Raw genomic sequence first — 115,343 nt, 5'->3', positions numbered from 1 at the left:
CCCCAAAACGGGCCGGTTGGGTATGAAGGACATAACTATTCATTTGACTATGGTAATGCTCATTTTGTTGTGCTGGACAGCAGCCTGATGGGTTGTGATGGCGATGCTTACCAGGCCGGCATAACTTGGCTGGAAAACGATTTACAGCAAAGTAATAAGAAATGGAAATTTGTTATGTTTCATGTGCCTGCCTATACCATCAATATAGGTGACAATGACGCTGCAGCTTCCGATATCATCAGGCAATACTGGGTGCCGGTGTTGGAGCGTAACGGAGTTGACATGGTTTTCGTAGGACACCAGCATATGTATATGCGCACCTATCCCATCTACCAGGGCCAGGTTCAGGATAGACCGACAGGCGGGATTACTTACTTGATGGGTAATGCGGGCAACAAGTTTTACATCAATCCGAAACAGCATGATTACGTTGCCAAAGTATTGTCAAATGTGACTTGTTATACGTATATAAAAATAGAAGGTGATGTTCTGACCATGATTACCAGAGATGTGGATGGTAATGTGTTGGATGAATATAAGGTTGATAAGGGCAGTAGTATGGATGCAAGTGTGAGCGTAAGCGGCGTCAAGCTTTTGAACAGTTCGTATCAGGAGATAACCTCCGTTCCCGTGCAGGGAGCTTTCCGCTTGCAGGTACATCTTAACAATAATACCGGAAAGCAGCAGACCACTGTGGCTGTGCTCCAAGTGCGTGGTAGTGATGGTGCCGCAGCGAATTGTGGTGGAAAACCATTGGGGATAGCCAGTTTAAAGACCGACGTTCCGGTGGTAGGAGTGGATATCTATGCTGATTTTAACCTGTCCGGTCTTCCGGCCGGCAAGGCGTATGTGGATGTTTATGTTTTTGATGAATCAAATGTACCCATTGACATACCTTATCAAAAATTTAGCTTTGATATTACGTCTTAAAGTAAGAAGAGAGAAAGTTAATTCAATAATTAATTTGTTGAGTCGGAGGGCATGAAAAAGTGAAAAAAATATTGTCGCTATTAATTTGCATCATCATATTTTTGAGTTTTATACCGGCCGGTTTGGCAGACGAAGTTAACTCTCTTCTTCAGACCCTCCCGAGACTGACGGTTGCTCCCGTTACTCAGCAAATCAATAATGCCGGCGGCGGTGCAGTAAATGAGCTTAATATCAGTAACGTGCAGGTATTGACTCCTTCAAATAATGAAGAAATAAATACTGTAGCGGGGCAACACGGGTACCGGGTGCAAGCTCAGATAACTAATAACAGTAATGAGACAACTGACGGGTTAGTTATTGTGCAGGTGAGACATGGTACAGGAGCCACGGTTGAAGAAGGTGGCAAAGTGCTGGACTGTGTTGGAGTATCATCCGGTATTCCCGTTACAGGATCAACCGTTACTTCGGATTTTGTTCTTCCGTCCGGTTTGAGCGGGACAGCATATGTGGATGTTTATGCTTGGAACGGCTGGGATGCCCAGGTACCGCTGGCTGCTCCCAACCATAGCATGAGTTTTACCGTAAATCCGTAATAACGCCGGCTAAACCGAATATTATGCGTAAATAGGAGATAAAAGCACCGGCTCGGTTGATAGCGGAACCGGTGCCCAAAACCGTTGATTTTTTCATAATTAACCTGGAGGCAACAGGATGGTTGAAACCAAGTTTAACGCAAGTAAAGGCTTTAACTCTACAAAATGGTTAATTGGAGGAATTATGCTGCTGGTCCTGGCTGTTGTTGGTTTCTCGTTATTAAACCACTTCAGCAGCGTTCAGCAGGAAGGAAGGTTAGTAATAAAAGCCGGTGACGGGACATTGGGTAGTTTTACTGTAGCTGATCTTCAGAAACTGCCGGCTGTGGAGAAGAAAATGGTGGTTCAAACCAATTGTAGTAGTTCATGTAGCAATAATTCTGCAAATAGCAGCGAGCATGATTATACCGGCACATTGCTACTGGGAGTTCTGGATGGTATAGATCCCGGACTTACTCGAAAGTACACCAAGATTATTGCCAGGGGTGTTGATTACTACAGCCAGGTGTTGGATATGTCTGAAGTTATGCAGCCGGATAATGTGTATATTGTCTATGCTGATCATGGCAAGCCGTTAATAACGCAGGCAGGCGGGGAGGGCAGCATGCAATTGATTATTTGCAATGACAAGACCGGGCAGCGTTTTACCAAATGGCTGGTGAGCTTGGAATTGCAGTAATACAGAAAATTTATTAAGGATAGTCAGGAAAGGCGGAGAGCTATGGAAAAACTTAAAACTTATGGGATAATAAAACTGCCGGTCTGCCTGGTGGCGCTCTGTATTATTGCCGGGTTGCTTAGTACAGTTGCGCCGCTAGCGTCTTCTGCGGGGGAACCGGTGGTGTTGACGGTTAAAGGCGACGGGGTTAATAAAGTAGTAAATTTCACTATGGCCGATTTGAGGGCACTGCCGCAAAAAACTTATACCTATTCCGGATATAACCATTGGCCTTCACTAAAAGTATTTAAAAATCTAACCGGACCAACGCTTAAGAGCATTTTAGATGTGGCGGGCTTAAAAGACAATGCCACCTTGTTTACACTCAGACCTTCCGGAGGAGGTTTTGTGCGTATGGATTATACCAGAGCACAATTACTGGAGGAACCGCGTTATTATTTTCCTGATGGTGAAAGTCCCGGTGACTGTGTGGAATGGCCGCCCAAGCGCAGTGAAAAAGGAAAAATACCGGTCGAAACGATAATAGCAATGAATGATTCAGATGGAAGAATTTGCTTTGGACAGCGGAAGCCGAATGAACCAACTATTGGTGATTGTGTTATGATTCAGCAAATGTTGGCAGGAGGAACCATTGAAGTATCAACGGAGCCCCTGGAGCATTGGGAAGCTCCCTCTGTTGATACTAATCCCGGTACGGTTGCCCCGGGCACAAAAGTAACATTAAAAAGGCCTGATGATATACCGGAAAATATTATGGTGTACTATACTCTGGATGGATCTGATCCAACTTACGGAAGCAATATTTTTAATATCAGCTACCCTCAGTTCCGCCCGGAGGAAATGAATAAACCAATACCTATTAATGGTACTGTAACAGTTAAAGCAAGAACAATTGGTTTTGGCAAATTAGACAGCGAGGTAAAAACTTTTCAATATAACACCGGGGTATCTGCCCCTGCTGATGGGACCGGGAAAAATACGGTCAATAAAGCAGAAGACATGATCAGCGATTTTATAGACCTACAAAATCACTGGGCTAAAGAAGACATTAACACTTTGGTGGAAAAAGGGGTTATTGATGGAACCGAAACGGAATTCAAGCCGGATGAAAAAACAACACGCGCCCAATTCGCCCAGTGGCTCGTTAAGGCTTTGCATATTGAAGTTAATCAGGGCGAAGACCTTTCCTTTAAGGATGTGCCGGCAAGCGCGTGGTATCACGATTATGTAGCCGCAGCAGTCAAGGCGGGGTTAATTAAGGGTAATGATGATAATACTTATGCTCCGAATGAATGCATAACCAGAGAACAAATATCCGTAATTATCACCAGGGCCTTGAAAATGAAGTCAACTAAAGATTTGTCCCATGCTATTACACAGCAGGCAACTGACAAGTTCGCGGATAAAGATGCTATATCACCCTGGGCAAGGCAGGATATTGCACTGGCAGTAAGCTGTGGAATAGTAAGCGGAGTGAGCGAAGACAGATTTGCCCCCCAATTGCTTACTACCAGGGCTGAAGCGGCTGTCATGATTTTACGATTATATAACTTGCTGCAATAATTTAAGCGTTGATAATGATTTACATTAAAAGTATCTAACCGGTCACGATGGAGTGAAGAGCAATGAGGTTGAGATGGTTGGAGTTTAAATTCCGGTTGCGAAAAGCAGTTCTTCTTGGGCTGGTTCCGGCCGCATTGCTTAGCCTGTTGTACATTGCCGGGCCGGGTATGGCCAGTACAGGCTGTGGCACCGGTATACAAGGAGTGCCGTCTGATACGCTTGTGATTAAGGTTGGTTATTTTGGCGGGCCTTACTATACAAAGAAGGTTTATACTCTTAGTGATTTTGATCAGCTTTCACAGGTAAAACAGGCTTATACTTTTATTGACAGCATGCCGTCTGTGTGTATGGATGCGGCCACCGGAGTCAGGTTGACAGACTTGCTGGCGGATGCCGGTATTGATGTCAATTCTGTGCAAAAATTTTATTTTTATGCCACCGATATAAGAAAGGGCTGGTATCAATGTTTAGATAAGTCCTACCTGCTGGATACCCCCCGTTATTATTATCCTAATCTGCCTGCGGGCTGGGACTATGAAAAGGGTTCTTCTACACTTGAAGCAGTTTACGGGGCGATCCGTGTAGATCCTATTATTGCGTACAAGGATAACTGGCAGCGTTATGGCGAAGTTCCGGATTTCAGCGTTTACGACACTTCAACCAGGTTCAGGCTGCTGTTTGGTCAGAAGGAGCCTGATGAATGTACCGCTCCGCAGTCTGCCAAATGGGTGCATTCCATCGATGTGATGTTGGGGGGCATGCCTCCTGCCGGAGTTACTCTGGATCAGAATGCAGTCAATCTTAAAGTAGGCAGTACGGTACGGTTGACGGCTACCGTGGCCCCGTATGAAGCTACGGACAAGAGCGTGACCTGGAGTTCCAGCGATCCCGGTGTGGCCACAGTGGATCACAACGGTCTGGTGACAGTTGTGGGTCCGGGCGCGGCTACCATTGCAGTCAGTACTGTAGTGGGTAATTTAACGGCAACATGTATCGTAAACGGTCCCAGGGAGACCGGGCCCGGTCAAAGTTCTGAGCCTTTCGGCGCCGGTCCTCAAAAGAACGGAGAAGTTGATAATCCGTTCGGGTTGCCGGTGTCTGAAGACAACCGGCAACACCTGGCGAAAAAGGAGATCACAGCCGCTGTTTCCACAGCTGCCCCTGCCGCTTCCGAACAGTCGGGCAGCCAGCCCTGGCGCGTATATGAGATGTCATCTGATGCTGTGCCTTTGCAGCAGCAGAAGCGGCAAAATACACTGGATATTTTTGCGGCAGTATTGCTTGGTGTCTTATTGCTTGGGGGGTCAGGTAAAAGATACATGGAACATATAAGGGAGGTTGTTAGGTGACAGTTTCTATGTTGACGCTGCTTAGAGATACGATGCATACTATTTCGTCTGCTTTACTAATTCCTACTATTATTATTTTGCTGCTGTTTATGGCTTTGGCAGTGGTGGAGTTGGGTGGCTTGCTGGCGGAAGCCCTTACGGATCGGCGTAAGGTAAAGATAAACGTGCCGGAAATGGTCGAAAAATTTCAGGGGAAAAATGCCGGGAAGATCATGGAGGAAATTGAGAAAAGCCGCTTGTTCCGGCGCCAGAAAGCAGTTCTTGGCGAGCTAAGCAGGCACAGCAACTTGCCTGCCGCTTCCTTGCGGGCCCTGGCCCGCCGTTTGCTTGCCGGTGAGGAATTGCATTATGTTAAAATAACCAACAGGACTGATTTGGTTGCACGTTTGGGGCCCATGCTTGGATTGATGGCCACTCTGATTCCTCTGGGGCCGGGCATGATTGCCCTTGGTCAGGGTGATACCAAAACTCTGGCAGATTCGCTGCTCACCGCCTTTGACGCAACGGTGTCCGGTTTGGCGGCCGCCGGTGTTGCTTTTGTTATCTCCAGGCTGCGGAAAAGGTGGTATGAGGATTACTTGAGTTCTCTTGAGGCCATGATGGAAAGCTTACTGGAGGTGCTTGCCCGTGAACGGGGGGTTGAGGAGTAGAAGAATCAGGATGCGCGACGAGGTCAATCCTTTAGAGGGTGCTGTTAACATAGTGGATGCCATGCTGGTGTTTGCCTGCGGGTTGATGTTATCTCTGGTTATTCACTGGAATGTCAATCTCGATCAGCCAGGAGCCCGTGTTGACATGAAGCGTGGTCAGGAAGTGACACAAAACCAGGATATACAAAGCAATTTAATTGAAACCCAGGATCAGGGCAAGCTTTATGAAAAGATGGGCACGGTCTACAAAGACCCTGCCACGGGAAAGCTTTTTATGCTGACTAACCAGTAAATTAATTATTCCCTGTACCAATACTTAGCACATTAAAAATAACGAAGGAAATGATTCGGTAATGAATGTTAAAAGGTGGGGTAAATATCAGTGAGTTTTTGGCAAAGGTTTTTGGATAGGTTTTCTCTTTATGATTTGATTATCATAGCCATGATGTCTGCCCTGGGAATAGCTGTCAAACCTATCATAGTTCCCCTGTCTCATATTATAACCGGAGCACTTTTTATACCAGGGGGAGCTGTGGCAGGCGGCTTCTATATGTTGTGGCTGGTTTTGGGTTTTGGTATCACCGGGAAAAGAGGAACGATGACCCTGATTGGCCTTATCCAGGCTATCCTGGTAATGGCCACCGGCATGGTTGGCTCGCAAGGGGTGATGAGCTTGCTGAGTTATACCGCGCCGGGACTTTTGGCCGATCTGGGGCTGCTGCTCATTGGCCACCGGGTTTGCTGCCTGCCCTGTTCCTTTCTGGCAGGGGCGTTGTGCAATATTGCCGGTACTGCTATGGTAAATTTCATTTATTACCGGCTTCCTGCAATTCCTTTGGCTTTAAGTTTGAGTACCGCTGCATTGTCCGGCGGCCTGGGTGGTTTGATAGCTTTTAAAATTGTACAGCGGCTATGGAAATTCCAAAAACGGGACTGGCAATCTTCTAAAGATGACGCCGGTTAGTTTTCATTATTTTAGTTTGAAAGAAAGCAAATTAATTTAAAGATGGTAATTTGCTTTCTTAAAATAATAAAAAGAGCAACTGTCTGACACTGCCAGGTCTTTTTTATATAATACATAATTTTATGAAACAAGCGGAGAGACAAGGGGGAAGAATGGATGAATCTATGGGCATTAAAAAGTAAAGCATGGAAAATTAATAAATTCTTGCTAATGCTTGCTCTGTTTTTTATGTTATCGGTTAACCTGCCGGGTACGTCCGACGCCGATCCCTACACAAGCAGCAGTCCGGCGGCATCGCTTACAATCAGAGTTGGCTATTCCGGTGGGAGTTTTACCGAGGCAAAAGTTTTCACCGACAGCGATTTTGGCGGCGCCTTTCAACAGGGCTATTCCTTTATGGACAGCATGCCGTCGCCATGCATGGACGCGGTAACGGGAATACCGCTGAAAAATCTCCTGTCAAGAGCCGGTATTGATTTTAATAAAATAGAATCATTGTCATTTTATACAACAGATGTTTCCGGCAGGCCATGGAAAACTTTAACCAAGTCTTTTTTGTTTTTGTCACGTTACTACTACCCAAACGAAATGAAATATTGGAACCCGGACACTCATAATTTTATGGCTGAGGATAGTGTTACGGATGTAACTTATAAAGCTTTGGAAGGTGCTGTTCCGGTCGAGCCGATGATGTGTATATCTGATAACTGGGTACGGGGAGGTATGGCTCCGGATTTCAGTACGCAGGACAGTTCCACCAGGTATAGACTGGTCATTGGCCAGCCCTATAACGATTTGACCGAAATCACCGCTCCGTATGCGGTTAAATGGGTGTATCAGATTGACGTAACGCTGAGCGGTAAACCGCCCTCTTCCGGAGGCTCGTCTTCAGGTGCATCTACATCTGCTGTCTCTGTTTCCGGTGTTTCGCTGAATAAGTCTTCCGCCATAATTACTGTCGGCGGCACAGAGCAGCTGAAGGCTTTGGTCGCTCCGTCAGATGCCGACAACCAGGCTGTGACCTGGAAATCCAGTGACAGTTCAGTTGCTGAGGTAAGCGGTACCGGGCTGGTGACCGCTGTTGCACCTGGCTCAGCCAGGATAACTGTGACCACAACAGACGGCGGCAAATCAGCTGTATGTGCTGTAACCGTAAATCCCGCAGCAGTCAATGACATCGCCAATAAAACAAATAACACTCCGTCTGTTCAAAAAACTTCAGTTGCTTTAAAAGATATTGCCGGTCACTGGGCTGAAAACAGCATCAAAGAAATGATTGACTTAGGCGCGGTTGGCGGTTACCCGGATGGCAATTTCAAGCCTGATGAATCAATTAGCCGGGCAGAATTTGTAGTTGTTTTGGCAAAAGCATTAAAGATGCCGCTTCAGAGTGCTAAAGTCTTTGCCGATACGAAAGAGCACTGGGCGAAAGAGTATGTCGGCGCCGCTGTCTCCTATGGTATAGCTAGCGGTTATGACGATAATATTTTCGGCCCGGATGACTTGATTACGCGCGAGCAGATGGCCGTAATGCTTGTCAAAGCAGCCAAACTTGCCCCGGCTACGGAAGTAAACCGTTTTGCGGACAATAATGGCATTTCCGGTTGGGCCAGGGATGCTGTTAGCACCGCGGCAGCGAACGGGATGATGAAGGGATATCCCGACAATACCTTCCATCCTCTGGCTAAGGCGACCAGGGCGGAGGCTGTGACGTCTATTTTGCAAGTGTTGAAATAACCTGTGTTGTGTTTAAATGAGTATTGTATTCGTAGCTCATAATTGAGAAGCAAGGAGGCGGCAGGATGGTCGAAACAAATGTTGGAAAAGGCGATTTGTTTAATTTAAATAAATTGCTTGCTGCGGTTATAGTTTTGCTTTTCCTGTGTATTGCCTTCTTCTCTTTTTTAAATCATGACGGTGCAGTCCTGAAAGAAGGCACGCTTGTAATTAAAGCCGGTGAAACTGGATTGGGCAGTTTAAGTATTGCCGATATCAGGAAATTGCCGGCAGTTGAAAAGAAAATGACTGTTCATTCCGGCCTGGGTAATACCGAGAGTGATTTTACCTGTACCCCCCTTCTGGCAGTCTTAAACAGTATCGACCAGGATTTAACTCAAAAATATAAAAAAATTATTGCAAAAGGTATTGATAATTATACCTCTGTCATAGATATGTCTGAAGTTCTCCAGCCTGATAATGTGTATATTGCTTATGCTGATTTCGGCAAACCGTTGAAAACTAAAACAGGCGGAGAAGGAAGCATGAAAATAATTATATGTAACGATGAGTTCGGGCAGCGCTTTACCAATTGGCTGGTGAGCCTGGAATTACAATGATTAAAAAGAGAGAAGTCGAATGATGAATAAGAATTTTACCATACCGATGTTGTTGAGCTTGCTTTTGCTGATGAGCATAACTGCCTGCAAAAGCTGGAAGCCGGGAGCAGCCGCCGGCACCCCGGGTCCTTTTGACGGAGAGAAGATTATCGTGCAGGGATTGCGTGACCGGGACTTTACAATAACACTGGGTGATCTGAAAAAATTGCCGGCAGTAACCAAACATGGGGAAGCCACACGGGCTAATGGAGAAACAGTCAGTGTAGACGCCACCGGCCCTTTGCTGGATACTTTCCTGCGGCAGTATGGAAAGAGCCAGAAAGATTTTAGCCGCGTCCGTTTTACGGCTAAAGACAGATATTCAATTGCCGTTCCGCATGAGATCCTGGCTAACCGGCAGATTATTTTGTCCTACATTAATGATGGGGAGCCCATGCCGGAAGATTGGTACCCGCTTCACATCATTATTCCCGGTGAGCGTTCCATGTATTGGGTTAGAGGCACTGTTTTCATGGGTTTTGAAACTGGTGACAGCCGAAAGTCAGTCAATAAAGTAGTATTTCTCGAAACGGCAGCCGGCAACTTGCCCCAGGAGGATTACCGGTACTTCGACAGTGTGGATAAAGTTATTAAAACCAGGGACCTTATAACAAAATATGTCGGCAACGATGATAAAGCTGTGGGCAGTGTTTTCCTAAAGGCCGGCGACGGCTTGCAGAAAAATGAAACCGGTGCTAATTTTCTGTCCGCCTATATCAAAATAAGCGGTAAAGACGCACCTAAATTTATCGCGCCGTCACTTCCGACAGGTATGCATATACGTGATTTGCTTTATGTTGTCTATGATCAGACTGCCATATTCGATTGTACTGAGGCAATAACCTGTTTGCCCAAACAGACTGTTGAAAATAAAGAAGGAATTGCATTATCACAGATTTTTAAGCAGATTGGCATGACAGGAGGCAATAACTATAGGTTTACCGGCGCTGACGGCAGGAGTGTTGAATTAGCGGCTGATAATCTGGGCAACGGTTTGGTTTATCAAAATGACGGCGGATTTCTGACTTTTATCACCTCCGGTGGATCCGGCATTAATAAGGTGGATAATCTGCTCTCTATTGAGGTTCTGAAGTAAGCTGTGGTTGTGCAAAGGCTCAGTGAGGGAGGGGATAATAAAAATTAAAGTTAAGGAAAAATTGTCGAAGGAGTTTTGTTTGGGATTGCTGCTGTTGGTAATCGGGGCGGCTGCTTTAAGCTTTATATATAAGGCTCCCTGTTACATACCGCCATTAAGGATAATTGGTGATGTTTCCAACAGCTATTGTCTGCAAAGCCCAAACGAAATCGGTAAGCTGGAACAGATTAGTTTTCAGGGAACCAAATACAAGGCCATTAAACTGTCGGATATCATCAGTAAGGCTGAACCGGTGGCCAATCCAAGTCAGCTGTATTTAGCCGGTCTGGATGGGTTTACTCCGGCTATCAAAGCAGCAGAGATTGAAGATTGCTATATTTCTTTTACTCACCAAAATGGCTGGGAAGCTGTCAATTTGAAACACCCAGTGAGCAGCAATACCAAAATGCTTACAGAAATCGTGGTTGTATCGGATGGCAGTTCCGGGGATTTTGCCTTAAATGTTATAGACACGGAAAACAACCTGGTGCGGGTTACACCGGGGCAGTTGCTGAGCAGGCCGTTAACGCGGTATTTTTACCCGGAGGGGAGGGCCGCCGTTCAAAACAATGGTAAAGATTATGAATCTCAGGTTTACACCAAGAGGCTGGTTTTTAAATTAAGTGACGTAACGCCGGTCAAAGAAGGAGATAACCTCCTGGTAATGACGGAAAAGGGAAAATACCGTATGGTGGATAACAGCGGTTATTTTGAAGTAAGAGATAATAATATCAGTTACCTGCAGCCAGAGGACCGGACTATTCTGGAACAAGTGCGGGGAGTAATCCTTCGCCCGCCCGCCGCCAGCATCATGGACACTTATTATGATGCACGGCATTATCTTGAGGGAGGCGACAGGTTGCTGGTGCTAGTGCTGGACGGGCTTAACTACAATCAGTACAGCTATGCTGCGGCTAACGGCTATATGCCGTTTCTAAAAAGATACGGGACTGCCGTAAAGGCTTCCGGTGTTTATCCGCCTGCGTCCAATGTGGGTTTGGCTGCTCTGTTAACCGGTCAAGCTCCTGAAGAAAATGGTATTGTAAGCGAAAAAGACCGGCAGTTAAAAGCATCATCGATTTTTGCGGAGGCGAACAGGTTGAGTAAAAAGGTACTGTTTTTGGAGGCTGCTCCAAACCGGCTTGATACTGAAATACAACCACTGCCCGTTACCGATCGGAATTCCGATGGCAATACTGATGATGACCTGTATGAAACGGCCTTGGCTAATCTGGATAAGGGCTATGATTTAATAATGGTTCGCTTTCATGATATTGATGAAACCGGGCAGCGTTACGGTGAAATAGCCAGGCCGACGATGCAGGCAATTAGTTCGTTAGATAATTATCTGTCTAAAATTATCAGTAAATGGTCCGGTAAAGTTATAATTACTGCCAATCAGGGAAGCATGTCCGGTAAATTAGTCGGAGCGGAAGCGATATTCAGCAATAATAATATGTTTGTGCCTTACTGGCGTATTCCATAACGGGTTTGGACTTTCAGTAAAGAAGATTGGATGCTCTGTAATTTATTTTTAACAATAACCGGAGTTTGCCGCCTATTTATTTGATTTTTATACCAATAAAAATTAGTCGCCTGCCTAATGGGAGGGGAATTATGTGAAGTTGATAAAAAGAAACGGCAAGTCAAAACACTCTAAGATATTTCGTTATCTGGTTATATGGGGTATAGTCAGCAGCTTATTGATGGTGGTTAATCAATGTATGGCCGCTGATAACAGCGCCGGTTCCGGTAGGCCCGATGAAATAATACTGTCATGGACAGGTGAGCCTGAGACTACCCAGACCGTATGCTGGCGGGCGTACGCTGTTGGCAGCGGCAAGATTCAGTATATGAGGGAAAGCGATAAAACAGATGATTTTAGCGGTGCGCTGGAGAAGGCTGCTGCCTGTACTGAGCTGCATGGCGGATTTAACCATTTTGAGGCGGAGTTGGATAATCTGCAGCCGGGTACTGACTATGTCTATCGCGTAGGTTCTGACGGTTGCTGGAGTGAACCGGCCGCCTTTACCACAGCGGCCCCGACAGATAAATTTTCCTTTATGTTTATGGGTGATGTGCACGCCGGTCATAATGATATGAGTGCGGGTTTATGGCAGCAGCTTTTGGCGCAAGCCATTGCCGGTTGTCCGGATGTAAAATTCGCCCTGCAAGCGGGTGATTTGGTTGACGAAGCGGATGATCCGGAACAATGGTCGCAGTTATTCAGCGCGGCTGCCGGTGTTTTTAATTATATTCCTTTAATGCCTGCCGAAGGCAATCATGAAAATACCGACGCATCATTATATTTTAAATATTTTGCCTTGCCGGGAAACGGGCCTTCAGGGTATGAGGAAAAAGACTATTCCTTTGATTACGGCAATTGTCATTTTGTTGTGCTGGACAGCAATTATCTGGGCACACCTGCCGATTCGGGCTATGACAAGATTAGTACCTGGCTGAAGAACGATCTTGCCGGCAGTCTCAAACAATGGAAGTTTGTAGTTCTGCATTACCCGCCATACCCGGTTGTTCCGGATAATCATGCGGAAAATCTTCAGGAAAACTGGGTTCCCCTTTTTGAACAGGGAGGAGTCGACATGGTCTTTGTCGGGCACCAGCATGTCTATATGCGGACTAAACCGCTGCTGGGCAATCAGGTTCAGCCTGACGGACAGGGCATTGTTTACATCATGGGCCTTGCAGGAAACAAATATTACGCAGCCGGACCCAATTATGATTATATCGCCAAAGAAGTGTCCAATGCCAGCAACTATGAAGTTATAAACATCAACGGAGATACTTTGTCATTGACAGCCAAAGATGCCGAGGGACGGGTTATTGACAGTTACATGTATATCAAGCAGCCGGTTAATGTTGATGCCGCGTATACAGTCACGCCGCTGCCCGATGTTAATTATCAGTCCGATGCAGCGGAAGACGGGATAAGCAAAATGACAGTAAATAGCGGTGTTGCCGGGATGAAATATTTTAGTGTGCAAGTTGCTTCGATTACAGAGCATCACGGAAATGAATCGCTCGTCTTTACACACGAAAGAAACGGCATCCAACTTAACTTGAACATTACTAAGGCAGATTTTGATGTGGTTGATATCGCTCAGTCCGGTTTTAATGTTCAGCCCGGAGATGTTATTAAAGTCTTCATGGTAGATGGTTTAACCAATGAGGTTGATTCGAATCCGAAGGTTTTACAATAAAAGGTGATATTTGCGCAGATGTTTCAAAGGAAAGAAATTATTGGCATACGGAATAAATATTAATCGGAGAGAAGGGTTGCAGGGCAACTATTGCGCTGCGGCACTGTTTGATAGAGGAGCATATTATCTGGAGCTCTGTTAAAAAAGGAGGAGGAAAAATGCAATTAACGGGATTTGTGTTTGAACGCGGAACAAAAAAGATGCTTACTTGTTTGATCATGTTAACTTTGTTATTCGCTGTTCTCGGGACATTTTTGCCGGTCACGGCCAATGCGGCAACCGGGACACCTGCAACATCGCTAACGGTTAAACTTAATGATAATACGGTGAAAACCTATTCAATTAGTGAATTGGAAGGTATGACTCAGGTTACGCAGGGTTACTCTTCGATTGACAGTATGCCGGCGCCATGCATGACGGCGGCTAGAGGTGTCAAGGTGACAGATATACTGACTGATGCCGGGATCGACGTCAATTCAGTGCAAAATATTAAATTTAAGTCGACGGACGGTTATTCAATCTCAGTAGCCAAACAATATTTGCTGGATACGCCCCGTTACTACTATCCTAATATAACTACTTATTGGGATTCGGTAAATCACTGTATTTATGGTGATGCTCTGGCTGGCGGGATACAGGTAGATCCAATCCTGGCCACTAAATCTTACTATAAAAGATTTGATACTGCTCCGCAGTTTAACATGATGGATGGTGTAAATACGCTGAGGCTTTGCTTTGGACAGGATCCCAATAATATAACAGATGCAACCAGCGGCAGGTTTGCCAAATATGTTAATGAGATTGATGTAGACGGTAATCTGCTTCCGGCAACCCCTCCGTCTGTAATAGCCGACACGACTCATAACACTGTGGGACAAATTGTTTATCTAACCTTTACTGATGATATTGGCTGGCGCAGCAATATAAGTGATATCACTGTTAACGGCAATACAATTGCCGGCCAGTATGCTTTGTCTGCCGGGCAGATTGCCGTCAATGCCGGTGTCTTTACTGTTGCCGGAACGTATCAGGTTGTGGTTAAAGCAACTGGTTACCGGGATGCAAATGTTAGCCAGATAATTAACAGTATGGTGACAAATCCGGTGTATACAGTAATACCTGTGGCAGATGCGGCATATCAAAACGATACAAATGTTGAAGGGATTAATACCATGACAGTAAAAAACGGTCATTCCGGTATGAAATATTTTGGTGTACAGGTAGTGCCGGCAACAGCACATGATGGTTTGGAAGCGGTTGTCTTTGTTCATACAAGAAACGGTGTCCAACTCAGCTTAAATATAACAAAGGCTGATTTTGATTTGGTTGATATTGCTCAGGCCGGTTTTAATGTTCAGCCCGGAGATGTAGTCAATGCTTATATTGTTGATGACATAACCAACGATATTAACTTTAATCCGACTATATTGCAAGCAGTTGATTAGAGAAAGAAATAGGGGTGATGTAATTTGAAACTCAGAATTGCAGCATATTTTCAAATAGTATTGATGCTGTTAACGGTTTGTATGCCTTCGGTTTCCGCGGCAGCAACTTTAACTGATATAAGTTTGTCATTAAGCAAAATTAATGTATCAGCTGGAGAAAATGTTGCAGCTTCAGGCACGGCAGAAAAAAACTCATGGGTTCCCCTCAAGGTAGTAGATGAACTCGGATCTATAATAGTTTATGACCAGACAAAATCAGATGCGAGCGGGAATTATAGCATAAATTTCAAAGTGCCATCAGGTGCTTCAGGTTTATTGACGGTAGTTGCAGGTGAAGGCAGCAGTGTGGCTAACCGGACTATGACAGTGGCGGCAGGCCAGTCCGATACGACGCCTCCGACCTGGACTAATGCCGGCCTAAACTCCGGCAACATCAGCCAAACAGGCCTGACCCTGACCTGGAACGCGGCGCAGGATAATCTGGCGGTGACAGGGTACAAGGTTTACCAGGGTAGCACCCTGATTACAGCAGAGCCGCTTACCGGTACGAGTTACAATGTTACCGGATTAAGTGCCGGCACCGATTATACTTTTAAGGTTGAAGCCGGTGATGCTGCCGGTAACTGGAGTACTGACGGGCCCAGTATTACCGTTACCACCGCTGCAAAATCCAGCGGTGGAGGTGGTGGCGGGGGCAGTGCAACATCGCAGGCAGTAAAGTCTACCACCGGATCTGCTGCGGTCACACCCAATGCGGGCGGTAATATCAGTCTCGGCAGCGATGCTGCAGTTAATATACCTGCTTACGCTCTGACCGGAAGTAAAGCATTGGAAGTAAAAATACAAAAATTAACTGTTACTCCCGCAATTCCTGCGGGTTTCAGGCTGGCGGGCAGCATATACGAGTTCAGCGTGGGGGGTGAGAGCAGTTACAGCTTTGCCAAGAAAGTGACTGTTACACTGAGCTTTGATGCCGGCTCTTTTGATTCAGAGAAAACCCCGGCTATTTACCGCTGCGATGAGACAAAGGGTGAATGGATAAACCTCGGTGGTACCATATCCGGCAACACCATAAGCGTTCAGGTGGATCACTTTACCAAGTATGCCGTAATGACTGCGGAAAAAGAAGAAGCACAGACAACCGGAGAATTGCCGGCAGCATTCAAGGACATTGCCAATCACTGGGCACATAACAGCATCAATAAGCTGGTGGATATGGGCTGCATAAGCGGTTATCCTGACGGAACTTTCAAACCGGACAATAAGATTACCAGGGCCGAATTTGCTGCCGTGTTGGTAAAAGCGCTCAAACTGGCGCCTCAGAGTGGCAAAACATTTGCAGACACAGCCGGGCACTGGGCCAAAGACTATATTGCCGCGGCAGCAGCCAACGGGATAGCCGGCGGTTATGACGCCGGAAGGTTTGGACCTGATGATCTGATTACTCGTGAGCAGATGGCAGTGATGATTGTTAAGGCTTTGAAACTTAACATGACAACGGAAAAAGCGAACTTTGCCGATAGCGAAAATATTTCTCAGTGGGCCGGAGAAGCCATTGCCATTGCAGTCAGCAATGGGATTATGAAGGGATACCCGGATAATACTATTTTGCCCCGGGGAAATGCCACAAGGGCGGAGGCAGTCACGGTTATTGCTAATTTTCTGAAATAAAAGAGTTCTAAAGTATGTTTGAAATTTTATATGCAGTTAATATCTGTTAAAGGTGGATGATAAATGCTGCCGGTAGCGTTAAATTATTTGGGAACGGTAAAGGAAAAAAATTTGGGGTCAAAGCTGTTGGGGTTATTTGATGATTTTAAGGTGATTAAGCTCAGCTGCTCTCAGGATTATAAGGAAGACCGGCTGCAATTATGCCAACCGGAAGAGTATGAAGATTTACAACAGCATGTTCAAAAGTTCTGGGATCAATCCGGAAATTTTTTGGAACTCCGTGGACCCAAGGATAAATTGCAGCGAATTGTTCGTCAAATGTTGTTTTTTGACGAAGAGAAGAAATTTGAAAAGGTTTTTTTGGATGGGTGTAATGGCTGCACTGATTTTCCCTGGGCCTGCCAATTTGTTATGGTTCATTTGCCTGTGTCGGATTGGGAACAGGCCATTGATTGGATGCGGAAAGCGGATATCATTGTGTTAAATAGCTTAGAAGACGAAGAAAACGAAGATTTAATAAATAAAATAATAAAAATTTGTCCTGATATTCTTAATATAGCTAAAAACGGTCAGGAAGACTCATTAAAGGGAATGAAAGACGAATTGGATGTTTTATTTGCCGGTTATATGGAAAAAAGGGAAAGAATCAAACATCTACTGCAGTTGCAGTGTGCGGCTCGATCGATTAGCTGCGCGCAGGCTCGCAGTATGGCTGAAAAGTTGGGAGTCAGTACGTTTTTGTTCGGCAATGTATGTGATGAATGTGGTTACAGGATAACAAATTGTGGGCTGAGTTGTTTTTAAATGTATAAATATTACTTTGCATTATTTAATGAGAAACTATTTTTAAGTCATAAGAGTTAATTAACGGGGGTTGATGCAAATGGCCATTGTTCCGGAAGAACCGGTTTTAATCAAGCCGGTAGGCGTTGTTATATCCGATTTTAAAAAATGCAGCCGTACTTTTGACTATAGTAAAGAAAGCATTGTATGCATGAGAGAAGATCTTACAAATGCTCTCATCGGTATCGAATATTTTTCCCATCTTCATGTAATTTATTACCATCATCGCAGGGAAGAGTGGTTGAAACTGATTGAATGGGAACAAGCTGAGCCACCCATAACAATTCCCTTTGCCGGCGAACCGGCCTGCCAGGGAGTTTATTCCACACGTTCTCCGTCACGTCCTTCGGCCATGGGGTCCTGTGTTGTTGAACTGGTTAAACGTGAAGAGAACCGTATCTATGTCAAAGGTCTTGACGCTCTTGACGGAACTCCGGTTTTGGACATAAAAATTTATATTCCCCATTATGACGCGTTTCCTTTAGCGGAAACACCGTTGAATTGGTGTAAAGCTAATGATTTGATTACCACTTCCCGTCATTTTCACTGGAATACTATTAATGTCGGGCTTACTCTGGGGCTCAGGACAGGAGCCAAAGCATTGCAGGAAATAGGCATCTGTCGCGGAGAAGCGGTTGTAGCTGAGGTTGCAGGCGGGCATTTCTTTGCTCAGGGTATTGAGGGTGCTACCGGGTGCAGTGTTTTACAGGGAAACATGGTTTTTGAAGAGAAAAATACCTCACCCGGACAGTGGAAGCTAAAGCTTATCGGCAGAGAAAGTGATGTGGAAATCAGGCTAAATGATCAAATTTACTCCGAAGCAAGTGAAGTACTGAATATCGGTGAAGACGTTTTGTTTGCATATGTGCAAAAGAAACCGCGTTCAATGTAATGCGGCAGCAAAAAATGGAGAGGTGAAGCTCGCTTATGGATGCTGTGGCGGTTAAGGGATTAGCTTATCAATACCAGGCAGGCGGGCCATCTATATTAAAGTGTATAAACTTTAAGGTGACCCAAGGAGAAATGGTTGTGGTAGCTGGCTTGAGCGGCTGTGGCAAAAGCACTCTCTGTGGTTGTATCAGCGGTACTGTTCAATGCAACCGTTATGGGGTAATGAAGGGTGAAGTAGTGGTAAACGGTAAAAATGTCCGGGAAATGAGAGCGGCAAAGTTGGCCCTGGAAGTGGGAATGGTCTTTCAGGATCCTGATATGCAGCTTTTTTCACCCACGGTGGAAGACGAAATTGCTTTTGCACCGGAGAACCTGTGCTTGCCGCCTGATCGTATTCGGGAACGGGTGGATGGTGTGCTTGCTTTAGTGGGAATTGCTGACTTAAGAGAGGCAAATCCTTACCAGCTTTCCGGTGGCGAGAAACACTTGGTGGCTCTGGCCGCGGTTTTGTCTCTTGACCCGCCGGTGCTGATATTGGACGAAGTTATGTCTCAGCTTGACGCAGCAGGTAAAAAGAGAGTGTCAACTGTGTTGAAAAAACTTCGCGACGGGGGAAAAACAATTATAGTTGTAGAGCATGATCTGGAAGCTGTTGCTTTTGCTGATCGTCTGCTGGTGTTGGAGAATGGGGCAGCGGTTCGCTTTGACCGGATGGAAACGCTTTTGGCCGATCGCGACTTTATGGCTGCCATTCGGTTAATTTGCTGATTTTAAAGCCGATAAAGCTGAGGAGTGGTAACACGTGGCATATTTGGAGTTGAGCCAGGTAGCTTTCTCCTATCCCCGTAAGAAAACAACTTTGTTGACCGGGATTAACCTGGCATTGGAGAAAAAAGAAATAACAGCTATTGTCGGAGCGAATGGCAGTGGTAAGACCACTCTGACCAAGCTAATGGTTGGGCTGTTACGGGCCAGTGCGGGGGAAATTTATCTGGCGGGGCGATCTATTGACAATTATTCGCTGGCTGAAATCGGGTGCCGCATTGGATATGTTTTTCAAAACCCGGATTTGCAGCTTTTTTGCAATACTGTGGAGGAGGAAATAGGTTTCGGGTTAATCTACCGCGGCTGCAACCCGTATACGGTGCGGGAAAGGGTTGAGTTCTATCTGGATTATTTTGAGCTGGCAGCTTGTCGCAATGCTTTTCCGCTATATTTGAGTCAGGGGGAAAAACAACGCCTGGCGATAGCTGCTGTACTAGCCAGTGAACCTGATTTTCTGATTTTGGATGAGCCCACAATCGGCTTGGATGCTTACCGCAAGAAGCTTTTAGAAGCTTTTTTAATAAAAACAGCCCTGCTGGGCAGGGGCATGATCCTGGTTAGTCATGACTTGGCCTTTGTGAACAAGGTGGCGGAGCGTGTTATCACACTGGCAGAAGGACGGATTGTCGGGAATGACGGGCGGAAAGGAGATTCAGGCCATGAAGCTTGATCCCCGGACAAAAATGCTGATGGTTGTCTGTCTCTCCGGTTTAGCTTTGATTTACGATACTCCGGTCCGTCTTCTGCCGGTCCTTGCGGCCACAATAGCGCTGTTGCTGATTTTTCGTTTTAATGTAATCGCGGTATGGGGATACCTGAAACCCTTTTTATTTTTGATGCTGATTGTTTTTGTTCTCCAGTGTATTTTTACTTCGGGTGGCAAGGTGCTGCTTTCTTTGGGTCCGGTACCCCTGGTAAGCAGCAGTGGTTTGTCGTCAGGCGCCTGTTTCATTCTGCGCAGCATGGTGGTTATTGCCTCCGCTATGCTGTTAACCACATTTAGTTCCCGTGATTTTATCCTGGGGCTGGTGCAGTGGAAAGTCCCCTATGAAATTGCCTTTATGGTTTTCATAGCTCTGCGTTTTTTACCGGTTTTCCGGGACGAGCTGATTAATGCGGTTAACGCAGTTCAATTGAGGGGAGTCGAACTGAAGAAAGTTCCCTGGAGTCGCAAAATTACAATATACCGCAGCTTGTTTTTTCCAGTGGTTTATGGGGTGATGCTTAAAGCCCAGCATCTGTCGGTTGCTTTAGAAGCGCGGGGTTTTAGGGCCTATACACGGCGCACTTATCTCAGACGATTGAACTTTAATTTTGCCGATTACGTTGTGATAGTGTTATTTTCAGCCATCACCTTTATACTCATATTACTGCAAGTATTGCATTGGATTAGTGTTTCATAATGATACATTAATGTGTTACAAAATGAAACAGTTGTTTCTTTATGGAACACATGAAAGATTTCGCTGATATTATGTATTCCCTCATCCTCTACTTCTGCCGGTTCTTAAGCGTTTTGAAGATCTTAATTTTCGGGAAAGAAGTCTTCAATCGGAATCTCATAATTCGACGGCCCGGTCGCGCTGTTATCCGCGAGTATCTCTATAGTATCCAAGTCAAGCAGACCAGTAGCTTTGATTTTTGCGGTTGCCTTTAATAAGAAATTACCTTCCTGCTCTTTGCCTAAATCGTCAGGAACATCAAGCCCATTGCCCTTGTGATGCATTGTCCAAAGGAATGTCGAGCTATAGTTGCCGAGAGAGTCAGTGGTTTCCTCATAGTTGGTCATTTCGTAGCGTAGACCGTCGTAATGCGGCGCGTAGGCTTTGTTGAACAAATCAGACAAGTAAGAGGTAAGCTGGTTTTGCTTCCTTGCGCCGCAATGACAATCACGCGCGAATGTTTTTTGAAATTCAACACGTTTTTGACCCTCTCTTTCATACCTCCCTCACCGAATGCGAGCGGACTTCCGTTTAGGATTTTATGTCCAGCCGCCACGCGGACGAGCGACAGCGAATAGGCATTTTTGATGTCTTCGCCGAGTTCCTTCATCACACGCTCATCGCAGGACATCTCCATATCTGCGCCCATCAAAATAAACGCAATCCATACCAGCGGATTAAACCAATGCAGACACAGCACAAAATAGGCCAGCATTTTGACGGCGTGGTCATGCCGCCGGATGTGTGTTTGCTCGTGCAGAACGATATAGCGGCGTTCCTTATCCGAAAGCCCCGCCGGAATATAAATCTTTGATCTGAAAAGCCCAATGACAAACGGTGTTCTAAGATTATCGGCTTCATAGATATTGCCTTCAATAAACTCTGTGCCACGAAGTTTGTGTTTTAATAAAACGATTGATACAAAGCTGTAGATGAGCATGATGGCAATGCCGAAAAGCCAGATATAAGAGCCGATGGTGAGCCAGATTTGCAACGGATTTACACTGGAGGCGGGCGCAGCGGCGGGCAATATCGCGCTGACGGCGTTGTCAACAATCTTTATCCCGCTGTTAATGCGCGGAATGGCTTGCATTCCAATGTCCTGCGGGATAGGCGCAGCTTTGAACGGAAGCAGACTGAACACGCTCTGGATTGAAAACGGGAACACAAGCCGAAACCCTGCCACCGCCCACAGTGCGTAAGAAATTATCTTCGGCGCTTTTTTAAGCGGTAGTCGTGCAAGCGTGATAGCCACAATAACAAATGTCCCTGTCAGGCTCATATTGAGGACAGAAAGGAAAATTTTCTCCATAAATCAGCCCTCCTTATGATCGTTAATTAAACGCACGAGTTCTTCTGCCTGTTTGTCGGACAGTTTTTTCCCACCGATGAATGAAGTGAGAAAACGTGGCAGTGAACCGCCGAAACTGTCCTCAACAAAGCGGCGGCTCTGACCCGCAAAAAATTCATCGCGGCTAATCGCCGCAGACACAACCGCACCTTCGTTTTTGAGAATTCCTCTGTCGCACAGCCGTTTCAAAATGGTGTATGTCGTGGACTTTTTCCATTTCATCACTTCCTCCGACAGACGGACAAGCTCTGTCGAGTTAATTGGCCCATTCTCCCAAATCAAGTCAACGAATTTTGATTCTGCTTCTGCTAACCTATAATCAACCATAAGGTTAAACCCCCTTTGTGCTACTATTTGTAGACCTTAATAGAAGTTTATGCTACGTAGACCCGATTGTCAAGAGGGAGTTTTTGACCTTTATTTCTAATTTGATGGTATTGGGCAGCGGCTAACTGTCTGCTCGGCTTTCCCTTTATTACGTTAATTTTTACGTAATAAAGGCACAATGGAAACAATAAATATTGTGGGGCATACAGCGACAACATAAAACAGCCCTTAGACAGCACCATTGAAATCACAGACAATATCTATGACGGCTTCAACCGGTTGAAAAAAGCTGAAACAATCAAATCCGGCAAGCGAGTAGTGGCGGAATTTGCCTATAACGGAGACGATCTGAGAATTCAAAAAGTGGTCAAGAAACTGGACGCCGGCTATACGCCCGAAGTAACCAACTACCTTTACAGCGGCTCGCATGTTATACTGGAGACAGACACGACCGGTAATGTAAAAGTAAGGTATATCCATGGAATAAACTACATCTGCCGGATAGATGCAGCAAACAAAATATCCTACTTTATGTACAACGGGCACGGTGATGTGGTGCAGACCGTTGCCGAAAACGGCACGGTTGAAAACCAGTACGACTACGACATCTTTGGCAACCCGACCCTGGCAACAGAACAATACGCGAATACCATCAGATACGCCGGAGAGTTCTATGACAGTGAAACAGGGTTTTACTACCTGCGGGCACGATACTATGAGAGCTATACCGGTCAGATTGACAGTCCATTAAGCTTGAACCTGTACACTTATTGTGAGAATGACCCGATTAACATGATTAACCCTTCGGGACGAGGCAAAGTATGGAATAATTATGGAGAGGTTATTGGATATAACTCGTTAGGCTTTAGCTATACAGACCACGGCCAAGAGGCATTAAACATACATGGTGGCGGTGAACAGGCTTATAAGGAATATACTCCCTCAACTCCGCAAGGGTTGCAAAATATGGTTGCGACTGTTGGGTATACAACTAGCTTTAGAGAATTGTCTTCATCCAAGCGTAATCGAATTTTGATTGCTGCTAATGATGACAATTGGAAATGGTTATTTACGGATTATGGACAATATTTAGAATCAAAGCTTAGTTTAATAGGATTAAGACAATGGATTGAAACTGTTGGAGGTTCGATATATTGGGATAGTGAAGCTGGAATAGCTACAGCAATATATAATAATCATGTTGTTCATTATTATATTGACGACTATACAGTTAAAAATGGCCATATAATGCTTGAATATGAGCAACTTTTTAGGGATTTTAATTATGATATTGATGAAAAACCTCTTGAAGGAGATCTGCTTGGTGACTTTTTGTTTATCGACCTTCCAGCAGGTGGTTCTGGAAGGCAATGACATAGTGACTCAGGAGGATTTAACGGAAGCTATTTTGGAGAACAGGGGTGGCGAATAATTGGCAGAAGTGAATCCCTTTTCACATATTAATTTAATCTTGGTTAAAGATGTTCCGCGTAAAAAGCCACCAAAGAGAAAATTTGAAAATAAGCCTGTAACAGCTCAAAACAAGAAGAATTGTGCTGGGCATGCCAATTTTTTAAGAAGATCAGTTGCATCTCTTCGAGATGAATGGCAGGAAACAACGGCTATGAGACAGCAGGAGGGACTACCTGAAATACCTGAGGCCGTGTCAATTTTTTTGAAAATTGATCCTTTGGGGCTTCCGCTTGATGAGCCGAGAAAATATGGGAATAGAGGTTATTGGGGAGCATGAGGACGGTTATATTATCGGTGCTTCTGTTGACGTAATCTTAAGTGAACTGGCAGCAAAGATCGACAAGTTTGCTTTGAAGGGTCAGGATAAGGTGGCTGTTTTATGGGAAATTGTGCAGGGAAAAGCGTGGCGAATTGAACGCATTTTATTGCCGTTATTATCTGAGGAATGGCCACATATTAGGGATAGTGAATAGTTTATAGAATTTATTGGGATTCTTGACAAGTTCATTCCATATCAGGAGACTGTTTTAAAAATCAATTTCTCTAACATAATGTATAGATATTGCAAAGCAGGCTCTAACCCAATTAATAAGATCCAAAGAAAATCCCCAAAAATACGAGTAAATATGGTATAATTAAAATAAATAACCGTATGCGGGGGTATTTAGCCATGATGGGTAAACTAACAAACCAAATTAACTTTTCTGATACAGATGAATGGTATAAACGAATACCCCAAAATTCATTTTGGCATAAAGTACGTTAATGGGCAGAAGAAAACCTGCCAGACGATGACTTTGCCCATCTATATTCCAGTAATAGGGGACGCCCGTCAAAGTACCTTTACCGTGATCCGTAAAGCCACAGCCCGGGTATTACGCCAGGCTGACGTTGAGGGCTTTATTGAAGATATAAGACAAAAACTCAATCGTGATGATTACCTTAACAATAAAAAAACCACTAAGTACCTCCGTCAACCAATGTAAATGGATGTTTTAATAAAGACAAATTCATCATTGATCTGGATAACAAATTTATAGAATGCCCCGCCGGATTTCGACTTGAAATAGATAGGGAACTGGGAGAAAAGGAAGTATGCTGTAAATTTCCCCAAAAACAGTATCAAAATTGCGATCTAAGAAATCAATGCACCAAAAGCAAAGATGGCAGGACAGTAAGAATACATCCGCATGAAGCATCATTGCAAAAGGCACGTAAATAACAACAAACAGCAGAGTTTAAAGAGGAGTATCGTTTCCGTAGTCGGATTGAGAGAATAATTTATTGTGTTACTAAAAATGGAGCCAGAAAGGGTAAATATAATGGACTTGAAAAAAATAGATTCAAGTTGCAACTCCATATGGCCTTACATAATATCAAAGCAATACTTTCTTTAGCTAAAAAAATCCTGCGATAGTTGTATAGGGATAAGTGCGTCTATTCGTTAGGAATTATATGGAAGAATAGTATTGTGTATGCTTCATTATGCTGTTTAATTAAATTGTTTGATGATCTTTCGATAGAAACAACCACCAAATACTGTAGTTTTACCTATTAATACCAATGAGATAGTTGAAATTATTAATGTAAATCAAAAAAAGATTATTTTTGAAACAGTCTAGTTCGTGTAGCCCTCATCTTTAGCTAATTACCAAGCACAACATTGCTTGACACTCTATAAATGTATAGGCAGCATCTATCTGAGTAGCTTTTTAATCGTTTTACTACCTGCATTTGATACATAAATATTACCGTAACTGTCAATTGCTATGCCACTAGGCCGTTCAGAACCTTCGTTACCGGTAATGTCAGTCAAAATACCATTCATTAGCTTTCCGATCCTAGGATACAATACGCCACCAATAAATCTATTGGTTATAACATACACATTGCCGGAATTATCCACCGCCAAACTATCAGGATATATTAGCCATGCGTTGCCAGTAATATCCGTCCAGGTGCCATTCACTAGCTTTTTGATTTTGTTATTATTTAGATCAGCAACATACACATTTCCAGAACCGTCCACAGCTACTCCATAAGGTTCCCCGTCAAAATTGATGGTGATGTCCACCCAGGCATTGCCGCCGTTCGCCAGTTTTTTGATTTTGCTATGCCATGTATCTGCAACATACACATTTCCGGAACTGTCCACAGCCAAACCATGAGGCATTTTAAAATCTCCATTGCCAGTGATGTCTATCCATGTGCCATTCACAAATTTTTCGATTGTCCTAACACCTACCACGTACAAATTCCCGGAACTGTCAATAGCCACTTTAACAGGAATGTCAGAATCAAAATTGCAGATGATATCCGTCCAAGTGCCGTTAACCAGTTTTTTAATTTTCCTTTTACCTGTATCTGCCACATAAACATTGCCGGAGCTGTCCACCGCTATGTCCTCAAGTCCACTAAAATTTACATTACCAGTAATATCTACCCAAGTGCTGTCACTAGCCGTTAATAGCTGCGTTGAAGGGTTCATCGGCTGATGGGATTGCCCATTTAACCAATTAATAGCACCACTAACGTCGGTTCGTTGCTGTCCTTGCGGCCAACAAATGACTGCTTGGTTCTTGTTGTCCCATGCAACTTGATAGCCCAAACCTTCGGCAATATACCTAGCAGGGAGAAAAACTCTATTCTGAATTAATAAAGGGCTTACATTAATTTGCATAATCTTTCCGTTAATAGTGACTTGATCTTGCCCTATTGTCATTTGCAGTATGGTATCAGAATCTTTTATGGTTACTGTTTGAGTCGAGTCGTCCCAGGTAATGTTGCCAGTAGTTATACCGAAGGCGTTGCTAAGGAACCTTACAGGTACATAAATCCTGTCGTTATGCAAAAACGGTGATACATCCATTGGGGCACCTGGGGGATTGTTAACTGTATAAAAAGGGGTATTGATTTTGAAGACGACGGATATAATTTTGATATCATCTTGGAAGTAGTGGTACATCGGGTCAGATAGGGCTGGAAATACTACAATAATAGCTAGGATAAAGGCTATCGCGAAAATAATTACTTTTTTCATCCTTGGTTTTTTCACCTTTCTTTTCTTTTATTTATTAATAAAAATTTGGCTATTAACCCTAGTAATAAAATAAGCAATTTTATTAAAAAAATATCACTATATTTCATCAGTATTTACAGTGGTTACTTTGTTAATTAAAATAAATTATAACCCGAGTTTGGCGTAATTTATTTCTAACGCCATGAATATCAGGGTCTCAAGGGATATTCTTAAAAAATGTAGTCCCAATCCATACTAGATAACCTGCCAATACTTGATATTACTGGGCTTATAAACCCTAAAATTTATTTGGGACTACATGAGTTAGCCACAACCCGCAGATCTTTGTATAATGCGGTATGGTAAATTATGTAACTAGGCTTAGGTTATAACATTATCTTTTATTGTAACGGATATTAAAACAGCTTGTTCAAACCGTTAAATTCGAATAAGTGTCCTCCTTCTAAATAGAAGTGATTAATAAAGTAATGGTAATTTTTACTCCTATCCTGTAAAATAGAATCAAGTGTGGGGAGGGGTATTATTACCATGAGGAAATTGCATTTAAACAATCCACAAAATTTAACCATTGAGGATTTGAATAAGATAAAAAGAGAAACACCATATAAACTAAGATGCAGAGTTCAAGCTGTTATTCTTGTCATGAAAGGGAGACAAGCAAAGCAGATTGCCGAATATCTTGATATAAGTGAACAAACCATAAGAAAATACGTTGCTTACTTTAATGAAGGTGGAGTTAAAAAACTGCTTCATGTATCAAAAAAGCCGGGAAGACCGCCAAGGCTAACCAATGAACAAAAAGAAGAGGTCAAAGAGGTACTGAAACAATCACCATCAGAGGTTGGTTTTAGTACCCATACTACTTGGAATTGTAAAACCCTCGCTGCTTACATTTATGATACATACGGCGTTAAATATACATCAGATGGTGTTTGGCGCATGCTTCTTAAGATGGATTTTCGTTATAATCGTCCCACTTATGTATTAGCCAAAGCTGATCCGGAAAAACAAAAAGCTTTTCAAGATGAGCTGGAAGAGTTAAAAAAATCTCACTGAATGTGAAATACTCCTATATGTGGATGCATCTCACATTAGGGATTATCAAGGTTTACAACGAGCATGGTTCCCAAAAGGTGAGCAAAAAAAGATTAAGACCTATGGACACCATGCAAAAGTTACATTATACGGTGCTTTAAACTACTATACGGGTAAAGTTTTTTGTGTAAATTATGACAAAATCGATGCAGAAAAATTCAAAGATTTTCTTAAAAAATTGGTATCACATTTTTTAAAAGATGACATTTCTAAAATTTACATTGTTCTTGATAATGCAAGAGTTCATCATGCAAAATTACTTAAAGACTTTTTAGACGAGCATAAGGATCATCTGTTTTTGAAATTTATTCAACCCTACTCACCCAATCTGAATTGCATAGAAGAGTTATGGAAATGGTTAAAAAATACAGCTATTTATAATCGCTTTCATAAAAATGCTTCAGAAATTCAAAAATCTGTTGACTCGTTTTTAGAGGAAATCAAATGCTGTTCGGAAGATGTGAAAAAGAGACTTTGCGTTTAATTTATAACGATATTTATTATTTCTGTTCTATATAGTAAGCATCAAATGCATATTATCTTGGGTTAGGATACCACGATCAATAATCATCTCAAATTCTTGGTCATCGGTAATCTCTTTAACCTTCTCGAATGAACGCTCAAAAGTCGTACCGCCTTGAACATTACCGGAATCAATTGATGATGTTACCGGCAAAGATGCACCAGAGGCTATCGTAAGATTAAGGATTAATTGTTTTAAACCCGTTAGACCACCATACCCGTATTGAACTTTATCGTTATCCTCCATAACACCAGAGACTGGAATGGAGGATGTGTCATTGTAAAAAGTGTTAAGTGGAACTCCAAATTTCTTGGATGCTGATAAAACAATATCCTGCAATACATTAGCCATATATTTTGCATTTGAGTTTATAGCGTCAAGGGCTCTACCCATTTTGTCATCATTAAATTTTTCGGACGGTATACCGAGTATTGTTTCGACCTGCCAGTTTTTACAAGCTTCTTCAAATTTATATAAACGGGTGAGATCTTTATTTCTGCCCAGCATGTCGCCAACCATTATTTCACATGCCAAACCAGTACTTACCCGATATTTAGAACCGTTGGCTCTGTCTTCACGTAGATGTTCATAAGTAACATATTCTTCGCCTATAAAGTTGTCAATTATTTTACCGATGCCCAGGCTTCTTGCTAAAAAGACACCGATAAGTACTGCACCTGAGGGATCTGCCTTCGGAACTTCTACTTTTAATTCGGGCATTATCTTCATCAATATTTCGGGGGGTAATTTAGCTAGTTGTTCTAAAATAGGTTGTAAGTCCATGACGATCCCTCACTAATATTTATTCTTATTAGTGATAATTCGACACAAAAAACAGAGATCCTTCCAGTTTATGGATCAATTTTTTTTATGGTTGTAATTAATATTACTTATGCTCCACTATTTTACAGGTTTAAATTTTTATCTTGCGGAAGGTGGGTCTTCTAACCATACACGTATCTAAAAAGTTTGGTGTGCCTCTGGATCGTTTTTTCCTTGATACCTCGTTGTTAGAGTTAGATGGCGAATTTACTAAGGCTCCAAAGGTTGTTCCCGGTCGTGGTAGAAATTCATTCAGCCAGCTGATTGCAAGTTTGACTGCTGCAGCCGGTTCGCGTATTCCTATTAAGTCCGAATTGTGGCCGGGTAATACCTTTGATGGTCACACACTACCAAATGCTTTTAAAGCAATAGATCGGGTAGCCCCGCCGGGATCTATTGAGTTGATTATGGACCGGGCTTTCCCAACCCTCAGTAACATTTTATTTTTACAAAATCAATGGGATAAAAGACCATGTTACTGGATTTCCCCATTAAAAACAGGATTAGCCGGAAAGCATTTTAAAAACTTGGTGTTTAGTATTTGGGAATCAAACTCATGGCAACTGATTGAATACCGCTCTGCCAAAGAAATTCGTGATAAGATACCACCTTCGTTGACTGCATATGAAACTACGTGGGTACTGAAGGAAGAAATTAAGCCTGAATTAGATCCCGGTCAAAAAAGACGTCCAAACGGCTCGATCCGGCATGTAGAAATACCTGTGCGTTGCGTTATATTTCGCCATGAAGAACGAGCAGTTAATGAAAAAACCGGACGAGAAGCCAATCGCAAAAAACTTGATATGGCGTTACAAGGATTTCAAAAGAAAATTAATCTACGTAGCCTAAAAACGGTAGAAGCTTGTGAAAATAGCTTAAGAACCTTGTTGAATGGCTATAAACAGATAAAATCATTTGTTAATGTTGTGTTTTCAACAAATGAGCATAATTCAGTTATTATGAACTGGACTTGGGATGAAGTGGCACTTGCTCATGAAGAAAAACTTGATGGTATATTCGCTCTGCTGACAAATTATGACGCAGACAGAGTATCTGCAAATAAACTTATTAAGAAATACAGGGAGCGTAATCAGATTGAGGTAAACTTTAAAGATTTAAAGGGCCTGTTGGATTTAGAAAGAATATTTCTCCAACTTCCCGAACGTATTGAAGCGTATGTGTTTCCTAAGACACTCGCGTATTTTGTTTTAGCCTTTCTCCGGTGGTATGCTGAGGAAAAGGGTGGAATTAAAACTACCGAAAAAAAGATTCAAGAGTCTTTTGGTGATATGTTACTGATAGGCAATAAAATTCAGCTGTTGGATTTAACTGCCTACTCGTTGGGCAATGATACTTCACTTGCTGAATGGTTCTGGACTACATTAGGTCTTCCTAATCCAATAAAAGTTGTTGATGAATTGAATTCAGAAACACTTGTTCTTTTAGATCAGGCAATTGATGACTGGTATAAAACTTGGTTAGATCAAAATGCTATAAATTAGTTCGTGTATTGTTGATTTGTTAGTCTTAGCTTCTTAGTATGTCAATTTTTATTAAAAAGGTGGTTGTTCTGGTACTAAAAGGATGATCTGTTTTGTATACGTCAATATGGTTGTAGATGGATATTATTTTAATACAACGAGAGATTTGTGTCCTTTTTTAAATATACATTAGATGATTAATTCAACTTATAATTTTCTTTAATCAAAGTAAATGCCACTTGAGTTAATATTTTACTGAATATTAATCTAAGTTTGCGAAATACAGGACTAAATCATCTCAAATTGGATAGTTGTGTATCAAGAATATAAGGACTGTAAAACTTAGGATACAAGTCCCAGGCATTTTATTGCCTTAATTACAAAAGTTATTGTTCTGACTATCTTTCGCATTCTACACAAAGCCAGTGAAACAAAAATACATAATATGGTTAGTTAGATATTGGTAGCATAACCTGATGACATTGAGTCCTACCCTGGTACTCATTGACCGTCTGGCCAAGAGGCGTGGCAGGAGCGTCTGGTACTGGCTGCGGGAGTTGAACCCAGCATCAAGCGATTATAAGTCACTCGTTTTACCGTTAAACTACGCCAGTATAATTTCTTGATTATTGGTTCCACATATGATACCATAGCATTAAGGCGGTGACATTAATGACTAAATTTAGCAAGCTATACACTAAAATAGTTCGTAATCCTAAAGATGTAGAATTTGATGAGCTTGATAAAATTTTTAAAAAATATAACTTTAAACGGCGGCAACCAAGTAAAGGCTCCAGCCATTACACTTACTTTCACGATAAAATAGATGATATAGTCACAGTCCCAAAAGATAAACCAATTAAAGCCATTTACGTTAAAATCGCCATAGCCGCAATAGAAAAATTAAGAAAAGAGGATGAGTAAATTGAAAAACATGGAATATTATCTCAAACTCAATTATGATATAAAGTTACGAAAACTCACGGAAGATGAGGGTGAAGGATGGTTAGCTCAAATCCCGCTACTTCCTGGCTGCATGTCTGATGGCGACACACCAGTAGAAGCCCTTGCAAATATCGAAGATGCTAAAAAATCCTGGATTGAAACATGCCGCGAACTTGGCCGCCCTGTACCTGAACCAATAACCGATGAACATTCTGGCCAATTAAGAATTCGTATACCCAAAACACTTCATCGAATATTAGCTGAAAGAGCGAAAGAGGAAAATATTAGCCTTAACCAGTATATAAACTATCAGTTATCTCGCGGTGTTGGCTATACTCCTAAATAAAAACGGATCGAGCAACAAAGGCTCGGTCTTTTTTTCTATAGACGGAAAAAGAAGCCTTACGGCTCCTTCGTTTCTTAACGCATGTGCTTAAGAATCTATCGTTTCTTATACCCAGCTTAACTCCTCCACAGCCCTCTGTAAATCATCCTCGCCCGGCTGGGTATAAGTTAAAGTCTGCTGAATATTAGGTGTGCTCGAAAAAATTTGAAAAGAGAAAATCATTCTTTCCAAATCTTTACCGGGGTTTGGCACCATTAAATAAATACCATTCACTCATTCATACTTCCCACCTTCTGCAAGATAAAAATTAAAATCTGTAAAATAGTGGTGCATAAGTAATATTAATTACAACCATAAAAATAACTGATCTATGAATTGGAAAGATTTCTGTTTTTTGTTTTGAATTATCACTAATAAAAGTATTTATAAGTATTATACAAAAAAACAGACATGAGGGGGATAAAAGTAAAGTATATCTACGATGGCAAGGGTGAACTTATTATTGTGGAGGATTATGGAGATGATTACAAGGAAGTGACAACCGTAGCCTTTGATCCCAACAGGCTTCCACAAAAAAAGTTCGAGAGGTCTATAAACTAGGCCTACCAATAAGGGATAGAGCGATGCATGTGGAAAATTATATATTTGATGCTTTTGGGAATATGACAAGTTATACTGACCCGTTGGCAGACAGAGATGGCTATGGCGATCCAATGGATAGTGAGCACACAACTACGTATACCTACCCAACCGACAGATATCATATCCCGAGATCAAAAACATGGAAGAAAGATGCTGCTGCCACATTAAAAATCGAGTATGATTTTACTTCTAATGGAAATGTAACACAGGAAAGAAAGATACACGCAGGGAATAATTTAGTTAGCGACTATCGGTATGACAACTGCTACGACTATGACGCCGCGGGCAACAGGAAAAGCATGACCGACGCCACTGGGACAACCACTTACAATTACTACAACAACAACTGGTTGAAAGACGTGATAAAAGGCGGGGTAACCCAGATCCATTACGAGTATGATGACGTCGGAAATATCTTCTCGGTTACAGATAAAAAAGGTTTCATAACCAGTTACAGATATGACAGCTGCAGCAGGATGTACACAGTAACCTTTAGCGGAAAAACAACAATCTACACCTATGACGCAAACGGCAACAGGCAATCCATCACCTACCCCGGCGGGACGAAAGAAGAATACGCCTATAACAAAAACAACAAACTGTTGACCCTGACCAACAAAAACCCGGGCGGCGGTGTAATTTCAAACTATAGCTACACCTACTACGACAACGGGCTGCAAAACACCAGGACCGACAGCTGCGGCACCACCACCTACACCTACTGCCCGGCAGGGCAGATAAAGACAGTCACCGCGCCGGGCAAGACCACCGTATATACCTATGACGGTGCGGGGAACAGGCAGACCGCCAGCGAAACCTATGCCTCCGACCAGTCCAGCGGATATACAAACGATGACGGAAGTAATATAAAATACAGAGTAAAGAGCAGCCAGTATCTCTACTCCAACACCGGCAAGCTGCTAAGTATCGTAGAGAGCATGCGGGACGCGGCCGGTAGCGAGTTGCTGCAAAAGAAAACCGGTTACACCTACGACAAAAACGGCAACCAGACACACTCACTGGCGGAATTCCTCAAACCGGCAGCAACAGGCACAATGGAAACAATAAATATTGGGGCATACAGTGACAACATAAAACAGCCCTTAGACAGCACCATTGAAATCACAGACAACACCTATGACGGCTTCAACCGGTTGAAAAAAGCCGAAACAACCAAATCCGGCAAGCGGGCAGTGGCATAATTTTTCTATAACGGAGACGATCTGAGAATTCAAAAGGTGGTCAAGAAACTGGACGCCGGCTATACGCCCGAAGTAACTAACTACCTTTACAGCGGCTCGCATGTTATACTGGATACAGACGTGTCCGATAATGTAAAAACAAGGTATATCCAGGGAATAAACTACATCTGCCGATAGATGCAGCAAACAAAATATCCTACTTTATGTACAACGGGCACGGTGATGTGGTGCAGACCGTCGCCGAAAACGGCACAGTTGAAAACCAGTACGACTACGACATCTTTGGCAACCCGACCCTGGCAACAGAACAATACGCGAATACCATCAGGTACGCCGGAGAGTTCTATGACAGTGAAACCGGGTTGTACTACCTACGGGCACGATACTATGAGAGCTATACCGGCAGGTTTATGTCAGAGGATAGCTATACCGGTCAGATTGACAGTCCATTAAGCCTGAACCTGTACACTTATTGTGAGAACGACCCGATTAACATGATTGACCCTTCGGGACGAGGCAAAGTATGGAATCGTTTCGGTGAAGTAATAGGTACTACCTCCGGATCGGACTATACTGATTACAGTCAGAAAGCCACAGATACGCATACCAGTAAAGAACAGGCGTCCAAACCATGGACGAGCTCTTCAAGCAGTAGCTCCACCTTAGCAGTTCTAATAACAGCTCCAGCAGCGGATCAAAAAGTTCCGGTAGTAAATCAAGCAATGTATCATCAATTTCAAGCAATGGCAGCGGCTTGAAAGAAGATTATTCCAATGCGGTATGGAATAATTATGGAGAGGTTATTGGATATAACTCGTTAGGCTTTAGCTATACAGACCACAGCCAAGAGGTATTAAACATACATGGTGGCGGTGAACAGGCCTATAAGGAATATACTCCCTCAACTCCGTAAGGGTTGCAAAATATGGTTATAGCTATGCCTAAAATAGCAAGTAGTGCTCATGCCGAAAGTGAACATATCCTGCTGGGATATAATGGAGATTTATCTGGCCTGAGACTAACTGTTGGATATAGTTTATGCCTTAGTGATTATGAGTTTAACAACTTTCTTTGGCATTCACTTGATCCTGAACATAAAGGATATTATATAACACCTGATGGTGATGTGTTAAAATTTAATTATGAGACAGGGGAAATTACCGGGGGATATAATTCAAGAAAAAAAGCATTAATTGATTTAGGCCGGGCATTTTCTCAGAGTGCTATTCCTACTAATATTTATAGTTTTGGGAGATATTTTAAAAATGTTATAAAGATAAATAAGGGCGCGAGTAAGGCCAATCAATGGGTTGATGAAGCAGGAAATATAAAATGGCCTGTAAATAGAGGTTTTGCCGGACAACCCGTGGAAACGACATTGAAACCGGGAACGCGAATTGATAGATATGGCTATGATAGCGGTACATTTGTTTCACCTGAAGGAACACCATATGCAAATCGAGCTTTAGAACCGGGAACAGAAACTAAGCCGTACAATGTTTATGAAGTTGTTAAGCTAAGGTACAAGCTGGTGAAATAGCACCATGGTTTGACCAGCCTGGTGGAGGTATACAATATGAATTTAGTCAGTCTATTAACAACCTGTTAAAAGCGGGAATAATAAAAAGGGTGGGACCATAATATGACTAAGAATGATTTAAGAAAGATGTTGATTAACAGCAATATCCCTAAAGATACATATTCTTTAGAGGGCGGTTTACCAAATGAAGCGTATTGCTTCAATCAAAATGGGGATAAGTGGGAAGTATATTACAGTGAGCGAGGTCAAAAATCAGGGCTGAAACTCTTTTCAACAGAGGATGAAGCATGTGACTACTTCTATAAATCTTTAGTTCAAATGTTAAAGGGTATGGGCATATTATAATTGCTATTTACTTACATAGGTCACACAGTTTCGGTTGCTGTGACCTTGTTTTTTCTATGCCGAGGTTAATGTATAAAAAATAAGGTGGACAGTTTAGACTTGGATTGGTGTATTGCTTCCACCCAACGAGTATTATTGAAGAATCTATGAAAGTTCCATTGCAACCAAAGTTAATGTAAAACGTCTACATCCAAGTATGCAGCATGTTTTGTCACAACAATGTCATCCATTTTTAAAACCAGCAAACAAAATTCCTACAGTAGTTTATTGATTAGTAGGAATTTTTTTGGCATTTGTGTAGTCTATTTTTAAGTGAATGACAACAATTTTGGAAATAATTTAAAACGCATTTTCAATGCCAATTAGATAGGATATAATTTCATAAAGAAGGAAGGTGAATGATTTGGAAACAGAAATCACCCTGCACAACAATGATGTGATCATGAAAGCAATGGCAGAAACCTTTAAAGATAAAACGCTTCGTCTCTTTGGCTTGAATACAGCAAAAATTATAGGTGTGATACCTACCATTTTACCCGTTTTGGAAGTCAAAGAGAATAGAATAGACTATATATTTCTGTTAGAAGATAACACACTCCTGCATTTGGAATTTCAAACTACCGTTAATTTAGAAAATCTGAAACGATTTTTACTCTATGATGCCAGACTAATCAACAAAGACAATCGGAACGTCAATACCGCTGTTGTTTACTCCGGGCGGATAAAAATAGCCCCAGATCAACTAAAGAAAGGCTCCATAGTTTACCAGGTAATCAATGTTTATATGAAAGACTATGACGGAGACGCAGAATATAAGAGATTGAATGATAAAATACTCAAGCACGAGGAGTTGGATGAGGAAGATATATTGAAGCTGATCTTTTTACCCCTGATGAAGAGCAAGCAAACCGAAGAGGAAATGGCTATTCGCGCGGCAGAACTGGCTAAAGAAGTAGAGGGTGAAATCAAGAAGACCTTCATAATTGGTACAATTATAGCCGTTACCGATAAGTTTATGTCTGAAGACTACAAAAAGAAATTACTGGAGGTGTTGAGAATGACCCAAATCGAGCAGTGGATTAGAGAAGAAGGTAGAGAAGAAGGTATAAAAAAGGGTAGAGAAGAAGGTATAAAAGAGGGTAAAATGGAAACGGCCAAAGCAGCCCTAGCAAAAGGTTTCAGTATTGAAGATGTTATTGAAATTACCGGGTTGACTAAAGAAGTAGTTCGAAAATTAAAAAATGAGATGAATTAGGCAAGCAGTAAAAAATCCAAATTTAATTTTTCCCGGATAAATCATTAATCTGGCCAGTTCTGCTCCTTATGATGCAGAGAAGGTTATTGTGCAAGGACTGCAGGAGAAGAGCTTTGCAATAACCCAAAGTGATCTGAAAAAGTTGCCGGCAGTAACCAAGGCTTGCTCAGCCACGCGAGCTAACGGAGAAAAAATTAGTGTAGACGCGACAGGTCCGCTGCTTAATACTTTCATGCGACAGTTCGGAAATAAGCAGAAGGATTTTAGTCGAATACATTTTACTTCTAAAGATAAATATTCTGTTGATATTCCGCACAATATTTTGGCAAACCGCCCCATTATCTTAGCCTATATTATTAATGGTAAGCCCCTGCCAAATGATTGGCAGCCGCTTCGCATCGTCATTCCCGGTGTGTTAGCCAGGTACTGGGCTAAAGGTGTAATTTTTATGGACTGTGAACGAGATAAATGAAAACTGGTTGAGCAGCGATTATGTGCTATTGCAAAACTTTTTAGTGATGTTACTATCTCAACGCGTACTGAGACGTTTTGTTATAATTCGCGTCTTGGAGGTGGTATTAAAGTAATTCAAGATTTCGAGGTAATCCTCCCGATTATTCATATCCAGCAGTATTCCCTCGTCCGCTACTTCTACATTCACTGCATTATGTTCATATCTTCTCAAAAGGTTTTGTAGTCCACCAGGGCACTCACCACTTAGTATTGCACCCGAAAATTTTGTTGAAATCAGCGGAGGATGACCTCTGCGTCCATTTAACACAGGATAGATAATATTTCCTCCTTCGGAAGAGCGGAAGCGAGCAAGCATTTTTTGTAATGTGCCTGCCATAACAAATGGAATATCAGCAGGCAAGATAAAGAATGCTTGGATTTCTGCTTCCAAATTGCCGACACCGGCCTGAACGGAGGAGTACATGCCTTCAATAAAGCGGGCATTGAGTACCATCCTAACAGGATAATGTTTTAATGCTTCTATGACATCAAGGCCGTGATACCCTATCACCACTCTTATATCGTTTATGCCGGCATAATAAAAACTAAGGATAGAGTGTTCGAGAGCCGTAATGTTTCCTAATTTTATTAAAGGTTTGAACTCTTTCATTGGAAAAGAATATCCCGCTGCCAAAATCACGGCTGCTATATTCTCTGTATTACTCATACGCCAACTCCCCTTTATAAATAAAAGCTGGTCAGGGAAAACATGGTCAACTAAGTTAACTTTTCTATTTCATCCGGTAAGTGCTGAAAGGTAGATTAAGAATGTCATCAGATAAACAAAAATAAATGTCTAATTATGTGAATTGATGATAAAACAGAATGTAACATATTACGACGCAATGAAGGGCTTATGTAAATATTAATTCTAAGTACGAATTAAGTCAATAAAAAACTATGTCAGGATTATTTGTCCTGAGCATAACAAGCTCAGGACAAATAGCAGCAATTGCTTTGGAGTGGGTTGAAAGTGCGGTAAATGGTGACGGGCATGCAAGTCAGGGATAAAAAATTTAACTCTATACGGTTAAATTAATAGCAGGTAAGTACAGAGGCGCATTCATTTATAGAAATGGGTGCGCCTCCGATTACTGCAAAGGTATAAAACCGTATTTGGAAAAAACCCTGGCTGCTTCATTGCTGGAGAGAAAGTTGGCAAAAGCTCTGGCTTCCTCCCGGTTATTAGAGCTGCGTATAATTGCCATGGGATAGATAATAGGTTTATGTGAATCATCCGGGGCAACCGCTACTATTCTAATGTTTTTACCGGTTAAAGCATCTGAACGGTATACCAATCCGGCGTCAACTCTTCCTGATTCCACATACTGCAGCACCTGCCGCACATCTTCGGCTAAGACCAGTTTGGATTGAATGCTGTTCCATAAGCCAAGTGTTTTTAATGTTTCTCGGGCATATTCACCTGCGGGTACCGTTCTGGGGTTTCCAATACTTATTTTGGTGATGCTCGGATCAGTCAAGCCTTCAAAGCTCTTGAGCCTGCTGTTTTTATTAGCAATTAGAACTAATTGGTTGCTTAGAAGATTTTTTCTGGAGCTCTCCACAATTAGTCCTTTTTTAGACAGAGCATCCATTTGGGATTCGCCCGCTGACACAAAGAGATCTACCGGAGCTCCTTGTTCAATTTCTCTTTGCAAAGTACCTGACGCGCCAAAGTTATATGAAATATCTACGCCCGGGTTTTGTTTAAGGTAAAGTCTTTTTAGCTCTTCAAAAGCGTCTTTTAAGCTTGCTGCTGCGTAAACCGTAAGGCTTGATCTTCCTGGAATATTTATGACTTGACCGGGGAAAATCAAATCAGGATTTTTTATTTGCGGGTTGGCTGCGATGAGAGTTTCTAATTCAATACCATATTTCTGAGATATGGTAAACATTGTATCGCCTGCTTGAACGATGTATGTTTTTTGTCCTGCCGGAGGTGATGGTGCGCCTGAGACAGGAATTGTTATTATTTGCCCTTCAACTATAAAATCTTGATTCTTTATTTGGGGGTTAGCATTCATGATGGCGGATACTGTGGTTCCAAAACGTTCAGCTATCCCTGCTAAAGTATCATTTTTCATAATTGTATAATTCATTTTTGTTCCCCTCTTTTTTAATATTTTATAAACGAAGAAATCTAATGGTTTCATTGTTCACTTGCTTCCAACAATTTTTGATGCATTTTTATTCCATTCGGATATCTTGACAAGTTAAATAGCTTGTTTTATTATTTACTTAGCAGTAACGTTAAGTAATGTTTTATTTACTTTTATCATGTAAAATATTTTTAGTAATATATTTATGCTAAGTGATATAGCTTTGTGCTTGTCCGGTATCGCCTATTGGGTTTCGGCTAAACCTTATTTCTTATAATCAACTGATTGCTGTTATAGGGTTAAGCTTAGATTACGACAGGTATGAGAAGGTGTGGGAATATAAAGGAGTGAGTGTGTGATGGATGACATTTGAATATAATCATCGGCAAGTTATGATCGATAAAGTGACCGACATGCTATTATCAGAAAAATACTCGGAAAAAGAGGCGCTATCTATGTTTATATGGAAGTTATCGGAGATAGAGCCGCCTATGACTACTTTAGAGCAAAGTATGTTTTGTGTTTACTACAGAATTAACAAAAGCTATTCTGAAATTTCAATTGAAAATACAGAAACAGCTTTCGATATTCTGGAGATACCAAAGAGTAAGCTCGGTTTAACGTCGAGGGAGTTAAGAAAAGTGGCATTAATTGCTTATTGGGAACAGTTCAACAACCTAACCGTTGCTGTTAGTGATATGCTGACAAATGCCAGGCTGATCGGAATGAAAAAGAAGGCCTTAAGCTATTTAATTTAGAGATGTATAAAATAACCCGCCACATTTACTCCTGTAGGAGATGTGACGGGTTGTTTTATGTTCCGGGAAATTATTCTTATGATAGATTTGCGGATAGGTCATGTTTAATGAAGTACAAGTTCACTACATATTTCCATCCAAAGATTCGGGACAAAATCTAGGTATACCTAATAAGGCCGCAGCTCCTGATCCTGTTGTCCCGTAAAGAATAAGGGGCTTATTTGCGTTGTAATAATCGTCTATGGAATTGTTGCAGATAATGCTGCCGGTGGAAAAGATTACATCACTGTCATTTAGACATTGCTCGGCTTCATTTACACCATCTCTTATACGGACACCGTTAATTGTTCGTCCGATATTGGCGGGATCAAGATCTAGGAGATTTACATGAAATTCTTTGTTCAGCGCTTCCGCAATTGCAGGTTGATAACCCAGCATTAAGATGCGGGGATTTCCGTAAGCTTTTCTAAAATAATCTGCTGCTTGACGGCAGCATTTTTCCGGCCCCTCATTGCGACAGTGAATAGTATTGCTTACTTTTTGGTTTAAACAGGCGATAGCATTAAGAGTGGCGATATATATTGCCCTTTGGAAATCATCAATTAATGGCAGTTTCAATACATCTTCCAGTGTACCGTTATAATCTCCTATGGCGGAGGTAAAAGCTTGCCCTTTGCAGCCCATAACTTCTGCCTGGATTAACCGTTCCTTACCCTTCAAAAGCACAAAATCCTTTCTCTGGGTTGATCCGATGGCATCTTCCGGTTTAAGCGGAAATGCCTTGACGTTAATAGTGACTTCTTTTTTATTATAAGGATCTACCAAATCATTAAAAGCTTTGCTGAGTTGTTTAAAAAACGAACTATTGTAAGTTTGCACAACAGCACAACCCCCCGGTTTTAAGTGTAAGTATCTAATTATAATTTAAAGTTTCAACGGTAGGTAAGTCAATAAAATTTTATATGTAGAGAGCAAGTAATTGACTTAAGTTTAGCACGAGATAAAATGGCAGTTTTCCGGTTTAACAGATAATTTCACCAGGTCACCCTCGGATAATTCAAGATTCAGCCACTGAGAAAGGGATAAGCTGGTTTGCCATGAACCGTTTCCTTTGCAAAAGACATCTACGTGCGTTCTGTCAAAGGATAAGTGATTAATCTCTGCCGACCAGCTAATAAATTCTTGAGAAGAGTCGTATTGTCGATGCAGGAAAAGGTTGCCGGAACGAATCATCATTACCACAGGCTTATGTTTCTCTAAACCGTTTACCGAGGAATCATTAAGTGGTCCAAGCATTGGTTCATTATTACTTGGTTTAAACCATGTTTGATTATTCTGTGAAATAAGAGTTCCTCCGATAAGGTTTTCCCCCTGGAGGAATTGCGCTAAGGATAAGGATGCCGGGCGGAAAAATATATCCAGGGGGGCGCCTGACTGTTCGATACTGCCATTATTTAAAACAATTATTTTGGTCCCCATCTGTATGGCTTCCGAAAAGTCGTGTGTTACATGAATTATGCCCAGACGCTCTGTATTATGTATTTCTCGAAGTAAGTTTTTCATGAGCTGCCGTGTTGCAGGATCTAAAGCTGAGAGTGGTTCATCTAATAATAGCAGAGAAGGCTGTGTTAAAATAGCTCTGGCCAGAGATACTCTTTGTTTTTCACCGCCGCTTAAATTTCGGGGATACCGTTCGATAAGATGAGAAATGTTCATGATTTCTACCAGCTGCCGCATACGTTTTTGGATTTTAGTTTCTCCTGCCACTCCTCTGGCTTTGGCGCCAAAGAGTATATTATCCTTTACTGTTAAAAAGGGGTATAGCAGACTGTCCTGGTAGGCAAACCCGAAATTTCTTTGTTCAGGAGGCAGGTGAGTGATGTTTTGGTCCATAAGCAGTATTTTGCCATCCTGCAGGGTTCTAAGCCCGGCTAGAGTCTCCAACAGAATTGTCTTACCGGAACCGGTCGGTCCAAGGACAATAAGATATTCCTCAGCTTTTAGATCAAAAGAAATGTTTTTAAGAGAAAATTTGCCTGTTTTTACTGTCAGGTTGCTAACCTCAAGCAATGTTTCAATCATAGATGAACCTCGACTTTTGTAAAAATCTTAAAAGTTATCAGTAATGCCAGTGCCAATAGCAGCATTATTATGGCAGTAGCCAGAGCAAAATGAGTATCGCCTATGGACATATTTAAAAATATAGCCACGGAAAGCGTTTCTGTTTTTAACCTGGTAACACCGGCCAGCATGGCCGTGGCTCCAAACTCCCCCAGCGCCCTGGCCCAGGTCATGGTAAGTCCCCCCAGCAAACCATTCTTTGCCAGTGGAACAGTGACTTTCAGAAACACTTTTTCCGGTGAATATCCAAGAGTCCTGGCAACGTATTCCAGGCGGGTGTCAATAGAGTCAAAGGCATGTTTAAAAGTCTTTATAGCAAAGGGTGCGGCAATAAACCATTGCGCTACTACAACCCCTTTAGCTGAAAAAATAATGTCCAGACCTATATCGGTCAGTGTTTCGCCGAACAGCGGGCCGAAGAAAATTAACAGCGCCACCCCGCTGACCAGGGGTGGCAGTACCAGAGGTACATCAAGTATGGTGTCAATAATTACTTTACCAGGAAAATTATATCTGGACAGAATATATCCACAGGGAATCGCTGTTAGGGCGGATAGTACAGTGGCTAAGACAGTAGTCCATAGAGTAAAGATTGTTGCGAATTGGAATTCAGGGTTTTTTAATACATCGAGAAAAATACTCAATTCTCCAAAAATAAACAGGCCTGCTATCAACATGATCATGAAGATAGAGGTAAATATAAATATTAACCAAAATAAGCTGTAAAATATATATTTTTGCAGACTGAATATGTTTCTTAACTTCATTTTAAGCTTTGACTTTAAAACCGTGTTTGGCAAAGATCGCGGAACCTTCCTCTTTCATGAATTTAAGAAAATCTTTGGCCTGTTCTTTTTGATTGGAAAAAGTTAATGAAGCACAGGGTATTTCTTCAACTTCGTTAACAGCAGGATCAATTTCAACAAGATCAAGTTTTTCTTTATCCTTGGTGTAGTTGCTGTACTCGGTAATGCCTGCGTTGCCCTGACCCATGAGCAGTGTGGTGGCTACTTTAGGAGCAGTTTCCACAGTGGTTAGAACATTCTTATCAACATCTTTTGTGATTCCCAGCTTGTTGAAAGTCTTATAAGCAGACTTGCCCAAGGCTGTTGCTTCTTTATCGGGCATGATTATCTTCACGCCGGGTTTTGCCAAGTCCTGTACTTTGTTTATTTGAGCCGGATTGCCCTTGGGTGTAATAATGACGGGCGTGTGAATAGCAATAGGACCTACCATTTCATCAATGTAACCATTTTGTTTTGCTTTTTCCAAATAAGGCATGCCACCCGGCATATAAATATCTCCTTTTTTGCTTGTCTCCAGTTGATTAAATAATACTCCTGAATTATTAAAACTGATTTCTACTTTAACCCCGGTTTTTTGTTCGTAGAGTTGGGCAATTTCCGATACGGGCTCTTTTAAGCCGGCTCCAACATAGGCAAAAAGGTTTTGTTTGGGCTGCTGAGCGGCTGATGTGTTTTCATCTTTAGGAGTGCCGGCGGTACATCCGCTGATTAAAAAAGTGAGCAATAAGCTAAAAATAATTAGTTTTATATACGAAACGCGGGTTTTCATTTGATGCAATACCTCCTCTAAAAAATAGTTATAAAACAATGTTTTTACGGCTGTTCGAAAGCTGCTTTAGGCGGCTTTTTTGAGTGTAATGATTTGGTCTCCTAGGCATCGTGCGTCTTCCTCATCATGTGTAACCAGAATGAAAGGTATTTGCCACTCCCTGTGCAGGTTTTTCATCTCATACCGCAGGGATTCCCTGGTGTTCTTATCCAGAGCGCTAAAGGGTTCATCCAGCAAAAGCAATTTTGGCTGCACGGCCAATGCCCTGGCCAGTGCTACTCGCTGTTTTTCTCCGCCGGAAAGCTGTCGCGGATAACGATCAATTAAATGACCGACACCAAAAGAGTTCAGGTAATCAACCGGATTTACGGTTATATCCCGCTCTTTTCTGCACTTTAAGCCATATAAAACATTTTGTCTGACAGTCATATGGGGGAAAAGAGCGTAATCCTGAAATAAGTATCCTGTATTTCTCAGCTGTGGCGGCAGGCAGATTTTTTCTTTGGAGGAATAGAATAGTTGGTCGTTTAGCTTGATATATCCGGAGGTAGGTTTAAGCAAGCCGGCCAGACAGTGCAGAATGGTAGTTTTTCCGGCACCGGATGGCCCCTGAAGAACCATTATTTCTTTTCCGACTCTTAAATTAAAATCCAGAGTGAAATGCCATAATTTTTTTTGAATAGATGCTTCCAACATAATGTCACCCACTAGTATATTGATTCCTCAACAGCAATAATATAATTTCAATTTTAAAAGATTAAAGAAATTGTTTGCTAGTAGTTCTGTCGTTTGGACCAGCGATTAACCCAGAAAATTACTGCGAAGCTAAATAGGGTAACAATTGCAACCAGGGTTTTGGCTGTGGCATTGTCCCCCGCGTCTACGGCAAAGAAAATAGCCAATGGTATAGTGGATGTCTGTCCGGGAATATTGCCCGCAACCATTAATGTAGCTCCGAATTCACCCAGGGCGCGGGCGAATGATAATACTATTCCTGCTAAAATACCTGGCCAGGCCAGGGGAAGTGTTACGGTAAAAAATACTCTTACCTCACTTGCCCCCAGTGTCCTGGCCGCTTTTTCCAAATCTAAATCTACACTTTTAAAGGCTGCTTTGGCGCTCTGGTACATCAACGGAAAGGAGACTACCGTAGAAGCCAGTGCCGCTGCCCACCAGGTGAAAATAATGCTTATCCCCAGGCCGGATAAAGCTTGCCCTATAAAACCGTTTTTGCCAATAAGTATTAACAGTCCATAGCCAATTACTGATGGCGGCAGTACCATAGGCAGAGTGATGGCAGATTCCAATAAGTCTTTTCCCGGAAATTCCTTGCGAGCTAAAACCCTGGCCAGTGGCAGGCCGGAGCAGGTAACCGCAATAACCGCAAGAACAGCCGTGCGTAGAGAAAGAAATACCGGAGACCAGTCTGCCAGTTGAAATAGCATATAGTAAACCCCGTTTATTTTTTAATAGTTTTAAAACCGTATTTCTCAAATACTTTAGACGCTTCTTCTCCGCTTAGAAAATCTGCAAATTTTTCTGTTTCTTTTTGTTGTTTAGAATTGCTTAAAACAGCCATCGGATAGACAATTGGCTTATGAGAATCTGACGGAGCGTAGGCTACGATTTTAACTTCCTGACTTGTTAACGCATCGGATTTATATACCATTCCGGCAGCAACGTTGCCGGTTTCAACGTAATGAAGTACCTGGCGCACATCTTTAGCCGGCACAAGCTTGGTCTGTATTTTATCCCATATTTGCATTTTGGTTAAAGCTTCTTTAGCATAACTGCCGGCTGGAACTGATTCCGGTGTTCCTATGCTGACTCTGTCTGTCTCCGGTTTTATAAGGTCTTCAAAACCGGTAATTTTAGTGTCTTTTGGGGCAATCAGTACAAGATCGTTACCCAGCAAATCCTTGCGTGTTTCTTTGAGGATTAGTCCTTTTTCATCTAAAGCATCCATTTGTTTTTTAGCGGCGGAAATAAACATGTCTACAGGCGCGCCTTGTTCAATTTGTTGTTGAAGAGGTCCTGAAGCGTTAAAAATGTATGTAATATTAATATTCTGATTTTGCTTGGAGTAGATGGTTTTAATTTCTTCCGCGGCGTCTTTAAGGCTGGCTGCAGCAGCAATGTTAAGCTTGACAGCTTCTGCCTGAGGCTGGGCCGGTTTTTCTTTGGTTCCACCGCAACCGCTTAAAGCAACTATTACCAATAATATAAGCGCGGTGATAGATAAAAATTTTTTCATTAAAGTATTCTCCCCTCTCCGCTGATTATTTTTTTCACAGTAAGGCCTGTATGAAATTTTCTGTGTGTTCTGTTTCATTGGTTTTTCCCTTGGGCGGAAAAAAGCGCTCTAATGACAGGTGAAGTATCAGTGAAAAACTAATGAGAATTAATATCCACTTAAATAAGTTAAATAAAATGGCGCAATATTCGTTCAAGTGCATTCTCCCCCTCACTTTTGGGTTGGGTATTTTCATTTACCACCTCCTGAAGATAACTATATATAAGAAAACTAAATTACAGTTTGGTTGTTGACATGACAAATTGCTATAAAAAATGATATAACGCAATAATGCCAAGGTTGATAAGCTGCAATAAGAAGATCCGACGCAGATAGTGAAAAACTAAACATTATAAAACATGCTATAATAGTAATAGTAAGTTATGTTATGATGCTTGTCAATATGTTATAAAACAAATCTTTATTTGGGTAGTAACAGAACTTTCTCTAAATTAATAATATGCCGGTTAAAAGTATATAAATATTAACAATATGGCCCTATTCGTTTTATTTAGCCGTTTGTTGACAAATAGCAGATATTAAAGTATTATTTAGCAAAAAAATGTAATGAATGGGAGGATTGTTTCATGGAATTAAGTGTCCGTAATCAACTTAAAGCTAAAGTTAAAAATGTTAAGTCGAATGATGTAAGTTCAGAGGTAGTCCTTGATGTAGGCGGTCAGGAAATGTGTGCCGTAATAACTACCGGTTCGGTAAAAAGGTTGGGATTAAAGGTTGGAGACGATGTGTTTGCACTCGTTAAAGCAACTTCTGTTATGATAATGAAGTAAAAATAATAAAAGCAGCAACAAAAAACATCGCCTTAAAGGCGATGTTTTTTGTTGTAAAAAGATATATTGATTTTAGGAGGTTCTATAGCATAACAAAATGATCTTTATTGGAACAATAAATTGTTCCAATAAAGATCATTTTATATTGAAAAGTACATGAAAAAACAAAAAAATATACATGTTAATTATTAGGATGCACTAATATAGTGGATTTTAGTTATAAATGTCAATAGTAATTAGAATGGTCTCAGAAAATTTACTTTATTTTAAAAATAATAAAAAGTGAGGTATGTTTTTTGCATTTTAATGTGCATGATAATTGATAATATAAGATGTTAGTGTTATTTTAGCAAATGATCTGCTTGAGAAGGAATTACAGATTATAAAAAATTATTATGTGAAATTTATATTTTCCGTTTTCTGATAACCGGGAGGGGGTGTTCTTATGAAAGTTGTAGCAGTAGAAGAGGCTGTGGGCATGGTGTTGGGTCATGATATTACGCAAATAGTTCCCGGTAAAGTAAAGGGCCCTGCTTTTAAGAAAGGTCATGTAATTGAATTTAAAGATATACCGAAACTTTTAAATATCGGGAAAGAAAATATCTATGTATTTGATTTGCAGGAGGGCTTTGTTCATGAAGATGATGCCGCTCTTAGGATTGCAGAGGCGGCTGCCGGTCCCGGCATTGAGATATCCCAGCCTAAAGAGGGACGTGTTAACCTTACGGCAACTGTTTCCGGCTTGTTGAAAATTAATGCCGGAGCCTTATTCCGCATTAATGAAATTGATGAAGCGGCCATGGCCACTTTGCATACAAACCACAGAATAGATGCCGGCAGCGTTGTTGCCGGTACCAGAATAATACCGCTGGTTATTGAGGAAGAAAAGCTTGCTTCCATAATTAACGTGTGCAGAGAAAATTACCCGATAGCGGAGGTTAAGCCGTTTAAACCCTGGAAGATAGGTGTTGTGACAACCGGCAGTGAGGTTTACCGCGGCAGGATCAAAGACAAGTTCGGCCCGGTATTGAAATCCAAATTTTCTCTGTTAGGCAGCACTGTTTTAAGGCAGATCTTCGTGTCTGATGATGTACAGATGACAGCTCAGGCGGTACATGATTTGATCGATGAAGGGGCTGATATGATTGCCGTTACCGGCGGTATGTCGGTAGATCCTGATGATCAGACTCCGGCCGGTATCCGTGCTGCCGGTGGGGAAGTTGTTATATACGGTACTCCTTGTTTGCCCGGCTCCATGTTTATGCTGGCATATATTAATGATACTCCTGTTGTGGGCCTGCCGGGTTGTGTTATGTATAACAAGGCGAGTATTTTTGATTTAGTTGTGCCGCGCATACTGGCCGGTGAAGAAGTGACGAAAGAGGATATTATAGCTCTTGGTCATGGAGGCTTATGCTCGGGTTGTCCTGAATGCAGGTACCCGGTTTGTGGTTTTGGCAAGGTGTAAGCAGTAAAAAGCTAATAAGGTTTTTGCAATTATCAAAATTAATTTAACTTTTTAAGGCAATAAGATCAAATTTAAAAATGAGGAGTGTAGTGAATGCAAAAAAAGACGGTCAATGTTAACGGTATTCAAAAAACAATAGTTGTTAATCCCGATGCCACTTTGGCTGATGTTTTACGCAAACAACTATTGCTTACCGGTACAAAAATCGGTTGCAATAAAGGCCAGTGCGGCGCTTGCTCAGTGTTGATGGACGGTAAGGTTATCCGTTCCTGCGTAACAAAAATGAGCCGTGTACCTGACGGTGCTAATATTACTACTATTGAAGGTATCGGTACCCCGCAAAACCTGCATGCGGTTCAATTGGCCTGGGCCGTGCACGGTGGCGCTCAGTGCGGTTTCTGCAGCCCTGGTTTCATCGTTTCGGCCAAGGGTCTTTTGGACACAAACAACAATCCCAGCAGAGACGATGTCCGCGACTGGTTCCAGAAGCACAGAAACGCTTGCCGCTGCACAGGCTACAAGCCTTTAGTTGATGCTGTTATGGATGCCGCCCGCGTAGTGCGCGGTGAAATGACCATGGAGGAACTGGCTTATAAATTGCCGGCTGACAATAAAATCTGGGGCGGCAATATCCCCCGTCCTTCCGCTATTGCCAAAGTTACAGGCACCTGTGATTACGGCGCGGATTTGGGCTTAAAGATGCCGGAAGGCACGCTGCATCTTAAACTGGTGCAGGCCGAAGTATCTCACGCTAATATTAAATCCATTGATACTTCTGAAGCGGAAAAGATGCCCGGTGTTTATAAAGTTATCACACATAAAGACGTTAAGGGTAAAAACCGTATTACCGGTTTAATCACCTTCCCCAGCAATAAGGGTGACGGTTGGGACAGGCCCATTCTTTGTGACGAAAAAGTATTCCAGTTCGGGGATGCCATAGCCATTGTTTGTGCTGACACGGAAGAAAATGCTCAGGCAGCGGTCAGTAAAGTTAAAGTAGAATTAGAATTGCTGCCGGCCTATATGAGTGCTCCCGCGGCTATGGCTGAGGATGCTATTGAGATTCATCCCGGCACACCTAATATTTATTTCGAGCAAAAGATCGTTAAGGGTGAAGATACCGAAAAATTCATGGAGGAAGCCGCTTATGTGGTGGAAGGCAAAGATTTGTATGTGGGCCGCCAGCCGCACCTGCCCATTGAACCTGACGTTGGACTGGCTTACTTTGATGAAGAAGGCCGCCTGACTATTCATTCCAAGAGTATCGGTTTAGCCCTGCACGCCGCTATGATTGCACCCGGCGTAGGCATTGAGCTGGAAAAACTGAGAATGGTTCAGAACCCGGCCGGCGGCACCTTTGGTTACAAATTCAGCCCCACCATTGAGGCTTTGCTCGGTGTGGCCGCTATGGTTACGGGCAAGCCTGTTTACCTTAACTTTGATTACTTCCAGCAGATTACCTACACCGGCAAGAGATCGCCTTTCTTCGTTGATATTAAATTGGCAGCGGATAAAGACGGCAAGCTTACCGCAATGGAAAGTGAATGGGCAGTTGACCACGGCCCCTATTCAGAATTCGGAGATTTGTTGACAGTTCGTGGCGCCCAGTTTATCGGAGCAGGTTACGGCATTGCCAATATCAGGGGTATTGGCCGTACTGTAGCTACCAACCATGCCTGGGGTTCTGCTTTCCGCGGTTATGGTTCTCCCCAGAGCTTCTTTGCTTCAGAGACCATGATGGATGTGCTGGCAGAAAAAATGGGTGTTGACCCGCTGGAATTGCGCTATAAAAACGTTTACAGACCCGGTGACACCACTCCTTCCGGTTGCCCTCCGGAGGTTTATACACTGCCTGAATTGATTGATATGATCAGACCGAAATACCAGGCAGCTTTAGAAAATGCCAAGAAATTATCTACAGACGAGAAGAAACACGGTGTCGGCGTATCCATAGGTATTTACGGCTGCGGTTTGGACGGCCCGGACGGAGCCGAAGCCTGGGCAGAATTGACTGAGAACGGCGTTATCCTGAGTACTTGCTGGCATGATCACGGCCAGGGTGCTGATATGGGTGTTATGGCTACCGGACATGAAGCATTGAGACCCATCGGGATTAAGCCGGAAGCAATTAAGCTGGTGCTGAATGATACCGCTCTTGCTCCGGACGGTGGCCCGGCCGGAGGCAGCCGCTCCCAGGTAGTTGTCGGTAATGCTGTAAAGGCCGGTTGCGATCTTTTAGTAGCTGCCATGAAGAAGGCTGACGGGACTTACAGAACCTATGCTGAAATGGTGGCGGAAGGTATCCCCGTGAAATATGTAGGCAAATGGGCCGCTCCCTGCACTGCCTGCGATGAAAACGGTCAGGGCAATCCTTTCCCGACCTATATGTACGGTGTATTCCTGGCCGAGGTTGAAGTGGATACCAAAACCGGTAAGACTATGGTAACTAAAATGACTTTGGCCGCTGATATAGGTAAGATTGCCAATAAGCTGGTGACAGACGGACAGATTTACGGTGGTTTAGCACAGGGTATCGGTTTGGCTTTGACCGAAGACTTTGAGGACTTGAAGAAACACACAACCATGATCGGCTGCGGCCTGCCGTTTATCAAAGATATTCCGGATGCTCTGGAAATTATGTACCTGGAAACTCCGAGAGATTTGGGACCGCACGGTGCCTCAGGTGTTGGAGAACTGCCTCTGACCTCACCGCACGCTGCTGTCATCAATGCTATCTACAATGCCTGCGGAGTGCGCATTACTCATCTTCCGGCGCTGCCCGAGAAGGTATTGGCGGGGTTGAACGCGAAGTAATTAAGGATTAATAAATACCTAAGACAGATTTGAGATTCTTCTCGAATCTGTTTTAGGTTAATTATCTTTATTATGGAAAGGGCGGAGGGTTTATGGAACAAAAAGAATTGCGTGAATTAGAGAGCAAGTGTATCCAGGAACAGCCCCCTGCCTGTACTGCCGCCTGTCCTATTCATGTCGACGCGCGCGCGTTTGTTAATCAGGTGAGTAAAGGTAAATGGGGGGAAGCCAGGAAAACATTAAATAAAACAATGCCTTTTCCGGCTATTCTGGGGCGCATATGTGACCATCCCTGCCAGGCCGCCTGCAGAAGAGGTGAGGTCGGTGATGCTATTAATATCGGCGCTTTAGAAAGAGTTTGTATTGAGAAGACTAATTTACGGGCAAAAATACCCCTGATCCCGAAAAACAGCCGCCGGGTAGCTGTAGTCGGTAGTGGTTTGGGCGCCTTGACGGCAGCCTCCGATCTGGCCCGTAAAGGTTACAGTGTTACTGTATTTGATTCAGGCGACAGGTTGGGGGGCAGGCTCTGGGATTATCCGGAAGAAGTTTTGCCGGAGCAGGTCATCGCAGATGAAATCTCTTTGTTGGGTGACCTGGGTGTAGAGAGCAGACTGAAAACCGATATCAGTCAGGAGGGCTTTTTATCCGGTCTTATTGCAGAGTTTAGTGCTGTTTTTGTGCAATTGGAGGACGGCAAGCTTAATGCTGCGTCTGAATGGGGGCTGCCGACAGATGAACGGGGCAATCTGAAAATTGATCCTGCGACCATGTTTGCCGGTATGGATGGAGTGTTCGCCGGTGGTCTCAGCCGCGCGGAAGGAAAATATTCACCGGTTTTTGATGTTTTGGAAGGGCGGCGGGCGGCTGTTTCTGTAGATCGCTTTATCCAGGGAACCTCTCAGACTATCGGAAGAGATAGAGAAGGACCCTATAGCAGCCTGCTCTATACTGATTTGAAGGGCATATCTCCACTGCCCGCCGTGCCTTTTAGCAGCCCGGAGCGGGGGTACGATGAGGAGGCTGCGATTAGCGAAGCGGAGAGATGCATCCAGTGCCAGTGCCTGGAGTGTGTTAAGGCCTGTGCCTATTTGGAGAAGTACGGCAGCTATCCCAAAAGGTATGTGAGGGAAGTCTACAATAACGAATCCATAGTCAAAGGTATTCATGTAGCCAATAAGATGATTAATTCCTGCAGTTTATGCGGTTTATGCGAGACTGTTTGTCCCGGCGGCTTGTCTATGGCCGAGGTTTGTATGGCGGCACGCGAAAATATGGTAAAAAACAATAAGATGCCTCCTTCGGCTCATGATTTTGCTCTGATGGACATGCATTTCAGCAACAGTGATAAGTTTGCTATGGCGCACCATGAACCGGGCAGTGAAAAAAGCAGTTACTTGTTTTTCCCCGGCTGCCAGCTCAGTGCTTCTTCACCGGGGCAGGTGGAACAAGTATACGGTTATTTGCGGCATAATTTGACCGGTGGTGTGGGCCTAATGCTCAGATGCTGCGGTGCTCCTGCCGCCTGGGCTGCCAGGGAGGATTTGTTTCAGGCCGGTTTGGCTGAAATTCGAGCTCAATGGGAGTCCATGGGCAAGCCGCAAATTATCCCCGCCTGTTCAACCTGTTACAGTGAATTAAAGCGGCACCTGCCTGAGGCTGAATTAATATCACTGTGGGAAGTGCTTGAAGCCTCCGGTTTGCCTGCTTCAGAAGCGGCGGCGACCGGTATGGTCAGCCCTGAAAAAAACGCGGAGGTCTCTCAATGCGCGGGAGCTGCTGCAAACAAGCCTCTGGCGCTGCATGATCCCTGCACCACCAGACACGAACAGCAAATCCAGGAGACAGTAAGGGGTATACTGGCCCAGCTTGGCTGCCAAACAGAAGAATTGAATTACAGCCGGGAAAGGACTACTTGCTGCGGTTTTGGCGGCTTGTTGTCCAATGTTGACCCGGAACTGGCCCGGCAAGTGACCAGGAAAAGGTCTGCGGAGAGCCCGGCAGATTATGTAACCTATTGCGCCATGTGCCGGGATAACCTGGCAGCTTCCGGCAAACGGACAATGCATGTCTTGGATTTGCTCTTTCCTCTTGAGCGGGAAACGGATCCGGCAGCCAGGCCAAGGCCGGGCTATTCCGAGCGCCGGGAAAACCGTGCCCGCTTGAAGAACAAATTATTATGTGAACTATGGGGCGAACAGCCCAAAGAAAAGGAGAATTACGAAAAAGTGCGACTGTTTATTTCTCCGGAAGTTCAGGAACGTTTGGAAGATAGACGGATTCTCAAATCAGATTTGCAAATGGTTATAGAACATGCGGAAAAGACGGGCAATAAACTGCAGAACCGCAAAACCGGCCGCCTGCTGGCCTATTATAAACCGGTGCAGGTAACCTACTGGGTTGACTATTTGCCGGAAAAGGACGGCTATGAGATTTATAATGCTTACTGTCACCGTATGGAAATTGTTGAGGATGTGAAGTAATGGCTCAATTCAGGGAAGTATCGGGCGGTGAAAATTGGAAGTGTGAAAAGTGCGGTGTTGTGCTTGAACCCGGCAAGGTAAATATCATCTATATGGGGAGCAACTTCACAGTGGAACTGCTGAAGTGTCCCCTCTGTGGATTGGTTTTGATTTCTGAAGAACTGGCTCTGGGAAAAATGCTGGAAGTTGAGAAGATGCTAGAGGACAAATAATAGGTAAAATTTCTTTTGGGAGAAATGCTTATGATTTCACTCCAATCAGACCGCTTATACGAAACAAAACAAATTCACGATGTTTGCGGGGATACTGTGCGGCCCGGGGGATTAACTTTAAGCGAGAGGGCTCTGGCTTACTGCAAATTTTCCCCTCAAGCCAAATTAATGGATGTCGGCTGCGGCTACGGAGCCACAGTGGAATACCTGCTTGCCCGCGGCTATGTAAACAGCAGGGGTATAGATCCTTCCCCGGTTATGCTGAAAAACGCTTTGGAGCGTAACCCGTGTTTGCCCCTGCTGCAGTCAACAGCGGAAAACCTGCCCTGCCGGGACGGTGAACTGGATGGGATATTTTGTGAATGTGTGCTTACCCTGGTAGCGGATGCCGGAAAAGTATTGAAAGAGTTTCACCGCGCTTTAGGTAAAGGCGGTTTGCTGGTTTTGTCGGATATGTATGACCGCAGTGGCGGCGGCAGCAGCCGGCAGGGTTTGCCGGTCCAATGCTGCCTGAACGGTGCGGTTAGCCGCCAGGCAACAGCCGGCCGGTTGGCTGCCGCCGGTTTTGAGCTTTTGCTTTGGGAGGATCATACTAAGGCTTTAAAAGAACTGGCCGGGCAAATAATTTTTACTTATGGATCGCTGGAAAACTTCCCGGGTTTGTCCTGTAATAAAAATAACGGCAGTGAATGCGGTACCGGCTACGCTTCCAAGCCCGGTTACTTTTTGGCGGTTGCCAGGAAAGGGGTCCTGAACGATGGATGATCTTCTGTTTCGTCTGCTTCAATTAACTCATCAAGGTTATTGCTGCAGCCAGATTTTAGTGATACTGGCGCTGGAAACGCAGGAAAAAAACAATGCTGATCTGGTGCGCAGCATGGCCGGTCTGTGCAATGGCATCGGCAGCAGCGGTTTAACCTGCGGCGCTCTTTCAGGAGGCGCCTGTGTGCTGGCTCTCTATGCCGGAAAAGGTGCTGATAATGAACGGCAGGATGAACGCTTTATGTTGATGACTGAAGAACTGACCGAATGGTTTAAGGAGGAAATAGGCCAGAAATACGGCGGCATTAATTGTGATCAAATCACGGGAGCCGGCACGGGCCGGGAGCCTGACTTGAGCCGCTGCGGCAATATTGTGGCTGATACTTATATAAAGATAAGCCAAATTCTCGCGGCCAATGATATCGATATGTCAACCGGCAGAAACGAGTGAAAACATGCGACAAGCAAATAATTCAGAGCGTATTTTAGCGCAGACGGAAAGCGTTTGTCCTCACTGCCTGAAAAAACTGACGGCTTACAAGATATTGCGCGGCGATGAGGTTTATTTAAGCAAAAGCTGTGAACAGCACGGTGAATTTAAAACTGTAGTCTGGCGCGGCCGGCCGGCTTATGAAAGCTGGACACGGCCCAAAATCCCCACTCAACCAAAAGTATGCTATACCGAAGTAAGTGAGGGTTGTCCGTTTGATTGCGGTCTTTGCGCGGCACACCGCCAGCATACCTGTACTGCCCTGTTGGAGGTTACGGCCCGCTGTAATTTAAAATGCCCTGTTTGTTTTGCCGCTTCATCTTCCTTGTCCGACAGCGCTGATCCAGGGCTTGAGGTCATTGAGGGCTGGTATGAAAAAGTTATAAGGGCCAGCGGCTATTGCAATATTCAACTGTCCGGCGGCGAACCGACGGTGCGTGAAGATTTACCCGAAATCATTGCTATGGGAAAAAAAATGGGCTTTTCTTTTATTCAGCTAAACACCAACGGAATTCTCCTGGCTCAGCCGGGTTATGCCGAGCAGCTGAGGAAGGCCGGTTTATCCTCCGTTTTTCTGCAGTTTGACGGCACGGAAGATGCTATTTACACATCTATCAGGGGAAGGCCGTTGTTGAATGAAAAACTGGCGGCCATAGAGCGGTGCGCTCAAAACGGTATCGGTGTTGTACTGGTGCCTACGCTTGTGCCGGGGGTAAATGTGCAAAACATTGGGGAAATCCTTCGTTTGGCCGCCGGTATGCCGCCGGTTGTCAGGGGGGTGCACTTTCAGCCGGTAAGCTATTTCGGGCGTTATCCGGAGTCTCCTGTTGATGAGAGCAGGGTTACCCTGCCGGAAGTTATGCGGGAGATAGAAAAACAGACAGGCGGCATGATTAAAGCAGCCAACCTTAAACCTCCCGGTTGTGAAAACGCTCTTTGCTCTTTTCACGGCAGCTTTATAAAAATGCCGGGCGGTGTACTGCGAGCATTCAGTGGCCGGCAGCAAGGCTCCTGCTGCGGGAGCAAAGGTGCGGAAAAAGCGGAAGAAGGCGCAAGACGTGCCGTTTCTTTTGTAGCCAAACAGTGGGCCGGGCCGGTAATTAAAACAGACAGCTGGCAGGGCGGCATAAAAGGCTTGAACAAGGGCTTAAACCATGCAGCAGATAACGGCGAAGCAAATAGAAGATTTAATAAAGCTGTCCAAGGCGAAAACAGCGGCAGTGCTATAGGGAATGATGAAATCAGTTTTGATCTGCATGATTTTCTGGACTATGCCAGAACCAACAGCTTTTCTGTCTCAGCTATGGCTTTTCAGGATGCCTGGAACCTGGATCTGGAAAGACTGAAAGACTGCTGTATTCATGTGGTTGCTCCGGATGGCAGGCTGATTCCCTTCTGTGCCTATAACCTGACTAATTGCCACGGAGAAGGCCTCTACCGGTGAAAAGATAATGCTCATGGAGAAAAAATCATATGCGAAAGACGTCTTTAGAAGATATGACGATAAGAAAGTTGGGGCTTGACGACGATGAAACCCTGACCAGAGAAGCCATCAACTCCTATCAACTGTATAAGCTGAGAGAAACCGTTGACTATGCCAAAGAGAACAGCCCTTATTACCGGCGTCACTTAAAAGGCTTATCCGGCAGCACACTGGCGGGTTTAAAAGACATAAACTGTTTTCCCTTTACTGTACCCGATGATTTAAGGAAAAACAGCCTGGACTTTCTCTGCGTGTCCCACAGTAATGTTGCGCGGGTGGTGACAGTAAACACTACGGACGGGGATATAACCGGTTTTGCGGATACACAAACTCCTTTACAGTTGGTTGCTCTAAATTCTTCCGGAACAACGTCAGAGCCAAAAAGACTTTACTTTACTGAGGAAGACCTGGAACTGACCGTTGACTTTTTCCAATACGGTATGGCAGATCTGGTGGAAACAGGGCAAAGAGTACTGATACTGATGCCGGGAGACAGGCCCGGCAGTGTGGGAGACTTGCTGGTTAAAGGTTTGGAGCGGATGGGAGTTGAAGGCAGGGTACATGGGCAGGTAGTTAATCCAAGTGAAACAATAAAAGAAATCATTGATTTTAAAGCTGATTGCCTGGTAGGTATCCCGGCCCAGCTGCTGGAACTGATCAGGCACAGTGACGCCCGAAATGTTCCGCCGGGAACCGTGAAAAGCATTTTACTCAGCACTGATTATGTTCCTGCCGCTGTGGTGCGGGAAGTTCAAAAAATATGGTATTGCCCTGTATTTAATCATTACGGCATGACTGAGACCGGCCTGGGCGGCGGGGTGGAATGCCGCGCTTTATCAGGATATCACCTGCGGGAAGCAGACCTGTATTTTGAGATCATTGATCCTGAAACGGGCAGTCCCAGGCCGGACGGCGAATTGGGGGAGATTGCCTTCACAACTCTTACCCGCAAAGGCATGCCGCTTATCCGCTACCGTACCGGAGATCTGGCCAGGTTTTTACCTGAACCCTGTCCCTGCGGGACTGTTTTAAAGCGTATGGAAAAAGTCAGGGGCAGGCTGGGCAGTACAGTAAGCCTGGGAGGCGGCAAGTCGCTGAGCATTTCCGACCTGGACGAGGCAATTTTCCCTGTACCGGCAATAATGAATTATCGGGCCGGAGTGTCCGGCAGAAAGGGCAATGAAATACTGGATATATCTTTGCATGTAATACCGGGAGCGGAGAGGCATGCTGTCAGCTCAGTACTCGAGGCATTATTGGAATTAAAAACTATTCGTGAGGTTTTCGGTGAAAGCAGATTAATTTTAACCGGTGTCGTTAATGACCGGTCAATTCGCCCCTCAAGAGGTACTGCCAAAAGAACTATTAGTGATAGCAGAGAAATGAATGATTAAGCGATGAGTGTTTACAATACCGTTGTATGAGGAGTGCAAGAAAATGAGCGATATGCTGCAATCCGTTTGCCGCCTGTTGGAAGACGGCCAGGATCTGGTGCTGGCAACCATCTTGAGCCAGTCGGGTTCAACCCCCCGCACAGCCGGCACAAAAATGATAGTATTATCCGATGGAAAGATTATAGGAACCATCGGAGGAGGACTGGTTGAAGCCGCCGTACAAAAGACTGCCGCGGAAGTATGGCTGGCGGCAGGCGGGGCACAGGTTAAAGTGTTCGATTTGACCGGTGCCGATGCTCAGAGCATGGATATGATTTGCGGGGGGCGGTTGGAAATATTAATAGAGTATGTCACCTCGGATCCTGCTAACCTGCAAATATACAAAGAACTTGACTTAGCCCTGCGAAAAAGCCAAAGGCTTTACTTGATAACCGTGCTGGGACAGGGACCTGACAGCAAAGGACAGCTTTTATACCGGGCAGTTATTGATGAGAGAAGCGTTTTGAAAGAAAGTATTTTATCGGATACTGCCTTCAATACCGAGAAATTAAATGAATTAATCAGCATAACGGATAAATCCAGATATCCGGTTGTATTCAATGTGGAAAATCAAAAAATTATAGTTGAGCCTTGTTTTGGTACCGGAACCGTCTACCTATACGGTGCGGGTCATGTTTCTCAGCAGGTGGCCTCACTGGCGGCACTGGTCGATTTTAGAACAATTGTATTGGATGACCGGAAGGAATTTGCCAACCGGGAGAGATTTAAACAGGCTGACCGGGTGGAGGTCATAACTTCTTTTACAGAGCCTTTTGCTGATCCCGCGCCGGGTGCCGACAGTTATGTCGTTATAGTAACCAGAGGACACAGCCATGACAAAACGGTTTTGGCACAAGTATTGCGTACAAAAGCAAAGTATATAGGTATGATTGGCAGTAATCGTAAGCGTGATGCCATTTACACTGCTCTTTTACAGGAAGGTTTTACACAGGAAGATTTAAACCGGGTGTATTGCCCGATCGGCCTGGAAATAGGCGCCGAGACACCGGAAGAGATTGCGGTAAGCATTGTAGCGGAACTGGTTAAACACAGGGCTCAGAGGGCTTAGTCATGCAGGTGGAAAATATAACTGCAATTATACTGGCTGCCGGCTATTCTTCCCGCATGGGAGATTTTAAACCACTGCTGCGATTAGGGGATTGTTCCGTTTTGGAACGGGTAATTATGCTTTTTAAGTCTGCCGGCTTATCCGATATCAGAGTGGTTTGCGGCTACCGGGCGGCTGATTTGTCCTCTCTGCTGCAGCGGCTTAATATACGCCCGGTCTTTAATGAACGATTCGATGAAGGCATGTTTTCTTCGATAAGGGCAGGAGTTAAAAGCCTGGAGCGAATGGAGGGCGCATTTATGCTGCTGCCCGTGGATATTCCTCTGGTCAGGCAGCAGACCATCCACCGCTTATTGCGGGAATACCGGCTGAATAAAGGAAAGATCTATTATCCTTGCTTTAACGGGGAGCGTGGCCATCCACCGCTTATCTCCGCCCTCTACAGGGAGGAGATTGCTTGTTGGAACGGAGCGGGCGGCCTGAGAGGCCTCCTGGAAAAACATGAATCTGAAGCTATAAATGTTGAGACGGCCGATGAAAACATTTTGTTTGATATAGATACCCAGGCTGATTACCGTAAACTGCTTGATAGATGGCAGAGGTATGGGATTCCCACGACAAGAGAGTGCGAGGTGATTCTAAACAAGCTGGAATTGCCGGATAAAGCGGGATTGATTAGCCACTGCCGGGCTGTGGCCAGTCTGGCGGTATACCTTGCACAGGAAATTAATCAAGCGCTCATACAGCAGTCGAGAGCGGAAACTCCGGATATTTCTGACGCCGGACATTTGGATGACGGCATTCTTGATTTGCAGTTGGTGGCAGCAGCAGGCTTGCTGCATGATCTGGCCAAAGGAAGGCCTGAGCATGCTTCCGCAGGCGCGCAAATTCTTATGGATATGGGGTTTCCTATTGTAGCCGGGGCTGTTGCCGTTCATATGGATATTAATGTGTCAGAGAATAAAAAGGTTGACTTTAAGGAATTGGTTTATCTGTCGGACAAATTGGTTCAAGGTGCCGCAGTTGTCTTGCCTGAAGTAAGATTTAAAAAAATGCTGGAAAAGCATGCGGGCAATCAATCAGTGATAAATAAAATTGAAAGGAGATGGCAAAATGCTGTTTCCATCATAAATAAAATAGAGGCCTGTACCGGTAAATCAATCGAGTTTTTATTGGCTGAAAGAGAAGAAAAAGCTAATTATCTCAGCCTGAAAGGGAGTATTGACTAAAAGGATATCTATCCTTAGAGAGGGAGACAGTAATAAAAAAAGATGGCTACAAAAGAAATATATCTCATGAGGCATGGTGAGATTTTAACACAGGCAAAGAGATTTATCGGTCAAACAGACTTGCCTCTCAATAACAGAGGTTTAAAGCAGGCTTACTGGTGGAGACAAAAACTATCCGGTGTTATTTTCAGCCGTATTTTTTGCAGTGATTTGCTGCGCTCTCGACAAACGGCTCAGATAATAGCGGCTGAAAGGCTTGCTTCTGTCCATATAATTCCTTCTCTAAGGGAAATATTCTTAGGAGAATGGGATGGTATTGAGGTGGAGAAAATTCGTTCGTGTTTTCCCAAAGAATTTCGTATGCGAGGTGAGTCTATAGCAGATTATCGCCCGCCGGGAGGAGAAAGCTTTGCAGATTTGCAAAAGCGGGTAGTACCTATCTGGGATAAATTAATTAAAAATATGGAAGAAAGAATTTTGATTGTTGCTCATGCCGGAGTAAACAGGGTAATTATATGCCATATATTAGGAGTTAGTTTATCCGAGTTATTTCGCATGGGGCAGGACTATGGCTCATTAAATATTATAGAGTACACTAAATATGGTTTGCGTGTAAAAGCTATGAATATTATTCCGGATATTCATTGATTATAATCATAGAGTTTATTGTTGAGACTGGATTTCAGCTTGAAGTTTGTTTTGAATTTGGCAGCAATATTACATAAAATTAGTTTCAGATTGTACCCGGTTTTACTTTTGAGGCGTTTTAACGGAAGCTGTATGTAAATCATTCAGACACCCTACTTACATGAGTAAAAAGGGTGTCTTTTGATTTGGATACGGCTAGGAAAAAGGATTGTTATTTTAGTTTAGCGTTACAGTACTCCTATTTATACAGTTAAAGAATAAACTGGTCATATTTTATAATAAACTGCTAATTATTAAAAATGACACGGTTAAATAAAATAATTGTTGTAAAATGTCGGAAAATTTCTCTAAATATTTGCAGGATATAAAAAAAATTTAGAGTATTATATCTATAGATTAAATATTATGCCAGAAAGAGGTTTATATGCTATCGAATATGGTGTCTTATGCGATGATTTTGTTGCAAGGTATATTGGAGTTGACGGGTGTAGCTGCTTTCAGTTTAGCTGTAGTGAGGGTTCCTTTGTATTGGGGGCGCATTACAGCGCTAGGCATTTTGTTGTTTGCAGTCACTTATACGATAAGAATTTTGCAGACAACCTTTGGTTTGCATACCGCAATTCTTTTGTTCTTATTGTCTCTTTTGATTAGAAAAGTCACTCACACATCTCCAGTGCAAAGTTTTAAGGGTAGCTTCCTGAGTCTCATTACATTAACCTTGCTGGAATTAGTAATTTATAAAATATTTGTAATGATGACAAAATATGATCCAGATTATATTATTTCAAATATAATTCTATGGAAGTCATTGGGTTTGCCTCAGGGTATTCTAATGATAATTTTTGCCATAATTATCTCAAAATATAAAAAACCATATGAGGGTGCATGGAGAATATGAGTTATTTAAAATTAAGCAAAACCTGGGCCGGTTATCTTGGAAGAAAGACGGAACTCTCCAGAGAGAAGGAGATTATCCTAACATATATAATTGAATTGTTAGTTATTACTATTGTATGTATAGTCTGTAGTCTTCTTTTAGGACAGCTGCTTGGTGTGTTGCCGGGAACTGCTTCCTGCCTGTTCATGATTGCTTTATTCAGGCATACTGCTGGTGGTGCTCATTCCAATAATCCCTGGCGATGTGCTGTTGTAACCATACTTATCTTTCCTCTAATAGCTTTACTGGCCGATATTCTTTCTTCATTTGCACTTATTTATACAGATGTTTTCTCAATCATAGCAATTTTAGTTGGCGTAGTTACAATAGCTAGACTGGCTCCGGTTGATTCTCCCGCTGCACCAATAATTTCTCCTACTAGGAGAAAAAAATTAAAAACTTCTTCTATTGCTATAATTCTAATGGCAACAATTGCAGTAGTTGTTCTGCGACAAAGTAGCTGGACTTATGCAGGGGAAATACAGATTAGTTTAGTTATTGGTATTTTATGGGTTTCCCTGATTTTGAGCAAACTAGGGCATAATTTATTTTTTTGGATAGATCGAACGTTTTCAATGGAGAAGGAGGTGAAAGAAGATGAAAAAATTATTACCTAAAGTTTTTCTTATCACTGTTTCACTACTGTTGTTTTTAGCCAATATATCATCAGCGTCAACATGTGCTGTTACTAATTATCAACCGGATGTGCCTGAATCACTGAGAAAGTAATATTAGATGAGGTGGTCATTCCACCTCTCTTTAGTTTAAACAGGGGGCGTGCCCGAACATGGGAAAGGATAACAGGCAGGCGGAAATAAATGAGTACTTAATTTCTATGCATATTTATTGTAATATGCTCCTGCTGTTTGGCCTAATATTTAGTTATAAAATACATCCATTTATAGGTTGTTATACAACTTTTAATATTTTTATTTTTTTATTGCTTGGGTTAAGTAATATTGGTATAATTGTATTTTATAATAAATATTGTAATGATCAAGAAAATGATAATAGATTTAACTGGGTAAATATACCATGTATAGTTTTACCAACTATTATTTCATCCATAGCCATTTTTACTATATCCAATAACGTACTTTTTAAGGAAACCATATTATTCATACCTGTTTTAATAGCAGCATCAATTATGGGTAAGAATACAGGCATATTTATGGCCTTCATATGTTCACTAATCCTAGTTTTTCATGACCTCCTTACTAAAGATAATATTTATATTATAAAAGTTATAGAGTCTAATATTATATTTATCAGTGTTTTATTTATAGTAGGTTGGTTTACCGGCAGGATTACCGGTATTGAGGCGCAGCATAGGAAGTCTTTAAATAAGAGCTTACTGTCACTTCAAAAAGAAATCCATTTAAGAAATATAGCCGAGGAAGAGATGCGAAAGCTGACTCGTGCAGTTGAACTTAGTCCCAGCATTATGATAATAACGGATCTTAGCGGCAATATTGAATATGTTAACAGTAAATTTAAGCAAATAACCGGATTTACATCTGTTGAGATATTTAATAAAAATATAGCTGATCCGCTGGTAAACCATAATATGGACTACTCACGGATATGGGAAACTGTGAAATCAGGCAATGAGTGGTCCGGAGAACTTTTCAGCAAAAAAAAGAACGGCGAAATTTACATTGAGTATGTTTCCATGATACCGTTTAAGGATAACGAAGGGGTTATTACCCATTTTCTCAGGGCATCAGAAAACATAACTGAGCGTAAACAAATGGAAAAAGAGATAGCTCGTTTAGATAAGCTAAATTTGGTAGGAGAAATGGCGGCAGGCATTGGTCATGAAATTAGAAATCCCATGACTACAGTACGCGGTTTTTTACAGCTGCTTGCCTCAAAAGAAGAGTGCGTCAAATATAAGGAATACTATGATTTAATGATAGAGGAATTGGATAGAGCCAACTCAATAATTACGGAATATTTATCTCTGGCTAAGAACAAGCCCGTAAGCTTAAGGATGGTAAATTTAAATTCTATACTCGCTACTATATTTCCGTTAATCCAGGCCGATGTATTGAAAAGGAATAATGATGTTAAAATGGAGATAAAGGATGTTCCGGACCTAATCCTTGATGAGAATGAAATACGGCAGCTTATACTTAATTTGGTCCGCAACTCATTGGAGGCAATGCCCTTAGGCGGCAACTTAACTATAAAAACATTTCAGGATAAGGATTTTGTGGTATTGGAAGTGCAAGATGAAGGTTCAGGAATACCTTTGGAGCTTTTAGATAAAATAGGAACACCTTTCTTTACTACAAAGGATGAAGGGACCGGATTAGGCCTGGCAGTATGTTTTAGCATTGCCGCGCGGCATAATGCGTCCATAGAAGTAAATACCGATTCTAGCGGAACTGTTTTTTCGGTGAAGTTTTGTTGTCATCCAACCCCTAAACTTTTGCTCAAAGAAAAAAATAATTAAATGTACGGGGAAGATGGATAATTCCTTAGTAAAAAAGCGTGCTTTAAGCACGTATTTTTATGCATTCCGTAATTTTACATAAATATCTTGACATGTGTTTTAGTTGCACTGTTCGCATCAGTTTAAGGAGTTGCTCATTTAATATAGTTTGACTATATTTTATTCAAGTGCCAAGTGCCGACGAAACCTATTAGGAATTATTAATTCCACATTATAATCTATTTGTTTTAAAGCTTTTTTAATGGTGGTTACACCATCTTCAAAAAACTTTGTAATCTTCTTTTCCTCATCAAATATATTCTTATAATCTTTAGGGCAAACAAATGTCCATTGAGCACTTTCACTATCCACAGAAACTCTAAAATAATTATCAATTTTACCACTGGCTAGTAAAACTTTATTAGAATCATAAGATACTAGCATAAGGAGAGGAATATCTTCTGAAATTGCTTGCTTAACAATTGCCTTATCAGGAAAATAAGTAACATCCATAAAAATACACCTCAAAAATGATTTTCACCGTAATTGGTGATCATCCATCTGTTTCTATACTTTGTTTTACCACATTTTTCTGCTCATAGCCCCAGCGGTTTTTCAAAATTTCGCAACAATTTGACATATTCCTTACCTTTTAATGAATTAACCAGCCTTTTATCCGCCGTCCAGAGCTCACATACCTCATTTGATTGTTTTGTAACTGTTTCTGCTACAGCTAAATACGAAGCATCATAAAGTGTTGAAAGCTTTTCTTCTGTGCTAATTTGCCATGCGGTGTTCATTACTTCTTCATCGTCCATGTAGGTAATGTTTCTCAGTCTCCTGAATATGCGCCAGGATTCTTCCGCTTCCTCGACCATGATTTCTTTTCTCAAGGCTTTTTGTCGCAGAACGCTTCCAATTTCAGCCCATGCAAAAGAAGGTAAAACTATAGATAACTCATTTGCTGCAATTTCTTCCATTAACTCTGCTGCCGCATCACTGCCTTCTTCCCATGTGAGCAACTTGATTAAGACACTGCTGTCAAGGCAAACGTAACTGCTCATCTGCTTTTCCCCTCCCGTAAATCCCGGATAAGGGGTACGGAATCTTGCTGCTTACCTTTTGAGGCCATCCTTTTTCTCAAGTCGGCAAGATCCTGAAGAGCGTTTTTTGTTTCCTCCACACGCAACAACCTGTCTGCCGCCTCAACTTTTTTCAGCAACTCTTCATAGGCAGATGCTTCCACCACATATACAACAGGCTTTGACCTCTGTAAAATAACTGCTGGTTCCCTGGTTTCAACTACGCGAGATATAATCATACTCACATTCTGACGGACCTCCGTCACATTTGCCATATACACTATAAACTCCCCTTCACTTGCTTGCATTGTTGTTAACATCATATCATGCAATATTTAACATTGCAAGCAAGCTTTTGGATTTGCTCCTTGAGAACTGAACTCTTAACAAATTTATTAGACAATAGTGTAAGTAATTGGAAAACCCGCCCCTTTGGCTTGTGAGCCTTTTATTTTGGGTAGAAAGGTTTACTCTTTCGGTTACATTTTTTTGTTGCACATTGTGTTAATTTATTGCAACAGCGGAAGAGCAAGGTTATAATGAACATTAAGTAATGAATGTGCACTAGCTATAATGGATTTCTGCCTAAAAAATAGCATTAAAGTTAAGGTGATATATCATGGATAACATCTTTAAGACTATCGTATTTTTATTTATGAGTATAATATTAATTAGAATTTTCATGAAGGTAGCAAGCTATGTAGGTAATTATATAGGCATATATAAGATACTTCATGGTTTATGGGGGCTAATAAGAAGAAATAAATAAGATATTAGTGGAAGTTCCTTGATTCCTTAGAGATTATTTTTATCTAATTAGTAATTGTATTTTTATGGCTAGAAACATAGATCTGTGAAATGTAAATTATTTAAAAAAGCTCCTTCAGCGAATACCGAAAGGGCGTTAATCGTGTTTTATTCTGGGAGTAGCTGGATTAGAGATATAATATGCCATCTTTTTTATTTAACATGCCATATTCATGATCAAGTTTTTTAACTGATATTGTCCAAAAAATATAAATATATCTGTCCTGAAACCATCCCTTATAAAACATTGCATTATTGCGTCACTAGTACTATAAGAAACACATCCAATGATGTGCTTAATATCCTTTTTATTAAGTACTTCATTCAAATTAGTTAACAAGTCAATATTTTCTTGTGTAAATATTTTTGGATGTGCTTTCTATATAGCCCCCTAACAAAGTAGTAGCCTGCTCATTGGCAGGCATTGCAATTTCAGAAAATAATAATAAATAATTAATATCTTTCCATGGAGTATCAGTCAAACTTTCATTAAATGAATGACCTAGAGTACCTAATTCATTTTTTATACAAATAGGTATATCTATTAAGGTTAAAAATAAAGAATTCTTATCTTCGAATTCTTCGGCATCTTCCAGCGCACAATTTAGTCTAAAACTGTAATAATTAAGTATTTCTATTGTCTTATCTGTATCTTTTAATATATCAAGTGAATATCTTATTATTTTAATCCCTTTTTCATCAAGCCAACCAGCCAATGCTTTTTGGTCTGTCCCAGTTTCTTCAGATAGTACTCTAATAAAATCACGCCAAGAGTTTTTTGGTATGTATTCAGGCAGATAAAATCCTGCAATAACATTAAAATATTTTTTATAGAACTCTACAGTGTATTCACTCACATAATCATAATTATTTACATCTATCCATCTATTAAAATCACTAACCGTAAAACTAGAAAAACTCGAATAATTCATATCATTCACCACCTTAGAATAGAAAATAACCATTGTAAGAACTACTTATACATTTTAAATTTATTAAAATATCTTATGCAAAAATACTTGAGAAAATCCCAATACATGAATAACACTTTAACATGGTAATTCTATTTAATTGGCAAAATTCCTTTAATTATTTTAGTTTAAAAAAATTAAGCTCGGCATTTGGAGTTTGAGTATGTCTAAATAGATAAACCTGATTGACCCATTTTATGGAAAATCGCTCCTGAAAACCCACGGGCTCGTCCCGTGGGATGAAGGAGCGGTCGCCCGGTAGGGTGACAAGTATATACACAAACACTTCCTCTACTGTATAATTGAATCATGGAAAGAAAAACAAACCATTGCATCTACAATATTAACTATCATATCGTGTTTTGCCCAAAGTATCGTCGCAAAGCAATTACGGGTAAAGTAGAGGATGCTGTTAAACAAATAATTCAAGAAATATGCAATACCTACGGATACACTCTCATTCAAATAGAAACAATGCCGGATCACCTGCACACATTCCTCTCTGCTCCGCCTACCGTGGCTCCCACTGAGATTGTAAGGATACTTAAGAGCATTACCGCCAACAGAATATTTGTCGCTTTTCCCTGGCTTAAAAAGAAATATTCTGGAAGGGGGTGAAATTGTGAGTAAATGTAAAAATAACCAATCAAAGAAGTCAAAGTCAAAAGGCATCGACATTTTGGTGAATAAATTTCCTGTATACCTAACCCCGGAGCAAACTTTCCTGGCCCGTACCCTGCAAAGAGAGGCAGCCAAAGTATGGAACACAACTTGCACTGTTCACCGTACAATCTATATAAAACATCACTGCTGGCTCGACGAAGGTGACATGAAAGCATTCGTTAAAGGTAAATACGGTGTTCATTCCCAGTCGGCGCAGGCTATAGTGGAAACTTACTTTGAGTGCTGTGAGCGCACCGGGAAGCTGCGCGAACAAGGAGTTACAGATTGGCGCTATCCCCATCGCAGGAAACGTTTTTTCACTGTAACCTGGAAGCCACTTGGTATAAATTACGAAGGAAAGATGCTGACTCTCTCAAACGGACGCGGCAGGGAATCACTCATACTTAACTTACCCAAAAGGCTCTCCGGAGCCGTCATTAAGCTGGTTCAACTTGTATGGCACCGTAACCTTTACTGGCTGCATGTAACGGTAGAAAAACCGGCCTTGAAAAAAGTACAGGGCGGCGTTACAGCAGCCATTGACCCCGGTGAGGTACATGCTGTAGCTATCACAGACGGTAAGAAATCTTTGGTAGTGAGCGGCAGATTGCTGCGTTCTCTGCACCGGCTCAGGAATAAGGTGCTGCGCAGGTTGCAAAAAGCTATTTCTAAAACTAAAAAAGGCTCAAAACAGCGCAATAAGCTTTTAGCTGCAAAGTACCGGTTTTTGAACAATATTGAGCGCCGAATTGAGCACGTCATACATACCATTTCAACTATTGTTTCAAAATGGTGCTTTGAGCATAACGTCAATACCGTCTATATCGGCAATCCAGAAGGCGTGCGCAAGAAAGACTGCGGTAAAAAGCACAACCAGCGGATGAGTCAATGGACTTTCGGTAAATTACGCAGGATGCTGGAGTATAAGTTAAAGCGTCATGGCATTAAGCTGATATCAGTGGATGAACGCGGTACTTCGGGTACTTGTCCAGCTTGTGCAGAGTATACCAAGCAAACAGGTCGCACCTATAAATGCGGCAAGTGTGGTTTCGCCGGCCCGCACCGGGATATGGTCGGTGCTTCCGGAATTCTGGATAAATCGGTTAACGGTAAATTCACCAAAGGCCGTAAGTTACCTGAGAAGGTCGAATATGCACGACTGAAGGTGTTGGCACTGAAAAAAACTGCTTAAACGTATCTACGATGAGTAGTAGATGCCCATGGACCGGGCCAAGGCTGTGGTAACACAGTGCTGTAGCTCATGAGAGAGTGTAAGACCTTGCTTTGCCAGGGCAGTTCTCAATGAAATGAGAAACCTCACGGGTAGAAGCCTCCGGGCTCGTCCCGGAGGAGGTTCACAGGTAAATAAGTACGGCCCATTATATTGGGTGAATAAACCGGGGTTGACTTTGATGTATGAGCTTATATGAAAGGTACGAACAATAAGCTCTACTCCCGCTGTTACCGGGCGGCAGGGAAATATGCCGAGGAACATAGCGGCAAGGATTTGACCGAGGATGAGTTCAAGGTCTGGTCTGCCGCAGCCGGTCAATCCCTGCGGGATTATGTGGGGGGCAGGATCTCCGGCGAGGAGATGCTGGAAAGAGTGTGATTGGATTAAAGCAGAGAAAAAACAGGTGTGTAAGGGTTTGTTGTACACCTGCTTCTATTCGCGGGATATTCTCCCATGATGCCAAATTTTATTAATGTCGCCATCTCCGCCCACAGCGGTCCCACCATCTATAACGCCGATCTTGTTGCTGTTTTCATACATATCGGCAGCATATTCGCCGTGGTTTGGTTCGCTGCTGTCTTCAATCCAACCGAAGCCGAGAAAGTAGACATGCTTTTGTCCGTCCACCACGCGGGTATCGCCCATTTGGGGCTCGGCTGCTCTTACAGGCGCGGGAGAGGGCGGCGCGGTCGGTTTCGTCGATGGAGTTGATGCCGGGACGGATTCTTTCTTTTCGGGTGTTTTCGTCAGCTGTGGCTCCGGTTCTGTCACCGTCACAGAGTTCTCAATAACGGATGTGTTTTGAGGCGGCATTTCGGGTGCTGTATGTCCTGTACTGTGCTGCTGCGAAGGCGGGAGGGCAACATCTCCGCTCCCCCGGTTCAGATCGCACACAGGGCGATTCTCGGGCGAAGGCGCTGCGTCTTTAGTGTAGGGCAGATGCAGTAAGGGTACCATCAATACAATCGTACCCACTGCCGCAAGATACTTGAGCTTAATTTTCATCATCTGTTCCCTTCTGCATAGAAAAGCGGTCATCCTCACTGAGGTTTTCCTCAACCAAACGACCGCTGTTATAATTGTGAAGCTGTGTGAATAACCGCCAAGCCAGCCAAAAGTCGCAGTTAAAGCTCTCCTGAGCTTCGCTTCCCGTAATCATGTCTTTGGTATCTATGATTCTCAATACCAGTTTTCGCTCCGGCTTCTCCAGCCGCTCAATGAGCTGCCGATGGGCGTCCTCAATTTCCCGTTGTAAATCAGTCTGAGGAGAAGGGTGATAAAACCGTTGGTAGAGTTCATCCAGTATATCGTTCATCTGTACCGCCTCCTGTTAGTCATACGGGATGCCACATATCATGCCGGGAAGCTATAGCCATTATTGATAATGATTCGGTGGAAAGATCTACGCTGGTATTGTAATGTTAAATAGCAACATTTAACATTACAATTAAATTTGGATTATTTAATATGCAGATAAACAGGAAATTTGACGGGTGATAATATGCCGAAGCATGAATTTGGAATTATGCAAAAATATCCCACCGATAAAGACCGGTTTGATACTTACGAACCGCAAAAATACAATTGTATCGTGGTTGATGATGATTTGATTGAACCGATTTTAACCGATTTAGCTGGTGTGGATTGCTACTGGCACACTCTGCAAAGGCCGGAAAAAGGTCTTGCTTATTGTGGTATTACACTTATACCGCCTAAATCAATGGATGCATTTACAAAGGTCTTATATTCTCAAAGTAAAGAGGAATATATATCTTTGATTTCCTTAGCTAATCAAGCCAAAGAGTATAGTAGATACATTATTCATTTCGGTATCTAATTCCAATGTATAGAGCTGTGTATTCGTTATTTATATTAGACAAGTGGAGAGATAAGAATGAAAAGAAAGAAGTATATTTTTGCAGTAGCAGCTATTTTAATTTTGAGTGTTGTATTTATCAGCTTCTTTTTTCAACAGAGCAAGCTTGATGGTTCGACACTTGAAAGCAGAGAATTGCGGTTAAACCAATCAGATAATAGAATCCACATTGCTTCGGAGATAAAAATAGATGAACATATTATAAGTGGAATAATTGATGCGAACAACAAGTATGGGTTGGCAATATTTGAGCCGGAAGATAATAATAAATATAAACTTCAAACAATATCTTTGCGAGATAACGGTGAAATAATCACTGAACATACTGTTATAAATGGAACAGGCTATGATTTGTTTTGGTATAGTCAAGCAGAATTAGACTATGCAAAGGTGACATATGCCGTACAGGGTAAAAAACTTGAGCCAATAAAACTTGATGCCAGAGAAAATAAAATCCTTTACTATAAGGCTCCAAGCAACGACTATTCTGTGAAAGTGGCTTTTTGTGATAATCAAGGAAATCAATATGAATAAGTTAGTCCTTAATTTTTAGGCCCATACGCTTATCCAGCGTTGGGAAAATCCGAGCACCTGTTTTTCCAAGAACGGAGCGCAGGAAGAAGCGGAGATAAACTACATGGGCTTATGTGGTAAAAAGCATTAGAGAAAACAGGAATTTGAATGGAGAGAGCAATGAAAAAGCAACTTCAAGGTATTGCGTTAATTCTATTTGGAATACTTGTCACTTTAGCATCGGATTGGTTAGGCCATTACATTACTCCTGATGTAACCGTTCCGTGGATTCTTATTGGCTTAGCGATAGGGATTGTCGGTGTTGTTTTAGTCTTCAAAAAGTCTAAGGGCGACAACAAATAATTCCCAATTTGTGGGGTAGTTTTAGAGTCGGGAAAACAAAAATTTGAAGTGTATAATTTGTGAAAGCGAGGGCGATTATGAAAAGAGTTGTATTTGGCGGTTTTTGTCTTTTAAGCGGGGTTATTCTTTATATAATCATGCAAGGAATGCAAATTTCTCTTATTTAAGGTAGTAACATACCTGATATGATTGTTAAATTTATTGGTGTTGCACTTTCCATATTTGCTTTGCCTTATGGGGTGGGTTCACAACTTATCCTTGTGACTACCCGGCTTTGGCTGGTGGGGCTGGTTGTTTATTATGAGTAAAGCGGTTTACTCTTTCAAATATGATGCAATTGTTATTTACTATCAATATTTAAATTTACCTTGATGGATATAATATAAATGCTATATTTATACTCCAGGGGGTAAAACAATTGAAAATCGCTATTATAGGTGCGGGTTTGGCTGGGTTGGCCTGTGCTATAGAATGTGAAAGACTTGGAATAATACCTGATGTTTTTGAAAGAGATGAATCTGTTGGCTGGCCATGGCCATGTACGGTACACTGGTTGAACGTCTTACAAAGGCAAATGGGTGATATACGCGAATCCCTGAGAGAAAAGTATAGACTGGATTTAAAACCTATCAACGAATTGCGAACTCTAAAAATGAAATCGCCTAACAAAGAAACTAGTATTGAGGGAAAGTTAGGCAACATCATGACCCGGGGGAAACATAGAGAATCTGTTGAAAATCAATTATTTACATTACTAAAAAAAACACCGGTTTACTTCAACCGGGCAGCAGATTATAAGGAACTATCCAAAAAATATGATTATGTAGTGGTTGCAACCGGTAAAGATACTGCGGCAAAGGAAATGGGATTATGGATAGACTATGGGGTAGTACATCTTAGGGGAGGGCTGGTCTTTGGAACTTTTGAATCAACTTCATCGACAGTTTATTTTAATACCCGTTATGCAGGTCAAGGATATGCCAGGCTTGCGCCATGGAGTTCTACCCAGGCTATAATAGGTTTATGTAACATCGGTTGCAGTGAATATGAAATGGATAGGTTATATACTAATTTTTTAGAAGAAGAAAATTTGGCACATCTGGAGTTTTATTATAAGTTTTCATTACCAATATTCTCCACTGGTAGGGTAAGTAACTTTAAGTCAGGCAATGTTTTACTTGTGGGTCGTTCTGCTGGGTTAACAGAAAGATTACTTGGTACAGGTGCTGTTGAAGCTCTTATAAGTGGTATTTTGGCTGCAAGAGCAATGATCCAGGATTTGGATTACGAATCTCTTGTTAGACCTTTGCAAAAACACGTGGAAAACATTTCAGCAATTAGAGCGCCATATGAAAATCTCGATAATGAAGGCCTTGACAGGTTAGTAGCAATGATTAATACACCTGGTATTAAACAGGCTATTTATAATACAGGAATAAATTTTATCGATATGGCCGGAGGCATATTAAATAAAATTAAAAGTTAGACTTTAGTCTCAAAAAAAACTTTATATTTCGTAAAACAAGGAAATTTTACATCAAGCTTTAAACCCCAGGTTTTGCACTAAGGGATCATTAAACTGGGAACCACTGCCAAATCTTATTTTCTCAAATTATCCTTAAACCATTTCTCAATATGATAAGAAAAATTGATTGCTGAATTAATAACCTCTATTAATTCAAGTGGATGTGGTAAGTTAAACAGATTAACCAATACATCAATAGTATTAGGAATATTCGTCCCATTCCAATGGCGTATACCAATAGGCTGCAACCTTTGTTCTGAGATAGTTAGGTCGCCAAGTTCTTTCTGTAATTTTTGGGGAGACATCTTTTTGCCATTTTTAGCTAACAGCCAGGCTGCTAAATTAAGCACAAGCATAGCCAATACTTTTAAAAAGCAATAGGCATCTACTCTTTCAGGATTGCGAAGGAATACTTGTTGTAAATCAAGAGAACCCTTCAAAAACCTAAAACTGATTTCGATGTCGTTCCTACCACGATAGCGGGTAAGCAGTTCATTAGCATCAACCTTCTCTTTGTCATGGTTGGTTAAAAGCACAAAGATACCGTCGGTTTTCTCAAGCTCTGGAATTATAGTTTCATCTTTTGACCAGGACATAACAATAACATTATGTTGATTTAGTTTAATTGTTACATTAAACAGCCTACGCATTTCAGGCTGCCCTTTAAAAATATTATCTACTGCTTTTTCACAGGATTCCTTCGTGATTAAGTTACGTTTAAGCTTGCCATTGAGTTCTACTAATGCATCTTCTGTGCTGGTTATACGCTTTTGACGACGCTCTTGTTCCTTAGGTTTTTTGTTTAAATCACAATAAATAACCGCCCTTATAGTATGTGTCGCAAATATTCGCTTACTTTTTTTGAGTTGCTTTTTGTTCTTACTACCCTCTGTGGGAGGCTCAAGTTTTACCTTAAACGTATATTTTGTCTCTAACGCCTCGTAGTGTCTGGGTAGATTTCTTTCTATTTCTCTCTTAGAGCGATAGTCAATAGTAGCAAAATCATCTTTTTTAGCCTCATTTAATTGCTCTAAGACCCAATTTTTCGATAGCTCATCCTTGAGTGGACCTATAAAAAAGGGCTTTTGGTTGCTATTAGTAAGCATCAAATGCATATTATCTTGGGTTAGGATACCACGATCAATAATCATCTCAAATTCTTGGTCATCGGTAATCTCTTTAACCTTCTCGAATGAACGCTCAAAAGTCGTACCGCCTTGAACATTACCGGAATCAATTGATGATGTTATCGGCAAAGATGCACCAGAGGCTATCGTAAGATTAAGGATTAATTGTTTTAAACCCGGTAGACCACCATACCCGTATTGAACTTTATCGTTATCCTCCATAACACCAGAGACTGGAATGGAGGATGTGTCATTGTAAAAAGTGTTAAGTGGAACTCCAAATTTCTTGGATGCTGATAAAACAATATCCTGCAATACATTAGCCATATATTTTGCATTTGAGTTTATAGCGTCAAGGGCTCTACCCATTTTGTCATCATTAAATTTTTCGGACGGTATATCGAGTATTGTTTCGACTTGCCAGTTTTCACAAGCTTCTTCAAATTTATATAAATGGGTGAGATCTTTATTTCTGCCCAGCATGTCGCCAACCATTATTTCACATGCCAAACCAGTACTTACCCGACATTTAGAATCGTTGGCTCTGTCTTCACGTAGATGTTCATAAGTAACATATTCTTCGCCTATAAAGTTGTCAATTATTTTACCAATGCCCAGGCTTCTTGCTAAAAAGACACCGATAAGTACTGCACCTGAGGGATCTGCCTTCGGAACTTCTACTTTTAATTCGGGCATTATCTTCATCAATATTTCGGGGGGTAATTTAGCTAGTTGTTCTAAAATAGGTTGTAAGTCCATGACGATCCCTCACTAATATTTATTCTTATTAGTGAGGGATTGTCACAAAAAACAGAAATCCTTCCAGCTTATGGATCAGTTATTTTTATGGTTGTAATTAATATTACTTATGCTCCACTATTTTACAGGTCTAAATTTTTAACTTGCGGAAGGTGGGTCATTAAGAAAGGTTTGGAGAATGCAATACCCAAAGTCAAAGATAAAAATATCAAAAAAACTTTTAATTTAATTATATAACCAAAAAGAATACAGCATTAGCGAAATAGTAAAGAATAACCGGGATTAGCTAGGCAATATTATACCATCATGTTAAAAATAGTCTGTTAAATAATAGTATCACTATTGCCTTTTTTGTTCCATTGCTACACAAACCCCAACTCTGGTGGTTAATAAAAAACCATAAAATTAAAGTTGAGGAACCGAAATGAAAAAAAAACTATTTCTAATAGGCTTACTCTGTCTAGTTATAATTTACGTATGTTCGCAAAATGAGTCTAATGAAAAACGAATAAAAGAACAGATTTTCCTCGTAATGCAAGAGGAAAATCTAAAAGTTAATAAGATCTATCACCTTGAGTTGATAAAGAATGGTGTTCTGTTTTTTTATGAACAAGATGGGGGAGTAAACGCTGGTCTTGTTAAAGATGTCCGGGGGGGATGGAAATGTGTTATGGCTGGTGGAAGGGTTGACTTAAACACCGGTAATGATTTGCACTACTGTGCCTTACATTTTAGCGATGTATCATTATCCCTAATTTATGGGATAAATAAAGATCCAGAAATTGAACGAGTGGTAGTGGAAACAAGCGGTATAAAAGGTATAAAACAAGAAAAACAGGCTAAAATAATTCAAACGGAAGGTGGTTTGAGGATATGGTTTAACCTTTATAGCGGGCCGTTAAATTCGCAGATTAAAGTTATTGGTCATACTAAAAGTGGGAAGATATTTTTTTTAAGTAAACCCGAAAAGCTTTGAATTTCTCCCCATGGCTAAAGTCCTTATCTTTACCCATAAGTCCTTGAGTAAGATAGAATGAATCTGCTTATGCTATACGCAGAAAATGTGTGATAAATTACCCAAATCGGTTATGATGCTTAAATATGGTAATGGACGCATTGTCAAAAATTTTCTAAAATTGTCTCATGAATAATTTACCTGTATCTCTCAAACCAACAAATCAATCAATGCTTTGGGCAACTAAAGAGTGCGGTACGGCTAACTTTGGTGATACCCGTCTCACTCATCGACTGGTTTCACTGGCTGCAAGCCTTATTGAGCATCCAGAAAAATCTTTGCCTGAAGCACTTGGTCAGTGGAGCGATGTCAAGGCTGCCTATCGTTTCTTTGATAACGAGAAAGTAACTGTTGAAGCCATATATGATGCACACAGAAAGGCCACTATAGAAAAAATCAAGAATCAACCGGTGGTTTTGGCCATCCAAGATACCACCATTTTCAACTATACCTTACATCGAGAAACAAAAGGGTTGGGACCTATCGGTCAAGCGGGTCTTTCCGGCTTCTTTCTACATTCTTGTCTTGCTGCATCCGCTGAAGGAGTTCCATTAGGAATCTTGGCCCATCGCTTATGGGTACGTTCACTAGAACCCAAGGAGAAAACACATAAAAAGCGACCTATCGAAGACAAGGAAAGTGTTCGCTGGATTGATGTTACCCGGGAAGTAGCCGAAACGGTTTCTCCCTTTACCAAAGTAGTAATGGTGGGTGACAGAGAAAGTGATATTTTTGACCTCTTTCTCCTAGCCAGCGCTAATCAGTATGATATCTTGGTCCGTGCTGCTTGGAACCGCCGCATTGATCAGTCGCATGATTACCTATGGCCTGTTGTTGAAAGCGCCCCGGTATTGGGCCGTACGGTTATCAATATACCACGTGCCGATAAGCGCCCAGAACGAGAGGCTGTTGTTCTTACCTTACAGGCTGCCACTGTTACCTTAAAACCACCGAAACATCGGGGAAAAGAAAAATTAGCTGCACCTACTCTTAATGCCCTGCTTGTTCAGGAACAATCGCCACCCGAAGGAGAAAAGCCAATAGAGTGGATGCTGTTAACTACCCTGCCTGTTACTACCATGGTAAAATACTTATAAATTATAAAACATATTTATTTATTTTCAATAAAAAAACTATAAATCCTTTTATTTCAATAGAATAATATTCCGACAATAATAGACAAATTTTTCTTAGTTAACATAACGTACAAAACAGAAACCCGCCGTTTTCTCCCATGATGGGCGATTACGGCGGGTTTTGTGTTTTTCTGTGTTTACAGTTTTACTAGTTGCTTACATTAATCTTTTTTACAGAAATCCAATAATGATGCGGGTTTGAGCATTGTTGCGTTACTGCTGCACTGCTACATCCGCGAGCTGGAAATTTCCAGCTACAACAAACTCTAATTATCTTCGGTTTTCAGGGTTAGTTGTGGGTTGACATCTAACGTGGATATATACCGTATTTTGCTGTGATATAATCCCACGGTAGAAATCCTGCGTCAGCATCATCTGATGACATACAACTAGCGAAACGTGATACAGGTAGACCATCACTCACTCCACAAGATACACCATTCCAATAATCGTCTTTAACAATATTTTGATGGGTAACAAAGAGACCATATCCACCTTCTTGGGTAGGTGCAGGAAAACTGATTTTCCTAACCCATGCCGGATTTTCTTTTGTAAATACCATTTCTTCATCTACTACTAACTGTTTAGGTATTGGATCAGGTGGTAAATCACCTCCTAAAATTTGAACACCAGGTAAAACTTTTGTCGGGCCAAATTGATAAATTTTAATTCTAGCTCTTATGGGTTCTGTTATATTATAGGACTTATTATCAATTGTCCTTACTCCCATAACCCAAGTTGCGCTATACATATCCCCATCTGGTTGCGGATCATCTTTAAGTATACAACCAGAAATATAATAATCAGTATTGGTGGGTTGTTGAGGTGCTGGCTGTTCGGTAACGGTAACCTTTTTTTCCGGATCAAGCTCGAAAGTTTGATACCAGACAGTTTCATTTAAGTGCCATCCCTCTGCAGATCCAGGAGCATACCCGGAAGGAGCTGACTGTATTTTCAAATAATCCTTTAATTTTATACCAGACCAATCAGGCCAATTAAGAGTATCAAGCCATTGACATGACCCGGGGGAAACATAGAGAATCTGTTGAAAATCAATTATTTACATTACTAAAAAAAACACCGGTTTACTTCAACCGGGCAGCAGATTATAAGGAACTATCCAAAAAATATGATTATGTAGTGGTTGCAACCGGTAAAGATACTGCGGCAAAGGAAATGGGATTATGGATAGACTATGGGGTAGTACATCTTAGGGGAGGGCTGGTCTTTGGAACTTTTGAATCAACTTCATCGACAGTTTATTTTAATACCCGTTATGCAGGTCAAGGATATGCCAGGCTTGCGCCATGGAGTTCTACCCAGGCTATAATAGGTTTATGTAACATCGGTTGCAGTGAATATGAAATGGATAGGTTATATACTAATTTTTTAGAAGAAGAAAATTTGGCACATCTGGAGTTTTATTATAAGTTTTCATTACCAATATTCTCTACTGGTAGGGTAAGTAACTTTAAGTCAGGCAATGTTTTACTTGTGGGTCGTTCTGCTGGGTTAACAGAAAGATTACTTGGTACAGGTGCTGTTGAAGCTCTTATAAGTGGTATTTTGGCTGCAAGAGCAATGATCCATGATTTGGATTACGAATCTCTTGTTAAACCTTTACAAAAACACGTGGAAAACATTTCAGCAATTAGAGCCCCATATGAAAATCTCGATAACGAAGGCCTTGACAGGTTAGTAGCAATGATTAATACACCTGGTATTAAACAGGCTATTTATAATACAGGAATAAATTTTATCGATATGGCCGGAGGCATATTAAATAAAATTAAAAGTTAGACTTTAGTCTCAAAAAAAACTTTATATTTCGTAAAACAAGGAAATTTTACATCAAACTTTAAACAACAGGACTCGCTGGCTTTGGCTGTCGTTGCGGAATGGGGAGTAATTCTTGTGTCCATAATGATTCCATGAGAAAATTGAATGGCGAGCTTCTCTCGGTAGACTTACTTTGACAGCTTTGCCTGATCAAATCTCTTAATCTCAACGCTACTTTATCGCGTAATACCTTGTATCTATATTTTGTAACCCATACAATATGATATTTTATATCATATACCGAGTGACTACTTTTACTATATTCTGTCATAACATTCACCTCTATGTGAATGTTATCCTTTTCCTTCTCAAAATAATCACACTAAAGCTGTTCGCCTAAAGACGAAGGTTTTAGACCTAGCATTTTGAAAATAAACTGATGTATGGATTGTTGCCTCTGAATACGATCATTGTTGACAGCCTTCAATGTAACTTTGAATAATTTCTCATTAAGTTGCCACTTTTAAAGTGTCCTGTCGTAATCACTGAACAGTGCAAATGCAGTTACTCCCACAGATATCATCAATAGCTGCTCCAAGCTTGAATTTATCCGGCGATATGAATTAGAAGCTACCCCATATTCTAACCATATTGTTGGTGTAAGGAATCTTTAAAAAAATCAATATCACAAACAATAGTTTTCTTTGTGTTAAAGTCGTACATAATACTGCTGAAATAAAAAAGTATTTTTAAATGAAGTCCTGACCTAAAAGAAAGTATGGAAAAGGATGCTATTAATAACATTCTTATGAGCTGCAATTATGTAAATATTAGCTTTATTCAGAAAGTTTTCAGTTTAAATGGCTGGTCGTAAAGTTGCCTATTTTACTAACTCTGCAGCTATTTCTTTTAACTTATTTGAAATACCTTGACAACCTTCAATTGATATGGCAACCTCTTCCATTGAGGATGCCTGTTCTTCAGCTATAGTTGAAATTTGATTAATATGTTGATCTAGCTCTTGTATAGCACTCGTTATTTTAAGTAATATATCTGCCACTTCCTTAATAGAACCATTTGTGCGACTTGCCAATTTTCTTATTTCCCCTGCCACTACATTGAACCCCCTACCCAGGTCACCAGCCCTTGCTGCTTCAATGGCTGCGTTTAACCCAAGTAGGTGTGTTTGGGAGGATATTTCTTTAATTAAATTTAAAACCATATCTGTTTGTCGAATATTATTATTAATAGTGTCTACTTCGTTAGATAAGTCAACTGTTACTGATGCCAGTTCCTGAGAAGCAGAGGAGAGATTAGTTGTTGAATTATTTACAGTATCCAAGGATATCAATAATTTGTCAGCATGTTCTAAAAGTGCTTCATACGTAGTAATTGGCATAAAAATACCAATAGTACCGATCATTTTTCTATTATCTGTAAAAATTGGAGCAGCCTTACCCACATATGCAAAGCCATAAATATTTATATCTGTTATTTTATCTACTATACGGGATTGATTTTTAATTACCCTATCCGTTAATGATCCTGGCTTAATTAAGTCTCCTTTTTTTACATTATGATTAATTGCTATACCGGGCTCATAATATTTAAACTCTTTAAGATCAGTAATAGAAATAGCCACTTCAGCACCCCAGATTAATTTAAAACACTTGGAGGAATTAATTATATCACTCCATGATATGTCCATGATTTTAACCTCCCCAATTATATTTTTATGATATAAAATAGCCACTATTTTAAAATAGTGGCCGGTTGCATCACTTACTCAGTAAACCCCAGATGCCCAAATTATAGAGTTCACTTCATAGTATCCCGTATAAATATTATTGTTTAGATGGTGTATATATCAATTTTACTATTCTATAATTGTTTAAAAAACCCTTTATAAGCTAATGTTAATTTTTATTTACGTTAAGGCCGAATTTTTAAGATATTTTAATAGTTACTAAATAATTACCGGATAAAGCTGGTATAAATTTCCCCAAAAAAAGCATTAGTAAATAAAACCTAAAAATAAGGCTCACTGGCTTTGAGGGCTGTTGACAAATGACATAAGATCAATCTTTCACGAAAAAGGTGCCTGAAAACCCTTGATTTTCTTGGGTTCTCAACCCCCTTTTTTGTATAAAAGCATAGTTTGTCAACAGGCCCTTTGGCTGGCGAGCATAGTTGTTTAGTTTGGGTAGAAAGGCTTACTTTCGCGGTTACATCTTCTTGTTACACATTGTGATTATAATGTGCTATTTTTTTATTTTGAGGGGTTCATATATAAATAAAGTTTTTTAACGTTAAGATGTGGTCGGTAATCTTATATGGATATAAAAAGATCTTCCTTTCATAATTTAATCTCATATAAAAAATAATAATAAAATTCTTAACAGTGCCTGAGAGAGATTTTTTCTAACATCCTAACAAGCCCTGCGGTAATACCAAAGACTGATTGAATGTTGAGATTATCTTCTGCTGTGGAATCGAAAAATATATTGAGTTTGGATTCAAGTTCGTCTTCCGGCTTGCAATAACAAATGAGAATTGGGACTCTCGGTAGGGGGTGTAAAACTAGCGAAATATCAGAGGAATAATTTATCGTCGCTAGCTTTCCACCAAACAAATGTAAAATCATTTCAAAAAAATCAGTATGGGTATCTGCAATATGTTTCAGAGGTTTTTCACATATCGGCTCATAAAGCGGAATCCATGTCATCCCGTTTTTCAGTTCCCTAAAGGGAACCCATTCTCCGGTAACATTTTTTCCTGAACATGACAAAACATAGTCCAGTAATGGTAATGATAACCATGTAATTACGTGGCAATCAGATGTAATATTACCATTGGAATCAACAAAAAAGTCTTTTCCGAGACACTTGATTTTTAATTTCTCGCCAGAGAGCGATGCTCCCAGTCTTTTCGCTGATGAATAAAAATCTATGTTGGTAATTTCTCTTTTTAGTTGTCCCAGTATTTGCTGCTGCTGCTGTTCAATAGTCACCCGCTTATGTATTTTTATATCAAATCTTTCAGTTATATCATTTCCCAGGTGAGGGCAGTCGCCGAGACTTTTATGACCATTGATTACCGAAGTGGCAAAGGCCAGGCATGTCGGTACTTGGCATTGTCTGCAATTTGATTTTGGTAGTAACTTATAAATTTCCAGAGGATTATTTAGTTGAGACATAAATTATAACCTCTTTTCAAAAACAGCATTAAACTCGTTCTAATCCTTTTTTGATTTTTTCCAGCAGTGAAATCAATGCTTCCTTTTCGTGTCTGTCTAGAGTCAACATGACTTTATGCATGTAATCATTGTGTACGGGGAGAAAGGCGTGCATAAGTACAAAAGCCCTGTTAGTAAGGCAAACCCGGAACACTCTTTTATCGGCGGGGTCAGTATTTCGAAGCACCAGGTCTTCTTTTTCCAATCTCTCTATAAGCCCAGAGATTGTAGGTCTGGAGACCATTACTTTATTACCTAATTCTGACTGCGTTAATCCCCGGTCACCGGCCATATAAAGATGAATTAAAGCGTTGAATTTTGCCGAGGAAAGGCCGTAACGGGCAAAATGCATAGAAAAAACATCCTCTATAGCATCCCAGGTTGATTTTAATTCATATAACGTGCGTTTCGAAAGGCAGTAATCCTGTGCATCTCCGTTTTGCTTTATAGTTTAATCCCCCTCACCATATGTTAGTATGATAACATTAATGTTATCATGCTAACATTATCTAGTCAAGTTTATCAGTGCATGAAAATTGCACATTTCAAGGAAAATGTATATTAAACTTAAACAAACAGGACCCACGGGCTTTGGCTGGCGAGTTTATTTTTATTTTAAGTAGTAAGGTTTATTCTTAGATTAAATGTTCTTGTTGCACATTGTGTTAATGTTGTGCATCATATGTGTTTTTATTGACCAAGAAATTTAAAGCCAACGACCCCAGCTATTATCAATATCAGAAATATGATTCGATAGGGATTTATAGGCTCACCTAGAAATATTATTTCTAAGATAGCTACACCAACTGCACCAATTCCAGTCCAAATAGCATAAGCGGTTCCAATTGGCAAAGTTTTAGTAGCACATGCTAAAAAATAAAAACTTATCACAATTCCGGAAATAGTTAGGATAGATGGTGTTATCCGAGTAAAGCCATTAGTTTGTTTTAATGAAATTGCCCAGACTACCTCAAACAATGCAGCTATTAATAAATAGACCCAAGCCATATTGATACTCCTTTCTAATTGACAAAAATAAAAAACCCGGGGATATAAATTAAATATCCTCCCGGGCTTTTGTCCCTCCGTGAACACGATATACGTGCAGTTTCTCTCGGACCTGTCCGATAGTTTAATCGCGGAACCCTAGAAACAATGTTAATATTTTATTAACACACAGTTTAAGAGTAATATGTCCAGTTGTCAATAGGATATTATTAAATACTACGTTAATATCACATTTCACAAATTATGTACAACAAATAAGCTGATTAACTGGAAATGATTTTATCAATTTCAACACGATAATCGGAATAGCCGAAAAAAGTTATGAAGTAGGGTAGTTGAAAGAATTCAAATTTTAAAAGGGTTTACCATCAAAAGGTAAGTCTTTTTGCGAGGGAGAGTCTAATGAATCACCCGAGAATAAAGTCAGTTAGCCTGCTGATTGATGAGATAGTTATAGGGGAAACAGATGAAATTTGCGAGTATAATAGGCCGAAGCTGGATATAGAGATTGCTTGGAATACACTGTTTATGAGTTTATCGGAGAATTATTATAGGGAGGCTGTTTAGGAAATGCAGCCTCAGCGGTTTATATAAGAAAATAAAAGGCTCGCTGTCTTTGGCTGGCGAGCTTATTTTTATTTTAAGTAGAAAAGTTACTCTTTCGGTTTCATGTTCTTGTTGCAAATGTCTTTTTATGGCGTGGAAGAGTATTCTGATTGGTTGGTGAATGCGGGTTTCAACCCGCTACGGGTGGAGTTTGTGAAGAAAAATATGAAACATGATGGCAAAGAAGGGTTAAATCGTTGGTTTGGTTCAACCTGGTTGCCGTTTCTATCGTGCCCACAAGATAATCATTTTGGGAGAACAGAAATCGGCTACTGGTAGATATGCCTAATAGCCGCGTTTACAAATTCCGCAAGTCCCGGCACCTTTTTATCCAACTCTTTTTTACTGTTCAAATATGCCTGCCCAATTTCACGAAAAGCTGTATCCAAGTAAAAATAAAAAATTCAAAAAACACTTGACAATGTAGAATTCTACGCATATATTAAAAGGTAGAATTCTACATATTCGAAAGGGAGGGTAACCCATGCTAAAGAGAGGTGGAAAACCAAGCCCTGACTTTTATATCCGTAATATTGCAATAGCATTGCGTTGCATTGAGGACCAAAAGCTGTCGGAGTTTGGCATCACGAATCAGCAGGCGCGGCTTTTGGGGGCAATACGCCGAAGCTTATTTGACGGAGCAAACATGAGTCGTAAATATTTGGAGGATTTAATGGGGCTTCGCGGGCCATCGGTAACAAGCCTGTTGAATGGACTTGAAAAAAACGGCTTCATTATTCGTTATGCGGCACAGGATGATGGGAGAGCCATGCAAATTAAAGTAACGGAAAAGGGTGATAAGATCATTGATGATATAAACCAAGTTTTTTTAGATACCGAGAAACAACTTTTCTCTGGCATGGCGGAAGATGAAAAAGAGATGTTTATAACCCTGCTATACAAGGCTCTTGCAAATGTTTCAACGGACTTTGCGAAAGAAGAACCACCGAATAATATTCACAGGCAACAAACTTAATATATAACGGGCATAGTAATGCCTGTATCCATTTTATGCATATAGGTAGATCCCAACACAAATAACTTACGTTTCTACTGTTGTGCATTGTGAATAATAATATTTTTTTGATTAAATAGGTAGAATTCTACCTAAAGGAGGATTTTCATGAAAGAAATGATTAAGAGACTATCCCTATTTCCGGTAATAGCGGCCATAGCGTTTCTGCTGATTCAAGTGATTTGCGATTTGTATATTCCAACATTGACAGCGGACATGGTCAATAACGGGATTGTAAAAGGAGACACGAGCTATATCTGGCAGCTTGGCTTGATTATGATTCTTATTTCGCTTGGCGGTTTTGCCGCCGCACTGTTGAATACCAATATTTCTGCCAGAATCTCATATAAACTCGGCTGTGGGCTGCGCAAAGATATTTACCGAAATGCATCCCAGTTTTCGAATGACGAGTTTGACAAAATCGGTACTTCGTCGCTCATTACACGGAATACAAACGATGTGACGCAAGTGCAGAATCTAATAGAGATGTTTCTGAAATTTTTGATTCTTGCTCCGTTATATCTGATTGGCGGCGTTTTCATGGCCTACCGCCTTAGCCCTTCGCTTTCAACCGTTTTTATTATTATTGTACCGATTGTTGCCCTTGCCGCGATTGGCATTTCCATGTATGCCAATCCCCTGTACGAAAAAATACAGAAAACAATCGACAGGTTGAATTTGATTTTCCGGGAAGGGTTGAATGGTGTTAAGGTTATTCGCGCGTTCGGGAAAGAAAAACAGGAGTTTGAGCGTTACGAGCAGGATAACAACGAATATACGAAAACCTCTATCCGCGTCAATGCGATTATTGGTCTCTTGATGCCGATTATGAGCTTGATTATGAGCCTTGCCACCATAGCAATTACTTGGATTGGCGGAAAATCCATTGATAGCGGAAACATGGAAATTGGTACAATGATGGGCGTTATCAGCTACTCTGTGCAGATCATGACCGGATTCATGCTTATTACAAATGTTATATCATCCATCCCGCGCGGTATGACTTCTGCAAAAAGAATCAACGAGGTTTTGGATATGACCCCATCCATCTGTGACGCCAAGAGCTCAAAGCAGACATTAGGGCAAGAAGTCTTCCTGACATTCGATAAGGTTAGCTATTGCTATCAGGGAGCGGAGAAAAACGCCATTCAAGATATTTCGTTTAGTGTCCGCAAGGGGAAGACGCTTGCCATTATAGGAAGTACCGGCTCCGGCAAAAGCACAATCGTCAATATGATTCCCCGATTCTATGATGTCGGCGGCGGAAAGGTTCTTCTCAACGGTACAGATATTCGAGATGTTGCGCAGAGCACATTGCATGACCGGGTAAGTCTTATCCCGCAGAAATCCGCTCTTTTCTTCGGGACTATTCGTGAAAACATGCAGCTTGGCAAACCGGCGGCCACAGACGAGGAAATATGGGCGGCGCTGGAAACCGCAGATGCGGCAGAGTTTGTCAATAAGCTGGATGGCGGGTTGGATGGTGTTGTCGAAAAAGGCGGCGGAAATTTTTCCGGCGGTCAGAAGCAGCGTCTTTGTATTGCGCGGGCCATTCTGAAAAATGCCGATGTTTATGTATTTGACGATTCCTTTTCCGCATTGGACTTCAAAACGGACGCTAAAATCCGTATGGTGCTGAAAGGTAGGCTGAAAAATGCCGTCACGGTGATTGTGGCACAGAGAATCAGCACTATCATGGAAGCCGATAAAATCCTTGTTTTAAATGAAGGAAAAATAGCCGGTGTCGGTACGCATGACGAATTGAAACAGTCGAGCGAGGTTTACAGAGAAATCATCGCATCGCAATTTGAAAAGGGGGAAGTAGCATGAGCAGAGAAAATACTATAGTACAGCGTCCCTCTATTGGGGGTATGAAGGCACCGGGTCAGGGTAACATGACCCCGCTCCAAAAGCCTGAAAAGATGTGGAAAACAGTAAAGCGCCTGATGAAGTACATGAAAAACAGCAGTTTTCTCATTGCGCTGACGTTACTGATTGCTATTGCAGGTACGTTAATGCAGGTGTTCAGCCCCAAGATTTTAGGTAATGCTACCACATTGATTTTTAACGGCGCAATGGGTGGCACGGGCATTGACTTTTCGTCAGTAGCGTCAATTTTAGCCATTGTTGCGGTACTCTATGTCGGCACCAGCATTACGAACTTTCTGCAAATATGGATTATGACTCATGTTTCACAGAAAACCACCTATGTTCTAAGGAATGAATTGAAAGCCAAGATGAACAATGTGCCGATTTCATTCTTTGATAAAAACTCGAATGGCAACCTGATGTCCATTGCTGTAAACGATATGGACAATATTGCAACCACTTTGCAGCAGAGCCTGGCACAGCTCATTTCCAGCGTGGTTTTAGTAGTTGGCACTTTATGGTTCATGCTCACCATCAGCCCGCTGCTTACCTCAATTGCCGCGTTGATGATTCCGGGCAGTTTCTTGGTTGCAAAAATTATTATGCCAAGGACACAGGCCAATTTCAGAAAATTCTTTAAGCTCCAAGGCGACTTGAACGGGCATATTGAAGAAAGCTATAACGCACACGCCGTCATTAAGAGCTTCAACGGCGAAGAAAATGCCAACAAGAAGTTTGACGTTTACAACGATGCCATGTATGAATCGGGATGGAAAAGCAAATTTTACGGTGGCTCAACCATGCCAAGCATGATGGTCTTGCAAAACATCTTCTATGTGATTGTTGCAATGGTTGGTGCTGTTAAGGTTGCGACGGGTAATATCCTCATTGGCGACATGCAGGCGTTTTTACAATACTCTACCCAGTTTTCACGCCCCATTGCCCAATTCGGCCAGATTTGGAACGGTATTCTATCAACTGTCGCTTCCGCTGAGCGCGTCTTTGCGGTATTAGATGCTGAAAATCTCCCTGAATATAAGAAACCTTTTACCGATATTTCAACCGAAGCAAAGGTCAGATTTGACCATGTAAAATTCGGTTATACCGACGAACCGCTTATGAACGATTTCAATCTGGATGTAGAGAAAGGTCAAATGATTGCGATTGTTGGACACACAGGCGCAGGCAAGACCACACTCATCAACTTGATGGAGCGGTTTTATGAAATCAACCAAGGCGGTGTTTTCTTAGATGGCACCGACATCCGAAATATGGATTATCATACGCTGCGCTCCAAGATGGGAATGGTCTTACAAGACACATGGCTGTTTTCAGGTACAATTTATGAGAATATCCGTTATGGCAATGAAAACGCCACAGAAGAACAGGTCTATACCGCTGCGCAAGCCGCTTATGTGGATGATTTTGTGCGGAAGATGCCTGACGGATATAACACAGTGCTGAATGAGGAAGCCAGCAATATATCGCAAGGACAGCGTCAGCTTATTACGATTGCTCGCGCTTTTATATCCAATCCCGATATTCTGATTTTGGATGAAGCAACTTCCAACGTAGACAGCAGAACGGAAATGCTGATTCAAAAGGCCATGCGGCGGCTTCTGAAAGGACGTACCAGCTTTGTTGTAGCACACAGGCTATCTACCATTTATGATGCCGACAAGATCATCGTCATGAAAGAAGGAGATATTGTGGAGACTGGCACACATAAAGATCTTCTGAAGAGTAATGGAACCTATGCGGAGATTTATAACAGCCAGTTTTCGCAAGGCATCCCGGCTTGATTGTGTAATAGCAATCCGATGCAATGTCATCAGGTCGGTTCACTCCTGTCATTCCAGCGACGTACATATGATAAAACTAGCATGGAAGGTCGGGGATATTTACCCTTTGTTCAAAGAGAACAATGCACCGTCTGCTGATTTGCATGCAACCAGCCGCTTGAGACGATAGCTTTTACAGACGGGTTTACCATTTCGAGTCGGCCCGGCTTGGCCGAAGCCGAACAGCTGGAACGGAACTATATTCGGCGTGTGTTCCGGAACAATGTTTTGGTAAAGTAAGAGATCATAGAACGTGCCAACGCCGGGAACATCACTTGGTTCAAAACCGCTGAGAATGGCATAAAGGGGAACATGGTACATTTCATCCATCCATGCGGTAATACCGATTTATGGTTTGGTTAGCAAAAAAAGCAGAAATGAACGGAGCATGGCGGCAGGATCACGGGGAACAGGTCCCCTGACACTGTAGCAATCTTGAAGTAATGTTGCTACTTCAGTCAGGTCTGTAATCCAGAGTTTTGAGATAAGGAGCCAATCCCTATGCACAAGAACGAGCAACCCCCCGGCGTAGTGCTGTCGTAGTTGTTCGAGGACAAATTCTTGATAAGTTTCATGCGAAGTAATAAGAGGTTTCAAAGCAAAGCACCCCAGAACTTGCAGTAAAGGTAAAAAATACCTTCCGTCGTAATTATGGGGGTGTTTTGAAAATGTCAAGTGTTTTTGGCAAATTTGATTATAATATATTCGCTGCTAATTTCCAGTTGGATACTTGTTAAAATGAAAATCCCCCTACAAAAAGTAGGAGGAATTTAATATAGATGCTTCAAGCAAAGCTTTGTACCATCTAACTTTGTAAATGCCGAGAGGCTATATAAACAGAAGGAGGAATTGTATGTATGCGGGTAGGTTTTTGTCAGGTAACGGATTATGCTAGATTTTTTCGTTTGGCTGTTGATAAATTAGTTTCTAACAATATGCCGTTGCCTTGGCGTAACAAAGCAATAGAAGATTTGACCGATGCATATATTACGCAGACAGGCGAAATGCCTGACAGAGAGCAGCTTGCCCGATTGGCTAATTATATTTTACAAGACGATTTTTCCGAAAGATTACCGGATAAAGTGAGCCGGACGGAGTATCCGATTTTAAGTCGGGGTCAGTATAAACTGCGGTTCTGACGAGAAAAGGCAAATGGTGAAATGGCGAACCATACCAGATGTAAAAAGACGAGTAGAAGCACTAAAAAAAGGGTATTCGGAAAAATGCGATGAAACCATATATTGGATACTCATAAATAATTAGTTAATGAACATTTTCTATAAAATACGACATTGGTGTAGACGTTATTTTTCCTGTTTATTCTCCTCAAGTAAAAGGATTAAATAATCTATCTTTTTTAGAAGTTCTTTATCATGAGAATCCTTTTGTTTCATGAATTTGACGGCATAAAGAACAAAACCAATCAAAACAAAGGATAGAAATGTTAAATCAAAGCTTGACATTAATCTAATTCTCCCCTCACTTCTAATTATATAGTTCATTCGAAAAATCTTAAAGCCTTAAAACTAAAGGCTTTATTTTTTTGCCTTTTTAGCTTCACCTCAAAAAACCATAAGTTTCGGGTTGTGGCTAAATATTATAAATAAGCTATTATAGGGGATATTTATTATCCTATTTTAGCTATATAACGATTCATGCGCGTTTTTAAGACTTGATAAATTTCAAATCGCCCCATAATGTATTTTGGAGAATATTTCCTATTATGATTTTATGGATAGGCTGATCCGTAAAGACCGCATTCTTTACAAATCCAAACTGCATAGGTCTAAGCGCAAGCTTAAAAAGAAGCAAAAGAAAAATAAGAAAATGGATTTTTCAAAGCCTGGCGTGGTTAATCGCTTGGTGGATAGAGTCTTAAAGTATAACAACTCCCAGCTTCCTGATAATCTGGAAACTACTTTAAATCATATCCTAAAGGAGGTTTTTGTTATGCCCTCCTTGTCTATGGGTATCCTTGGAGACCCCAATAAATTTAATACCGCCGGTGATGGCACTTGTATGCCTACTAATGCTTCTCCCTATGGTAAAAAAGTTTGCAACTGCAAACTAAAACCCGGTGAACATTGCGACTGCCCTCGCTTGTTCTCTGACCTCACTGCCTCATGGGGGTGGGACAGCTATAATGAGCAATACTATTATGGCCATACATTCCATGGCTTTACGGCTTGTGACTCGTTCTACAGCCTACCTATCCATATTAAATGTGTTACTGCTGAGCGTCATAATTCTGTAACCGGTGTTTATGCACTTAAAGAGCTTGTTGACTTGTATCCGGAAATCAATTTTTATTCGGATATCTTGACTTACAAGACCAAAAAGAAGTACTACGTTAAGTAAACAGCTAATTTTAAAGACCACCGCGAGGATAAACTGACGGACTGACTGACCTTTTTTCAGTTTAAATTGGCACTTTACTCTTGATTAATATACCACTGCCGGTGGCGGTGAATTCTGAAAAGTTGAAGCCATTGGCACTGGTTTTAAATCTAAAGGTCTATAGTCATTGAAAGTAATTCCAAGACCATTGCTAAATGCCAGTGACGGATATTAGCTTACCGCCAGGAAGCACGAACCGCTACACCTAACCTGCAATAATATCTGCTATCAACTTCTCTATTTTTTAGTAGAAGGCTCCATAATCAATCGGATTAACTTCTCTGGCATTTTTCTTAAAACCATATTGCCATTCTTAGTTCTCCATGCGGTACTTCCCTCATAATAATCAGAATCGTTTTGACCAAAAACATATGTAACCGATTTGCCTTCCCGCCATATGGTTAGATTATAGAATTTAAAGTCACTTAGTTTATATTCTGCAGGATTATATTCTTGAGGAACAGTTGATTTTAGCTTATCGAATTCCCGCACAATATTTATTAAACAGTCCTTGTTCCGGATAATTATTATTGTGTGTTCGGTTTGACCTTCTACGGTATTAGTTAACCTTGCGTAGAGTAGTTCGTTTTTAAGCTTGTTATAAGGTTTCTTGAAAGTTGAAGATACATTAGGGTCGTACTTAACGACCATGCTTTTTAGATCCTCAACGATTCCAACCGGTTTGCCCCAAATCATATTAAATCTAAATTGACTTAAGTAAAATAACATTGTGCTGGCAATTATCAAGGCTATAGTTATATAGATTGCTTTTCTAACCATACTAGAGATACCTTCTTTCTTTATTACCCCTGTTTTTGCCAATACGAACATAATTCTCAACACTCTAACACTAATTGCTACTAAAGCTTGCTTTTTACACAAAGGACGGTTAGGATGTTCAATAGGCTGTGTATAAATGTCTTTCAATTCCTGGTTGTGGATAACTGCCATTAGTGCCGGTTGGTATGCCAAACTTCTCAATGAAGCACGGCCCCTCTTGGTAATTGTTCTCTTTCCATGGTGTTTTCCAGAATCATTTTCCCGAATATTTAGGCCGGCCAGTTTTTGAATTTCACACCAGTTATGATAATTTGTTGGATCACCGATTTCTGCTAGAAACATTGCTCCTGTGATTTCTCCCACTCCGGGAATGCTTTGTAGATACTCTGCTAAACCAGTCCTTTTGAATTATGGTTATATTTAGTAGAATATCTCCATGAAATGCACATATTTTTCCCATATAAAGTCTATCAAAGTAATGATATCTAGTAAATGGAATTAGATTCCATGGAAATTTATTTGGGTCACTACTTTTGCATTTTTGGCCATTTTTGAACCTTTGAGCCCAGTAAATACGAGATCAGAATTTTATTTTTTTGCTATTTTTGAGCTGGAAAATCGAAACTTCGGTTAGCATTCCAATTGTATATGCATCTTTGCGGTCATTTTTACTGGGACTGTTATCGTTAAACTCCTTGCTTTTTTTGACGTGCATAGGATTAACAAGAACAAAAGTATGTTCCAGGTCTACCAGATATTCAACAAGTGCCTTTCCGTAGTGGTCTGTAGGTTCCATACCGAATACCACTTTCTCAAAACCATGATTTTTTGAACACTCATTAATCCTTAGTACTAGATTTTTGAAACCTTCTCTGTTATTCTGAAAGGCAAAAGGTTTACCCAACTTATTACCAAATGGATCTATGCACTGCACCCAATGTATTGATTTGGTAATGTCGATGCCTACTACAAGGTATTTAGGGTCTATCACAAGTTTTTTCATATCGGTTTTACCTCCTGGTATTTGAGATTTGGTTGGCACCTTCTTTTATACCAGGAATTTTTTATTTATTCAACTTCATTTACAACCATTACGGGAATGCTATGCCAAAGGTAACATAAAGAGGAAGAAGAAATTAAGGGATACTCAAAGCAGTTGGCCCAGGGCTTTATCAATGAGAAATTGTTCCTGGAGCTATCAGGCGATGCAAATAGGGAACTGGCCAAATTTGAAGAATAGCTTTCCGAATTGGAGAAGCTTGAGGAGTCGAACGAATATGAGAAGGAAAATATTATTAAAAGTATAGATGTACTGAAAGAAATTATTCATAAGAAAGCCCTTACAAATACGAATATTAGCTTGCTGATTGATAATATAGTCATAAGGGAAACAGATGAAATCGGTGAGTACAATAGGCCGAAGCTGGATGTAGATATTGTATGGAATACGCCATTTATGAATTTATCGGAGAATTATTACAGGGAAGCGGTTTGAAACCAGTTTATATGGGGAGAAAACAAAAGGCTCGCTGGGTTCTCAATCCCCTTTTTTGTATAGAAGCATAGTTTGTCAACTGGTCCTTTGGCTGGCGGCCTTGTTGTTTATTTTTGGTGAAAAGGTTTACTCTTTCGGTAAAATATTTTTGTTGCAAATCATGTTAATTTATTGCAACAGCGGAAAAGCAAGGTTATAATGAACATTAGATAATAAATGAGCATAAAAACCTTTTAAGGAGTAATTTTATTTTATGAATGTAATCAATTTCATTAGCAATTTAACTGAAATGATTTCTTTAATAATGTATTTTGGAATAGGAATATTTGCAGCATGGTTTATATGGACAGATCGAAAAATTACTAAATTGTCGATACCTGCTACTTTAGCATGGATGTTTTTCTGCCCTTTGATTATACCAATATATATTTTTTACCGCCATAATAAATTACTTTAGTATTAGGTGACTCTATTTTCAATACATAGAAACAAAAATATAATTTATATCATCTATTCTAAGCAAGACTAGGATTAGAGTCTGCCTCTAGAGACCGTTTCAAAAATAGATTTTTTATCTCTTGATTTCCATATCTACTATTTATACTTCTAATTTTAACTATATATAGTGGTTAATTTTTAAAATTATGATTTTTGAAACACTCTCTTAGGCTCAGTCTATAGAATATTTGCACAGTAACCTTAAAAAGGATATTTTCCTGTAAAAATAGTTTGAAGTAAAGGAGCGTATTATGGATAGCATACTTAAGACCATCGTATTCTTTTTTATGAACATAATATTAATCGGAATTTTGATGAAAGCAGCAAGCTATGTGGGTAATTGTATAGGCATATATAACATACTTCAGGATTTATGGGGGCTAATAAGAAGAAATAGATTCAGAAAGGCATAACAAAATGAGAACAAAAATTATATCATTGATGCTACTTATAATTACCATGGTATCTGGTATTTGGTTATGTCTTCAAATTAAGAATAGGGAGGATATTGCACTTGATAGGCTAACATCATTCTCAAATTTAACTATAGGTGGATTAAACGCACTGGTAGGAATAATAAGTGATCCAAAAATTAACTGGGAGGATCCTGCTTTCAAAACAATTGTTTACGGACAGATTCTTGAGGCAAAACAATGGTCTCAAACTGCTGAGCTAATGGTTGGACTTACTAGTGGAACACCATCACAAGTTGGTTCTAAATTGGGTGAATTATCTTTTCGTCTTCAACAAAACTATATCCCGTCGGCTAAGCGAATATTGATTACCAAAGGAATTGTTAACTCTGAAGATAAGGCCGCCTTAATAGAGTTAGTTAAGGATTTGCGTGAGGCAGGTTGGCCTTTAAAGCAAGTTAAAGAGCTTGGATGGTCTAGACTGGGATTAGCTTTGGATAAATATTTGACGGTTAAACCTGGTCTGTCCGCGAATAACTGTTGCGGCCTTTTCCCATGATGACCAGCTGTTTTTCATAACCTTCCCATCGGATAAGCCATTCCTGAAGTTTCTCCAGTTCGCGCTGTTCCGCCGATTTCCGCTTTTCTTTGCCATAAACAAATTCGATACCCGCATATTTTTGGGATACTTCCTCGACGAGCGTGCGGAATTTACCCAAAGTGACGTTACCCTCTCTTGGAAGGCTGTCTACACCTGCTCACGAAGACAGGCCAGATATTTCTCGTCAATGACAGACGGTTTGGACACACGGGCCAAGTCACGGCGCAGCTGGGCCTTTACTCGCGCGCGCAGGATCGTCAGGCTAAAAGGCTTTGTGATATAATCGTCCGCACCGTGCTCCAAACCCATGACCACGTCCATCTCGGTATCATTGGCAGTTAAAAGAATCACCGGAATAGGTTCACTCCCGGTTTTAATTTTGTGAAGCAACTCCAACCCGTTGCCATCGGGAAGATTGATATCGAGCAAAACCAAATCCGCCGCGCTATCAGCAAGCTGTTCACGGGCGGATTTTAAATCAAAACACGGAACAATCTGAAGGTCCTGATCTTTTAAAGCAAGGCACAAACCTTGGTTCAGATTGTGATCATCTTCGACAATGATTACCGGGACGGCCCGTAAAGCCCCTGGCTTTAGCCATGGGGATATAAGGGCCATCGGGCGAAGCCCGATAATTATGCAATCTTGCTATTTAGTTATATAACTTTATGTTGTATAATAATATCATGGAATATAAATCCAACAACAATGTAGTGTACTCATGCAAATATCATGTAGTATGGTGTCCTAAATATCGTCGTGAAGTGCTAACCCAAGGTGTAGATGTTCGACTAAAGGAGTTGATATATCAGATTTGCAGCGAACATCAATCAGAAATCCTGGAGTTAGAAATTATTAAACAGTACATTGAGAACCAAAAGAAAGTATAAGACACTAAATCTCTACATAGAGGGGAGGTGAAACCAAATGTTTGCAACCCAAAAGAACCGTATTAAACATCTAACTAAAGAGCAATATGCTCTACTGCAAAACCTCTGCCGGTATGCCAAAAACCTGTACAATGTGGCATTGTACAACATACGGCAGCACTACTTTGTCACCGGCAAGCTTCTAAGCTACGCCAAAAACTGTGCCCTGTGCAAAACCAACGAAAACTTTAAGATGCTGCAGGCCGGTGTTTCCCAGCAGATCATCCGGGTAGCTACCCAAAGTTTCAAAAGCTTTCTCGGATTGAAAAGGTTAGCAGCTAAAGGCCAGTACCCGGCAGAGAAAGTCCGTATCCCACGCTACCTGAAAAAAGACGGCTACTTTCAACTGGTACTGTCAACCAACGCAATAACCATAAATGCCGGGTACCTGCAGCTGCCGTTATCAAACGTATTCAAAAAAGACCACCCGGAGGCCAAGGACATCCGGTTTCCGTTTCCCGAGCGATTAGATAAAACCAGTATTCGGGAGGTACGCATCAATCCGGCTCATAAGGCCCACTTCTTTGAAGTGGAGTATATCTACCGTGACAAGCCAGTAGTGCTGCCTTCCCTGGATAGCAATCGCATCCTGGGTATAGATCTGGGTGTAGATAACCTGGCTGCCTGTGCATCCACCACTGGGCATGTCTTATTAATTGACGGCAAGCAACTCAAGGCCGCCAACCAGTGGTATAACAAAGAAAGAGCCAGGCTGCAGTCTATTAAAGATCTGCACAACATTAAGAGTGAAACCCACAAGCTGGCTGCCCTTGCCGTATCCCGGGAAAATTTTATCACCGACTACTTGCGGAAAGCTGCCAAACATATTGTGGAATTCAGTATCTCCTTGGAGATTGGCACCGTGGTAGTAGGTGTAAATAAGGAACAAAAGCAGGGAGTCAACATTGGCCATGTTAACAACCAGAACTTTGTGCAAATCCCCCTCTGGAAGTTCCGGCGTATTCTGAAAAATCTCTGTGATAAGTACGGTATCACCTATATTGAGGTAGAGGAGAGCTACACCAGTAAAGCCAGCTTCCTTGATAAGGATTTTTTGCCGGAGTACGATTCCGCGAACAAAAATGAATATACCTTCAGCGGTAGACGGATTAAGCGGGGGTTGTATCGAACAAAAAACGGTTGTGTTATTCATGCCGACATCAACGGTGCAGCGAATATCATCCGCAAGTACCGGTCGGATGGGGATTTTTCCGTCCTGGATAAGGATATATTCTTAAATCCCTACCGGGTGCAGGTTCTAAATACACCCCGTAAGAAACCACTGGTAGTCCAGAAAAAGAAAAGTAAGGCAGCGGCGTAAGCGACTGCTTAGAGGTGATTGTACTGCCCTCGGGGTTCGACCTCGGAATCCCCTTGCTTTAGCCATGGGGAGAATGTCAATTGTTTCATCACTTATCTCCTTTCGTCTTCAATCCAATCGCACTTTCGCCAGCATTTCATCGCCGGAAATATTGCCCTCCGCATAATCCCGCCGGGCCTGACGGGCGGCGGCAGACCAAGCCTTGAATTGTTCCTCGGTTAAATCCTTGCCGCTGTGCTCCTCGGCGTACTTTCCCGCCGCCCGGTACCGGCGGGAGTAAACCTTATTGTACTCCGTGAGATATCGCTGTAGAAATGTGTCGACCTCGATCCCTTTTTCGAAGAACAGCTTTGCCCCTACCTGTTTGCAAGTCCGCTTCCCCTTGTATGGTCTGTCGCAGAAATCCCGTTTGCGCTTATCGGCCAGCACGAAATACCGCCCACAGAGCTTGCATCGCTTCACATACTGCCCGTTTTTCAGCATCTCGGTAAACTCAAAAAACAGCATCTTGGACGGTTTTGTGTTTGATGTTTTCGCATCCGCTGAAGAGGCAATTGAATGGGTGAAATACAACGTTCCTGATGTTGCATTGCTTAACGAAAAGATAAACAAGGTTCCATTGTTGGAGTATGATTTGAAGAAAAAGGGGAGTTAGATGTAGAAAAATGTAAATATCGGAGTAGTTTTGACTTATTGACAGTGCCTTCTTGACGGTAGTATATTATTCAGCTAAACTGTAATTACAGCATAGAAAAGAAAGAGGGATAATAATGCCTGAATTAATTCAACAAGTTCAAAAACGTATGTTGATCAGTCTGGCGCAAATTGCAAAAGTATTAAATATTCAGGAAGGAGATTATGTATTATTAGAAGAACGGGATGGAGGTATATTTATACGTCCTGTTTCATGGCATGACAAAAACCAGGAATATTTCTGGTCCAGTAGATGGCAGGAAAAAATGAAGCGCAGCGCCGATGCTTTACAAAACGGACAGATTAAGACGTTTAACAACATGGATGATTTACTTAGAGAGCTTGGTGAAGATGATGCCGACAATAATACTAACTAAACCATTTGAAATCGACTTCCGGAATTTAACACAATCCGAACAGAAACAGGCAAGAAAATCTTTACGATTGTTAAATAATAATCCTAAACATCCATATCTACAAATACACCGTATTAAAGGTGTTCCTTTTTGGGAAGCTTATGTGAACATGGATATTAGGATCATCTTTGAACGCAACAGCGATACGTTAATTCTTCATGCTATTGGTCACCACGATATTTTAAGGAATAAGTAAGGTGAGCAGAAAAATGTGGTAGAATAAAATGCGGGAATACATAACTAAGCAAAACGGAGCCTCACCTGCCGGGGATGAAACAAATCCTGAAAGGGGGTGGGGCGGATGATCTCTATAAGCGATACAATACAGATCGTTATAGCGGTGTTAATCCTACTATCCCTCGTTGTTCAATTAACTAATAGCAGGTAAGTAATTGAAAGCCCTTGAAACTGCTGGAACAGTTTCAAGGGACTAAATGAAAACCTCGGTAGACGAGGCAACCAGAGCCGTTTTGTTAGTTATTAGTATTCCCATTTATATTAACACATATAAAAAACGCTCGTCAAGTATATTTGTGTAAATATATGGAAGTAATTTTGCTAATGAGAGAGGATGTAGCCTTGCTAAAGGACAATTTTAGCAAGGTTTTTTATTGCCCAGGAAAAAGGGGGTGCCGATAAAAAGAGTAATTGAAAATGAACCGGTTGGGGGCTGTTGACAAATGACATAAGATCAATCTTTCACGAAAAAGGTGCCTGAAAATCCTTGATTTTCTTGGGTTCTCAACCACCTTTTTTATATAAAAACATAGTTTGTCAACAGCCCCTTAGTCTGGTGAGCCTTTTATTTTGGGGAGAAAGGTTTACTTTTTCGGTTATATGTTTTTGATGTAAGTAAAATATAATTTATTGCAGCAGCACAAGGAGCAAGATTATAATGAACATTAGATGATAAATGTGACAAAGAAGGTGGAGTTATTGTGAATGATAAGGTAAAAGGCGGACTTTTAATATTCTTTATGTCAGTGACCTTTTATATGATGCTTACAACTAAATATACCCATGCTTTAGGTGATTATATGTTAGAATTTATAGGATTAAAATCATGGACGGGTGATTATAGCGGTATACATCTAACAGTAATATATTTTGGAGTACTTTTTATTCTAAGTTTGTTTCTAGTAGAAAAATATGCTATAAAACGTTTTAATATTAGGGGAAGAAGCGTATTTTTTATTTCTGTAGTATTAATGATAGTTTTTTCTTCAATTACGGGAGTGACTGTGAAACATGTTAAAAGTAATTCGGCAGGACTATTGTCAATAGGATACAACTCCAGTGATAGCAGTATAAATTACAGATCCGAAGATAATAAGTTAGTTGAATTTACAGCTAAATTTAAACTAACTAACTATAGTAACGAAAAAAAGACTTTTTATTTATGTATTAATAATCCTTTTGATAGAGAAAAAAGAATTGAAGAGATTAGTTTTTACACTTTTGATGGGAAGCGAGCAATTTTCCAGTTAGAAGGTAATGAGACTAAATCCTTCTCATTAAGTCTAGATAGATATGATGTTGTTGGTGGAAGAGAGCTTCAAAATGTATCCGGACGTGGTGTCGTTCAAGAAATTGTACTAACTGATGATAAGAGCAATAAAGTTAGATTAGACAGTAAGAATTTTTTTGGAGTTGAAATAAGTAGATAAAAGGCAGCTTCTGTAAGTTGCATCGTATAACATTATCTACTGACCGGGAGAAATAAAAAAACCGAACATTTTATCAACATTCGGTTTCATTTTTCTGGTGTCGGAGGAGGGACTTGAACCCGCACCCTCACGGATACGCCCCTCATGGTGAATTGGCGTATGTACAAGCATAATCAATTCATCTTGTGATGTGCCTGCAGAAGGCCTCATCCTGAAAACCTATCCGGAAACTACCGGGCTGAACAGTTTTACTGTCCCGGCACAACAGTATTTCTTTTCAAAACAATAAGTAAGGCGACAGTTAACCAATGTATTAAGGGTTTTTCAGTCGCCTTTAGCAGTTAATTATATTTTATCGACGGGCTATTGTCGGTTGCCTAAAACAAACTTTCAATCATGGCATCCATGATCTCATTGGATAAATTTTGCAATTCAAGAGCGTTTAGAGGGCACTCAGAAGTACATATGCCGCAGCCCCTGCATTGAACCGGATTGATGAATACTTTGTGCTCAACGATTTTGGGTACGCTGTAAGGACAGGTGCGCAGGCAGGTTAAACACGCGGCGCAGTCACCGGTATTGACAGCCACCGTTTTGTGTGCTTGTAAAATCCCCTTGCATAGAATGGTGCAGGCTCTTCCAACCGCCGCTTTGGCCTGAGTAATAGTCTCCTCTGCGGATTTGGGAGCGTGAGACAGTCCGCAGGCAAATATACCGTCGTTATTTAAATCAACCGGTTTTAATTTTATATGTCTTTCTTTGAAAAAATTATTATCATCCAGAGAAACATTAAATACAGAGGCAATTTTGGGATTGTCCGGTGAAGCTTCGATTCCGGTGGCCAGGCAAAGTATATCGGTTTCCAATTCAATTGTATTGCCCAATATATGGTCATCCACCAGTATCTTAATAAACTTTTTATTCGGAATCGAGATTTCTTCCGCAGTCGGCTTGTTGTTAATATTATACCTGATAAAGATAATTCCTTTGCTTCTCGCTTCTGTATAATACTTTTCCAGGCTTCCGTAGGTCGTAATATCTCTATATAATATGAAGATATTTTTATGAGGATCTCTTTCTTTTAACCGCAGTGCCTGTTTTATTGATTGTGTACAGCAGATTCTGCTGCAGTAATGCCTATAGCTTTTTTCGCGAGAACCTACGCACTGAATCATCACAATATTTCTTGCTTTGTTTAAAAGCGGATCATTAAGCGAAATTAATGCTTCCAACTCCATTTGTGTATAGACAAGCTTGCTTTTGCCGTATAAATATTCTTTTGCCGAACCGTCATTGTTATGACCCGCTTCTTGCCCCCCGGCAGCAATTATAGTAACTGCGTGGTTCAGCACTGTGCTGTCAGACAGTCTGGATATGAAATTACCGACGTAACCGGTACAGCTTTTTACCTCTGTATTTAGATATATATTTACCTCAGAGCGACCGGTTGTTTCATTAATCAGTAGATTTAGATGTTTGGAAATATTCTCATCATTTGTATCGCTGCTAAGCATAGTTTGTGCCGCTAATCCACCCAGAGCGGCAGTTTTTTCTACCAGGTGAACTTTGCATCCGAGTTTAGCCAGGTAAAGAGCAGAGGTTAGCCCGGCCAGTCCGCCGCCAACGATGAGAGCCTCTTGTGTTATTTGTGAAGTGTGCTGGGTAAAGTCTGTTGACAAAGATAATTTAATAACCGCCATTCTTATTTGTTCGAGAGCTTTATAGGTTGCTTTTTTCGGTTTATCCATATGTACCCAGGCGCATTGTTCCCGTATATTTACTATCTGCAGCATATTTTCGGACAGGCCGCATTCGGCAACTAACTTTTTCATTATAGAAGAATTAATTTTACTGCTGCAGGCGGCTATTACGATTCTGTTTAGCCTTTTCTGAAGTATAATCTTTTGCGCGGCTTCTTTGCCTGATAAGGAACATAAATCTGAAAATATGTGGACTTGATTATTCTTCAATTCCCCTGTTAGCTTAGGGAAGTCAAGAATATTGTCCAGGCGGCTGTTGCAACTGCACAAGAATACCCCGATGTTTGGCTCTTCAGAGATAGCTAATTGCCTGGAGGTATGATTATTGAAAGGTTTTTTTCCGATACGTTTTTCATTAATACCGCTGCTTGAGATAATTTCCGCCACGCAGGCTGATGCCAGGGTAAGACTTTCCTGTATGTCCATGGGACCGGCAAAGGCTCCGGCAATAAAAATACCAGGCCTGCTGCTGCATACTCCTGAGAAAGCCTGAGTTAAAGCAAAATTATATTCATCCAGCATAATACCAAATTTTTCGGCTAAATCTTTTATATCTTCCGGTTGTTCGATGCCGGTAGATAATACGACCAGATCGAAATCTTCAGTGATTATATTGCCGTTTTCTGTAGCATAACGAATTACTAAGTTCCCGGTGGGGTCTTTAGAAACGCCATAAATTCTGGAATAAATAAAGCCAACCTGGAAATCCTTTTCCGCCTTTTGTTGATAATCATGATAGCCTTTACCATGTGATCTTATGTCCATCAGGAAAATGTTAGTCTTGGTATCAGAGGAAATCTCCCTGGCCATTATCGCTTCTTTTACTGCAACCATACAGCAAATAGAGGAACAATAAGGTCTTCCTATTCTTTCGTTTCTGGAACCCACGCATTGCAGCCAGGCAATTTTCTCTACCTTCTTCCGGTCGCCCGGTCTAAAGATTTTTGTATGAAAAATTCGAGCTTCTTTTAGCAGTGCCTCAAACTCCAGAGACGTGATCACATTGGGGTATTTACCATAGCCGTAATAGCTTTGTTCTGATGGATCGGTAGTTTTAAAGCCCGTGCTTAATATTACAAAATCTATATTTATCTTGATAACAGATAAATTAAAATCCTTATCGCAGGAAACCGGCCGCTCTTCCGGTGTATGCAGTGTTCCTCTTATGGTAACTTCAAAATTATTAGGAATTCCGGCAAAGTCAAGAATTTCGGCATTAACGATGGTTTTTATGTTTGGGTGACTGTTAACAGAAGATAATTTGCAGCCGAAATCCATTGTATCCGGTGCTAAAGTACATAGTGAGCAATCGTGAGTAGGAAACATTTTGTCGAGCTTTTGCATAGTTCCTCCGGTAGAAGCTGATTTCTCTACCAGGTATACCTCGAATCCTACTTCTGCCAGGTCTATAGCAATTTTTGTCCCTGCCAGACCCGCACCTACTACCATTACTGATTTCATTCAAACACCCCTTGGTAAAGCAAAGCTAGGCCGTTCAGTAGTTGAGAAGTGCTGGTGCGATTATAGTCAGATAATTTAAGATTAAAATATACTGGTGTATATGGCCTTTTGCGTTACTATGTTTTATATTTCATGCAATTGAAGAATTAAATATGACTAATTTATTAGATTTAATAAAATATCTTATTATAGGCATGCATGAAAATAACCTAAATGTATTTTTCAACATTTAGGGTGTTGCAATATAATCATTTCCTTATCAACACAAATCGTATTGGGATTTCTACCTGACGCCGTTGTCAGATAGGGATGTGATAGAATTGTGGATTGATTGAAGTTAAAGCGAGAGAATTGATTGGGCAAACTATTGCAGAGGGTTGCAACATCTTATATAAAAGTCAAATTCAATATTATGGTTAATATTGTTGCCTAAAACAAGGTTTTCCCTTGTTATACATATTTGACGGGGGATATAAAAATCCTTCATGATATATGAGCCTGATAGAAATTTTTAGATTGACCGGTTTGTTTTATAATCAGTATTTTTATTTAGCAAAGACCCCTGATCTGTAATTTCTTTTAACTTCCGGCTGATCAGCTCGTCTATTCTTTCTATATATAACAGAGGATCTTTGGGGTTGTAGCGATTAAGATGTTGTTTGTCGGCCTGTACCAGTTTGGAACTGCCTCCTGTGCCCAGTCCGATAATTGTTTGTCTTTCTTCGATCATTTGAATATTATAGATGCATTCCTTTCCCGGCAGGGCGTAGCCGATATTCTCCAGGTTTCCGGTGATTCTTTTTTGCCTGTACAGGTAATAGGGAAGCATGCCCATATCGCCGCAGCCCTTTTGAGCTATTTCCCACATCTTTAGGACTTCTTTTGCTGCCGGCATATTATGCTGAGCAATTTCCTGTTTAAGAAGCGAGGCGTTTTTTAATGCCAGCGCGTGAACAGTCAGGTTTTCCGGTTTGAGCGGTTTTAGCAGCTCGATTGTTTGCATTACAGAGGTTTCATTTTCGCCCGGCAGGCCTACAATTATATCCATGTTGATAACCGGAAACCCGGCTGCTCTGGCTGATTGCATGGCCCGGTAAATATCTTCAACACTGTGATTGCGCCCGATTAGCTTGAGTGTTTGATCGAGCATCGTTTGAGGGTTAATACTAAGTCTGTCAACACCGGCAGCCGAGCAGATATGAAGAACTTCCTCTGTTAAAGTATCCGGTCTGCCACCTTCCATGGTCACTTCGATGGTTTGCGGTCCGCGCAGGCAGCTATTTGCATTATTTAAAAGTGAGGCCAGCTGCTCGGGATTGATGCTGGTCGGGGTGCCGCCGCCAAAATATATGGTTTGCACGGATAGACCGTTTTCTTTAAGTGCCCTGCCTGTTTCCTTAATCTCTTTTATCAGGGCGTTTAAATAAGGTTCTACCCAGGCTTTAAATTTTTTAACCGGGTAGGCTGTAAAAGAACAATAAAGACAACGGGTAGGGCAAAACGGGATGCCTATGTATATGCTGACGGTTTTTTCCGCTTGTGTATTGGCAGGCAAGAACTTGCGCTGCACGGAAGCTATGGACGTGATCAGTTCGGCTTTATTCGGGAACACAGCATATTCAGCTACCAATTTATTTATAATTTCCCGCCGTTCATAGCCTGTATCAAAGAGCCTTTGCAAGACTTTGGTAGGTCGAATACCTGTAAGTATGCCCCATGGACTGGGAGTCTCACCTGTTGTTTTTTCTAATAAGCGGAAGAGAGCCAGCCTGACCAGGCGCTTGCTTTCATTTTGGCTGTCAACGGGGTTGTCTTCAGCTGTTTCATAATGGGTAATGGTTTGCCGGTCTTTTTTCAGAGAGACTACGGCGGTGAGACGGTTATTTTGTTTTGTTGCATTTGCCCGGATCTGCAAATCCTCCTCGGCGGGTACGGCAGTTGAAGCAGTATGGATCGACTGGTCTTGAAAAAATAGGCGAAGCACGTCCTGCATACCGGGTAAAAAATCTTTATCGTGAGCTGTTAAGAAAACATTGGTCATATGATATCTTCTCCCAAGTAATTTGAATTAATTATAACACGCAGCTTGAGAAAAACAGCATGGCGGTTGTTTTATAGCTGCCGTGCGCCGCAAATATTTTTTCGTTAATATAAGAACGGGCAGGATAAGTCAGCCAGCTATCGAAAAAGATAGTAATGCGAATTAATAAATTGAATTCCAGCAGAGTATAGACTTTTTCGGCTGAACATGTCAAATATATATTTTAGAAGATAAGCTAAGTTAAGGTTTTATTTAATTAAGTTGAATAAGCTAATAAATTTGGTTTGAGATAAAACAAGGAGTTGGTGTCTTTTTGAAAAGGGATGTATATTTGAACAATCAACCACTGGAAGAGGCTTTAGAAAACTTTATGCGCTTTTTGTCGGAAGAGGGTGCTTTAACTGCAGGGACGCCTGAAACAATCCCTGTTGAGGAGGCGCTGGACAGAATTACTGCCGGGCCGATCTATGCCAGAATTTCCTCTCCTCATTATAATGCTTCGGCCATGGACGGGGTAGCGGTATTAGCGGCTAAAACAACCGGCGCTTCCGAAACCTCTCCGAGGCAGCTGAAAGTTGATCAGGACTTTGTTGTGGTGGACACAGGTGACCCAATACCCCCAGATTTTGATGCGGTTATTATGATAGAAGATGTTAATTATCCGGATAATGAGACTATAGAGATTATGGCTGAGGCTTCACCCTGGCAGCATGTGCGCCTGATGGGTGAAGATATAGTGGCTGCGGAAATGATTCTGCCGGGCAACCATAAGATTAAGCCTGCCGATATAGGTGGCGTGCTGGCGGGAGGTATAACTGAAATAGCTGTTCATGCCAGGCCTAAGGTGGCCTTGATGCCAACCGGCACGGAACTCGTGCAGCCGGGCAGCGAGTTAAAGCCGGGGGATATCATTGAGTATAATACCGGGGTTTTGGCTGCCATGGTGCGTCAGTGGGGCGGTATTCCTATCAGGCGTGAGATTACGGTGGACGATTATGATTTATTGAAAAAAACCATGCTGTCCGCTGTGGAAGAAGCGGATATTCTACTTATTAATGCCGGATCGTCTGCAGGCAGGGAGGACTTTACCAGCAGTCTGATTAGTGAACTGGGTGTCATGGTTACGCACGGTGTAGCCATAAAGCCTGGTAAGCCAACTATTCTCGGGGTTATTAAGGGAAAACCGGTTATCGGAGTGCCCGGTTATCCTGTATCTGCCATACTCTGCATGGATTTATTTTTGAAACCGATTATCTATAGAAAGCAGGGCCTGCTGCCCCCGCCGGTAGCCAAAACCGAAGCCATTGTTTCCCGGAAACTTGTATCCCCTCTGGGCCTGGAGGAGTTTGTGCAGGTTAAGCTGGGGCGGGTGGGAGAAAAGATTATTGCCACGCCCATTTCGCGCGGTGCGGGAGTAATTATGTCCATGGTGCGGGCCGACGGGATGCTCCGTGTGCCTAGAACCAGTGAGGGTTTTAACGCTGCTGAAACTGTGCAGGTAGAACTGCATAGGCCCCTTGATGAAGTACTGGAAACCACTGTAGTAATCGGCAGTCACGATATTGCTATGGATGTACGGGGTGATTAAGTTGGCCAAATCATATATAATTCAAAAGTTTTCACCGTCCTGGTTTGCCTGTGTTATGGGTACGGGAATAGTTGCCGTAGACAGTTATCTTTATGCCGAGCAGTGTATTTTCCTAAAAAGATTGGCTATAATAAGTTGGGTTTTTACTATGCTCTTTTTTCTGATAATTTTAATTCCGTGGGTACTCAGATTTATGTTATATAAAAAGGAAGCATCATTGGATTTTAAGGATGCTGTTACAGGCCAATTCTATGCTACCATGCCGATAGCTTGTTTAGTTATAGCGGTAGATTTAATGATTGTCGGCATACATTATATGAATGCAGATATTGCAATTCAGTTAGCAAAAACTTTTTGGTTAACCGGAGTATTAATAGCACTGCCAGGTTCTATTATTATTCCGCTGCAGAATTTTATCAACCAGGATGTGAAAATAGAAAATATAAATCCCGCATGGTTTATGCCGCCGGTTAGTTTAATCGTGATACCTGTTGCCGGTACTAAACTAATTCCTTTTTGGCCAATCTCGTGGCAGCAATCAATGCTGGTTTTTAATTATATTTCATGGAGCGGCGGGTTTTTCCTTTTTCTAATATTAGAAGTAATATGTATTTACAGGTTTATTTGTTGTCCACTTTTGCCCGGCAAGCTGGCACCTACTGTTTGGATTAATTTAGGACCTATTGGAGTGGGTACGATTTCACTAATAAACCTTGGTACTGCTAGTGTTTCTACTTTAGGAGAATATGTTCAGTCCGTTCTTAATATAGGCGCTCTCTTTCTTTGGGGTTTCGGTTTTTGGTGGTTAATGTGTGCACTGGTACTAACATCCTATTATTTAAGTCAAAAAAACCTGCCTTTTAGCTTATCGTGGTGGGCTTTTACTTTCCCACTTGGTGCATATACAGGTGCAACTTATTTAGTTTCAACTGTTTTAAATTCTTCAGCGGTTTTAAGCTATGGATATTTTTGCTTATATTTATTGCTTACTCTGTGGTTTGTTGTATTAGTTAAAACAATAAAAGGGGTTATAAAGTCAGAGGTTTTCCTATGAGAATATTGAGCAACGTGCCTGTGGCTGCTCGAAAGTCGCGCTTAAGGCGACTTTCTTGCGGGGAGGGACTGACCGGTTTAGCGGTGAATCCGGTCAGGATGAGTATAAACATTCATCCTGTTGCCCCTGGCAAAGCCGACTACAGTAATACCCAGTTCTCCGGCCATTTTTACGGCCAGATCGGTGGGTGCTGCGCGGGATATGATGACAGGGATACCCATTTTGGCTGTTTTGATTAATATTTCTGAAGAAATGCGGCCGCTTAGAACTAAAATTTTGTCATCCAGATTAATCAACTCGAAAAAAGCTTTGCCGAAAAGCTTGTCTACCGCATTATGTCTTCCAATGTCCTCGTAAAAGAACAGCATTTCTGTTGCCGAACAAAGTGCTGCTCCATGTGTTCCTCCGGTAGTGCGGAATACTTGAGCCTTGTTTTCCAATTTGTCTGTTAAGATTCTGATTTGCTGCACGGAAACACAGGTGCTTCCGTGTACCGGTTCGGTAGCCGCGTCATTAATAAAATAGAAAGACGATCTGCTTTTGCCGCAGCAGGAAGTTATATACCGCCGCATGAACCTTTCTTCTTCTAATACAGGTTGAGCAGTTTCGACCAGAATAATTCCTTTATTTTCTTCCAGTTTAATGTCGGTCAAATCCTGTCTGTTTCTTAAAATTCCTTCGGAACACAAAAATCCTACGGCTAATTCGCAAAGATATTGCGGTGAGCATACGAGAGTTACAAATTCTCCGTTGTTTAGAAAAATGGTAAGCGGTGTTTCACGCGCCACTGCATCTTTTTCAGTAATTGCAATACCGTTATTGATCTTAGTGACAGGCAGCTTAAGGGTTATTTTTTTCATAACATACCCCCCCGGAAATTGTCTTAGTGATTAATTGCCTTGCGGCTGTTTTAACCTGCAGATATTTTACCCTGAAATGAATACTTCGGCAAGTGTGGAAAAACATGAAAAAATATTTGGTATTACCTGTATAAAAACCTAAACTTGCGGAAAAAATATGTCTAGATATTGCCATAATAATTGTAAACACAAGTAATAATTATATAGAGCGAGAAAATATAAGCAATAAGATAATATTTTATCTAAACAGGTTTAAATGCCTATTATTTGCCTAATAAAAAATTTGCTTTTGGTTTTCTAATTCTATATTATATTACTTGGGTAAATACTAGCACTCATAGTGAGTGAGTGCTAACAACTTGAATAAATATAATAAGGAGGGTTTTAAATGATCAGACCTTTAGGAGATCGGGTTGTAGTAAAACCTGCAGCAAAGGAAGAGGTAACAAAGAGTGGTATCGTTCTTCCGGATACAGCTAAGGAGAAGCCTCAGAAAGGTGAGGTTGTAGCTGTTGGGAGTGGACGTCTTTTAGAAACAGGCCAGCGTGTGCCAATGGACTTAAAAGTCGGTGATGAAATTTTATTCTCCAAGTACGCCGGCAATGAAATCAAAATTGACGATGTAGAATATTTAATCCTTCGTGAAATGGACATTCTTGGCGTAATTGAGTAATTGAAACGGGGATAAATCATAAATAATCATATCGAATTTAAAGGGAGGTACAAAATAAAATGGCAAAACAAATTATCTTCAACGAAGATGCCCGCAAAGCATTGGAAAAAGGAGTCAATCAATTAGCCGAAGCTGTACGTGTAACCCTTGGCCCGAAAGGCCGGAATGTGGTTCTTGATAAAAAATTCGGTGCGCCGACAATTACCAACGACGGTGTCACCATTGCCAGAGAGATTGAACTGCCGGATGTATTCGAAAACATGGGCGCTCAGCTGGTAAAAGAAGTTGCTACCAAAACCAACGATGTAGCAGGTGACGGTACCACAACCGCTACGGTACTGGCTCAAGCTATGGTTCGCGAAGGCTTAAGAAACGTTACTGCCGGTGCCAACCCGATGATTATCAAGCGTGGTATTGAGAAGGCTGTGGAAAAAGCAGTAGATGCTATTAAAAACAGCTCCAAGCCGATTGAAAGCAAAGGTGCTATTGCCCAGGTTGCTTCAATTTCTGCTAATGATGAAACTATCGGTAATTTAATTGCCGACGCCATGGAAAAAGTAGGAAAAGACGGTGTTATCACTGTTGAGGAATCCAAGGGTATCGGTACCACTTTAGATGTAGTGGAAGGTATGAATTTTGACCGCGGCTATATTTCTCCGTATATGATTACCGATACTGATAAAATGGAAGCAGATTTGGAGGAGCCCTACATACTGTTGACAGACAAGAAGATTTCCTCCATTCAGGAAATTCTGCCCATTTTGGAAAAAGTGGTTCAGTCCGGCAAAGCGCTTTTGATCATTGCAGAAGATTTGGAAGGCGAAGCTCTGGCTACTCTGGTTCTCAATAAACTGCGCGGAACCTTCACTTGTGTAGCAGTGAAAGCTCCTGGTTTCGGTGATCGCCGCAAAGCCATGATGCAGGATATAGCTATTCTAACCGGTGCTCAGGTGATTACTGAAGAACTCGGCTTAAAGCTGGATAAAGCTACTATTGATATGCTCGGCAGAGCTTCCAGAGTCAGAGTTAAGAAAGAAGAAACCATCATTGTCGGCGGTTCCGGCAGTGTGGATGAAATCAAACAGCGTGTTAACCAAATCAAGGCACAGATCGAAGAAAGCACTTCCGACTTTGACCGCGAGAAGCTCCAGGAGCGTTTGGCAAAGCTGGCCGGCGGCGTAGCCGTAATCCAAGTTGGTGCTGCCACTGAAGTTGAAATGAAAGAGAAGAAGCTGCGCATTGAGGATGCTCTTAATGCTACCAGGGCTGCCGTGGAAGAAGGTATCGTGTCCGGTGGCGGTGTTGCTTATGTAAGCATTATTCCTGATCTTGTAGATATGGAAGCAGCTAATTTAGACGAGAAATCCGGTATTGATATTGTTCGCCGCGCTCTGGAAGATCCCTTGCGCCAGATTGCCAACAATGCAGGTCTTGAAGGCTCAGTTGTGGTGGAAAAAGTTAAGGTTTCCGAAAACGGTGTAGGTTTCAACGCCTTGACAGGTGAATATGTCAATATGATCGATGCCGGTATTGTGGACCCGGCTAAAGTTACCCGCTCTGCCCTGCAGAACGCTGCCAGCATTGCTGCTATGATTCTGACCACTGAAACCCTGATAGCTGAGAAACCTGAAGAGGGTAAGGATGCTATGGCCGGCATGGGCGGCATGGGCGGTATGGGTGGCATGGGCGGCATGATGTAATAAGTGCCTTGAAGCCCTGTAGAATTAAGACTTTATAATATCCATGTTGCCCAAAAGGTAACGTTAGATTAGAGGCCTTTCATTAGTTCATTGAACTTTTGAGAGGTTTCTTTTTTACCGGCTTGGTATAATATAACTATAAAACCGAAGGCCCATCCCGCCTCCGCTTTTATTTGTCTTCCTCCTCAATTCTCTCCAGCCCAACGCTCTCCAGGATCTCATTTATCAATTCTTTAGTCAATACTTTCACCTCCTTCCGAGCAGTGACTTGACCATATTAACACTAACAAAGCTTATTGTCAATGAATTACTTGTCCTTATCTGACCAAAAGTAAAGCCCCAAGTTGTTATACAACAAGAGGCGATGTATATACTGATATTTACTATTTATAGAGTAACAAAACATCATCCCTCTTTCTCCCCCGCCGTATACCTGAGTGAGAATCCCAGCACAATCCAAAACAAAGGCATAATCAAAACTACCTCTATACTAAACAATCCCTGGATAATATAAGCCAGTATCATAGCCAAATACATTAACCCATATTTAGTTCTATATAAAGATAAGAAGAAAGACAAAAATGCCAGGTAGAAAAGAAGAGCAAAAACCCCCATTGTAATAGCTATTTCCAAAAATATGTTGTGCGCTTTGTCAATGGGATGCTGGTGCTTAGTTTTCAACCCGGCATAGCCCAAGTGATCCGGTCCAAGACCAAAAGCCCAATGAGCGGGCAATAACTTCAGCGTTTCTTTCCATATCATAACCCTGCCATTGCCGGCATTTTCCTCAAAACGCAGTGCGGCTGACGCCTCTCCGGCAATACTGCCGGCCCTGTTAAGAAACACGACACCCCCCTTGCTCAATGAACACAAGCAGAAAATAACAAAAAATGTTATCAATAAAAGGGCCGCTGGTTTCCTTATCTTGGGAAGGGGCAAAGCGTAAAGGAGGATAAATGTAAATGTAGTAAAAAATGCTATCCATGAACTCCTGGTCTGACATACTATAAGGCCGAGGTATATAAGGGCGCTGGAAATCAACCAGCGCAGCTTTTTTTTTCTCAGGTAGAAAAACATAGCTGCCGGCAGGATAAAAACCTGGTAACTGCCTAGAAAATCGGGATTTCCCAGAGTACTGTAACTGCGAATACCTTCCCGGTAGGGCTCATGAGGCACCGGGTTATAGCCTAAATACTGCAGCAGTGCAATAAATGATACCAGTACTGCGGTACAAACAGCATATTTTAATATTTGTTCAGCATGATTGCTGCGATAAGCAAGAATAAACAGCAGCAAACAAAACAGGTAAGTGGTATAACCAGTGTAGCGGTAAGGATTGCCGATCCAGGCAGTGACGGGTTCAGGGGCGAAAAGGGTAGAAAGCAAGCCAAAGAATATAAATAAACCCAGAGGAATAAAAGCAGGGTGTTTTAACTGTATCCGGTCATTGCTTAGAATAACTAAAGACATGATACCTAAAACAGCCAGCATAATATACCTGGGTGCGTAAAAGCAGTCCAGAAAATACTGGTTAATTGAAGGAAAAGAGGAACAAAGCTTGTAAGGGATGACTACCAGGGGATAGATAGCTGCCGTGAACCAAAGTATAAGGAAACTCATTTCCCGCCGAGTTTTTAACAGCTCCATTATCAGAATCTCCTTATTTTACAAGTTGAGATTGTGCTGCCAGATCGGCTGGTTTTGAGAACTGCCTGTTGTCAAAACATTTGGCATTGGATTATTCTATGCCGGACCAGCCTAAATTGTTAGCCTAAACAATAAAACATCAAAAAATAACAACCAATAGCAAAAATTCATATCTATAGCTATTAATCCGATATCCATATTAATAGTGTAGAAAGTATTATTACAATTATGTAACCAATTAATTATCGAGTTCATATTATAAATTATCCATAATATACCATATAAAGTTTTTATGGATGTGTTTTGAGTAGGAAGCAGGTCTGGTTTTTTAAATTATAGGATAAGGAGGGATATTATGTGCCACCACGAAGAAGAAAGGAAAGAAAAAGAGAGGAAAGAGAAAAAGAAAAGAAGGAAAGAAAAGAAAAGAAAGAAAGAAAGACTACAAAAGATTATTTTAATTTTGACTCTGGTGTTTATTCTGCTGCTAATTTGTTGTCTGATTTTAGCCTGTGGATGCCCACCGGATAAATGCATTCCCCCTAAGCCGGTAACTTGTTTCCAGAATCAATACCTTATCAATGATGTAGTTTCAAATTTTGAGTATGTTTTTGAATCAGCCTCAGAAAAACTTATTGCTTAGAACAAAGCTCTGAAAAAAAGCCAACACTTAATAATGATGCTTGCTTCTTCATATATAACAAAACGAGGCCTTTCATTAGTTCGTTGAATTTTTGAGAGGTCTCTTTTTACTTGCTTGGTCACGATATGACTATAAAACCGCAAGCCCATCCTGCCTCCGCTTTTGTTCGTCTTCCCCCTCAATTCTCTACGGCCCGAAGTTCACCATAATATTATTAATTAATTCTTTAGTAATATACAATAATGTTTGCAATAATTTTAGGGATAGCTTATTAAATATTCCAAAAGAGTTTATAGTACCAGGATGAGGCTGAATCCTTATTTTCCTCATCATTTTGGGATGCTTTCAGGTAAACCACTTCCGCTCCGATCAGCTTAGCGATTTGCTCAATTTCTATTTTTCTAATATGCTTAAAATTGATTCTTAAATCGGTTCCAACTGAACCTTCATAGATAAAACTTGGATTCTCTCCGTTTGATCTCAATTTGCTTTGTTCACGGACAAACAACATTGCTTTTTCCATTTCATCACCTGTTATATATTTTTAGTAATCAGATTATAAGAAAGGCGTGAGCTGTGAGCTCTCGCCTTTTAAAACAGACAAGACTGATTGTTTATATAAACCTAAATCCTGAATTTGATATACCCACAACATTGTTTGCAAGGGCTTGATTGGAACCTCTTTGCACATACGTTTTGCAAGCTGTAGCCATTGATAATCCTGCTGCTGTAGGTGCAATAGCATGGGCCATATTAGCGTCAATTTGAGGAGGTGCGACAGCTGCAACGTTATCAGTGGTGACAAGAATTTGGTTGGCTGCACACATATTTCCTGAGGCCCAATAGTGACAGTCAGCTACAGTACAACGAATATTCTGATTCATTTTATCATTCCTTTCGTGAGTTATATTGATATTTTCCTTGCTTAGTATCTCTCTGAATTCAGTAGATATACGTTTAACACATATTGATTGTGAGGGATTTATTGGCAAAATCGGAAGCAATTAACCATGATTAGTTTAATTTTCTAGGTTGATGGAAGGCCAACGCTTTAGTGATTTATCTTTGAAAAATATATATTTATGTGTAAAACAAGGATTTTGTGCTATAATGTCTAAAAAATAAAAAATAACTAATGGGCAAAACCATACGAAAGATGGTGACGCAAAACCTTGGATCTAAGGTCATAAAATATGGCTATGATTGCCAGGCTGCAAATACCTAAATTCTTTAGGAGGGGAAAGCAGCCCTCCTTTTTTATTTTGATTTATCGGTTAGTATAAATAATAACAAAAGGGGGTTGGAAAGTTATTCTGAGTTAGTTGGAGCATATCAGTTCTTAAAACTAAGCAGGGTTATTTTTGCATAATTTGCTTAAAAAATTAGGGGTGGATTAAAATGAAAAAAATTTCAACTAAAATTTGGGTAGGCTTTACATCTTTATTGGTACTGATGACAATCATGGTAGGTATCACTTACTATCAGTTGGGACAGTTGGTTGACCAATCTGAAGCTTTATCTCAGCATAGAATTCCGATGACAAATACTTCATACCAGCTGGCATTAAATTTTGCCCGTCAAGCAGCGGGTATTCGCGGTTATTTAGCAACCGGCAACGAAAAATTTATAGATGAGTATTCCCGGGCAAAAAAAGAATCAGATGAGGAAACCGCTTACATTGAAAAGAATCTTGCAAGTGATGAAAAT

123 protein-coding genes, 1 tRNA gene, 4 pseudogenes and 3 riboswitches (2 of these 131 only partly in view) are annotated in these 115,343 nt (G+C 41.4%); of the genes and pseudogenes, 84 read left to right on the top strand and 44 right to left on the bottom strand.

The window, feature by feature from the left end; genetic code table 11:
* The 20 genes from DTOX_RS16915 to DTOX_RS16820 form a co-directional block, all read left to right on the top strand.
* A protein-coding gene (locus DTOX_RS16915) for a purple acid phosphatase family protein (protein WP_015758901.1) crosses the window boundary here: on the top strand, nt 1-930 show its 3' portion. The gene continues 807 nt to the left of window position 1, outside the view; the window shows 930 of its 1,737 coding nt (coding positions 808-1,737); its start codon lies beyond the left edge, outside the window; its stop codon occupies nt 928-930.
* Nucleotides 931-989: 59 nt separating this feature from the next.
* Nucleotides 990-1,523, top strand: a complete 534-nt coding sequence (locus DTOX_RS16910) for a hypothetical protein (protein WP_015758900.1) — start codon at nt 990-992, stop codon at nt 1,521-1,523.
* Nucleotides 1,524-1,641: 118 nt separating this feature from the next.
* Nucleotides 1,642-2,202, top strand: coding sequence for a molybdopterin-dependent oxidoreductase (locus tag DTOX_RS16905; protein ID WP_015758899.1), 561 nt, complete (start codon nt 1,642-1,644; stop codon nt 2,200-2,202).
* A 42-nt stretch (nt 2,203-2,244) separates the two neighbouring features.
* Nucleotides 2,245-3,765, top strand: coding sequence for an S-layer homology domain-containing protein (locus tag DTOX_RS16900; RefSeq protein WP_015758898.1), 1,521 nt, complete (start codon nt 2,245-2,247; stop codon nt 3,763-3,765).
* Between the two features lie 62 nt (nt 3,766-3,827).
* On the top strand, nt 3,828-5,114 hold the full coding sequence (locus tag DTOX_RS22465; RefSeq protein WP_015758897.1) for an Ig-like domain-containing protein: 1,287 nt from the start codon (nt 3,828-3,830) through the stop codon (nt 5,112-5,114).
* Nucleotides 5,111-5,764 carry a MotA/TolQ/ExbB proton channel family protein gene (locus tag DTOX_RS16890; protein WP_015758896.1) on the top strand — a complete coding sequence of 218 codons (654 nt, stop codon included), beginning with the start codon at nt 5,111-5,113 and terminating at the stop codon, nt 5,762-5,764. Before DTOX_RS22465 ends, DTOX_RS16890 begins: the two co-directional genes overlap by 4 nt.
* Complete coding sequence (locus tag DTOX_RS16885; RefSeq protein ID WP_242652461.1) at nt 5,754-6,056, top strand: DUF2149 domain-containing protein; 303 nt, start codon at nt 5,754-5,756, stop codon at nt 6,054-6,056. Before DTOX_RS16890 ends, DTOX_RS16885 begins: the two co-directional genes overlap by 11 nt.
* Before the next feature lie 90 nt (nt 6,057-6,146).
* A complete protein-coding gene (locus DTOX_RS16880) occupies nt 6,147-6,728 on the top strand; it encodes an ECF transporter S component (RefSeq protein ID WP_015758894.1) in 582 nt (193 codons plus the stop codon).
* A gap of 156 nt (nt 6,729-6,884) precedes the next feature.
* On the top strand, nt 6,885-8,465 hold the full coding sequence (locus DTOX_RS16875) for an S-layer homology domain-containing protein (protein ID WP_015758893.1): 1,581 nt from the start codon (nt 6,885-6,887) through the stop codon (nt 8,463-8,465).
* Between the two features lie 65 nt (nt 8,466-8,530).
* Nucleotides 8,531-9,064, top strand: a complete 534-nt coding sequence (locus DTOX_RS16870) for a hypothetical protein (RefSeq protein ID WP_015758892.1) — start codon at nt 8,531-8,533, stop codon at nt 9,062-9,064.
* 19 nt (nt 9,065-9,083) lie between these two features.
* Nucleotides 9,084-10,199 (top strand): molybdopterin-dependent oxidoreductase, encoded by a 1,116-nt coding sequence (locus DTOX_RS16865; protein WP_015758891.1) that lies wholly within the window; start codon nt 9,084-9,086, stop codon nt 10,197-10,199.
* Nucleotides 10,200-10,278: 79 nt separating this feature from the next.
* On the top strand, nt 10,279-11,724 hold the full coding sequence (locus DTOX_RS16860) for an alkaline phosphatase family protein (RefSeq protein WP_015758890.1): 1,446 nt from the start codon (nt 10,279-10,281) through the stop codon (nt 11,722-11,724).
* Between the two features lie 133 nt (nt 11,725-11,857).
* Entirely contained in the window at nt 11,858-13,456 is a 1,599-nt protein-coding gene (locus DTOX_RS16855; protein WP_015758889.1) for a purple acid phosphatase family protein, read from the top strand.
* 158 nt (nt 13,457-13,614) lie between these two features.
* A complete protein-coding gene (locus DTOX_RS16850) occupies nt 13,615-14,901 on the top strand; it encodes a DUF1533 domain-containing protein (RefSeq protein ID WP_015758888.1) in 1,287 nt (428 codons plus the stop codon).
* Nucleotides 14,902-14,925: 24 nt separating this feature from the next.
* Nucleotides 14,926-16,572 carry an S-layer homology domain-containing protein gene (locus tag DTOX_RS16845; RefSeq protein WP_015758887.1) on the top strand — a complete coding sequence of 549 codons (1,647 nt, stop codon included), beginning with the start codon at nt 14,926-14,928 and terminating at the stop codon, nt 16,570-16,572.
* 63 nt (nt 16,573-16,635) lie between these two features.
* Nucleotides 16,636-17,376, top strand: a complete 741-nt coding sequence (locus tag DTOX_RS16840) for a hypothetical protein (protein ID WP_015758886.1) — start codon at nt 16,636-16,638, stop codon at nt 17,374-17,376.
* Between the two features lie 79 nt (nt 17,377-17,455).
* Nucleotides 17,456-18,307, top strand: coding sequence for a tRNA (N6-threonylcarbamoyladenosine(37)-N6)-methyltransferase TrmO (gene tsaA / locus DTOX_RS21700; RefSeq protein ID WP_015758885.1), 852 nt, complete (start codon nt 17,456-17,458; stop codon nt 18,305-18,307).
* A 35-nt stretch (nt 18,308-18,342) separates the two neighbouring features.
* Nucleotides 18,343-19,074: an energy-coupling factor ABC transporter ATP-binding protein gene (locus DTOX_RS16830; protein ID WP_015758884.1), complete on the top strand. Its 732-nt coding sequence runs from the start codon at nt 18,343-18,345 to the stop codon at nt 19,072-19,074.
* A gap of 34 nt (nt 19,075-19,108) precedes the next feature.
* On the top strand, nt 19,109-19,801 hold the full coding sequence (locus DTOX_RS16825; protein WP_015758883.1) for an energy-coupling factor ABC transporter ATP-binding protein: 693 nt from the start codon (nt 19,109-19,111) through the stop codon (nt 19,799-19,801).
* Nucleotides 19,728-20,534, top strand: a complete 807-nt coding sequence (locus DTOX_RS16820) for an energy-coupling factor transporter transmembrane component T family protein (protein ID WP_242652460.1) — start codon at nt 19,728-19,730, stop codon at nt 20,532-20,534. Before DTOX_RS16825 ends, DTOX_RS16820 begins: the two co-directional genes overlap by 74 nt.
* 122 nt (nt 20,535-20,656) lie before the next feature.
* Here DTOX_RS16820 and DTOX_RS16815 read toward each other — a convergent pair whose 3' ends face one another.
* Genes DTOX_RS16815 through DTOX_RS16805 form a run of 3 tightly spaced genes read right to left on the bottom strand, consistent with a single transcriptional unit; the run spans nt 20,657 to nt 22,251 of the window.
* Nucleotides 20,657-20,920 (bottom strand): hypothetical protein, encoded by a 264-nt coding sequence (locus tag DTOX_RS16815; RefSeq protein WP_015758881.1) that lies wholly within the window; start codon nt 20,918-20,920, stop codon nt 20,657-20,659.
* Nucleotides 20,917-21,885, bottom strand: coding sequence for a M56 family metallopeptidase (locus tag DTOX_RS16810; protein WP_015758880.1), 969 nt, complete (start codon nt 21,883-21,885; stop codon nt 20,917-20,919). Before DTOX_RS16810 ends, DTOX_RS16815 begins: the two co-directional genes overlap by 4 nt.
* Before the next feature lie 3 nt (nt 21,886-21,888).
* Entirely contained in the window at nt 21,889-22,251 is a 363-nt protein-coding gene (locus DTOX_RS16805) for a BlaI/MecI/CopY family transcriptional regulator (protein WP_015758879.1), read from the bottom strand.
* Between the two features lie 279 nt (nt 22,252-22,530).
* Here DTOX_RS16805 and DTOX_RS16800 point away from each other — a divergent pair, with 279 nt between their 5' ends.
* The 4 genes and pseudogenes from DTOX_RS16800 (at nt 22,531) to DTOX_RS22460 (ending at nt 25,149) form a co-directional block, all read left to right on the top strand.
* Nucleotides 22,531-23,625 (top strand): RHS repeat-associated core domain-containing protein, encoded by a 1,095-nt coding sequence (locus tag DTOX_RS16800; RefSeq protein WP_015758878.1) that lies wholly within the window; start codon nt 22,531-22,533, stop codon nt 23,623-23,625.
* 58 nt (nt 23,626-23,683) lie between these two features.
* A complete protein-coding gene (locus DTOX_RS16795; protein ID WP_042316101.1) occupies nt 23,684-24,001 on the top strand; it encodes a hypothetical protein in 318 nt (105 codons plus the stop codon).
* A complete protein-coding gene (locus tag DTOX_RS16790) occupies nt 23,973-24,197 on the top strand; it encodes a hypothetical protein (protein ID WP_042316098.1) in 225 nt (74 codons plus the stop codon). Before DTOX_RS16795 ends, DTOX_RS16790 begins: the two co-directional genes overlap by 29 nt.
* A gap of 197 nt (nt 24,198-24,394) precedes the next feature.
* Nucleotides 24,395-25,149 (top strand): annotated as a pseudogene (locus DTOX_RS22460) (transposase).
* A gap of 271 nt (nt 25,150-25,420) precedes the next feature.
* Here DTOX_RS22460 and DTOX_RS21695 read toward each other — a convergent pair.
* Nucleotides 25,421-26,764: a stalk domain-containing protein gene (locus DTOX_RS21695; RefSeq protein ID WP_015758876.1), complete on the bottom strand. Its 1,344-nt coding sequence runs from the start codon at nt 26,762-26,764 to the stop codon at nt 25,421-25,423.
* Nucleotides 26,765-27,292: 528 nt separating this feature from the next.
* On the opposite strand from DTOX_RS21695, the gene DTOX_RS24960 reads away from it, so the two are divergent.
* Nucleotides 27,293-27,820, top strand: a complete 528-nt coding sequence (locus tag DTOX_RS24960; protein WP_042315661.1) for an IS630 family transposase — start codon at nt 27,293-27,295, stop codon at nt 27,818-27,820.
* Nucleotides 27,821-27,839: 19 nt separating this feature from the next.
* The gene (locus tag DTOX_RS24955) at nt 27,840-28,343 is read left to right on the top strand and encodes an IS630 family transposase (RefSeq protein WP_278184562.1); all 504 of its coding nucleotides are present in this window, start codon (nt 27,840-27,842) and stop codon (nt 28,341-28,343) included.
* A gap of 27 nt (nt 28,344-28,370) precedes the next feature.
* Here DTOX_RS24955 and DTOX_RS16765 read toward each other — a convergent pair whose 3' ends face one another.
* Complete coding sequence (locus DTOX_RS16765; RefSeq protein WP_015758874.1) at nt 28,371-29,165, bottom strand: DUF4277 domain-containing protein; 795 nt, start codon at nt 29,163-29,165, stop codon at nt 28,371-28,373.
* Nucleotides 29,166-29,317: 152 nt separating this feature from the next.
* Here DTOX_RS16765 and DTOX_RS16760 point away from each other — a divergent pair, with 152 nt between their 5' ends.
* The gene (locus tag DTOX_RS16760) at nt 29,318-30,706 is read left to right on the top strand and encodes an IS1634 family transposase (protein WP_157862999.1); all 1,389 of its coding nucleotides are present in this window, start codon (nt 29,318-29,320) and stop codon (nt 30,704-30,706) included.
* A gap of 518 nt (nt 30,707-31,224) precedes the next feature.
* On the opposite strand, the gene DTOX_RS16755 is transcribed toward DTOX_RS16760, so the two are convergent.
* Nucleotides 31,225-31,299: transfer RNA gene (locus tag DTOX_RS16755), tRNA-Ile, on the bottom strand.
* 58 nt (nt 31,300-31,357) lie between these two features.
* Between DTOX_RS16755 and DTOX_RS16750 the strand changes: the two genes are divergently transcribed.
* Together DTOX_RS16750 and DTOX_RS16745 are read left to right on the top strand one after the other, a co-directional pair.
* Entirely contained in the window at nt 31,358-31,609 is a 252-nt protein-coding gene (locus DTOX_RS16750; RefSeq protein ID WP_015758872.1) for a type II toxin-antitoxin system HicA family toxin, read from the top strand.
* A gap of 1 nt (nt 31,610) precedes the next feature.
* Nucleotides 31,611-31,976: a type II toxin-antitoxin system HicB family antitoxin gene (locus DTOX_RS16745; RefSeq protein WP_015758871.1), complete on the top strand. Its 366-nt coding sequence runs from the start codon at nt 31,611-31,613 to the stop codon at nt 31,974-31,976.
* Between the two features lie 105 nt (nt 31,977-32,081).
* On the opposite strand, the gene DTOX_RS23205 is transcribed toward DTOX_RS16745, so the two are convergent.
* Entirely contained in the window at nt 32,082-32,249 is a 168-nt protein-coding gene (locus DTOX_RS23205; protein WP_015758870.1) for a hypothetical protein, read from the bottom strand.
* A gap of 177 nt (nt 32,250-32,426) precedes the next feature.
* Between DTOX_RS23205 and DTOX_RS23200 the strand changes: the two genes are divergently transcribed.
* The 9 genes from DTOX_RS23200 (at nt 32,427) to DTOX_RS16715 (ending at nt 37,432) form a co-directional block, all read left to right on the top strand.
* On the top strand, nt 32,427-32,576 hold the full coding sequence (locus DTOX_RS23200) for a hypothetical protein (RefSeq protein ID WP_157862998.1): 150 nt from the start codon (nt 32,427-32,429) through the stop codon (nt 32,574-32,576).
* A gap of 29 nt (nt 32,577-32,605) precedes the next feature.
* Nucleotides 32,606-33,820 carry an RHS repeat protein gene (locus DTOX_RS16740; RefSeq protein WP_207635998.1) on the top strand — a complete coding sequence of 405 codons (1,215 nt, stop codon included), beginning with the start codon at nt 32,606-32,608 and terminating at the stop codon, nt 33,818-33,820.
* Nucleotides 33,821-33,856: 36 nt separating this feature from the next.
* Nucleotides 33,857-33,997: a hypothetical protein gene (locus DTOX_RS23515; RefSeq protein ID WP_162013541.1), complete on the top strand. Its 141-nt coding sequence runs from the start codon at nt 33,857-33,859 to the stop codon at nt 33,995-33,997.
* Between the two features lie 47 nt (nt 33,998-34,044).
* Nucleotides 34,045-34,578, top strand: coding sequence for an RHS repeat-associated core domain-containing protein (locus DTOX_RS16735; RefSeq protein ID WP_042316071.1), 534 nt, complete (start codon nt 34,045-34,047; stop codon nt 34,576-34,578).
* Nucleotides 34,579-34,745: 167 nt separating this feature from the next.
* Nucleotides 34,746-35,360, top strand: coding sequence for a TNT domain-containing protein (locus DTOX_RS21690; protein ID WP_052292966.1), 615 nt, complete (start codon nt 34,746-34,748; stop codon nt 35,358-35,360).
* Nucleotides 35,357-35,461, top strand: coding sequence for a glycohydrolase toxin TNT-related protein (locus DTOX_RS25440; protein WP_083773542.1), 105 nt, complete (start codon nt 35,357-35,359; stop codon nt 35,459-35,461). The genes DTOX_RS21690 and DTOX_RS25440 overlap by 4 nt, the downstream gene beginning before the upstream one ends.
* A 1-nt stretch (nt 35,462) precedes the next feature.
* Nucleotides 35,463-35,705, top strand: a complete 243-nt coding sequence (locus DTOX_RS16725; RefSeq protein ID WP_015758869.1) for a hypothetical protein — start codon at nt 35,463-35,465, stop codon at nt 35,703-35,705.
* Between the two features lie 403 nt (nt 35,706-36,108).
* Nucleotides 36,109-36,960 carry an Rpn family recombination-promoting nuclease/putative transposase gene (locus DTOX_RS16720; protein WP_015758868.1) on the top strand — a complete coding sequence of 284 codons (852 nt, stop codon included), beginning with the start codon at nt 36,109-36,111 and terminating at the stop codon, nt 36,958-36,960.
* 88 nt (nt 36,961-37,048) lie between these two features.
* The gene (locus DTOX_RS16715; protein WP_015758867.1) at nt 37,049-37,432 is read left to right on the top strand and encodes a molybdopterin-dependent oxidoreductase; all 384 of its coding nucleotides are present in this window, start codon (nt 37,049-37,051) and stop codon (nt 37,430-37,432) included.
* 57 nt (nt 37,433-37,489) lie between these two features.
* Here DTOX_RS16715 and DTOX_RS16710 read toward each other — a convergent pair whose 3' ends face one another.
* Nucleotides 37,490-38,140, bottom strand: a complete 651-nt coding sequence (locus tag DTOX_RS16710; RefSeq protein WP_015758866.1) for a nucleotidyltransferase family protein — start codon at nt 38,138-38,140, stop codon at nt 37,490-37,492.
* 424 nt (nt 38,141-38,564) lie between these two features.
* Entirely contained in the window at nt 38,565-39,572 is a 1,008-nt protein-coding gene (gene modA, locus DTOX_RS23945; RefSeq protein WP_015758865.1) for a molybdate ABC transporter substrate-binding protein, read from the bottom strand.
* A 362-nt stretch (nt 39,573-39,934) separates the two neighbouring features.
* Here modA (DTOX_RS23945) and DTOX_RS16700 point away from each other — a divergent pair, with 362 nt between their 5' ends.
* A complete protein-coding gene (locus DTOX_RS16700; RefSeq protein ID WP_015758864.1) occupies nt 39,935-40,330 on the top strand; it encodes a hypothetical protein in 396 nt (131 codons plus the stop codon).
* A 123-nt stretch (nt 40,331-40,453) separates the two neighbouring features.
* Here the strand turns inward: DTOX_RS16700 and DTOX_RS16695 are convergent, their stop codons facing one another.
* The 7 genes from DTOX_RS16695 to modA (DTOX_RS16665) form a co-directional block, all read right to left on the bottom strand.
* Nucleotides 40,454-41,209, bottom strand: a complete 756-nt coding sequence (locus tag DTOX_RS16695) for a Rossmann-like domain-containing protein (RefSeq protein WP_015758863.1) — start codon at nt 41,207-41,209, stop codon at nt 40,454-40,456.
* 111 nt (nt 41,210-41,320) lie between these two features.
* Entirely contained in the window at nt 41,321-42,412 is a 1,092-nt protein-coding gene (locus DTOX_RS21685) for an ABC transporter ATP-binding protein (protein WP_015758862.1), read from the bottom strand.
* Nucleotides 42,409-43,095, bottom strand: coding sequence for an ABC transporter permease (locus DTOX_RS16685; protein ID WP_242652459.1), 687 nt, complete (start codon nt 43,093-43,095; stop codon nt 42,409-42,411). Before DTOX_RS16685 ends, DTOX_RS21685 begins: the two co-directional genes overlap by 4 nt.
* 124 nt (nt 43,096-43,219) lie before the next feature.
* Nucleotides 43,220-44,026: a molybdate ABC transporter substrate-binding protein gene (gene modA, locus DTOX_RS16680; protein ID WP_015758860.1), complete on the bottom strand. Its 807-nt coding sequence runs from the start codon at nt 44,024-44,026 to the stop codon at nt 43,220-43,222.
* Between the two features lie 66 nt (nt 44,027-44,092).
* Nucleotides 44,093-44,722, bottom strand: a complete 630-nt coding sequence (locus DTOX_RS16675) for an ABC transporter ATP-binding protein (protein WP_042316067.1) — start codon at nt 44,720-44,722, stop codon at nt 44,093-44,095.
* A 77-nt stretch (nt 44,723-44,799) separates the two neighbouring features.
* Nucleotides 44,800-45,471: a molybdate ABC transporter permease subunit gene (gene modB, locus DTOX_RS16670; RefSeq protein ID WP_015758858.1), complete on the bottom strand. Its 672-nt coding sequence runs from the start codon at nt 45,469-45,471 to the stop codon at nt 44,800-44,802.
* 14 nt (nt 45,472-45,485) lie between these two features.
* The gene (gene modA / locus DTOX_RS16665; RefSeq protein ID WP_015758857.1) at nt 45,486-46,280 is read right to left on the bottom strand and encodes a molybdate ABC transporter substrate-binding protein; all 795 of its coding nucleotides are present in this window, start codon (nt 46,278-46,280) and stop codon (nt 45,486-45,488) included.
* A 626-nt stretch (nt 46,281-46,906) separates the two neighbouring features.
* On the opposite strand from modA (DTOX_RS16665), the gene DTOX_RS16655 reads away from it, so the two are divergent.
* The 15 genes from DTOX_RS16655 to DTOX_RS24950 all read left to right on the top strand — a co-directional run bounded on the left by DTOX_RS16655 (nt 46,907) and on the right by DTOX_RS24950 (nt 62,867).
* Nucleotides 46,907-47,110, top strand: a complete 204-nt coding sequence (locus DTOX_RS16655; protein WP_015758855.1) for a TOBE domain-containing protein — start codon at nt 46,907-46,909, stop codon at nt 47,108-47,110.
* 445 nt (nt 47,111-47,555) lie between these two features.
* Nucleotides 47,556-48,578 carry a molybdopterin-binding protein gene (locus DTOX_RS16650; RefSeq protein ID WP_015758854.1) on the top strand — a complete coding sequence of 341 codons (1,023 nt, stop codon included), beginning with the start codon at nt 47,556-47,558 and terminating at the stop codon, nt 48,576-48,578.
* A gap of 93 nt (nt 48,579-48,671) precedes the next feature.
* Nucleotides 48,672-51,392: a molybdopterin-dependent aldehyde oxidoreductase gene (locus DTOX_RS16645; protein ID WP_015758853.1), complete on the top strand. Its 2,721-nt coding sequence runs from the start codon at nt 48,672-48,674 to the stop codon at nt 51,390-51,392.
* Between the two features lie 92 nt (nt 51,393-51,484).
* Nucleotides 51,485-53,875, top strand: a complete 2,391-nt coding sequence (locus DTOX_RS16640; protein WP_015758852.1) for a pyridine nucleotide-disulfide oxidoreductase/dicluster-binding protein — start codon at nt 51,485-51,487, stop codon at nt 53,873-53,875.
* Nucleotides 53,875-54,087 carry a DVU_1557 family redox protein gene (locus DTOX_RS16635; RefSeq protein ID WP_015758851.1) on the top strand — a complete coding sequence of 71 codons (213 nt, stop codon included), beginning with the start codon at nt 53,875-53,877 and terminating at the stop codon, nt 54,085-54,087. The genes DTOX_RS16640 and DTOX_RS16635 overlap by 1 nt, the downstream gene beginning before the upstream one ends.
* A 30-nt stretch (nt 54,088-54,117) precedes the next feature.
* Nucleotides 54,118-54,852 carry a DVU_1556 family methyltransferase gene (trsM, locus tag DTOX_RS16630; RefSeq protein ID WP_015758850.1) on the top strand — a complete coding sequence of 245 codons (735 nt, stop codon included), beginning with the start codon at nt 54,118-54,120 and terminating at the stop codon, nt 54,850-54,852.
* Nucleotides 54,845-55,300 carry a DVU_1555 family C-GCAxxG-C-C protein gene (locus tag DTOX_RS16625; protein ID WP_015758849.1) on the top strand — a complete coding sequence of 152 codons (456 nt, stop codon included), beginning with the start codon at nt 54,845-54,847 and terminating at the stop codon, nt 55,298-55,300. Before trsM ends, DTOX_RS16625 begins: the two co-directional genes overlap by 8 nt.
* A 4-nt stretch (nt 55,301-55,304) precedes the next feature.
* Nucleotides 55,305-56,783, top strand: coding sequence for a radical SAM (seleno)protein TrsS (gene trsS, locus DTOX_RS16620; RefSeq protein WP_015758848.1), 1,479 nt, complete (start codon nt 55,305-55,307; stop codon nt 56,781-56,783).
* A 29-nt stretch (nt 56,784-56,812) separates the two neighbouring features.
* Nucleotides 56,813-58,216, top strand: coding sequence for a DVU_1553 family AMP-dependent CoA ligase (locus DTOX_RS16615; protein WP_015758847.1), 1,404 nt, complete (start codon nt 56,813-56,815; stop codon nt 58,214-58,216).
* A 43-nt stretch (nt 58,217-58,259) separates the two neighbouring features.
* Entirely contained in the window at nt 58,260-59,324 is a 1,065-nt protein-coding gene (locus DTOX_RS16610; protein ID WP_015758846.1) for an XdhC family aldehyde oxidoreductase maturation factor, read from the top strand.
* A gap of 2 nt (nt 59,325-59,326) precedes the next feature.
* A complete protein-coding gene (locus tag DTOX_RS16605; RefSeq protein WP_015758845.1) occupies nt 59,327-60,553 on the top strand; it encodes a DVU_1551 family NTP transferase in 1,227 nt (408 codons plus the stop codon).
* A gap of 42 nt (nt 60,554-60,595) precedes the next feature.
* On the top strand, nt 60,596-61,201 hold the full coding sequence (locus tag DTOX_RS16600) for a histidine phosphatase family protein (protein WP_015758844.1): 606 nt from the start codon (nt 60,596-60,598) through the stop codon (nt 61,199-61,201).
* A 451-nt stretch (nt 61,202-61,652) separates the two neighbouring features.
* The gene (locus DTOX_RS16595; RefSeq protein ID WP_157862996.1) at nt 61,653-62,099 is read left to right on the top strand and encodes a hypothetical protein; all 447 of its coding nucleotides are present in this window, start codon (nt 61,653-61,655) and stop codon (nt 62,097-62,099) included.
* Complete coding sequence (locus tag DTOX_RS16590; RefSeq protein ID WP_015758841.1) at nt 62,096-62,755, top strand: accessory gene regulator ArgB-like protein; 660 nt, start codon at nt 62,096-62,098, stop codon at nt 62,753-62,755. The genes DTOX_RS16595 and DTOX_RS16590 overlap by 4 nt, the downstream gene beginning before the upstream one ends.
* Nucleotides 62,736-62,867: a cyclic lactone autoinducer peptide gene (locus tag DTOX_RS24950; RefSeq protein WP_015758840.1), complete on the top strand. Its 132-nt coding sequence runs from the start codon at nt 62,736-62,738 to the stop codon at nt 62,865-62,867. Before DTOX_RS16590 ends, DTOX_RS24950 begins: the two co-directional genes overlap by 20 nt.
* A 267-nt stretch (nt 62,868-63,134) precedes the next feature.
* Here DTOX_RS24950 and DTOX_RS24530 read toward each other — a convergent pair whose 3' ends face one another.
* The gene (locus DTOX_RS24530) at nt 63,135-63,305 is read right to left on the bottom strand and encodes a hypothetical protein (RefSeq protein ID WP_242652458.1); all 171 of its coding nucleotides are present in this window, start codon (nt 63,303-63,305) and stop codon (nt 63,135-63,137) included.
* Between the two features lie 4 nt (nt 63,306-63,309).
* Here DTOX_RS24530 and DTOX_RS16585 point away from each other — a divergent pair, with 4 nt between their 5' ends.
* A complete protein-coding gene (locus tag DTOX_RS16585; RefSeq protein ID WP_242652457.1) occupies nt 63,310-64,596 on the top strand; it encodes a two-component system sensor histidine kinase NtrB in 1,287 nt (428 codons plus the stop codon).
* A 159-nt stretch (nt 64,597-64,755) separates the two neighbouring features.
* Here DTOX_RS16585 and DTOX_RS16580 read toward each other — a convergent pair whose 3' ends face one another.
* The 4 genes from DTOX_RS16580 to DTOX_RS16565 form a co-directional block, all read right to left on the bottom strand.
* Complete coding sequence (locus tag DTOX_RS16580; protein WP_015758838.1) at nt 64,756-65,088, bottom strand: hypothetical protein; 333 nt, start codon at nt 65,086-65,088, stop codon at nt 64,756-64,758.
* An 83-nt stretch (nt 65,089-65,171) separates the two neighbouring features.
* On the bottom strand, nt 65,172-65,639 hold the full coding sequence (locus tag DTOX_RS16575) for a type II toxin-antitoxin system VapC family toxin (protein WP_015758837.1): 468 nt from the start codon (nt 65,637-65,639) through the stop codon (nt 65,172-65,174).
* Complete coding sequence (locus DTOX_RS16570) at nt 65,636-65,932, bottom strand: type II toxin-antitoxin system prevent-host-death family antitoxin (RefSeq protein WP_015758836.1); 297 nt, start codon at nt 65,930-65,932, stop codon at nt 65,636-65,638. The genes DTOX_RS16575 and DTOX_RS16570 overlap by 4 nt, the downstream gene beginning before the upstream one ends.
* Before the next feature lie 873 nt (nt 65,933-66,805).
* On the bottom strand, nt 66,806-67,396 hold the full coding sequence (locus tag DTOX_RS16565; protein WP_015758835.1) for a hypothetical protein: 591 nt from the start codon (nt 67,394-67,396) through the stop codon (nt 66,806-66,808).
* Between the two features lie 348 nt (nt 67,397-67,744).
* Between DTOX_RS16565 and tnpA (DTOX_RS25435) the strand changes: the two genes are divergently transcribed.
* The 3 genes from tnpA (DTOX_RS25435) to DTOX_RS16555 all read left to right on the top strand — a co-directional run bounded on the left by tnpA (DTOX_RS25435) (nt 67,745) and on the right by DTOX_RS16555 (nt 69,710).
* Nucleotides 67,745-68,053, top strand: a complete 309-nt coding sequence (gene tnpA / locus DTOX_RS25435; RefSeq protein WP_207635996.1) for an IS200/IS605 family transposase — start codon at nt 67,745-67,747, stop codon at nt 68,051-68,053.
* Nucleotides 68,054-68,057: 4 nt separating this feature from the next.
* Nucleotides 68,058-69,290 carry an RNA-guided endonuclease InsQ/TnpB family protein gene (locus tag DTOX_RS16560; protein ID WP_015758834.1) on the top strand — a complete coding sequence of 411 codons (1,233 nt, stop codon included), beginning with the start codon at nt 68,058-68,060 and terminating at the stop codon, nt 69,288-69,290.
* A gap of 234 nt (nt 69,291-69,524) precedes the next feature.
* Nucleotides 69,525-69,710 (top strand): hypothetical protein, encoded by a 186-nt coding sequence (locus tag DTOX_RS16555; protein WP_042316060.1) that lies wholly within the window; start codon nt 69,525-69,527, stop codon nt 69,708-69,710.
* Nucleotides 69,711-69,764: 54 nt separating this feature from the next.
* Here the strand turns inward: DTOX_RS16555 and DTOX_RS21680 are convergent, their stop codons facing one another.
* Together DTOX_RS21680 and DTOX_RS16545 are read right to left on the bottom strand one after the other, a co-directional pair.
* Nucleotides 69,765-70,340, bottom strand: a complete 576-nt coding sequence (locus DTOX_RS21680) for a DUF6550 family protein (RefSeq protein ID WP_052292965.1) — start codon at nt 70,338-70,340, stop codon at nt 69,765-69,767.
* A complete protein-coding gene (locus DTOX_RS16545; protein WP_015758832.1) occupies nt 70,327-70,647 on the bottom strand; it encodes a DUF6809 family protein in 321 nt (106 codons plus the stop codon). Before DTOX_RS16545 ends, DTOX_RS21680 begins: the two co-directional genes overlap by 14 nt.
* 186 nt (nt 70,648-70,833) lie before the next feature.
* Between DTOX_RS16545 and DTOX_RS16540 the strand changes: the two genes are divergently transcribed.
* The 4 genes from DTOX_RS16540 to DTOX_RS16525 all read left to right on the top strand — a co-directional run bounded on the left by DTOX_RS16540 (nt 70,834) and on the right by DTOX_RS16525 (nt 73,570).
* Nucleotides 70,834-71,169, top strand: coding sequence for a hypothetical protein (locus DTOX_RS16540; protein ID WP_015758831.1), 336 nt, complete (start codon nt 70,834-70,836; stop codon nt 71,167-71,169).
* A gap of 57 nt (nt 71,170-71,226) precedes the next feature.
* The gene (locus tag DTOX_RS16535) at nt 71,227-71,742 is read left to right on the top strand and encodes a hypothetical protein (RefSeq protein ID WP_015758830.1); all 516 of its coding nucleotides are present in this window, start codon (nt 71,227-71,229) and stop codon (nt 71,740-71,742) included.
* Nucleotides 71,743-71,901: 159 nt separating this feature from the next.
* Nucleotides 71,902-72,084 carry a hypothetical protein gene (locus DTOX_RS16530; protein ID WP_015758829.1) on the top strand — a complete coding sequence of 61 codons (183 nt, stop codon included), beginning with the start codon at nt 71,902-71,904 and terminating at the stop codon, nt 72,082-72,084.
* A gap of 445 nt (nt 72,085-72,529) precedes the next feature.
* Entirely contained in the window at nt 72,530-73,570 is a 1,041-nt protein-coding gene (locus DTOX_RS16525; RefSeq protein ID WP_242652456.1) for an NAD(P)/FAD-dependent oxidoreductase, read from the top strand.
* A gap of 113 nt (nt 73,571-73,683) precedes the next feature.
* Here the strand turns inward: DTOX_RS16525 and DTOX_RS16520 are convergent, their stop codons facing one another.
* On the bottom strand, nt 73,684-75,495 hold the full coding sequence (locus tag DTOX_RS16520) for an IS1634 family transposase (protein ID WP_015758827.1): 1,812 nt from the start codon (nt 75,493-75,495) through the stop codon (nt 73,684-73,686).
* Nucleotides 75,496-75,919: 424 nt separating this feature from the next.
* On the opposite strand from DTOX_RS16520, the gene DTOX_RS16510 reads away from it, so the two are divergent.
* Nucleotides 75,920-76,471: a hypothetical protein gene (locus tag DTOX_RS16510; RefSeq protein WP_015758825.1), complete on the top strand. Its 552-nt coding sequence runs from the start codon at nt 75,920-75,922 to the stop codon at nt 76,469-76,471.
* A 209-nt stretch (nt 76,472-76,680) separates the two neighbouring features.
* Nucleotides 76,681-77,607 carry an IS4 family transposase gene (locus DTOX_RS16505; RefSeq protein ID WP_242652455.1) on the top strand — a complete coding sequence of 309 codons (927 nt, stop codon included), beginning with the start codon at nt 76,681-76,683 and terminating at the stop codon, nt 77,605-77,607.
* A gap of 346 nt (nt 77,608-77,953) precedes the next feature.
* Here the strand turns inward: DTOX_RS16505 and DTOX_RS16500 are convergent, their stop codons facing one another.
* Entirely contained in the window at nt 77,954-78,604 is a 651-nt protein-coding gene (locus DTOX_RS16500) for a hypothetical protein (protein WP_015758823.1), read from the bottom strand.
* Between the two features lie 59 nt (nt 78,605-78,663).
* Here DTOX_RS16500 and DTOX_RS16495 point away from each other — a divergent pair, with 59 nt between their 5' ends.
* Nucleotides 78,664-79,446, top strand: a complete 783-nt coding sequence (locus DTOX_RS16495) for a hypothetical protein (protein ID WP_015758822.1) — start codon at nt 78,664-78,666, stop codon at nt 79,444-79,446.
* Between the two features lie 169 nt (nt 79,447-79,615).
* On the opposite strand, the pseudogene DTOX_RS23195 reads toward DTOX_RS16495, so the two are convergent.
* From DTOX_RS23195 to sugE, 5 genes and pseudogenes are all read right to left on the bottom strand, one after another.
* Nucleotides 79,616-79,756 (bottom strand): annotated as a pseudogene (locus DTOX_RS23195) (transposase); the annotation flags it as partial.
* Between the two features lie 549 nt (nt 79,757-80,305).
* On the bottom strand, nt 80,306-81,133 hold the full coding sequence (locus DTOX_RS24945; RefSeq protein WP_015758820.1) for a methyl-accepting chemotaxis protein: 828 nt from the start codon (nt 81,131-81,133) through the stop codon (nt 80,306-80,308).
* Between the two features lie 50 nt (nt 81,134-81,183).
* A riboswitch (cyclic di-GMP riboswitch) is annotated at nt 81,184-81,268 on the bottom strand.
* A 552-nt stretch (nt 81,269-81,820) separates the two neighbouring features.
* Nucleotides 81,821-82,621, bottom strand: coding sequence for a DUF3786 domain-containing protein (locus tag DTOX_RS16485; RefSeq protein ID WP_015758819.1), 801 nt, complete (start codon nt 82,619-82,621; stop codon nt 81,821-81,823).
* Nucleotides 82,622-82,649: 28 nt separating this feature from the next.
* Nucleotides 82,650-83,012 (bottom strand): MarR family winged helix-turn-helix transcriptional regulator, encoded by a 363-nt coding sequence (locus DTOX_RS16480; protein ID WP_015758818.1) that lies wholly within the window; start codon nt 83,010-83,012, stop codon nt 82,650-82,652.
* 338 nt (nt 83,013-83,350) lie between these two features.
* Nucleotides 83,351-83,668: a quaternary ammonium compound efflux SMR transporter SugE gene (gene sugE / locus DTOX_RS16475; RefSeq protein WP_015758817.1), complete on the bottom strand. Its 318-nt coding sequence runs from the start codon at nt 83,666-83,668 to the stop codon at nt 83,351-83,353.
* A 56-nt stretch (nt 83,669-83,724) separates the two neighbouring features.
* Nucleotides 83,725-83,821: riboswitch (guanidine-I (ykkC/yxkD leader) on the bottom strand.
* A gap of 249 nt (nt 83,822-84,070) precedes the next feature.
* Between sugE and DTOX_RS23190 the strand changes: the two genes are divergently transcribed.
* The 5 genes from DTOX_RS23190 (at nt 84,071) to DTOX_RS16460 (ending at nt 88,960) form a co-directional block, all read left to right on the top strand.
* Nucleotides 84,071-84,235: a hypothetical protein gene (locus DTOX_RS23190; protein WP_157862994.1), complete on the top strand. Its 165-nt coding sequence runs from the start codon at nt 84,071-84,073 to the stop codon at nt 84,233-84,235.
* A gap of 108 nt (nt 84,236-84,343) precedes the next feature.
* Complete coding sequence (locus tag DTOX_RS23185; protein WP_157862993.1) at nt 84,344-84,553, top strand: hypothetical protein; 210 nt, start codon at nt 84,344-84,346, stop codon at nt 84,551-84,553.
* Nucleotides 84,554-84,758: 205 nt separating this feature from the next.
* Complete coding sequence (locus DTOX_RS16470) at nt 84,759-85,250, top strand: MarR family winged helix-turn-helix transcriptional regulator (protein ID WP_015758816.1); 492 nt, start codon at nt 84,759-84,761, stop codon at nt 85,248-85,250.
* 147 nt (nt 85,251-85,397) lie between these two features.
* Nucleotides 85,398-87,119 carry an ABC transporter ATP-binding protein gene (locus DTOX_RS16465; protein ID WP_015758815.1) on the top strand — a complete coding sequence of 574 codons (1,722 nt, stop codon included), beginning with the start codon at nt 85,398-85,400 and terminating at the stop codon, nt 87,117-87,119.
* Nucleotides 87,116-88,960 (top strand): ABC transporter ATP-binding protein, encoded by a 1,845-nt coding sequence (locus tag DTOX_RS16460; RefSeq protein WP_015758814.1) that lies wholly within the window; start codon nt 87,116-87,118, stop codon nt 88,958-88,960. Before DTOX_RS16465 ends, DTOX_RS16460 begins: the two co-directional genes overlap by 4 nt.
* 99 nt (nt 88,961-89,059) lie before the next feature.
* On the opposite strand, the gene DTOX_RS16455 is transcribed toward DTOX_RS16460, so the two are convergent.
* Nucleotides 89,060-89,320: a hypothetical protein gene (locus tag DTOX_RS16455; RefSeq protein ID WP_042316046.1), complete on the bottom strand. Its 261-nt coding sequence runs from the start codon at nt 89,318-89,320 to the stop codon at nt 89,060-89,062.
* Nucleotides 89,321-89,856: 536 nt separating this feature from the next.
* Between DTOX_RS16455 and DTOX_RS16445 the strand changes: the two genes are divergently transcribed.
* A complete protein-coding gene (locus DTOX_RS16445; RefSeq protein WP_015758813.1) occupies nt 89,857-90,138 on the top strand; it encodes a hypothetical protein in 282 nt (93 codons plus the stop codon).
* Nucleotides 90,139-90,303: 165 nt separating this feature from the next.
* Here the strand turns inward: DTOX_RS16445 and DTOX_RS23175 are convergent, their stop codons facing one another.
* Nucleotides 90,304-90,462, bottom strand: coding sequence for a hypothetical protein (locus DTOX_RS23175; protein ID WP_015758812.1), 159 nt, complete (start codon nt 90,460-90,462; stop codon nt 90,304-90,306).
* Between the two features lie 487 nt (nt 90,463-90,949).
* Here DTOX_RS23175 and DTOX_RS24520 point away from each other — a divergent pair, with 487 nt between their 5' ends.
* Nucleotides 90,950-91,357 (top strand): hypothetical protein, encoded by a 408-nt coding sequence (locus tag DTOX_RS24520; protein WP_242652454.1) that lies wholly within the window; start codon nt 90,950-90,952, stop codon nt 91,355-91,357.
* A gap of 276 nt (nt 91,358-91,633) precedes the next feature.
* Here DTOX_RS24520 and DTOX_RS16435 read toward each other — a convergent pair.
* Nucleotides 91,634-92,551: pseudogene (locus DTOX_RS16435) on the bottom strand (transposase); the annotation flags it as partial.
* A 205-nt stretch (nt 92,552-92,756) separates the two neighbouring features.
* Entirely contained in the window at nt 92,757-93,179 is a 423-nt protein-coding gene (locus tag DTOX_RS16430) for an IS110 family transposase (protein WP_042316038.1), read from the bottom strand.
* Nucleotides 93,180-93,425: 246 nt separating this feature from the next.
* Between DTOX_RS16430 and DTOX_RS16425 the strand changes: the two genes are divergently transcribed.
* Entirely contained in the window at nt 93,426-93,671 is a 246-nt protein-coding gene (locus DTOX_RS16425; protein WP_042316034.1) for a hypothetical protein, read from the top strand.
* Nucleotides 93,672-94,586: 915 nt separating this feature from the next.
* The gene (locus DTOX_RS16415) at nt 94,587-95,141 is read left to right on the top strand and encodes a hypothetical protein (RefSeq protein ID WP_015758806.1); all 555 of its coding nucleotides are present in this window, start codon (nt 94,587-94,589) and stop codon (nt 95,139-95,141) included.
* Here the strand turns inward: DTOX_RS16415 and DTOX_RS23170 are convergent.
* Together DTOX_RS23170 and DTOX_RS16410 are read right to left on the bottom strand one after the other, a co-directional pair.
* Nucleotides 95,095-95,301, bottom strand: coding sequence for a hypothetical protein (locus DTOX_RS23170; RefSeq protein ID WP_157862991.1), 207 nt, complete (start codon nt 95,299-95,301; stop codon nt 95,095-95,097). The genes DTOX_RS16415 and DTOX_RS23170 overlap by 47 nt on opposite strands.
* 29 nt (nt 95,302-95,330) lie before the next feature.
* A complete protein-coding gene (locus tag DTOX_RS16410) occupies nt 95,331-95,801 on the bottom strand; it encodes a response regulator transcription factor (RefSeq protein ID WP_015758805.1) in 471 nt (156 codons plus the stop codon).
* A gap of 50 nt (nt 95,802-95,851) precedes the next feature.
* Here DTOX_RS16410 and tnpA (DTOX_RS22430) point away from each other — a divergent pair.
* Together tnpA (DTOX_RS22430) and DTOX_RS16400 are read left to right on the top strand one after the other, a co-directional pair.
* A pseudogene (gene tnpA, locus DTOX_RS22430) lies at nt 95,852-96,052 on the top strand (IS200/IS605 family transposase); the annotation flags it as partial.
* Between the two features lie 58 nt (nt 96,053-96,110).
* The gene (locus DTOX_RS16400) at nt 96,111-97,433 is read left to right on the top strand and encodes an RNA-guided endonuclease InsQ/TnpB family protein (protein WP_015758804.1); all 1,323 of its coding nucleotides are present in this window, start codon (nt 96,111-96,113) and stop codon (nt 97,431-97,433) included.
* Between the two features lie 108 nt (nt 97,434-97,541).
* Here the strand turns inward: DTOX_RS16400 and DTOX_RS16395 are convergent, their stop codons facing one another.
* Nucleotides 97,542-98,006, bottom strand: a complete 465-nt coding sequence (locus DTOX_RS16395) for a DUF6076 domain-containing protein (RefSeq protein WP_242652452.1) — start codon at nt 98,004-98,006, stop codon at nt 97,542-97,544.
* A gap of 197 nt (nt 98,007-98,203) precedes the next feature.
* Between DTOX_RS16395 and DTOX_RS16390 the strand changes: the two genes are divergently transcribed.
* The gene (locus tag DTOX_RS16390) at nt 98,204-98,503 is read left to right on the top strand and encodes an AbrB/MazE/SpoVT family DNA-binding domain-containing protein (protein WP_015758802.1); all 300 of its coding nucleotides are present in this window, start codon (nt 98,204-98,206) and stop codon (nt 98,501-98,503) included.
* Nucleotides 98,504-99,480: 977 nt separating this feature from the next.
* Nucleotides 99,481-100,209: a hypothetical protein gene (locus tag DTOX_RS16380; RefSeq protein ID WP_015758800.1), complete on the top strand. Its 729-nt coding sequence runs from the start codon at nt 99,481-99,483 to the stop codon at nt 100,207-100,209.
* Nucleotides 100,210-100,245: 36 nt separating this feature from the next.
* Here DTOX_RS16380 and DTOX_RS23165 read toward each other — a convergent pair whose 3' ends face one another.
* From DTOX_RS23165 to hemZ, 3 genes are all read right to left on the bottom strand, one after another.
* The gene (locus DTOX_RS23165) at nt 100,246-100,419 is read right to left on the bottom strand and encodes a hypothetical protein (protein WP_015758799.1); all 174 of its coding nucleotides are present in this window, start codon (nt 100,417-100,419) and stop codon (nt 100,246-100,248) included.
* 167 nt (nt 100,420-100,586) lie between these two features.
* Complete coding sequence (locus tag DTOX_RS16375) at nt 100,587-103,430, bottom strand: FAD-dependent oxidoreductase (protein WP_015758798.1); 2,844 nt, start codon at nt 103,428-103,430, stop codon at nt 100,587-100,589.
* A 511-nt stretch (nt 103,431-103,941) separates the two neighbouring features.
* Nucleotides 103,942-105,471 (bottom strand): coproporphyrinogen dehydrogenase HemZ, encoded by a 1,530-nt coding sequence (gene hemZ, locus DTOX_RS16370; protein ID WP_015758797.1) that lies wholly within the window; start codon nt 105,469-105,471, stop codon nt 103,942-103,944.
* 313 nt (nt 105,472-105,784) lie between these two features.
* Between hemZ and DTOX_RS16365 the strand changes: the two genes are divergently transcribed.
* Nucleotides 105,785-107,059, top strand: coding sequence for a molybdopterin-binding protein (locus tag DTOX_RS16365; protein ID WP_015758796.1), 1,275 nt, complete (start codon nt 105,785-105,787; stop codon nt 107,057-107,059).
* Complete coding sequence (locus DTOX_RS16360) at nt 107,052-108,113, top strand: TDT family transporter (protein ID WP_015758795.1); 1,062 nt, start codon at nt 107,052-107,054, stop codon at nt 108,111-108,113. Before DTOX_RS16365 ends, DTOX_RS16360 begins: the two co-directional genes overlap by 8 nt.
* Before the next feature lie 77 nt (nt 108,114-108,190).
* On the opposite strand, the gene fdhD is transcribed toward DTOX_RS16360, so the two are convergent.
* Nucleotides 108,191-108,973: a formate dehydrogenase accessory sulfurtransferase FdhD gene (gene fdhD, locus DTOX_RS16355; RefSeq protein ID WP_015758794.1), complete on the bottom strand. Its 783-nt coding sequence runs from the start codon at nt 108,971-108,973 to the stop codon at nt 108,191-108,193.
* A gap of 388 nt (nt 108,974-109,361) precedes the next feature.
* Between fdhD and groES the strand changes: the two genes are divergently transcribed.
* Together groES and groL are read left to right on the top strand one after the other, a co-directional pair.
* Nucleotides 109,362-109,646 (top strand): co-chaperone GroES, encoded by a 285-nt coding sequence (gene groES / locus DTOX_RS16350; protein ID WP_015758793.1) that lies wholly within the window; start codon nt 109,362-109,364, stop codon nt 109,644-109,646.
* A 59-nt stretch (nt 109,647-109,705) separates the two neighbouring features.
* The gene (gene groL / locus DTOX_RS16345) at nt 109,706-111,346 is read left to right on the top strand and encodes a chaperonin GroEL (RefSeq protein ID WP_015758792.1); all 1,641 of its coding nucleotides are present in this window, start codon (nt 109,706-109,708) and stop codon (nt 111,344-111,346) included.
* A 405-nt stretch (nt 111,347-111,751) separates the two neighbouring features.
* Here the strand turns inward: groL and DTOX_RS16340 are convergent, their stop codons facing one another.
* Nucleotides 111,752-112,993 (bottom strand): O-antigen ligase family protein, encoded by a 1,242-nt coding sequence (locus DTOX_RS16340; protein ID WP_015758791.1) that lies wholly within the window; start codon nt 112,991-112,993, stop codon nt 111,752-111,754.
* Nucleotides 112,994-113,350: 357 nt separating this feature from the next.
* Between DTOX_RS16340 and DTOX_RS23160 the strand changes: the two genes are divergently transcribed.
* A complete protein-coding gene (locus DTOX_RS23160) occupies nt 113,351-113,524 on the top strand; it encodes a hypothetical protein (RefSeq protein WP_157862990.1) in 174 nt (57 codons plus the stop codon).
* 383 nt (nt 113,525-113,907) lie between these two features.
* Here DTOX_RS23160 and DTOX_RS16330 read toward each other — a convergent pair whose 3' ends face one another.
* Both DTOX_RS16330 and DTOX_RS16325 read right to left on the bottom strand, forming a co-directional pair.
* The gene (locus tag DTOX_RS16330) at nt 113,908-114,159 is read right to left on the bottom strand and encodes a hypothetical protein (protein WP_015758788.1); all 252 of its coding nucleotides are present in this window, start codon (nt 114,157-114,159) and stop codon (nt 113,908-113,910) included.
* Nucleotides 114,160-114,250: 91 nt separating this feature from the next.
* On the bottom strand, nt 114,251-114,520 hold the full coding sequence (locus DTOX_RS16325) for a DUF1540 domain-containing protein (RefSeq protein ID WP_015758787.1): 270 nt from the start codon (nt 114,518-114,520) through the stop codon (nt 114,251-114,253).
* Between the two features lie 244 nt (nt 114,521-114,764).
* A riboswitch (cyclic di-GMP riboswitch) is annotated at nt 114,765-114,855 on the top strand.
* Nucleotides 114,856-115,034: 179 nt separating this feature from the next.
* Here DTOX_RS16325 and DTOX_RS16320 point away from each other — a divergent pair.
* Nucleotides 115,035-115,343, top strand: the 5' portion of a protein-coding gene (locus tag DTOX_RS16320) for a methyl-accepting chemotaxis protein (protein ID WP_015758786.1). 1,251 nt of this gene lie beyond the right edge of the window; 309 of the gene's 1,560 nt are visible here — the first part of the coding sequence; its start codon is at nt 115,035-115,037; the stop codon falls past the right edge of the window.

It is taken from the genome of Desulfofarcimen acetoxidans DSM 771, assembly GCF_000024205.1.
In the GTDB taxonomy this organism is placed as follows: Bacteria; Bacillota; Desulfotomaculia; order Desulfotomaculales; family Desulfofarciminaceae; genus Desulfofarcimen; species Desulfofarcimen acetoxidans.
The sequence above is the reverse complement of the archived record's forward strand: the minus strand, read 5'-3'. Positions and strand labels throughout refer to the sequence as shown.

Excerpts from the sequence above, each read along its gene's own strand:
- DTOX_RS16640 (WP_015758852.1), top strand. The coding sequence starts at position 51,485 with ATGGAACAAAAAGAATTGCGTGAATTAGAGAGCAAGTGTATCCAGGAA.
- tsaA (WP_015758885.1), top strand. The coding sequence starts at position 17,456 with ATGGCCATTGTTCCGGAAGAACCGGTTTTAATCAAGCCGGTAGGCGTT.
- DTOX_RS24520 (WP_242652454.1), top strand. The coding sequence starts at position 90,950 with ATGCCCTCCTTGTCTATGGGTATCCTTGGAGACCCCAATAAATTTAAT.
- DTOX_RS16790 (WP_042316098.1), top strand. The coding sequence starts at position 23,973 with ATGGGAATAGAGGTTATTGGGGAGCATGAGGACGGTTATATTATCGGT.
- DTOX_RS16710 (WP_015758866.1), bottom strand. The coding sequence starts at position 38,140 with ATGAGTAATACAGAGAATATAGCAGCCGTGATTTTGGCAGCGGGATAT.
- DTOX_RS16480 (WP_015758818.1), bottom strand. The coding sequence starts at position 83,012 with ATGCATTTTGCCCGTTACGGCCTTTCCTCGGCAAAATTCAACGCTTTA.
- DTOX_RS16485 (WP_015758819.1), bottom strand. The coding sequence starts at position 82,621 with ATGTCTCAACTAAATAATCCTCTGGAAATTTATAAGTTACTACCAAAA.
- DTOX_RS22465 (WP_015758897.1), top strand. The coding sequence starts at position 3,828 with ATGAGGTTGAGATGGTTGGAGTTTAAATTCCGGTTGCGAAAAGCAGTT.
- DTOX_RS16675 (WP_042316067.1), bottom strand. The coding sequence starts at position 44,722 with ATGTTGGAAGCATCTATTCAAAAAAAATTATGGCATTTCACTCTGGAT.
- DTOX_RS16375 (WP_015758798.1), bottom strand. The coding sequence starts at position 103,430 with ATGAAATCAGTAATGGTAGTAGGTGCGGGTCTGGCAGGGACAAAAATT.
- DTOX_RS16455 (WP_042316046.1), bottom strand. The coding sequence starts at position 89,320 with ATGTACCATGTTCCCCTTTATGCCATTCTCAGCGGTTTTGAACCAAGT.
- DTOX_RS16700 (WP_015758864.1), top strand. The coding sequence starts at position 39,935 with ATGACATTTGAATATAATCATCGGCAAGTTATGATCGATAAAGTGACC.
- groL (WP_015758792.1), top strand. The coding sequence starts at position 109,706 with ATGGCAAAACAAATTATCTTCAACGAAGATGCCCGCAAAGCATTGGAA.
- DTOX_RS16725 (WP_015758869.1), top strand. The coding sequence starts at position 35,463 with ATGACTAAGAATGATTTAAGAAAGATGTTGATTAACAGCAATATCCCT.
- DTOX_RS16430 (WP_042316038.1), bottom strand. The coding sequence starts at position 93,179 with ATGAAAAAACTTGTGATAGACCCTAAATACCTTGTAGTAGGCATCGAC.
- DTOX_RS16600 (WP_015758844.1), top strand. The coding sequence starts at position 60,596 with ATGGCTACAAAAGAAATATATCTCATGAGGCATGGTGAGATTTTAACA.
- tnpA (WP_207635996.1), top strand. The coding sequence starts at position 67,745 with ATGGAAAGAAAAACAAACCATTGCATCTACAATATTAACTATCATATC.
- DTOX_RS16605 (WP_015758845.1), top strand. The coding sequence starts at position 59,327 with ATGCAGGTGGAAAATATAACTGCAATTATACTGGCTGCCGGCTATTCT.
- DTOX_RS24960 (WP_042315661.1), top strand. The coding sequence starts at position 27,293 with ATGAGGAAATTGCATTTAAACAATCCACAAAATTTAACCATTGAGGAT.
- DTOX_RS16750 (WP_015758872.1), top strand. The coding sequence starts at position 31,358 with ATGACTAAATTTAGCAAGCTATACACTAAAATAGTTCGTAATCCTAAA.
- DTOX_RS16815 (WP_015758881.1), bottom strand. The coding sequence starts at position 20,920 with ATGACCAACTATGAGGAAACCACTGACTCTCTCGGCAACTATAGCTCG.
- DTOX_RS16465 (WP_015758815.1), top strand. The coding sequence starts at position 85,398 with ATGAAAGAAATGATTAAGAGACTATCCCTATTTCCGGTAATAGCGGCC.
- DTOX_RS16545 (WP_015758832.1), bottom strand. The coding sequence starts at position 70,647 with ATGAACGATATACTGGATGAACTCTACCAACGGTTTTATCACCCTTCT.
- DTOX_RS24530 (WP_242652458.1), bottom strand. The coding sequence starts at position 63,305 with ATGCCTGTATTCTTACCCATAATTGATGCTGCTATTAAAACAGGTATG.
- DTOX_RS16390 (WP_015758802.1), top strand. The coding sequence starts at position 98,204 with ATGCCTGAATTAATTCAACAAGTTCAAAAACGTATGTTGATCAGTCTG.
- DTOX_RS16585 (WP_242652457.1), top strand. The coding sequence starts at position 63,310 with ATGGCCTTCATATGTTCACTAATCCTAGTTTTTCATGACCTCCTTACT.
- modA (WP_015758860.1), bottom strand. The coding sequence starts at position 44,026 with ATGAAAACCCGCGTTTCGTATATAAAACTAATTATTTTTAGCTTATTG.
- DTOX_RS16635 (WP_015758851.1), top strand. The coding sequence starts at position 53,875 with ATGGCTCAATTCAGGGAAGTATCGGGCGGTGAAAATTGGAAGTGTGAA.
- DTOX_RS16540 (WP_015758831.1), top strand. The coding sequence starts at position 70,834 with ATGCCGAAGCATGAATTTGGAATTATGCAAAAATATCCCACCGATAAA.
- modB (WP_015758858.1), bottom strand. The coding sequence starts at position 45,471 with ATGCTATTTCAACTGGCAGACTGGTCTCCGGTATTTCTTTCTCTACGC.
- DTOX_RS16655 (WP_015758855.1), top strand. The coding sequence starts at position 46,907 with ATGGAATTAAGTGTCCGTAATCAACTTAAAGCTAAAGTTAAAAATGTT.
- DTOX_RS16325 (WP_015758787.1), bottom strand. The coding sequence starts at position 114,520 with ATGAATCAGAATATTCGTTGTACTGTAGCTGACTGTCACTATTGGGCC.
- DTOX_RS23190 (WP_157862994.1), top strand. The coding sequence starts at position 84,071 with ATGAATCACCCGAGAATAAAGTCAGTTAGCCTGCTGATTGATGAGATA.
- DTOX_RS16410 (WP_015758805.1), bottom strand. The coding sequence starts at position 95,801 with ATGGCCCTTATATCCCCATGGCTAAAGCCAGGGGCTTTACGGGCCGTC.
- DTOX_RS16590 (WP_015758841.1), top strand. The coding sequence starts at position 62,096 with ATGAGTTATTTAAAATTAAGCAAAACCTGGGCCGGTTATCTTGGAAGA.
- DTOX_RS16625 (WP_015758849.1), top strand. The coding sequence starts at position 54,845 with ATGGATGATCTTCTGTTTCGTCTGCTTCAATTAACTCATCAAGGTTAT.
- DTOX_RS16415 (WP_015758806.1), top strand. The coding sequence starts at position 94,587 with ATGAGAACAAAAATTATATCATTGATGCTACTTATAATTACCATGGTA.
- DTOX_RS16510 (WP_015758825.1), top strand. The coding sequence starts at position 75,920 with ATGAAAAAAAAACTATTTCTAATAGGCTTACTCTGTCTAGTTATAATT.
- DTOX_RS16905 (WP_015758899.1), top strand. The coding sequence starts at position 1,642 with ATGGTTGAAACCAAGTTTAACGCAAGTAAAGGCTTTAACTCTACAAAA.
- DTOX_RS21690 (WP_052292966.1), top strand. The coding sequence starts at position 34,746 with ATGGTTATAGCTATGCCTAAAATAGCAAGTAGTGCTCATGCCGAAAGT.
- DTOX_RS16445 (WP_015758813.1), top strand. The coding sequence starts at position 89,857 with ATGCGGGTAGGTTTTTGTCAGGTAACGGATTATGCTAGATTTTTTCGT.
- DTOX_RS16565 (WP_015758835.1), bottom strand. The coding sequence starts at position 67,396 with ATGAATTATTCGAGTTTTTCTAGTTTTACGGTTAGTGATTTTAATAGA.
- DTOX_RS16840 (WP_015758886.1), top strand. The coding sequence starts at position 16,636 with ATGCTGCCGGTAGCGTTAAATTATTTGGGAACGGTAAAGGAAAAAAAT.
- groES (WP_015758793.1), top strand. The coding sequence starts at position 109,362 with ATGATCAGACCTTTAGGAGATCGGGTTGTAGTAAAACCTGCAGCAAAG.
- DTOX_RS16575 (WP_015758837.1), bottom strand. The coding sequence starts at position 65,639 with ATGAGCAGTTACGTTTGCCTTGACAGCAGTGTCTTAATCAAGTTGCTC.
- trsS (WP_015758848.1), top strand. The coding sequence starts at position 55,305 with ATGCGACAAGCAAATAATTCAGAGCGTATTTTAGCGCAGACGGAAAGC.
- fdhD (WP_015758794.1), bottom strand. The coding sequence starts at position 108,973 with ATGAAAAAAATAACCCTTAAGCTGCCTGTCACTAAGATCAATAACGGT.
- DTOX_RS21680 (WP_052292965.1), bottom strand. The coding sequence starts at position 70,340 with ATGATGAAAATTAAGCTCAAGTATCTTGCGGCAGTGGGTACGATTGTA.
- DTOX_RS16470 (WP_015758816.1), top strand. The coding sequence starts at position 84,759 with ATGCTAAAGAGAGGTGGAAAACCAAGCCCTGACTTTTATATCCGTAAT.
- DTOX_RS16530 (WP_015758829.1), top strand. The coding sequence starts at position 71,902 with ATGAAAAAGCAACTTCAAGGTATTGCGTTAATTCTATTTGGAATACTT.
- DTOX_RS16595 (WP_157862996.1), top strand. The coding sequence starts at position 61,653 with ATGATTTTGTTGCAAGGTATATTGGAGTTGACGGGTGTAGCTGCTTTC.
- hemZ (WP_015758797.1), bottom strand. The coding sequence starts at position 105,471 with ATGACCAATGTTTTCTTAACAGCTCACGATAAAGATTTTTTACCCGGT.
- modA (WP_015758857.1), bottom strand. The coding sequence starts at position 46,280 with ATGAAAAAATTTTTATCTATCACCGCGCTTATATTATTGGTAATAGTT.
- DTOX_RS16850 (WP_015758888.1), top strand. The coding sequence starts at position 13,615 with ATGCAATTAACGGGATTTGTGTTTGAACGCGGAACAAAAAAGATGCTT.
- DTOX_RS16460 (WP_015758814.1), top strand. The coding sequence starts at position 87,116 with ATGAGCAGAGAAAATACTATAGTACAGCGTCCCTCTATTGGGGGTATG.
- DTOX_RS16520 (WP_015758827.1), bottom strand. The coding sequence starts at position 75,495 with ATGGACTTACAACCTATTTTAGAACAACTAGCTAAATTACCCCCCGAA.
- DTOX_RS16615 (WP_015758847.1), top strand. The coding sequence starts at position 56,813 with ATGCGAAAGACGTCTTTAGAAGATATGACGATAAGAAAGTTGGGGCTT.
- DTOX_RS16570 (WP_015758836.1), bottom strand. The coding sequence starts at position 65,932 with ATGGCAAATGTGACGGAGGTCCGTCAGAATGTGAGTATGATTATATCT.
- modA (WP_015758865.1), bottom strand. The coding sequence starts at position 39,572 with ATGAATTATACAATTATGAAAAATGATACTTTAGCAGGGATAGCTGAA.
- DTOX_RS16765 (WP_015758874.1), bottom strand. The coding sequence starts at position 29,165 with ATGGACTTACAACCTATTTTAGAACAACTAGCTAAATTACCCCCCGAA.
- DTOX_RS23200 (WP_157862998.1), top strand. The coding sequence starts at position 32,427 with ATGAGGGGGATAAAAGTAAAGTATATCTACGATGGCAAGGGTGAACTT.
- DTOX_RS16555 (WP_042316060.1), top strand. The coding sequence starts at position 69,525 with ATGAAAGGTACGAACAATAAGCTCTACTCCCGCTGTTACCGGGCGGCA.
- DTOX_RS21695 (WP_015758876.1), bottom strand. The coding sequence starts at position 26,764 with ATGAAAAAAGTAATTATTTTCGCGATAGCCTTTATCCTAGCTATTATT.
- DTOX_RS16535 (WP_015758830.1), top strand. The coding sequence starts at position 71,227 with ATGAAAAGAAAGAAGTATATTTTTGCAGTAGCAGCTATTTTAATTTTG.
- DTOX_RS16650 (WP_015758854.1), top strand. The coding sequence starts at position 47,556 with ATGAAAGTTGTAGCAGTAGAAGAGGCTGTGGGCATGGTGTTGGGTCAT.
- DTOX_RS16495 (WP_015758822.1), top strand. The coding sequence starts at position 78,664 with ATGACCCGGGGGAAACATAGAGAATCTGTTGAAAATCAATTATTTACA.
- sugE (WP_015758817.1), bottom strand. The coding sequence starts at position 83,668 with ATGGCTTGGGTCTATTTATTAATAGCTGCATTGTTTGAGGTAGTCTGG.
- DTOX_RS16830 (WP_015758884.1), top strand. The coding sequence starts at position 18,343 with ATGGATGCTGTGGCGGTTAAGGGATTAGCTTATCAATACCAGGCAGGC.
- DTOX_RS24950 (WP_015758840.1), top strand. The coding sequence starts at position 62,736 with ATGAAAAAATTATTACCTAAAGTTTTTCTTATCACTGTTTCACTACTG.
- DTOX_RS16340 (WP_015758791.1), bottom strand. The coding sequence starts at position 112,993 with ATGGAGCTGTTAAAAACTCGGCGGGAAATGAGTTTCCTTATACTTTGG.
- DTOX_RS23165 (WP_015758799.1), bottom strand. The coding sequence starts at position 100,419 with ATGAGGCCTTCTGCAGGCACATCACAAGATGAATTGATTATGCTTGTA.
- DTOX_RS16805 (WP_015758879.1), bottom strand. The coding sequence starts at position 22,251 with ATGGTTGATTATAGGTTAGCAGAAGCAGAATCAAAATTCGTTGACTTG.
- DTOX_RS16645 (WP_015758853.1), top strand. The coding sequence starts at position 48,672 with ATGCAAAAAAAGACGGTCAATGTTAACGGTATTCAAAAAACAATAGTT.
- DTOX_RS16875 (WP_015758893.1), top strand. The coding sequence starts at position 6,885 with ATGAATCTATGGGCATTAAAAAGTAAAGCATGGAAAATTAATAAATTC.
- DTOX_RS16865 (WP_015758891.1), top strand. The coding sequence starts at position 9,084 with ATGATGAATAAGAATTTTACCATACCGATGTTGTTGAGCTTGCTTTTG.
- DTOX_RS16505 (WP_242652455.1), top strand. The coding sequence starts at position 76,681 with ATGCTTTGGGCAACTAAAGAGTGCGGTACGGCTAACTTTGGTGATACC.
- DTOX_RS16900 (WP_015758898.1), top strand. The coding sequence starts at position 2,245 with ATGGAAAAACTTAAAACTTATGGGATAATAAAACTGCCGGTCTGCCTG.
- trsM (WP_015758850.1), top strand. The coding sequence starts at position 54,118 with ATGATTTCACTCCAATCAGACCGCTTATACGAAACAAAACAAATTCAC.
- DTOX_RS16870 (WP_015758892.1), top strand. The coding sequence starts at position 8,531 with ATGGTCGAAACAAATGTTGGAAAAGGCGATTTGTTTAATTTAAATAAA.
- DTOX_RS16810 (WP_015758880.1), bottom strand. The coding sequence starts at position 21,885 with ATGGAGAAAATTTTCCTTTCTGTCCTCAATATGAGCCTGACAGGGACA.
- DTOX_RS16330 (WP_015758788.1), bottom strand. The coding sequence starts at position 114,159 with ATGGAAAAAGCAATGTTGTTTGTCCGTGAACAAAGCAAATTGAGATCA.
- DTOX_RS23175 (WP_015758812.1), bottom strand. The coding sequence starts at position 90,462 with ATGTCAAGCTTTGATTTAACATTTCTATCCTTTGTTTTGATTGGTTTT.
- DTOX_RS16400 (WP_015758804.1), top strand. The coding sequence starts at position 96,111 with ATGTTTGCAACCCAAAAGAACCGTATTAAACATCTAACTAAAGAGCAA.
- DTOX_RS24945 (WP_015758820.1), bottom strand. The coding sequence starts at position 81,133 with ATGGACATATCATGGAGTGATATAATTAATTCCTCCAAGTGTTTTAAA.
- DTOX_RS16580 (WP_015758838.1), bottom strand. The coding sequence starts at position 65,088 with ATGGATGTTACTTATTTTCCTGATAAGGCAATTGTTAAGCAAGCAATT.
- DTOX_RS16610 (WP_015758846.1), top strand. The coding sequence starts at position 58,260 with ATGAGCGATATGCTGCAATCCGTTTGCCGCCTGTTGGAAGACGGCCAG.
- DTOX_RS21685 (WP_015758862.1), bottom strand. The coding sequence starts at position 42,412 with ATGATTGAAACATTGCTTGAGGTTAGCAACCTGACAGTAAAAACAGGC.